This is a genomic window from Nostocoides jenkinsii Ben 74 (genome assembly GCF_001046875.1).
GTDB lineage: Bacteria > Actinomycetota > Actinomycetes > Actinomycetales > Dermatophilaceae > Nostocoides_A > Nostocoides_A jenkinsii.
This window is the reverse complement of sequence record NZ_HF571038.1, coordinates 565,203-647,968: the sequence shown is the minus strand read 5'-3', so window position 1 is coordinate 647,968 and position 82,766 is coordinate 565,203. Positions and strand designations below refer to the sequence as shown.

Annotated in this window: 70 protein-coding genes and 2 tRNA genes; 51 read left to right on the top strand and 21 right to left on the bottom strand. The window is 67.6% G+C overall.

Annotated elements, in window-relative coordinates; translation table 11 throughout:
- Nucleotides 1-119: 119 nt before the first annotated feature.
- The 5 genes from pgm to glgX form a co-directional block, all read right to left on the bottom strand.
- A complete protein-coding gene (pgm, locus tag BN13_RS03040; protein ID WP_048544329.1) occupies nucleotides 120-1,784 on the bottom strand; it encodes a phosphoglucomutase (alpha-D-glucose-1,6-bisphosphate-dependent) in 1,665 nt (554 codons plus the stop codon).
- Complete coding sequence (gene glgB, locus BN13_RS03035; RefSeq protein ID WP_048544327.1) at nucleotides 1,781-4,006, bottom strand: 1,4-alpha-glucan branching protein GlgB; 2,226 nt, start codon at nucleotides 4,004-4,006, stop codon at nucleotides 1,781-1,783. The genes pgm and glgB overlap by 4 nt, the downstream gene beginning before the upstream one ends.
- On the bottom strand, nucleotides 4,003-5,436 hold the full coding sequence (locus BN13_RS03030; RefSeq protein ID WP_048544325.1) for a maltokinase N-terminal cap-like domain-containing protein: 1,434 nt from the start codon (nucleotides 5,434-5,436) through the stop codon (nucleotides 4,003-4,005). The genes glgB and BN13_RS03030 overlap by 4 nt, the downstream gene beginning before the upstream one ends.
- A gap of 7 nt (nucleotides 5,437-5,443) precedes the next feature.
- The gene (locus BN13_RS03025) at nucleotides 5,444-7,525 is read right to left on the bottom strand and encodes an alpha-1,4-glucan--maltose-1-phosphate maltosyltransferase (RefSeq protein WP_084733534.1); all 2,082 of its coding nucleotides are present in this window, start codon (nucleotides 7,523-7,525) and stop codon (nucleotides 5,444-5,446) included.
- 117 nt (nucleotides 7,526-7,642) lie between these two features.
- Entirely contained in the window at nucleotides 7,643-9,676 is a 2,034-nt protein-coding gene (gene glgX, locus BN13_RS03020; protein WP_048544324.1) for a glycogen debranching protein GlgX, read from the bottom strand.
- A gap of 33 nt (nucleotides 9,677-9,709) precedes the next feature.
- Here glgX and BN13_RS03015 point away from each other — a divergent pair, with 33 nt between their 5' ends.
- From BN13_RS03015 to BN13_RS02985, 7 genes are all read left to right on the top strand, one after another.
- Entirely contained in the window at nucleotides 9,710-10,282 is a 573-nt protein-coding gene (locus tag BN13_RS03015) for a T3SS (YopN, CesT) and YbjN peptide-binding chaperone 1 (RefSeq protein ID WP_048544322.1), read from the top strand.
- Between the two features lies 1 nt (nucleotide 10,283).
- Nucleotides 10,284-11,063 carry an enoyl-CoA hydratase/isomerase family protein gene (locus tag BN13_RS03010; RefSeq protein ID WP_048544320.1) on the top strand — a complete coding sequence of 260 codons (780 nt, stop codon included), beginning with the start codon at nucleotides 10,284-10,286 and terminating at the stop codon, nucleotides 11,061-11,063.
- Nucleotides 11,064-11,203: 140 nt separating this feature from the next.
- A complete protein-coding gene (locus tag BN13_RS03005) occupies nucleotides 11,204-11,980 on the top strand; it encodes an electron transfer flavoprotein subunit beta/FixA family protein (protein WP_048544318.1) in 777 nt (258 codons plus the stop codon).
- Between the two features lie 28 nt (nucleotides 11,981-12,008).
- Nucleotides 12,009-12,965, top strand: coding sequence for an electron transfer flavoprotein subunit alpha/FixB family protein (locus BN13_RS03000; RefSeq protein WP_048544316.1), 957 nt, complete (start codon nucleotides 12,009-12,011; stop codon nucleotides 12,963-12,965).
- A 129-nt stretch (nucleotides 12,966-13,094) separates the two neighbouring features.
- Nucleotides 13,095-14,282 carry a cysteine desulfurase family protein gene (locus BN13_RS02995; RefSeq protein ID WP_048544314.1) on the top strand — a complete coding sequence of 396 codons (1,188 nt, stop codon included), beginning with the start codon at nucleotides 13,095-13,097 and terminating at the stop codon, nucleotides 14,280-14,282.
- Complete coding sequence (mnmA, locus tag BN13_RS02990) at nucleotides 14,282-15,379, top strand: tRNA 2-thiouridine(34) synthase MnmA (protein ID WP_048544313.1); 1,098 nt, start codon at nucleotides 14,282-14,284, stop codon at nucleotides 15,377-15,379. Before BN13_RS02995 ends, mnmA begins: the two co-directional genes overlap by 1 nt.
- Nucleotides 15,376-16,701 carry an MFS transporter gene (locus BN13_RS02985; protein ID WP_084733533.1) on the top strand — a complete coding sequence of 442 codons (1,326 nt, stop codon included), beginning with the start codon at nucleotides 15,376-15,378 and terminating at the stop codon, nucleotides 16,699-16,701. The genes mnmA and BN13_RS02985 overlap by 4 nt, the downstream gene beginning before the upstream one ends.
- A gap of 12 nt (nucleotides 16,702-16,713) precedes the next feature.
- Here BN13_RS02985 and BN13_RS02980 read toward each other — a convergent pair whose 3' ends face one another.
- Nucleotides 16,714-17,109: a RidA family protein gene (locus BN13_RS02980; protein ID WP_048548821.1), complete on the bottom strand. Its 396-nt coding sequence runs from the start codon at nucleotides 17,107-17,109 to the stop codon at nucleotides 16,714-16,716.
- A 123-nt stretch (nucleotides 17,110-17,232) separates the two neighbouring features.
- Here BN13_RS02980 and BN13_RS02975 point away from each other — a divergent pair, with 123 nt between their 5' ends.
- The 7 genes from BN13_RS02975 to BN13_RS02945 all read left to right on the top strand — a co-directional run bounded on the left by BN13_RS02975 (nucleotide 17,233) and on the right by BN13_RS02945 (nucleotide 23,472).
- Nucleotides 17,233-18,216 (top strand): helix-turn-helix transcriptional regulator, encoded by a 984-nt coding sequence (locus tag BN13_RS02975; RefSeq protein WP_048544311.1) that lies wholly within the window; start codon nucleotides 17,233-17,235, stop codon nucleotides 18,214-18,216.
- 73 nt (nucleotides 18,217-18,289) lie between these two features.
- Entirely contained in the window at nucleotides 18,290-18,952 is a 663-nt protein-coding gene (locus BN13_RS02970) for a pyridoxamine 5'-phosphate oxidase family protein (RefSeq protein WP_048544309.1), read from the top strand.
- A 40-nt stretch (nucleotides 18,953-18,992) separates the two neighbouring features.
- Nucleotides 18,993-19,982, top strand: coding sequence for a uroporphyrinogen decarboxylase/cobalamine-independent methonine synthase family protein (locus BN13_RS02965; RefSeq protein WP_048544306.1), 990 nt, complete (start codon nucleotides 18,993-18,995; stop codon nucleotides 19,980-19,982).
- On the top strand, nucleotides 19,979-20,938 hold the full coding sequence (locus BN13_RS02960) for a DMT family transporter (protein WP_048544304.1): 960 nt from the start codon (nucleotides 19,979-19,981) through the stop codon (nucleotides 20,936-20,938). Before BN13_RS02965 ends, BN13_RS02960 begins: the two co-directional genes overlap by 4 nt.
- Nucleotides 20,939-21,037: 99 nt before the next feature.
- Nucleotides 21,038-21,529 (top strand): SRPBCC family protein, encoded by a 492-nt coding sequence (locus BN13_RS02955; protein ID WP_048544302.1) that lies wholly within the window; start codon nucleotides 21,038-21,040, stop codon nucleotides 21,527-21,529.
- The gene (locus tag BN13_RS02950) at nucleotides 21,526-22,932 is read left to right on the top strand and encodes an MFS transporter (protein ID WP_084733532.1); all 1,407 of its coding nucleotides are present in this window, start codon (nucleotides 21,526-21,528) and stop codon (nucleotides 22,930-22,932) included. Before BN13_RS02955 ends, BN13_RS02950 begins: the two co-directional genes overlap by 4 nt.
- 12 nt (nucleotides 22,933-22,944) lie before the next feature.
- Complete coding sequence (locus BN13_RS02945) at nucleotides 22,945-23,472, top strand: universal stress protein (RefSeq protein WP_048544300.1); 528 nt, start codon at nucleotides 22,945-22,947, stop codon at nucleotides 23,470-23,472.
- Between the two features lie 88 nt (nucleotides 23,473-23,560).
- On the opposite strand, the gene BN13_RS02940 is transcribed toward BN13_RS02945, so the two are convergent.
- Entirely contained in the window at nucleotides 23,561-25,066 is a 1,506-nt protein-coding gene (locus BN13_RS02940; RefSeq protein WP_048544298.1) for a long-chain-fatty-acid--CoA ligase, read from the bottom strand.
- Nucleotides 25,067-25,158: 92 nt separating this feature from the next.
- Here BN13_RS02940 and BN13_RS20150 point away from each other — a divergent pair, with 92 nt between their 5' ends.
- Both BN13_RS20150 and BN13_RS20145 read left to right on the top strand, forming a co-directional pair.
- Nucleotides 25,159-25,881 carry an AAA family ATPase gene (locus BN13_RS20150; RefSeq protein ID WP_235433917.1) on the top strand — a complete coding sequence of 241 codons (723 nt, stop codon included), beginning with the start codon at nucleotides 25,159-25,161 and terminating at the stop codon, nucleotides 25,879-25,881.
- Nucleotides 25,874-26,197, top strand: coding sequence for a GNAT family N-acetyltransferase (locus tag BN13_RS20145; RefSeq protein ID WP_235433916.1), 324 nt, complete (start codon nucleotides 25,874-25,876; stop codon nucleotides 26,195-26,197). Before BN13_RS20150 ends, BN13_RS20145 begins: the two co-directional genes overlap by 8 nt.
- Here the strand turns inward: BN13_RS20145 and BN13_RS02930 are convergent.
- Nucleotides 26,172-26,750: a DJ-1/PfpI family protein gene (locus BN13_RS02930; protein ID WP_048544296.1), complete on the bottom strand. Its 579-nt coding sequence runs from the start codon at nucleotides 26,748-26,750 to the stop codon at nucleotides 26,172-26,174. The genes BN13_RS20145 and BN13_RS02930 overlap by 26 nt on opposite strands.
- Nucleotides 26,751-26,947: 197 nt before the next feature.
- Nucleotides 26,948-29,392 (bottom strand): malto-oligosyltrehalose synthase, encoded by a 2,445-nt coding sequence (gene treY, locus BN13_RS02925; RefSeq protein ID WP_048544294.1) that lies wholly within the window; start codon nucleotides 29,390-29,392, stop codon nucleotides 26,948-26,950.
- 57 nt (nucleotides 29,393-29,449) lie between these two features.
- On the opposite strand from treY, the gene ligA reads away from it, so the two are divergent.
- Nucleotides 29,450-31,600: an NAD-dependent DNA ligase LigA gene (ligA, locus tag BN13_RS02920; protein ID WP_235433915.1), complete on the top strand. Its 2,151-nt coding sequence runs from the start codon at nucleotides 29,450-29,452 to the stop codon at nucleotides 31,598-31,600.
- Nucleotides 31,601-31,825: 225 nt separating this feature from the next.
- On the opposite strand, the gene BN13_RS02915 is transcribed toward ligA, so the two are convergent.
- Nucleotides 31,826-32,758 (bottom strand): phosphodiester glycosidase family protein, encoded by a 933-nt coding sequence (locus BN13_RS02915; protein ID WP_048544292.1) that lies wholly within the window; start codon nucleotides 32,756-32,758, stop codon nucleotides 31,826-31,828.
- A complete protein-coding gene (locus tag BN13_RS02910) occupies nucleotides 32,758-34,335 on the bottom strand; it encodes a carbohydrate-binding domain-containing protein (RefSeq protein ID WP_084733892.1) in 1,578 nt (525 codons plus the stop codon). The genes BN13_RS02915 and BN13_RS02910 overlap by 1 nt, the downstream gene beginning before the upstream one ends.
- Before the next feature lie 159 nt (nucleotides 34,336-34,494).
- Here BN13_RS02910 and gatC point away from each other — a divergent pair, with 159 nt between their 5' ends.
- From gatC to BN13_RS02890, 4 genes are all read left to right on the top strand, one after another.
- A complete protein-coding gene (gene gatC / locus BN13_RS02905) occupies nucleotides 34,495-34,791 on the top strand; it encodes an Asp-tRNA(Asn)/Glu-tRNA(Gln) amidotransferase subunit GatC (protein WP_048544289.1) in 297 nt (98 codons plus the stop codon).
- Nucleotides 34,792-34,811: 20 nt separating this feature from the next.
- Nucleotides 34,812-36,335 (top strand): Asp-tRNA(Asn)/Glu-tRNA(Gln) amidotransferase subunit GatA, encoded by a 1,524-nt coding sequence (gene gatA / locus BN13_RS02900; protein ID WP_048544287.1) that lies wholly within the window; start codon nucleotides 34,812-34,814, stop codon nucleotides 36,333-36,335.
- 3 nt (nucleotides 36,336-36,338) lie between these two features.
- The gene (gene gatB, locus BN13_RS02895) at nucleotides 36,339-37,862 is read left to right on the top strand and encodes an Asp-tRNA(Asn)/Glu-tRNA(Gln) amidotransferase subunit GatB (RefSeq protein ID WP_048544285.1); all 1,524 of its coding nucleotides are present in this window, start codon (nucleotides 36,339-36,341) and stop codon (nucleotides 37,860-37,862) included.
- Nucleotides 37,863-38,097: 235 nt separating this feature from the next.
- The gene (locus BN13_RS02890; protein ID WP_235433914.1) at nucleotides 38,098-39,471 is read left to right on the top strand and encodes an ISL3 family transposase; all 1,374 of its coding nucleotides are present in this window, start codon (nucleotides 38,098-38,100) and stop codon (nucleotides 39,469-39,471) included.
- A 271-nt stretch (nucleotides 39,472-39,742) separates the two neighbouring features.
- Here BN13_RS02890 and BN13_RS19115 read toward each other — a convergent pair whose 3' ends face one another.
- Nucleotides 39,743-41,098, bottom strand: coding sequence for a chymotrypsin family serine protease (locus BN13_RS19115; RefSeq protein WP_157038404.1), 1,356 nt, complete (start codon nucleotides 41,096-41,098; stop codon nucleotides 39,743-39,745).
- Between the two features lie 396 nt (nucleotides 41,099-41,494).
- On the opposite strand from BN13_RS19115, the gene BN13_RS02885 reads away from it, so the two are divergent.
- The gene (locus BN13_RS02885; RefSeq protein WP_235433914.1) at nucleotides 41,495-42,868 is read left to right on the top strand and encodes an ISL3 family transposase; all 1,374 of its coding nucleotides are present in this window, start codon (nucleotides 41,495-41,497) and stop codon (nucleotides 42,866-42,868) included.
- Nucleotides 42,869-42,983: 115 nt separating this feature from the next.
- Here the strand turns inward: BN13_RS02885 and BN13_RS18505 are convergent, their stop codons facing one another.
- Entirely contained in the window at nucleotides 42,984-44,348 is a 1,365-nt protein-coding gene (locus BN13_RS18505) for an IS110 family RNA-guided transposase (protein ID WP_084733531.1), read from the bottom strand.
- Nucleotides 44,349-44,970: 622 nt separating this feature from the next.
- Nucleotides 44,971-45,144, bottom strand: a complete 174-nt coding sequence (locus BN13_RS19110) for a hypothetical protein (RefSeq protein ID WP_157038403.1) — start codon at nucleotides 45,142-45,144, stop codon at nucleotides 44,971-44,973.
- Here BN13_RS19110 and BN13_RS02875 point away from each other — a divergent pair.
- On the top strand, nucleotides 45,134-45,727 hold the full coding sequence (locus BN13_RS02875) for a hypothetical protein (RefSeq protein ID WP_157038402.1): 594 nt from the start codon (nucleotides 45,134-45,136) through the stop codon (nucleotides 45,725-45,727). The two genes, BN13_RS19110 and BN13_RS02875, sit on opposite strands and share 11 nt — an antisense overlap.
- Before the next feature lie 144 nt (nucleotides 45,728-45,871).
- Here the strand turns inward: BN13_RS02875 and BN13_RS02870 are convergent, their stop codons facing one another.
- Nucleotides 45,872-46,654, bottom strand: coding sequence for a DUF937 domain-containing protein (locus BN13_RS02870; RefSeq protein ID WP_235433913.1), 783 nt, complete (start codon nucleotides 46,652-46,654; stop codon nucleotides 45,872-45,874).
- Between the two features lie 81 nt (nucleotides 46,655-46,735).
- Between BN13_RS02870 and BN13_RS02865 the strand changes: the two genes are divergently transcribed.
- The 6 genes from BN13_RS02865 (at nucleotide 46,736) to BN13_RS02840 (ending at nucleotide 53,554) form a co-directional block, all read left to right on the top strand.
- A complete protein-coding gene (locus tag BN13_RS02865; protein ID WP_048544280.1) occupies nucleotides 46,736-47,254 on the top strand; it encodes a SixA phosphatase family protein in 519 nt (172 codons plus the stop codon).
- A gap of 99 nt (nucleotides 47,255-47,353) precedes the next feature.
- The gene (ilvD, locus tag BN13_RS02860; protein WP_084733530.1) at nucleotides 47,354-49,198 is read left to right on the top strand and encodes a dihydroxy-acid dehydratase; all 1,845 of its coding nucleotides are present in this window, start codon (nucleotides 47,354-47,356) and stop codon (nucleotides 49,196-49,198) included.
- 310 nt (nucleotides 49,199-49,508) lie between these two features.
- A complete protein-coding gene (locus BN13_RS02855; protein ID WP_048544278.1) occupies nucleotides 49,509-51,356 on the top strand; it encodes an acetolactate synthase large subunit in 1,848 nt (615 codons plus the stop codon).
- A 21-nt stretch (nucleotides 51,357-51,377) separates the two neighbouring features.
- Nucleotides 51,378-51,890: an acetolactate synthase small subunit gene (gene ilvN / locus BN13_RS02850; RefSeq protein WP_048544274.1), complete on the top strand. Its 513-nt coding sequence runs from the start codon at nucleotides 51,378-51,380 to the stop codon at nucleotides 51,888-51,890.
- A gap of 42 nt (nucleotides 51,891-51,932) precedes the next feature.
- Nucleotides 51,933-52,964, top strand: a complete 1,032-nt coding sequence (gene ilvC / locus BN13_RS02845) for a ketol-acid reductoisomerase (protein ID WP_048544272.1) — start codon at nucleotides 51,933-51,935, stop codon at nucleotides 52,962-52,964.
- A gap of 104 nt (nucleotides 52,965-53,068) precedes the next feature.
- Complete coding sequence (locus BN13_RS02840) at nucleotides 53,069-53,554, top strand: DedA family protein (RefSeq protein WP_048544269.1); 486 nt, start codon at nucleotides 53,069-53,071, stop codon at nucleotides 53,552-53,554.
- Between the two features lie 4 nt (nucleotides 53,555-53,558).
- Here BN13_RS02840 and BN13_RS02835 read toward each other — a convergent pair whose 3' ends face one another.
- The gene (locus BN13_RS02835; RefSeq protein ID WP_048544267.1) at nucleotides 53,559-54,329 is read right to left on the bottom strand and encodes an SDR family oxidoreductase; all 771 of its coding nucleotides are present in this window, start codon (nucleotides 54,327-54,329) and stop codon (nucleotides 53,559-53,561) included.
- A 176-nt stretch (nucleotides 54,330-54,505) separates the two neighbouring features.
- Here BN13_RS02835 and serA point away from each other — a divergent pair, with 176 nt between their 5' ends.
- Entirely contained in the window at nucleotides 54,506-56,095 is a 1,590-nt protein-coding gene (gene serA, locus BN13_RS02830; protein ID WP_048548813.1) for a phosphoglycerate dehydrogenase, read from the top strand.
- A 71-nt stretch (nucleotides 56,096-56,166) separates the two neighbouring features.
- Here the strand turns inward: serA and BN13_RS02825 are convergent, their stop codons facing one another.
- The 3 genes from BN13_RS02825 to BN13_RS02815 form a co-directional block, all read right to left on the bottom strand.
- Nucleotides 56,167-56,883, bottom strand: a complete 717-nt coding sequence (locus BN13_RS02825) for a hypothetical protein (protein WP_157038401.1) — start codon at nucleotides 56,881-56,883, stop codon at nucleotides 56,167-56,169.
- A gap of 78 nt (nucleotides 56,884-56,961) precedes the next feature.
- The gene (locus BN13_RS02820; protein WP_048544263.1) at nucleotides 56,962-57,852 is read right to left on the bottom strand and encodes an ABC transporter ATP-binding protein; all 891 of its coding nucleotides are present in this window, start codon (nucleotides 57,850-57,852) and stop codon (nucleotides 56,962-56,964) included.
- The gene (locus tag BN13_RS02815) at nucleotides 57,849-58,205 is read right to left on the bottom strand and encodes a GntR family transcriptional regulator (RefSeq protein ID WP_048544262.1); all 357 of its coding nucleotides are present in this window, start codon (nucleotides 58,203-58,205) and stop codon (nucleotides 57,849-57,851) included. Before BN13_RS02815 ends, BN13_RS02820 begins: the two co-directional genes overlap by 4 nt.
- A 177-nt stretch (nucleotides 58,206-58,382) precedes the next feature.
- On the opposite strand from BN13_RS02815, the gene BN13_RS02810 reads away from it, so the two are divergent.
- The 14 genes from BN13_RS02810 (at nucleotide 58,383) to BN13_RS02745 (ending at nucleotide 75,621) form a co-directional block, all read left to right on the top strand.
- Nucleotides 58,383-59,432 carry a 3-isopropylmalate dehydrogenase gene (locus tag BN13_RS02810; protein WP_048544260.1) on the top strand — a complete coding sequence of 350 codons (1,050 nt, stop codon included), beginning with the start codon at nucleotides 58,383-58,385 and terminating at the stop codon, nucleotides 59,430-59,432.
- Nucleotides 59,433-59,524: 92 nt separating this feature from the next.
- A complete protein-coding gene (locus BN13_RS02805; protein ID WP_048544258.1) occupies nucleotides 59,525-61,132 on the top strand; it encodes an amino acid permease in 1,608 nt (535 codons plus the stop codon).
- Nucleotides 61,114-62,046 (top strand): choline kinase family protein, encoded by a 933-nt coding sequence (locus tag BN13_RS02800; RefSeq protein WP_235433912.1) that lies wholly within the window; start codon nucleotides 61,114-61,116, stop codon nucleotides 62,044-62,046. Before BN13_RS02805 ends, BN13_RS02800 begins: the two co-directional genes overlap by 19 nt.
- On the top strand, nucleotides 62,039-64,525 hold the full coding sequence (locus tag BN13_RS02795; protein ID WP_048544256.1) for a GcvT family protein: 2,487 nt from the start codon (nucleotides 62,039-62,041) through the stop codon (nucleotides 64,523-64,525). Before BN13_RS02800 ends, BN13_RS02795 begins: the two co-directional genes overlap by 8 nt.
- Nucleotides 64,522-65,307, top strand: a complete 786-nt coding sequence (locus tag BN13_RS02790; protein WP_084733528.1) for a FadR/GntR family transcriptional regulator — start codon at nucleotides 64,522-64,524, stop codon at nucleotides 65,305-65,307. Before BN13_RS02795 ends, BN13_RS02790 begins: the two co-directional genes overlap by 4 nt.
- Nucleotides 65,304-66,674, top strand: coding sequence for a glutamine synthetase family protein (locus tag BN13_RS02785; RefSeq protein ID WP_048544254.1), 1,371 nt, complete (start codon nucleotides 65,304-65,306; stop codon nucleotides 66,672-66,674). Before BN13_RS02790 ends, BN13_RS02785 begins: the two co-directional genes overlap by 4 nt.
- A gap of 79 nt (nucleotides 66,675-66,753) precedes the next feature.
- Nucleotides 66,754-68,142 carry an aldehyde dehydrogenase family protein gene (locus tag BN13_RS02780; RefSeq protein ID WP_048544252.1) on the top strand — a complete coding sequence of 463 codons (1,389 nt, stop codon included), beginning with the start codon at nucleotides 66,754-66,756 and terminating at the stop codon, nucleotides 68,140-68,142.
- Between the two features lie 42 nt (nucleotides 68,143-68,184).
- Nucleotides 68,185-68,961 (top strand): 3-oxoacyl-ACP reductase, encoded by a 777-nt coding sequence (locus BN13_RS02775; protein ID WP_048544251.1) that lies wholly within the window; start codon nucleotides 68,185-68,187, stop codon nucleotides 68,959-68,961.
- A 19-nt stretch (nucleotides 68,962-68,980) separates the two neighbouring features.
- Nucleotides 68,981-69,718 carry a gamma-glutamyl-gamma-aminobutyrate hydrolase family protein gene (locus tag BN13_RS02770; RefSeq protein WP_201329038.1) on the top strand — a complete coding sequence of 246 codons (738 nt, stop codon included), beginning with the start codon at nucleotides 68,981-68,983 and terminating at the stop codon, nucleotides 69,716-69,718.
- On the top strand, nucleotides 69,715-70,431 hold the full coding sequence (locus BN13_RS02765; RefSeq protein ID WP_048544243.1) for an LLM class flavin-dependent oxidoreductase: 717 nt from the start codon (nucleotides 69,715-69,717) through the stop codon (nucleotides 70,429-70,431). The genes BN13_RS02770 and BN13_RS02765 overlap by 4 nt, the downstream gene beginning before the upstream one ends.
- A gap of 136 nt (nucleotides 70,432-70,567) precedes the next feature.
- A complete protein-coding gene (locus BN13_RS02760; protein WP_048544242.1) occupies nucleotides 70,568-71,665 on the top strand; it encodes a branched-chain amino acid aminotransferase in 1,098 nt (365 codons plus the stop codon).
- A gap of 246 nt (nucleotides 71,666-71,911) precedes the next feature.
- Nucleotides 71,912-73,504 carry a citramalate synthase gene (gene cimA / locus BN13_RS02755; protein WP_048544240.1) on the top strand — a complete coding sequence of 531 codons (1,593 nt, stop codon included), beginning with the start codon at nucleotides 71,912-71,914 and terminating at the stop codon, nucleotides 73,502-73,504.
- 124 nt (nucleotides 73,505-73,628) lie between these two features.
- Nucleotides 73,629-74,798, top strand: coding sequence for an RtcB family protein (locus BN13_RS02750; RefSeq protein WP_048544238.1), 1,170 nt, complete (start codon nucleotides 73,629-73,631; stop codon nucleotides 74,796-74,798).
- A gap of 169 nt (nucleotides 74,799-74,967) precedes the next feature.
- The gene (locus BN13_RS02745) at nucleotides 74,968-75,621 is read left to right on the top strand and encodes a hypothetical protein (RefSeq protein ID WP_157038400.1); all 654 of its coding nucleotides are present in this window, start codon (nucleotides 74,968-74,970) and stop codon (nucleotides 75,619-75,621) included.
- Here the strand turns inward: BN13_RS02745 and BN13_RS02740 are convergent.
- Nucleotides 75,618-76,472: a hypothetical protein gene (locus BN13_RS02740; RefSeq protein ID WP_048544234.1), complete on the bottom strand. Its 855-nt coding sequence runs from the start codon at nucleotides 76,470-76,472 to the stop codon at nucleotides 75,618-75,620. The genes BN13_RS02745 and BN13_RS02740 overlap by 4 nt on opposite strands.
- A gap of 54 nt (nucleotides 76,473-76,526) precedes the next feature.
- On the opposite strand from BN13_RS02740, the gene BN13_RS02735 reads away from it, so the two are divergent.
- From BN13_RS02735 to BN13_RS02720, 4 genes are all read left to right on the top strand, one after another.
- Nucleotides 76,527-77,297: a fumarylacetoacetate hydrolase family protein gene (locus tag BN13_RS02735; RefSeq protein WP_048544233.1), complete on the top strand. Its 771-nt coding sequence runs from the start codon at nucleotides 76,527-76,529 to the stop codon at nucleotides 77,295-77,297.
- Nucleotides 77,298-77,387: 90 nt separating this feature from the next.
- Nucleotides 77,388-78,905 carry a glutamate--tRNA ligase gene (gene gltX, locus BN13_RS02730; RefSeq protein ID WP_084733527.1) on the top strand — a complete coding sequence of 506 codons (1,518 nt, stop codon included), beginning with the start codon at nucleotides 77,388-77,390 and terminating at the stop codon, nucleotides 78,903-78,905.
- 160 nt (nucleotides 78,906-79,065) lie between these two features.
- Nucleotides 79,066-79,137 (top strand) — tRNA-Gln (locus tag BN13_RS02725).
- A 96-nt stretch (nucleotides 79,138-79,233) separates the two neighbouring features.
- Nucleotides 79,234-79,306 (top strand) — tRNA-Glu (locus tag BN13_RS02720).
- Between the two features lie 89 nt (nucleotides 79,307-79,395).
- Here the strand turns inward: BN13_RS02720 and BN13_RS02715 are convergent.
- Complete coding sequence (locus tag BN13_RS02715) at nucleotides 79,396-80,148, bottom strand: IclR family transcriptional regulator (protein WP_048544230.1); 753 nt, start codon at nucleotides 80,146-80,148, stop codon at nucleotides 79,396-79,398.
- A gap of 99 nt (nucleotides 80,149-80,247) precedes the next feature.
- On the opposite strand from BN13_RS02715, the gene leuC reads away from it, so the two are divergent.
- From leuC to BN13_RS02700, 3 genes are all read left to right on the top strand, one after another.
- Complete coding sequence (gene leuC / locus BN13_RS02710; protein ID WP_048544228.1) at nucleotides 80,248-81,642, top strand: 3-isopropylmalate dehydratase large subunit; 1,395 nt, start codon at nucleotides 80,248-80,250, stop codon at nucleotides 81,640-81,642.
- A gap of 13 nt (nucleotides 81,643-81,655) precedes the next feature.
- Nucleotides 81,656-82,249 (top strand): 3-isopropylmalate dehydratase small subunit, encoded by a 594-nt coding sequence (gene leuD, locus BN13_RS02705; RefSeq protein ID WP_048544226.1) that lies wholly within the window; start codon nucleotides 81,656-81,658, stop codon nucleotides 82,247-82,249.
- 172 nt (nucleotides 82,250-82,421) lie between these two features.
- On the top strand, nucleotides 82,422-82,766 hold a 345-nt coding region (locus BN13_RS02700; RefSeq protein WP_162199904.1), incomplete at its 3' end, for an HU family DNA-binding protein.

Sequence of the window (82,766 nt, the reverse complement as noted above, 5' to 3'; positions counted from 1 at the left end):
ACTGTGGACACCTTGCAAGGTGTCCACAGTTGACTAACTGCTGCTAGCAGAAGTTCCACGGTCGGCACCAGCCACCCCAGGCCGCCGACACGGGGCTTGGGGTGGCTGGTGGGTGGGGGCTAAGCGCCGAGCGCCGCGCTCACGACGTCGCGGGCCTCGGCCTGGACCTGCGCCAGGTGCTCGGGTCCCTTGAAGGACTCCGCGTAGATCTTGTAGACGTCCTCGGTGCCACTCGGGCGCGCGGCGAACCACGCGGACTCGGTGGCGACCTTCAGCCCGCCGATCTTGGCGCCATTGCCCGGTGCCTCGGTCAGCTTGGCCGTGATCGCTTCTCCCGCAAGGGTTTCGGCGGCGACATCGGCGGGGGAGAGAGCTCCCAGCTTCGCCTTCTGCTCCCGGTTGGCGGGGGCGTCAATGCGGGCGTATGCCGGGCTGCCGTGTTTTGCCGTCAACTCGCCATACAACTGGCTCGGGCTCTTGCCCGTCTTGGCCTGGATCTCGGACGCGAGCAGGGCCAGCAGGATGCCGTCCTTATCCGTGGTCCAGACGGTCCCGTCCATCCGCAGGAAGGACGCGCCCGCCGACTCTTCGCCACCGAAGGGGCCGGAGCCGTCGAGCAGTCCAGGCACGAACCACTTGAACCCGACCGGCACCTCGACCAACCGTCGCCCGAGGTCCGCCGCAACGCGGTCGATCATCGAACTCGACACCAGTGTCTTGCCCACGAAGCCGTCGGCGCGCCAGCCGGGGCGGGCACCGCCATACAGATATTGAATCGCCACTGACAGATAGTGGTTGGGGTTCATCAGCCCGCCGTCGGGGGTGACGATCCCGTGCCGGTCGGAATCCGCGTCGTTGCCCGTGGCGATCTGGAACTGGTCGCGCTTGTCGATCAGCGAGGCCATCGCAAAGGGCGACGAGCAGTCCATGCGGATCTTGCCGTCCCAGTCCAAGGTCATGAATCGCCACGTCGGGTCGACCAGCGGGTTGACGACGGTCAGATCGAGCCCGTGTCGGTCGGCAATCGCGCCCCAATAGTCCACCGCGGCGCCACCCAGCGGGTCGGCGCCGATGCGGATGCCGGCGTCGCGAATGGCCTGGATGTCGATGACATTGGGGAGGTCATCGACATACGTCCCGAGGAAGTCATAGGACTGACAAGCCGCCCGAGCCCGGCTGAACGGGATGCGCCTGACCCCGACCAGCTCAGCCCGGATGTAGTCGTTCGCCCGCGCGGCGATCCACTTCGTGGCATCGGTGTCGGCCGGCCCACCGTGCGGCGGGTTGTACTTGAAACCACCGTCCGTCGGCGGATTGTGCGACGGGGTCACCACGATGCCATCCGCCAAGCCGATCCCAGCCGGCATGTCGTCGACGCCGCCGACCTTCCCGCGATTGGCTGTCAGGATGGCGTGCGACACCGCCGGCGTCGGGGTGTAGCGGTCGCTCGAATCCACCAGCACCGTCACGTCATTGGCGACCAGCACCTCCAGCGCCGACGCCCACGCGGGCTCGGACAGGCCGTGCGTGTCGCGACCGATGAACAGCGGGCCGTCGAAGCCCTGCTCACGGCGATAGTCCACGATCGCCTGGGTGGTGGCGAGAATGTGGTCCTCGTTGAAGGCGGTCTTCAGCGAGGTCCCCCGGTGGCCGGAAGTCCCGAACGCGACCTGCTGGTCGATGTTGTCAGGGTCCGGCTTGCCGGTGTAGTAGGCGGTGATCAGGTGAGCGATGTCCACCAGGTCGCCCGACTGCGCGACCTGTCCGGCGCGGTCGTGGGTCACGCGCTGGGTCCGTCCTCATCGGTCCTGTCGGCCACCGGGGCGAGGTAGATGGCCGAGAGCTTTTGCACAAAGACCGTGGCGCTGTAGGGCTGGTTGTCCCACGGCTGCTCCTCGGCAGTGAGGATCACGCCGGCCTGACTGAGCGAGCCATACTCGTCGTAGCCGGACGTGTCGAGGATGACCTCCCACTGACCGGCATACGGCAGCCCGATGCGCATGCCGTCGCGAGGCCCGCCGCCGAAGTTCACCACGACCGCCACCGCGTTGCGCTCGCCGCGATCCTGGCGACCGAAGCGCACATACGAGAAGGTGTTGCCCGCATTGTCGTGCGGGTTGAGCCATTCGAAGCCGGCCGGGTTGGAGTCCTGCGCCCAGAGCGCGTCCCGACCGCGATAGATCGTGTTGAGCTCCTTGACCAGGTTGTGAACCCGGTAGTGCGCCGCGTGGTCGAGCAGCCACCAGTCGAGCGAGCGCCCGTCGGCCCACTCCGAGGGCTGCGCGAACTCACAACCCATGAAGATCAGCTGCTTGCCCGGGTGGCTCCAGATGTAGGCGAGATAGGCGCGCAGAGTGGCCAACTGGTCATACCGGTGGCCGGGAATCTTGCCGACCAGCGAGCCCTTGCCGTGGACGACCTCGTCGTGGCTGATCGGGAGGACGTAGTTCTCGCTGTAGGCATACATCAGCGAGAAGGTCAGCAGGTTGTGGTGATACTGGCGATAGACCGGGTCCCGCTGCAGGTAGCGCAGCGAGTCGTTCATCCACCCCATATTCCACTTCAACCCGAATCCGAGACCGCCGCTGGAGGTGGCCTTGGTGACCCCGGGCCACGACGTCGACTCCTCGGCGATCGTCACAACCCCAGGCTCGCGCTTGTATGCCGTGGCGTTGGCTTCCTGGAGCAGCCCGATGGCTTCGAGGTTCTCCCGGCCGCCGTACTGGTTCGGGAGCCACTCGCCGCCGGCCCGCGAGTAGTCGAGGTAGAGCATGCTCGCGACGGCGTCGACGCGCAGGCCGTCGATGTGGAACTCCTCCAGCCAGTAGGTCGCATTGGCGACCAGGAAGTTGCGCACCTCCTTGCGGCCGAAGTCGAAAATGTGTGTCCCCCAGTCGGGTTGGTCGCCGCGCCGCGGATCGGCGTGCTCATAGAGCGCGAGTCCGTCGAAGCGCGCCAGCGCCCATTCGTCCTTGGGGAAGTGCGCCGGGACCCAGTCCAGCAGGACGCCGATGCCGGCTTGGTGAAGCTTGTCCACGAGGTACTTGAAGTCGTCCGGCGTCCCGAATCGCGCGGTCGGCGCGTAGTAGCCGGTGACCTGATAACCCCATGACGGCCCGTAGGGGTGCTCCATCACCGGCAGGAACTCGACGTGCGTGAACCCGAGGTCGGAGACGTAGTTGACCAGGTGTTCGGCCAACTCGGCATACGACAGACCCTGGCGCCACGAGCCGAGGTGGACCTCGTAGACGCTCATCGGGCCGGTGTGCGGGTTGTCGGCCTTGCGCTTGGCCTGCCAGTCGTCGTCCGTCCACTCATAGCGCGAGTCGTGCACGACCGAGGCCGTTCGCGGCGGGCATTCGGTGCGCCGCGCCATCGGGTCGGCCTTGTCCCGCTCGACGTCGTCGGCTCCACGAATCCGGAATTTGTATGCCGAGCCGGCGCCCACGCCGGGAATGAAGAGTTCCCAGATGCCCGAGTTGCCGAGCAGGCGCATGGGGTGAACGCGGTCGTCCCAGCCGTTGAAGTCTCCGACGACGAAGACGGCCTTGGCGCGAGGTGCCCACACCGAGAAAGACGTGCCGGTCACATCGCCCATCGGGCCGGGATAGGTGCGCACATGCGAGCCGAGGACCTTCCACAGCTCCTCGTGACGACCCTCATTGAACAGAAAGCGGTCGATCTCCCCGACAGTCGGGGCGAAGCGGTAAGGGTCGTCGGCTTCGTGCTCGATGCCGTCGCCCCAGGTCGTCAGGATGCGATAGTCCATCGTCTGCCCGACGTCGCCCCGCAGGCCACTCCAGACACCATCGGATTCATGCTCAAGGTCGAGGATCTCACCGTCCTCGAAGCGAACGCGCACCGAGTTGGCAAGCGGCCGCATGGTCCGAATGCGCAGGCCATCCGTCTCGACGTGCTGCCCGAGCACATCGTGGGGTTGCTGGTGGCGGCCATTGGCCAGCGACCAGCGCGCTCCGGGAAGAGCGCTGGGGGGAGTGGGGCTCACGGTAGGTCCTCCTTGGTGGCGTCTTCGTCGCGGAAGAGCCGATCGATTGCGGTTAGAGGTATGTCGATCCACGCCGGCCGATTGCGAGCCTCGTAGACCACTTCGTACAACGCTTTGTCCACCAGGAAGGCGTCGAGCAGCGGGCCTGCCGTCCTGGGATCGCGGCCAGACACGCTGGTGTAGCCGTCGAGGAACGTCTGCTGCGCCTCGGCGACCCAGTCGCGGGCCGACAGACCCCGGGTGCCTTGCTCCACCGAACCACCTGCGTAATCGAAGGAGCGCAGCATGCCCGCGACATCGCGCAGCGGCTGGTCGGTGCGGGTGCGCTCGGCGAGGGGCCGCAACGGCTCACCTTCGAAGTCCAGCAGCACCCAACCACGCTCCGGGATCTCGAGCACCTGACCGAGGTGGTAGTCCCCGTGGATGCGCTGGAAGTCGGGCCACTGGGCGGCCTCGGCCGCGGCATACACCGCGTCGATGTCATCTCGGTAGGTCGCCAGGGGCGGGACCTCTGCGGCAGCCGCGGCGAAGCGCGCGCGCATCTCGGCGACGATCTCGCCGATGCGTCCGGGCTCGGCGGCCTCCGTCGGCAGCTCGGACGCCAAGACCGCGTGCACCTCGGCGGTCGCTTCCCCGAGCGCCTGCGCGCGGGCGCCGAAGGACGCCCCGGAACCGGCCGCAGTGAGGGCCTCGCGCCAGGCGTCCTGCGCTCCGGGCAGGAACTCCTGCGCGAAGGCGAGGTGCCCATGGGCCTGCCCGCCGTCCGCCGACGGCCAGGCGCCGGAAATGGCCCCCAGGCTCGCTGGGACGCGGGGGCAGCCGGCCGCTGCCAGCGCCCCCTGCAGCACCACATCCGGGTTCTCGCCGGCAGCCAGCGCCCGGAAGACCTTGGTGATCACCGGGTGCTCTCCGCCGTCGGCGTCCACGGCCATACCGATGATGGAGGTGTTGGACTGCTCACCCGACAGCACGCGGGAACTGATCAACCGCCAGCCCTGCGAGACACCGGTGCCCGACACGGCCTCCTCCGGTGTGTCGTCCGTGGTGGACGACACCGCCTCGGCCGCGCCCGTGGCGAGGGCGAAGAGCCGCTCGGCATACACGGGGTCGTGGGGAGCGTCATACACATAGCGATGGCCGAGGACCGAGTGGTCGAGGGTTCCGACGAGGGCGTGCTCACCGCCGGGCAATGGCGTCCCGCGATAGGTGAGCGGAATCTGATAGACGAGCGGGGGAGTCGTCGCATCGTCCGCAATGACGATCGACTCCAGTCCCACCTCGCCGGCGGGATCGTCCAGCCGCCACGAGAACAGCCGACGCAACTGCGGCGTGCGGCCCTTCGCGGCATACCACCGTTGGGAGCCGATCCAGGCGGTGAGGAGCTCGACCTTGGAGGGGGTGAGGGTAGCGCCGGTGTGGATGGTGGCCATGCCTACCTCAGGAACGACGGACGTGGATGATGTGCACGGGCTCGCCCTCGGGGCCGAGGCGCACGTAATTGTGCTCCCACCACTGCCACGTCGCATCCGTGATCAGGTCGTGCGCGACGAAGCTGTCGTGATAGCCCATCCCGAGGGCGGGCATGTTGAGGCGGACCATCGAGGACCGCGTGCTGTGCGGGTCGAGGTTCGCCACGACGATGATCGTGTCGATCTGACCGTCGGACAGCACCCGCGACTTCGAGAAGCACATGATGTTGTCGTCGTCGACGTGGTGGAACCGCAGATTGCGCAGCCAACGCAGGGCGGGGTGCGCGGCGCGAATCTCGTTGATCCGCGTGAGGTACGGCGCGAGGGACTGCCCTTCTTTCGGGCCGCCCTTCTCATAGTCAGCCCAGCGCCGGTCCTTGAACTGGTATTTCTCGTTGTCGATCTGCTCCTCCGCACCCGGGCGGGCGACGTGCTCGACGAGTTCGTAGCCTGCGTAGATGCCATAGGTCGGCACGAGTGTCGCGGCCAATGCCGCGCGCAACTTCCACGCAGCGAGGCCGCCGAATTGCATGTATGGCGTGAGGATGTCGTGGGTCGTCGGCCAGAAGCTCGGACGCATGTAGGTCGCGGCCGGGCCGGCGAGTTCGGTGCAGTATTCCTGCAGCTCCCAACGGGCGTTGCGCCAGGCGTAGTAGGTATAGCTCTGCTGGAACCCCACCTTGCCGAGCGTGTGCATCATGGCTGGCTTGGTGAAAGCCTCGGCGAGCCAGATGACGTCGGGGTGGTCCTTGGCGACGTCCTCGATCAGCCACTGCCAGAACTCCACCGGCTTGGTGTGCGGGTTGTCGACGCGGAAGATCTTGACGCCGTGGTCGATCCAGACCTGGATCACGCGGCGGACCTCGGCATACGCCCCGGCCGGATCGTTGTCGAAGTTGAGCGGATAAATGTCCTGGTACTTCTTCGGGGGGTTCTCGGCGTAGGCGATCGTGCCGTCGGCCCGCGTGGTGAAGAACTCCGGGTGCGAGTTCACCCACGGGTGATCGGGAGAGGCCTGGAGCGCAATGTCCATCGCGACCTCCATCCCGAGCCGCTCGGCCTCGGCGACGAAGGCGTCGAAGTCGTCGAACGTGCCGAGGTCGGGGTGCAGGGCGTCGTGCCCGCCATCGGGGGAGCCGATGGCATAAGGGCTGCCGGGATCGTGCGGCCCGGCGTTCAGGGTGTTGTTGGGGCCCTTGCGCGCGGCGCGACCGATCGGGTGGATCGGCGTCAGATAGACGACATCGAAGCCCATCGCGGCAATGGCGGGCAGCCGCTTCGCGGCAGTGGCGAACGTGCCCGAGACCCACTGCTCCGTCTCGGAGTCGTAGCGGCAGCCTTCGGAGCGCGGAAAGATCTCGTACCACGCGCCATACAGAGCCCGCTCGCGCTCGACCAAGAGCGGGTAGTCGAGGGAGGGGCTGACCATGTCGCGCAGGGCGAGAGCGGCCATTTCTTCGTGAACCTCGCGGCTCAGGCCGGCGTTGAGCCGCACCTCGGCAGTCTGGCCGGTGTCCGCGAGGGCGGCGGCGGCCTCGTCCAGGAGCAGGCGACCGGTCCCGGAGCGGCCCGGTTGCTTGGCGGCGCGGGACATGAGCAGCGCACCCTCGGTGAGCATGAGCTCGACGTCGACACCGGCTGCCACCTTGATCGTGGCGTCGTGGACCCAGGTGCCGTAGGGATCGGACCAGCCCTCGATCCGGTAATGCCACAGTCCCGGCCGGTCGGCGGTGATCTCGCTGACCCAGTGGTTGAGGCCCGGATTGGCGCACACCATCGCGCTAACGGCTTCCCGGCCGTCGGGATCGGTCAGCACGAGGCTCGCGTTGACGGCGTCGTGACCCTCGCGGAAGACCGTCGCTGACACCGGAAACGTCTCGCCAACAACGGACTTCGCGGGCCGGGAGCCGTTGTCGACGACGGGCTCGACGTTTTGGACGGGGATCCGGCCGATCGGCGTCTGCGGAGGCGTCGACAGCGGCGGCGTGGTCGCCGTGCCGCCCGAGGCCGAGTCGAGGGATGCGGCAGCGGGAGAGGAGGCATTGGTCACATCCCAACGCTATCGGCTGACGCTGCTCGATGCACCGGGGCCCACCTCCGTCCTCGAACCGAGTCTCGTCTGTCGCACCCACCCGTGGCGTGATCAGGTGCCGCAAACGGGTGCCCGTCAGGCGGGGGTGGGGCACCCCCATACCTGAATCGTGGTCGGGGCCAACGCAATCGGGCTCGGGCCGCGCCGGGGACCCGGCTCACCCGGCCACTCATCAGCGCTATTCCACAGCAGTTCGTATGCCGCGTCGCTCCCCCCGGGGAGGGTCACCGTGCGCTCGTTGATGCCGCCGTTGACGACGAGGAGCAGCCCCGTCTCCTGTGGATCGGTGCTGTGCAACAGCATCTGCAGGACGGAGGTGGCCGAGTTGTCCCAGGCTGCCGCGGACATGGGGAGGCCATCCGCGCCATACCAGGCGACGTCGCGAACGCCGCCCGACGACTCCGCGCCGGTGAGGAAATGCCGTTGGCGCAGCACGGGGAATTGCCGGCGAAGCGAGGTGAGGTGGGCCGTCGTCGCCATCAGCGCCTGCTGCCAGGGCTTGTGCTGCCAGTTGAACCACGTGAGTTCGTTGTCTTGGCAGTAGGGATTGTTGTTGCCGTGCTGGCTACGACCGAACTCATCGCCCGCATTGATCATTGGCACGCCTTGGGAGAGCAGCAGCGTGCCCAGCAAGTTGCGCATCGCGCGCCTGCGCCAGTCGAGGACGTTCTGGTCGTCGCTGGGGCCCTCGACGCCGTGATTCCACGAGCGATTGTGGGACGAGCCGTCGCGGTTGCCCTCGCCATTGGATTCGTTGTGTTTCTCGTTGTATGCCGTGAGGTCGGCCAGCGTGAATCCGTCGTGGGCGGCGACGAAGTTCACCGAGGCCAGCGGCCCGCGGTCGTGGGGGGCGAAGAAGTCGGCCGAGCCGGCCAGGCGCGTGGCGAGATCGCGGACGCCGTGGCGCTGATGGTTGCCGAACTGTGCCGCGACATCGGTCAGCCAGAAGGTCCGGACATCGTCGCGGTAGCGGTCGTTCCACTCGGCAAAGGGCGGCGGGAATGCGCCGGTGCGCCAGCCGAAGGGGCCGACGTCCCACGGCTCGGCGATGAGCTTGGTGGTCGCCAGGATCGGGTCGGAGCGCAACGCCACCAGGAAGGCGTGGTCGGGGTCGAAGGCGTCGTCGCGGCCGCGACCGAGGGCGACCGCCAGGTCGAAGCGGAAGCCGTCGACGTGGCACTCCTGCACCCAGTAGCGCAGCGAATCCAGCACTTGCCGAACGACAACGGGATGACGCAGGTCGAGGGTGTTGCCGCAGCCGGTGAAGTCGACTTCGCGTCCGCCGGCGTCGAGGCGGTAGTAGGCGCGGTTGTCGAGCCCGCGCCAGGAGAGGGTATGGCCGCCGCGCGACCCCTGCTCCGCGGTGTGGTTGTAGACCACGTCGAGGAGGACTTCGATGCCCGCCTGGTGCAGCAGTTTCACCATGCCCTTGAACTCGGCGAGGATGCCCTCGGCATCGCGGGCCGCGGCATACCGGGGCTCTGGCGCAAAAAAGCCGAGGCTGTTGTAGCCCCAGTAGTTGCCCATGCCCTTGGCCACAAGCATCGACTCGCTCATCAGGGCGTGGATGGGCAGCAACTCGATCGCCGTCACGCCGAGGCTGCGCAGGTGCTCGATCACCACGGGGTGCGCGACGCCGGCGAAGGTGCCGCGCAGGTGGGCCGGCACGCCGGGGTGGCGCATCGTGAGACCCCGGACGTGGGCCTCATAGATCACGGTGTCGCTCCACCGGCGCTGTGGGTGCACATCGCCGGACCAGTCGAAGTCTCCGGTCACCACGGTGGCGATGCCCTGGTTGTCGATAGCGCGGGCATACGGATCCAGCAGCAGCGCATCGGGGTTGTAGTGATGGCCAGCGCCTGCGTCGCGGGGGCCGTCGGAGCGCAGCGCATAGCGCTGTCCGGCGCGCACCCCGGGGATGGTGCCGAACCACCAACCGTGGGCTCGTTCGGTCAGCGGGATCTCTCGACGGGGCGCTCCGTGATCGGGTCCATCGATCAAGAGCAGACTCACCGCGTCGGCGTGCCCGGCATACACCGAGAACTCCGCGCCGACGTCAGTGAGTCGCATCCCGGGGGCCGGCGGTAGTTCCCGACTCGATTGGGGCATAGGGACAGGCTAGCCCCGGGGTAGCGTTGGGGCATGACTGATCCCACTGCTCTGCCCAACCTGCCCGGCTTCGGCGCCGCTCCCGCCGGGGGCCAGCCCGAGGAGGCCCCGGCACCGCTGCGCGACCGCGTTTTGGAGGCCGTGACCGCTCTCGGCCTGCAGCCCGAGGTCGACCAGGACGGCGACATTTCGTTCACCGTGCAGGACCAACAGATGTTTGTGCGGCCCTCGGACGACGATGCCGAGATCGTGCGCGTGTTCGGGCAGTGGCGCCTCAGCGAGCCGGTGCCGGAGGGGCGGCTGGAGCGACTTGAGGTCTGTAATGAGGTCAATGCGGCGTTCAACTGCATCAAGACCGCGCTCGCCGACGACACCCTGCTGGTCACATCCGAGCACATGTTGCCGCGTGGGGCGGACCTGCAGAGCCTGTTCCAGGTCGCCATTCCGCTCGTGATGCACGCGGTTGGCCTGTGGCACCAGCGGGCGATGGGTGATGAGGCCTTTGCGGCAATGCAGTCCGCCGCGGATGCGCAGACGCAGGGTCAGCCTGGCCCAGCCGCGCCGGAACCCGGGGCATCGTTCGGCCTCAACGGCGCCGAGCGCTGACGTGGGCGAGTTCGTCCGGCTCGACGTCGAGGACGGCATCGGCACGATCCGGCTCGACCGCCCACCTATGAACGCGCTGAACCTCACAGTTCAGACGGAGTTGTCCGAGGCGGCTGCCGAGGCGGGGTCGCGCGACGACATTGCGGCCGTCATCGTCTATGGCGGCGAGAAGGTCTTCGCCGCGGGCGCGGACATCAAGCAGATGCAGGCGATGAGCTATGTCGACATGGCTCGCGCGTCGCACGGGCTGCAGGACTTCACGCGGGCCCTCGCCGGAATCCCGAAGCCGACCGTGGCCGCCATCACGGGCTATGCCCTGGGTGGTGGGTGCGAAGTCGCGCTCGCGTGCGACTTCCGGATCGCCGCCGAGGACGCGACCTTGGGTCAGCCCGAGATGCTGCTGGGCATCATCCCCGGCGCCGGCGGCACTCAGCGACTAGCCCGTCTGGTCGGTCCGGCCAAGGCCAAGGACCTGGTGTTCAGCGGCCGATTCGTCAAGGCTGCGGAGGCGCTGGCGATCGGTCTCGTGGACGAGGTCGTGCCCGCAGATCAGGTGTATGCCGTAGCCCGAGAACGTATGTCGCGTTATGTCGGCGGTGCGTCGCTGGCCCTGCGGGCTGCCAAGGAGGCCATCGACCGGGGTTTGGACACCGACCTCGGCACGGGCTTGGAGATCGAGCGAATGCTGTTCTCCGCGCTCTTTGCAACCGAGGATCGTTCGGCCGGAATGACTTCGTTCGTCGAGCGCGGCCCCGGCAAGGCGACCTTCTGCGGGCGCTGACCAGGGCAGGTCTCCCGCTGCCCGCGTGTCTGTAATCACGTCGGGCGCGGTCGGTTCACCGCGATTGCGGCTGCGAAGATGGACGGCATCCAGGCGCCCCGACGTGCGGCGCGACATCGGACAGGAAGCAAGACGAATTCATGAACATCGTCGTTTGTGTCAAGTACGTCCCGGACACGCAGGCGGACCGTCACTTCGAGGACGACAACACCACCGACCGCACCGGTGACGGCCTGTTGTCCGAGCTTGACGAGTACGCCATCGAAGAGGCGCTGAAGCTCGTCGAGGCCGACAGTGGTGAAGTCACGGTGCTGACGATCGGGCCGGCGGGTGCAGCCGACGCGCTGAAGAAGGCCCTGCAGATGGGCGCCGACAAGGGCATCCACATCAATGACGAGGCCATCGCCGGAAGCGACGCCGTCGGGACCTCGCTGGTGCTCGCCGAGGCGATCAAGAAGGCCGGCACCCCCGACCTCGTCCTCACGGGAATGGCATCCACCGACGGAACGATGGGCGTCTTGCCGGCGATGCTGGCCGAGCGACTTGGGCTTCCGCAGGTGACGATGTCGGCCACGCTTGCGGTGGCGGACGGCGCGGTGCGCGCCCGCCGCGACGGCGACGCCGCGAGCGAGCAGATCGTGGCGGCGCTGCCCGCGGTCGTGTCCGTGACCGACCAGATCAACGAGCCCCGCTACCCCTCCTTCAAGGGGATCATGGCGGCCAAGAAGAAGCCGGTCGAGACGTGGTCGCTGGGTGACCTGGGAGTCGATGCCGGGTCGGTCGGCCTCGGCGGCGCATACACCGAGGTCTTGTCCGTCTCCAAGCGCCCGCCGCGTGAGCAGGGCGAGATCGTCACCGACGAGGGCGACGGCGGCACCAAGCTGGCCGCATTCCTGGCCGCCCGCAAGTTCATCTGATCCGGCCGAGCGAGTAGGAGTAACCCTCATGGCTGATGTTTTCGTGCTCGTCGACCACGCCAATGGCGTCGTCCGCAAGACCACCGCAGAACTCTTGACCCTGGCTGCGCGGGTGGGCAATCCTGTCGCCATCTTTGTCGGCCCCGGCGTCGAGAAGGCCCAGCCGGTGCTGGCGCGCTTCGGCGCGACCCGCGTGTTCGCGATGGACAACGCTGACGTGACGGGCTATCTCGTTGCGCCGCAAGCGGAATTGCTGGCCGGGCTGGTCAAGAAGTTCCGGCCCGCCGCCGTGCTCATCCCGGCCAACCCGGCCGGCAAGGAGATCGCGGCACGCCTGGCGATCAAGACCGACTCCGGTCTGATCACCGACGCGGTCGATGTGGTCGCGGGCGACGGCGGTGTCGAGACGACGCAGTCGGTGTTCGCCGGCAGCTACACCGTCACCGCGCGCGTGACCAAGGGGACCCCGATCATCGCGGTCAAGCCCAACTCGGCCGCCCCGGTGGAGTCCGCGGCGGCGGCCCAGGTCGTCCCGGTCAACTTGACCATCACCGAGGGCGGCAAGGGGGCCAAGATCACCGAGTCGAGCCCGCGCGTTGCCAGCGGGCGTCCGGAGCTCAACGAGGCGGCCATCATCGTCTCGGGTGGCCGCGGCACCGCGGGTGACTTCGGTGCGGTCGAGGCGTTCGCCGACTCCCTCAGCGCCGCCGTGGGCGCGTCGCGCGCGGCAGTCGATGCCGGGTGGTACCCGCACACCGCCCAAATCGGTCAGACCGGCAAGCAGGTCAGCCCGCAGCTCTATGTAGCGGCCGGCATCTCCGGTGCCATCCAGCACCGCGCCGGTATGCAGACCTCCAAGACGATCGTCGCGGTCAACAAGGACCCCGAGGCCCCGATCTTCGAGTTGGTCGACTTCGGCGTCGTCGGCGACCTGTTCTCGGTCCTCCCGCAGGCCACCGCCCAGGTTGAGGCCAGCAAGGCCTGACCCATCCCTCCGAACTTCTGCTAGCAGCAGTTGGTCAACTGTGGACACCTAGCAAGCTGTCCACAGTTGACTAACTCGTGCTGAGTTGTCGGTTCGGGGCGCCAGTGCCGCCGTCCTTAGACTAGCCCGGTGACTGCCTATCTCGACCACGCCGCCACCACACCGCTGCTGCCAGCGGCGCGGGCGGCGCTGATCGAGGCTCTTGACGTTCTGGGCAATCCATCCGCCGTCAATGCCGCAGGTCGCGGCGCCCGACGCCTGGTCGAGGAGTCGCGCGAGCGGCTCGCCGGCGCCCTCGGGGCCACCCCGAGTGAGGTCATCTTCACCTCGGGCGGCACCGAGGCCGACAACCTCGCAATCAAGGGTGCGTATGCCGCGCGCCGCCTCGCCGACCCGGCTCGCCACCGTCTCGTCCTCAGTGGAATAGAGCACCACGCCGTGCTGGATCCGGTCGAGTACCTCTGCGCGAGCCAGGACGCGAATGTCACTTTCGTCGAACCGACGCCGGACGGCGTCGTGACAGCCAGCTCTCTTCGGGCCGCGCTTGCCCAGGACGACCCCGAGGATGTCGCGCTCGTCTCCGTCATGTGGGCCAACAACGAGATCGGGACCATCCAGCCCATCCCCGACCTGAGCGCGGTGGCGCGGGAACACGGCATACCAATGCATTGCGATGCGGTGCAGGCGGTCGGTCACATCCCCGTCGACTTCGCCGCGAGCGGAGTCGATCTGCTCTCGCTCACCGGGCACAAGCTCGGCGGGCCGGTCGGGACGGGCGCGTTGCTGGCGCGACGCGATGCGCAGGTCGTCCCCCAGATGCACGGCGGGGGGCAGGAGCGGCAGATTCGGTCCGGGACCTTGGACGTCGCCGGCACGCACGCTCTTGCCGTTGCGGTGGAGACCGCGGTGCACGGCTTGGACGCCGAGGCCCAGCGACTGATTGCGTTGCGCGACAACCTCATTGGCGGCGCGCTGGCGCTCGGTCTCGGCATCGAAGTCACGGGCGCGTGGACTAAAGGCAGCGCCGCCGACCGTCTGCCGGGCAACGTTCACTTGCGCGTCCCGGGCACGGACGGGGATTCCCTGCTCTTCCTGCTCGATGCTGCCGGCATCGACGCGGCGACGGGATCCGCCTGCACCGCCGGCGTCCCGAGAACCAGTCACGTCGTGCTCGCCCTTGGCATCCCCGAGGACGAGGCGGGCGGCGCGATTCGCTTGAGCCTCGGGCATACGTCCACTCACGCGGACGTCGACGCGGTGCTCGCGGCACTCCCCGAGGCGGTCGCCCGGGCGCGCCGAGCCCGAGGCGCCGCCTGATGCGGGTCGTCGCCGCGATGAGCGGTGGCGTCGACTCCGCCGTCGCCGCCGCGCGCATGCTGGACGCCGGCCATGAGGTCGTCGGCGTGCACCTCGCGCTGTCCCGATCGGCCGCGACGTTGCGCGAATCGGCCCGTGGCTGTTGCACATTGGAGGACGCCGGCGATGCCAGACGGGTGGCCGACATGCTCGGCATACCCTTTTATGTCTGGGATCTCGCCGACCGCTTCCAGCGCGATGTCATGGACGACTTCGTCGCGGAGTATGCCGCGGGCCGCACCCCCAATCCTTGCCTGCGGTGCAACGAGAAGATCAAGTTCAGCGCCCTGCTCGACAAGGCGCTCGCGCTCGGTTTCGATGCGGTGGCGACGGGGCACTACGCGCAGATCGTCGACGGTCCGGCCGGTCGGGAACTCCACCGCGCCGTCGATGCCGCGAAGGATCAGTCCTATGTCCTCGGCGTCCTGACCGCCGAGCAACTGGCACATGCCTTCTTCCCGCTCGGCGACACGACCAAGCCGATGGTGCGCGAGGAGGCGGCGGCGCGCGGCTTCTATGTCGCCAAGAAGCCGGACTCCTATGACATCTGCTTCATCCCCGATGGGGACACCCGCGGCTGGCTGACCAAGCGGCTAGGGGAGCAGCCGGGGGAGATCCTCGATGCCGACGGGTCGGTGGTCGGTCACCACGAGGGCGCCTACGGCTTCACGATCGGCCAGCGCAAGGGCCTCGGCCTCGACCGCAGTGCGATGGACGGCCAAGCGAGGTATGTCGTGGGCATCGACCGCGCAGCCAATACCGTGACCATCGGGACGGCAGACCTGCTCGGCGTCGACGAGATCGTCGGCATGCGGGCCCTGTGGTGCGGGCCCGTCCCGACCGGGCCCAGCCGGCTCGGCGCGCAGGTCCGCGCCCACGGCGAGGAGGTGCCGGCGACTGTCGAGGCGGACGGCGCCCGCGTCCGGGTCGTCCTCGATCGACGCATCCGCGGCGTCGCTCCCGGCCAGTCGGTCGTTCTGTATGACGGCACCCGCGTCGTCGGGTCGGCGACGATCGAGACAGCGGGGCGCGCGCGGCATACCGAGCCCGCGTCGTGAGCCTGCGCTCCCGGATCGCTGCCCTTCGCCTCGACCTGACGCCCGCTCGTGAGTCGCGCGACTTCCGGCTGCTGCTCATCGCGGGCAGCGTCTTCTATGTCGGGCACATGGTGTCCTATGTCGCGCTGCCCTTCCTGATCTATCGCGAGACCGGCTCGAACGCGATGGTCGGGCTGATGGGTGCGGTACAACTCGTGCCACTTGTCGTCTTCGGCCTGTGGGGTGGCGCGCTCGCGGACCATGTCGATCGGAAGCGGCTGCTGGTGCTGTGCGGCAGCGCGCAGGTGCTCTTCATGGCCGTGCTGGCCGCGAATGCCTTCCGCGACAACCCCAGCATCCCGGTCATCTTTATCGTCGGCGCCCTCCTGACCTGCGTCGGCGCCCTGCAGCGACCATCACGAGAATCGTTGCTGCCCAGGACGGTTCGGCACGACCAGCTGACGCAAGCCAATGCCTTGGCATCCTTCGGCCTGCACGCCGGGCTCTTCGTCGGGCCCACCCTGGCCGGGCTGCTGATCGCCAAGGTGGGCATCGGTTGGTGCTTCGTCGTCGATGTCGTCGGGATGCTCGTCGCCACGGCGATGTATGCCGCGATGTGCCCCTATCCGCATCGCGAGGAGACCACCCCGCCCTCGCTGAAGGGCATCGCCGAGGGCTGGACGTATGCCGTGCGCCGCCGCGATCTGCTCGCGACCTACCTCATCGATATCGCCGCGATGTTCCTCGCGATGCCGATCGTGCTCTTCCCGGCCTTCGCCGAGGAGGTCTTCGGTCGCCCGGAGCTGGTCGGCATGCTCTACTCCGCCGAAACGGTCGGCGCCCTCGTCGCCACGACGCTTTCCGGGTGGATGCCGCGCGTGCATCACCACGGCCGGGCGATCACGATCGCTGCCGCGGCATACGGCCTGGCCATCGCCCTCGTCGGGCTTGCGCCGTCGATCTGGCTGGCGATGGGTGCCCTCGCCCTTGCGGGAGCGGCCGACAATATTTCCGCCGTCTTCCGCGGCACGGTGTGGAACCAGACCATCCCGGAGCGGATGCGGGGTCGCCTCGCGGGGATCGAGATGCTGTCCTATTCGGTCGGCCCGCTCGGCGGGCAGATGCGCGCCGGCCTGGTCGCCGACGCGTGGAATGTGCGCGGCGCCATCACCAGCGGCGGCCTCGCCTGCATCGCCGGCGTCGGCCTGACCGCCGCCTGGCTGCGCGACTTCTGGCGGTATGACGCCCGCACCGACCCGCACGCCGTCGCCGAGCGCCTCGCGCGCCAAGCCCTCGCCGACGCGCCGTCGTCTCCCGCCGACGGGCCGCGCGACGCAGCCTGAACTCCTGGAGGACTAGGCGACGGCGGTCCCGTCGAGTTCGATGAGTTGGCCGGGGATGGCCAACCGCGCGACGCAGAGCATCGTGGTGGTTGGCGCGACCCCGGCGGCCGCGAGTCGCCCCGCGATAACGCCATAGTGCGGGAACAGCGCATCAACATCGGTGGTGTAGACGCCGATGCGGACCACATTCGCGAGCGTCATGTCAGCTGCGGCCAGGACGTCTTCAAGATTGTCCAGAGCCAGGCCCAGCTGGGCATTCATGTCACCCTCGTGCTGCGGTCGACCCTGCGAATCCATCGCCGTCTGCCCGGAGATGTAGAGGGTGCGCGTGTGTCCGGCGACTACCTCGCCTTGGTTGAAGCCCAGTTCCTTTGACCAGGCGACGGGGTTGATTGGGGTCCGCTCCATGACTTCTCCGATCTGTGTCTGCCGGACGTCGGCGGGCCGGTCGCCCACCTCGGCAACGTCCAGATACCAGCCTGGAGCCAAATCACGTCATCTTCTGTCGTGTTTCCTTGACAGACTTTAGGCGTGCGTGCGGACCGGCTTGTCTCGATGGTTCTGCTGCTGCGTCAGCGCGGTCGCATGACGGCGGGTGAGTTGGCGCGCGAGCTGGAGGTCTCGCAGCGCACCGTCTTGCGCGATGTCGACGCCCTGTCCACCTCGGGCGTGCCGGTGTATGCCGATCGTGGCCGCCTTGGGGGGTTCTCGCTATTGCCCGGCTTCCGCGGCGAACTGACCGGCCTCAATCACGACGAGGCCCTGGCGCTGCTCACCGCCGGGTCGAGTGGCGGCGGGCAACTCTTCGGGCTCGATGGCGCACTGGCTTCGGCGCTGCGCAAGGTCGTCGATGCCCTGCCCGAATCGAACCAGAGCGGGCTCGGTGCTGCCGCGCAACGTTTGCTGGCCGAGCCGGCGACAGACCTCCTGTCTCGTCGGACCGAGGGGGAAGACATCCCATCGGCACTCTTGCGTCCCGTGCGTGAGGCCGTGCTTGCCGGCAAGCGCCTGCAGATCGAGTATGCGGCTCCCGCCGCGCCCGCGGCCTCGCGGACAGTGGACCCCATCGGCTTGGTCACGGTGCGGGGTCGGACCTATCTTCTGGCGACGCGAGATGGGGCCGAGCGCACCTACCGGCTCTCTCGGATCCTGCGCGCCGAACGACTGCCCGAGTCGGCCCAGCGACCCGCGAGGGTCGACCTCGACCAACTGTGGGCGAGGCGCTGTGCTCAGTTCCTCGCGGATCATGACTTCCCTGTGGTCCTTCGCGTTCGGCGTCCGCGCCTGTCGGAACTGCTCGACATGGCACGAGCCGTGCGCGCCGAGGAGTCCGAGCTTGATCATTGGGTTCGCCTCGAGGTTTCCTTCGAGGATGAGCGGCATGCCGTGTGGGCCATCTGGCAGCTCGGCGATGACGCCGACGTTCTTTCTCCCGTATCGGTTCGCGACATTCTCCGCCAGCGCGCGGCCCGCCTCGTGACGCGGTACGCCGGTCCGGCGGACCGCGCGGAGTGACACGACCCGCGACGCTCCCGCGCCTCGTCGGAATGCCCGGCGCGGTGGGTGTCGACTGTGATGTGATGCGCGGATGGGCTCCCTCCGCGCCGCCGCCGACCGCCTCTCCCGCCTGACCCGCAAGCCCGATCGGGGTCTCGGCACCCGAGAGCAACTCGATGCGCTGCTCGACAGCCAGCTCGTCGGCACCCTGTCCACGGTCGTGGATGGCCAGCCCTGGGTCGTGCCCATGCTGTATGCCCGTGACGGCGACCGGATTCTGCTCCACGGCTCGTCGGGCGCGGGCGCCTTGCGGCAGGTTGCGGCGGGCGCCCCCGCGGCCTTTTGTGTCGTCGTGATGGATGGCCTCGTGGTCGCCGAGACGACCTTCGAGTCCTCAGCCAACTATCGCTCCGTGGTGATCCGCGGGCACCTGGAGACTCTTTCGCAAGACGCGAAATCCACTGCGCTGGAGACGATCTCGGAGCACATCATCCCGGGACGTCATGCCGAAGTGCCGCCGTCGACCAAGAAGGAAGAGGCTGCGACGGCGGGCCTGGCCCTGGCCATCGGCGACGACAACTGGATCATGAAGCAGCGCGATGGCGACCCCGGCGAGCCGCCCGGCCCCGTCGATGTCTGGTGTGGCGTCATACCCCTGAACACGGTTGCCGGTGCGCCGGTCCCGGCCCCGTGGTCGGTCGGCCCGATCCCGGAATCCGTCGAGCGATTCATCGCCGCCCGCCCCGCTCCGTGAGCGATTCGCGCGGCGTCCTCGACTCCGGGATGATGTCGCGGTGACGCGCGCAACCGGCATCGGCTCCTGGCCCGGCACCGACGTTCGCGAAGCCATCCTCACCACACGCGACCTGCTGCTCGACGCGGACGGGCTCGGACTGCCATACGTGCCCGAAACCCCGGCCCGCGGCCCGGGCGCCGACCTCATCGGCCGGGGCGCGGGCCTGTTGGTCGACCTGCACGTCGACCTCCAGCCGAGCGGTTGGCGATTCGTCGACCGGCCCGGCAAGGATGCCGCCCGCACGGCCGCGCTGATCCGACAGGACCTCGACGAACTCGCCGAGGCCTATGACGGCTACACCGGCCCCCTGAAGCTCCAGGTCGCGGGCGCCTGGACGCTCGCCGCCTCCGTCGAACTCAACCGCGGCGAGCGCTCGGTCAGCGACCCCGGAGCCACCCGCGATCTGCTCGCCTCACTGAGCGAGGGCATTAGCCGGTATGCCGCGGACGCCCGCCGCCTGATTCCTGGCGCCGACCTGGTGATCCAACTCGATGAGCCGTCCCTGCCCGCCGTCTTGCAAGGGCTGCTCCCGAATGCCAGTGGCTACGGCCGGGTGCGCGCCGTCGACCCGCAGGTCGTGGGGACCGGGCTGCGCGCCCTGGTCGAGGCGCAGTCGGCCCCCGTCGTCATCCACTGCTGCCACCCGAGCGCGCCAATCCCGTTGCTGCGCAACACCGCAGCGGCGGCCTTGGCCCTCGACGTCACTGACGCGACCCCCGCGCGCTGGGAGTCGCTGGCTGCGACCATCGAGTCTGGGATCGGGCTCTATGCCGGCGCTCTCCCCACCGACGGCACGGCCTCCGTCGAACGCGGCAAGCGCCTCGTCCTGGACGCCTTCGAGACTGTCGGGCTCGCCGCGGAACATCTCGACGCGCTGACCCTCACACCCGCGTGCGGTCTGGCGTCTTCCACGGTGGCGGGCGCACGGCATACGCAGCGCACCGCCATCGATCTCGCCCGCGACCTGACAGAGGAAGCCACTCGATGAGCACCGATCAACGCATTCCATGGCAAGCGAAATTCCTTGCCCTGGCGCTGATCTGGGGCTCGAGCTTCCTCTTCATGAAGGTCGGACTGGCCGCGCTGCACCCGATCCAGATCGCCGCCGGGCGCATCTTCGCCGCCGCGCTCATCCTGGCGATCCTGTTGCGGGCCACCGGTTCCCACCTGCCGAGGGAACGGCGTGTCTGGGGTCACCTGGCTGTCTCCTCGGTCTTCTTGACCGCGCTGCCGTTCACCGGATTCGTCGTGGGCGAGACCCGGGTCTCCTCCGCTCTGGCCGGAATCGGCAATGCGACGACGCCGATCGCGGCCGTGCTCTTCGCGCTCGCGCTGCTGCCGTCGGAGCGGTTGTCCGGGCGCAAGCTCACCGCGGTCCTCGTCGGGTTCGTGGGCGTCGTCATCATCGCCGAGCCGTGGAATGCCGCCGGGCGACCGGACCCGCTCGGCTTCCTCATCGTCGTGCTCGCGGGCGCGTGCTACGGGCTCGGCTGGACCTACAACCGGCGCTTCCTCGCTCACGCCGACTTGGGTGGACTCTCGCAGCCCGCCGCGCTGCTCCTGTGCGGGTCGGCGCTCATGGTCCCGGTCACCCTCGTGTGGTGGCTGATCGCACGAGAGAATTTCCCGCGGCCCTGGTCCCTCGCTCCGGGGGCGCACACGGCCGACCACCCGGTCTGGCTGGCGCTGCTGTGCGTGGCCGCTCTCGGCTTCGTCGGCACGGGCATCGCCTACGTGCTGCAGTACGACGTCGTGCGGGCGGCCGGCGCCGTGGTCTCGACGACCGTGACCTATCTGATCCCGGTCGTCTCGGTGCTGCTCGGCGTCTTCGTTCTGGGCGAACACCTAGGAACCGCACAGGTTCTCGGCTTCGCAGTGGTGCTGGCCTGCGCCTTCGTCATCAACTCCGCACCGCGTCGGCGCCGTCCGGGCCAAGCGTCCTGACCGACCGCCAATCTTCCGGTAGACATCGCGCGCTGGTCGTGCGATGCTGGCTGACGCCATCCGTGCAGGTGCACGGCAGTCGAAGGGGATCGAGGTCTTGTGACAGCCAACGTCATGGTGGTCGTCGAGCGGCAGTTCGACTTTCCACGAGAGGAAGTTTTCCGGGCCTGGACCGACCCGCAACAGCTCAAGCGCTGGCGCGGCTCACCCGGCTGGCACGTCGAGGATGAGACGGTCGGCGGAGACCTCAAGCTGGGCGGGCGGCATACGCACGTCAAGATCCGCGACAACGACCCCACGACGCGTGTCGTCACCGACGGCGTCTATTCGGAGTATTTCGAGCCCGACGTCTTCGTCTCCCGCGAACGGATCACCGGCGACCCCGGCATCGACCCCAACGTCCCGCTCGAGTTGCGTGTCGAATTCACCAATTACGGCCGCGAGGGCAAAGGCACGCTCGTGCGCATCATCCAGGGCCCGTACGACCCCGATGTCGCCGGCTGGCACGGGGAGGGCTGGGAGAAGGAGTTGACCCGGCTGCAGAACTTCCTCGCCGGCACCGGCGAGTACGCGAACGGGGGCCGGGCATGAGTTCCGACGCGGTCGCCACCCAGGGCGAGGGCAACCTGCAGCACACCACCATCGTGCGGCAGAAGCCGCTGATGACGATGCCGCAGATCCTCATCATGAACTTCGGCTTCTTCGGCATCCAGTACAGCTTCGGTATGCAGCAGACCGCGGTGAACCCGATCTTCCAGAAGCTCGGGGCCGAGGGGCACGCGCTGCCGCTGCTCAACCTGGCCGGCCCGATCACCGGCCTGCTGATCCAGCCGATGATCGGGGCCATGTCGGACCGGACGTGGAGCCCGCGGTGGGGCCGGCGCAAGCCGTTCTTCCTCATCGGCGCCCTCGGCTGCAGCATCTGCCTCTTCCTCTTCCCCTTCGTCTCGGCGATCTGGATGGCCGTCCTGCTGCTGTGGCTGCTGGATGCGAGCAACAACACCGCGATGGAGCCCTACCGCGCGTTCATCGCCGACAAGCTCCCCCCGAGCCAGCTCGCCAAGGGCTTCCTCGCGCAGTCCTTCTTCACCGGCTTCGGCATCACGCTGGCGAACATCTCGCTCTTCGTCTTCCAGAAGATCATCTCCGGCGGCACCGACGCCGGCATTCCCTACTGGGTCTTCGGCTCGTTCATGCTGGGCGCCGTCTGCTCGATCGGCAGCGTTTTGATATCGGTGCTGCGGACACCCGAGATCCCGCCCACCCCAGAGGAATTGGCGGCCATCCAGGCCAAGAAGGCCGAGGGCGGCGGCGTCGGCAAGGCCATCGCCGAGATCAAGGAGGCCATCGTCGAGATGCCGACCGAGCTGCGCAAGCTCGCCCTGGTCTATCTCTTCCAGTGGTATGCACTGGCCTGCTATTGGCAGTTCGTCACGGCCTCGCTGGCCAAGTCGGTGTGGAACACCACCGACACCGAATCGGCGGCCTTCGACGAAGCAGTCGGCTGGACCGGCCTGGTCAACGGCTGGTACAACATCGTCACCTTCAGCGTGGCCTTCGCGCTCGTCGCCTTCGCCCGCCGGCGCGGGGCGAAGATGGTGCACAGCGCCTGCCTGCTCCTCGCCGCGATCGGCCTGGTGATCTTCCCGCACCTCGACAACAAATATCTGGTGTTCATCCCGATCATCGGGTTCGGCATCGCCTGGGCCTCGATCATGGGCGTGCCCTACATCATGGCCGTGCGCATGATTCCCTCGACGCGGTACGGCGTCTACATGGGCATCATCAACATGATGATCGTCATTCCCATGCTCATCCAGTCACTAACCTTCGGCACGATCTACTCCACTTTCCTGGGCGACAACCCCAACAACGCCATCATGTTCGCGGGCGTCTTCCTGGCGATCGCTGCCCTGGCGATGCAGTGGATCAAGGAGCCGCCGATCGTCAAGGACGTCGATGACGTGAACTACATGCCCAGCAGCGGACACTGACGGGAGAATCCCATGACCAAGAAGGACTATCGCACCATTGTCGTCGGCACCGACGGGTCCGACCTGGCCGGGCCGACGGTGGCCCGGGCAGCCTGGCTGGCACAGCGCGACGACGCGGACCTGGTGATCATCTGTGCCTTCGCCGATCTGTCGCGGCGTGAGGAGGCCAAGAATGTGACCACCATCGGCGGTGATTCTCGAGTCGGTCAGGTCCTGGGTCGGGCAGCTGCCTCGGCGGCGATCGCCGCCGCAGTGGCCGTCTCCGAACGGGAAGGCGCCACCATCGTCGCCACCCAATTGGTTGATGGCGATCCGGCGAAAGCACTGCTGGAGGTCGCGACAAGCCAGCGAGCCGATCTGATCGTCCTCGGCGCCGTGCATGACCGCTCGCTTGCCGACCGACTGCTCGGGAACACCGCGCAAGAGGTGGCACGCAAGGCCACGTGCGATGTGCTTATCGTCCGGCCGGTCGGCGGCGAGTCGGAGTTCGAGGTGCCCGAGAGCGCCAGGATCACCGAGGACGACATCCCGCAGGCCTGAATTCGACCCGGCGGCTCCGTCGACCCAGAACTGCCCGCCCTGCATTTGTCAGGGCGGGCAGTTCTCTATCTCGACGGACCTTGCGGCGTCAGCTTGCCCCGGCCACCGGCGCGTGCACCTCGCGGCGCAGGATCTTGCCGGTCGGTCCCTTAGGCAGTTCTTCGACCTGCCAGACCGTGCGCGGGTACTTGTAGGCCGCGATCCGCTCCTTAGTCCAGGCCTGCACCTCCTCGACCGTGGCGGTGGCGCCGGGGCGCAAGGCGATAGCTGCCCCGACATTCTCGCCGAGCAGCTCGTCCGGCACCGCGACGACGGCGACCTCGAGCACGTCGGGGTGGGTGTAGATGAGCTCCTCGACCTCGCGCGGATAGACGTTCATGCCGCCGCGCAGGATCATGTCCTTCTTGCGGTCGACGATCGTGTAGTAGCCCTCGTCGTCCACCGTGGCCATGTCGCCGGTGCGGAACCAGCCGTCGGGGATGGCCTGCGCGGTCGCCTCCGGGTTGTCCCAGTAGCCCTTCATGACGTTGTCGCCGCGGATCGCGATCTCGCCGACCCCGCCGACGCCGACGTCCTTGCCGTCCTCGTCGAGGAGCTTCATCTCGCACCCGGGGATGGCAACGCCGATGGTGCCGGACTTCGTCGGCCGGCCCGGCATGTTGAACGAGGCGACGGGCGAGGTCTCCGACAGTCCATAGCCTTCGAGGATCTGGGCGTCGAACTTCTCCTCGAACGCCCGCTGCACCTCCGCCGGCATCGCCGAGCCGCCGGAGCAACAGGTGCGCAGGTTGGAGGCGTCGAAGCTGTCGCTCTCGGGGTGGTGCAGGATCGCGGCATACATCGTCGGCACGCCGAGCATGACGGTGACCTTCTCGTTGGCCATCGTCTTGATCGCGTCGGAGGGGTCGAAGCGGGGGATCAGCGCGAGCGAGGCACCCGCGATGACCGCGGCGTGCATGCCGACGACGAGGCCGAAGACGTGGAAGAGCGGCAGACAGCCCATCACGACGTCATCGGTGGTGATCTGCGCGATGTCATTCGCGCAGCGCGTGGCGTTGAGATGGATATTCGCGTGCGTCAACTCGGCACCCTTGGGCCGGCCGGTCGTGCCCGACGTATACAGAATGATCGCCGTGTCGTCATCGGCACGCTCCACCGGCGACGTGATCGGCTCGCCGGCCGTCAACAGATCCCCGACTGGACCCATCGGGTCGCACGGCACGACCAGGGTTCCGGAGTTGGCCGCGCCCTTGGTGACCTCATCGACGAAGTCGGGCCACACGAAGGCGATCTTGGCCCCGGAGTTGGTGAAGAAGAAGTCGATCTCACCTGCCTTGAGCAGCGGGTTCATCGGGACCACGGTGCCGCCGGCATACAGCGTGGCGAAGAAGGCCACCGGGAAGGCCGGCACATTGGGCAGGATCAGCGCTACCCGGTCGCCGGGCTCGATGCCGGAGGCTTTGAGGTCGCCGGCGAGCTTCGCGGCGAGCTGGTGCATCACGGCATACGACAGATGCTTGCCGCCCATCGCGATCATCGTGTTGTCGGGGTGCTGCTCGGCGGTCGTGACGAGATTCGTCGCGAGGTTGGTCATCGTCGACCCTCCTGGAGTTGGTCCGCGGCCGGCGGAATGGGTTGTGGGCGCCATTGTGCATGCTCGGAGGGACAGATGCGAGGATCGGCGCCATGCGTCCCCGCCTGCCGGTGCTCCATCTCACCACCGGCCTGCCTGGCACCGGCAAGACGACCCTCGCCCGGCAGATCGAGCACCGCGACAACGCCATCCGCCTCAGCCCGGATGAGTGGATGCAACCGCTCTTCGGTGAGTCCGATGCCGGAGGACGCCGCGACATCCTCGAGGGCCGGCTCGTCTGGGTCGCCTATCGCGCCCTGCTCTCGGCTAGCGACGCGATCCTCGACTTCGGCTGCTGGTCCCCCGATGAGCGGTATGCCGTGCGCGCCATCGCGGCGCTGGCCGGCGGCACCTTCGCACTCCACTACCTGACCCTGGAGGAGCGGGAGCGCCGCCGCCGGGCCGAGCACCGGTGGCGCACCGTCCCGCACGAGACCTTCGAGATGAGCGAGGCGGACCACGACCGGTTCCTCGCGGCATACCAAGTCCCCACCGAGCACGAGATGTCGTATGCCGCGCTGCCGCCCCCGCCCGCGCCATTCGGGAGCTGGACGGCCTGGGCGGCGGACCGGTGGCCGACGCTTCCGGACCTCGGCGAGCCGGCGCCCACGGCAACCGGGATCAGCCGGGCCGACCTGAGTGACCCGGCCCTGCGCACCTTCCTCCAGGCGCACCTGGACGAGCTGGAACCGACGGCGCCACCGCAGAGCCGTCACGCGCTCGACGTGGAAAGCCTTGGGGGAGAGCCAGTTGTTCGACCAGCGGACGGTGGCTGAGATTGGCGAGATCGTCGCGACCGGGGCGCTTGCTCGCCTCGGAGCGGGGCACGAAGAGATCAAGAGTATGCGGGTCGCCCCCGCCGCCCGCGGGCGCGGACACGGGCGCGCGATGCTCGCCTTCCTGCTCGCCGACGCCGACAACCGCGGCGTCGAGCGGCTATCGCTTGAAACCGGGAGCATGGACTTCTTCGCGCCTGCGCGCAGGCTGTATGCCGCGGCCGGCTTCACGGCGACGGGCCGCTTTGGCTCCTATGTGGAGGATCCGAATAGTTGCTTCCTGACGCGCCTCACCGCGCGTCCGGCACGCCCTTGAACGAGGCATACCAGCCGTCGATCCCGGCCTGATCGTCGAGGTCCAGCGCCATGAAGACGGCCCGGCTGAACTCCAAGGGCGCCTCGCCAATGGCGGTGATCAGCGGCCCGTCATGGGCGATCGAGGCGTGCACGCGGGCCGAGCGTCCGGGGTAGTCCGGCTCGTCGGCATCCGCATCGACGACATGCGCGCGATGCTCCAGCAGCCCCGCTCGGGCGAGGGCCCGGGTCGCCCCGCAGATGCCGGCGACCTGGCGATCCGAGTCGAGGAGACGGCCCGCGAGGGCGAGCGCCGCACTGTGTTCCCCGTCCAACCAGGTGTTGCCACCCGGAAGGAGGAGCAGGTCGACATCGCTCTCATCGAGGTCGTCCAGCGTCGTCTCGGGAAGCACGCGCAGCCCGCCCAGCGTGGTCACGGGTTCGGTGCCCGCGCCGGCGACGACCAAGCGATAACGGTCGTCGCCGCCGCGGGCCTCCATTTGGAGCACAGTGGTGATGTAGGCGTACTCCCAGTCCGCCATGGTGTCGAAGGCATAGAGCACGACTTGTCCCATGCCTCAGACCCTATCCGCGGGCCGCGCCATCACATCTGCGGCAGGATCCACATCAGTAGGGCGATGATCAGCAGGACGCCGACGATGGTCCAAATCAAACCCGAATTCATGCCTTGACCTCCATGTTTGTGCCGGTTGGCAGTGCCATGACGCTAAGGCTCCAAGCGCGGCCACGGGGGCGTTAGCGCCTGGTCAGTTCAAGATCGCCTCAGCAAGGCGACCGGCCTGGTCGCGAGGAGATCGGTGAGTTGCGTGGGCCCACCCGCATGTGTCGCTTTGCCGAGCAGGTCTATCCAGGGTCCCGTCGGCAGATCGACGACGGCGGTGCTGGACGAGTCGGGGACGGAGTTGCGGGCGGCCGGACGTGCGGCGACGACAACAACCGCGGGTCCTCGATCATCGCCGCGCGCGAACGCGACGGCGGACTCGTCCGGGCAGGGGAGCGGCAGATACGTCGCGCCACTCCCGACGAACCACTCGGGGTGGTCGCGGCGCAGCCGCAGCGCCGTGCTGGTGACGAGGAGTTTCTCGGCGGACAGGTCCGCAGGCGCGGCGCCGCCGTCGAGGCGGGTCAATGACTGGCTCCGGCGCTCGTAGTCGACGGGGCGGCGATTGTCCGGGTCGACGAGGGATCGATCGAGGATCTCGCACCCCTGGTAGGTGTCGGCCACACCCGGCATCGTCAGCTGAACCAGCTTCTGCCCCAACACGATCACACGTTCCGTCGCCGAAATCTGGCTGAGCCAGGTCTCGACGTGGGCTCCCACTTCCGGGTCGGTGACCAGACCTAGCGCCAGCGTTTCCACGGCCTTCTCGTACGCCGGATCCGGGCTGGTCCACGTCGTGTGTTGCTTGGCTTCCTTCACCGCTTTCTGGGCGTATGCCGTGGCCCGGCTCCCCGAGATCGGCCAGACCGATACGAACTCCTGCCAAAGGCGGTATTCGGTGGACGCGTCGACCAGCGGACTGCGGTGGGGGCTGGCGAGTTCGGTGGCGAGGGTGACCCACTCCCGCCAGGCGTCGGCGTGCGCGCTCATCGCCAACCCTCGCGCCCGGGCGTCCTCTGAGCGCTTGGTGTCGTGCGTCGACAAGCCGGTCAGGGTGACCGGCCACGTGCGCTGTCGTTCACCGCAATATTCGTGGAACTCCTTGGCGGACAGTCCAATCCGACCGGCTTTGCCCCCAACTTCGTTGGCGGCCACGAGGCGTTGATAACGATAATAGGCCGTGTCCTCGATGCCCTTGGCCATCACCGGGCCGCAGGTCTGCTGGAAGCGCGTGACGAAGTCGGCGATCGCGGCCGCCTGGTCCGGGCGGGTGTCGCTCGTGGGCTCCCCAAGGGCCAGCGAGACGACCGCCGTGAGGAACTCATGATCGTCCTCCGTCAGCGCTGCCGCCGCCCGCGCGGCGCAGGCGTGCATCAGCTCGGATGCGTCTGCCGGTGCGGTCCCGAGCCGGGGAACATAGATGCGGTAGCGGTCCATCGCCACGAGTAGCGCGGCCACTACGCGGCGTAGGGGTTCGTCGTCGACGCCAGGCAGCAGCCAGCCCAGCAGCCGAACCAACCGTCCGACCTCCGCCTCCAAAACCCCCTGAACCACATCGGTTTTCGCCTGGTCGATGATGTCGGTGAGGGGACGACGCTCGGCCGTGAACGCGGCATACGTCTCGGTGAGGGAGTCCGCGCCACCGGCGTCGGTGAAGAGCCCGGTCACCCGGGCCAAGGCGTCGTAGCCGGTGGTTCCGGCGCAGGCCCAGTCGCTCGGGAGTTCTTCGTGTCCTTCGAGGATCTTCTCGGCCACCACCCACACGTCGCCGGTGGCGCGGGCGAGCCGCGCCAGGTAACCGCCAGGGTCGGCGAGGCCGTCGGGGTGGTCGATCCGCAGCCCGGAGAGCCGGCCGGTGTCGAGCAGGTCCAACAACAAAGCGTGGGTGCGGAAGAAGACGTCCGGCTCCTCGACCCGAATCCCCGCCAGCGTGGTGACATCGAAGAAGCGCCGGTAGTTCAGGCCGTCCTCACCCTCGCGCCAGTGGGCGAGCCGGTAGGGCTGGGCGTCGAGCACGTCGGGCAGCGCCAGATGCTCCGTGCCGGGCCGCAGGGGGAACTCATGTTCGAAGTAGCGCAGCACCTCTTCATCGCCGCCCGGGCCGCCACGTCCACGGGTCAACTCGCCTCGCGCGAGCACGGCGGCCAACGGCGCCCCGAGCACGGGGAGCATGAGGTGATGATCCTGGGTGTACCAATCGACATCGAACCAATGCGCGTGCGGGGAGTGCTCGCCCTCGCGTAGGACGGACCAGAATTGTGCGTTGCGAGACAACGGAGTCGGCACCGTCATGTGGTTCGGCACGACATCCGCGATCAGATGTATGCCGTGCTCCCGCGCCGTCGTGGCCAGGTGCTCGAAGCCGGCGCGCCCGCCCTTTTCGGCACTCACCTGCGCGTGTGAGGTGACGTCGTAGCCGTGCACCGACCCTTGGCCGGATTCGAGGATGGGCGAGAGATAGAGGTCGGTGATCCCCAGGCGGGCCAGATAAGGCACCTGTCCGGCCAAATCCTCGAACGTGAAGTCAGGGGTCAACTGGATTCGGTAGGTGGAGATCGGCACCCGGTTGCCCCGACCCGGCCGGTGACTGCGCACGACAGGAGCCTACGGGCAGTGAGCGGCAGGAGGCGGTCGCTGCGGCAGGATGGGACGGTGAGCGATGACGTGACAGTGCCGGAGGATCTCGAGGTTCCCCAAGAGGCGCGGCACGAATGGGCCGACCTCGCCGAGCGCGCGAGCGCGGCCCAGTTCGCGTATCACGTCAAGGACGCGCCGACCCTGAGCGATGGGCAGTATGACGCGTTGATCCGGCGCCTGAACGAACTCGAAGAGGCGTACCCGACCCTCCGCGTTCCCGAGAGCCCGACCCTGGCCGTGGGGGGAGCGGCCTTCTCCACGGAATTCCAAGCCGTCGATCACCTGGAGCGGATGCTCAGCCTCGACAACGCCTTCAGCGAGGAGGACATGCGCGCGTGGGCTTCCCGGGTCGAGCGGGAGGCGGGCGAATTGGCATACCACTTCCTTTGTGAACTCAAGATCGATGGTCTCGCCGTGAACCTGTTGTATGAGGAGGGGCGCCTCACCCGGGCCCTGACCCGGGGGGACGGGCGCACCGGAGAGGACGTGACGCTCAATGTCCGGGCGATCCGCGGCATACCGGATCAGTTGCAGGGCAACAACATTCCCGAGTTGGTGGAGGTGCGGGGGGAGGTCTATTTCCCGTTGGCGGCGTTCGCCGACCTCAACGCGAGCCTCGTCGCGGCCGGCAAACCGCCGTTCGCGAATCCACGGAACACGGCGGCGGGGTCCCTGCGTCAGAAGGACCCGCGGGTGACCGCGAGCCGGGATCTGCGGATGCTCGTCCACGGCATCGGTGCGCATCGCGGCCTGGACTTCGCCAGGCAGAGCGAGGCGTATGACCTGCTCGGCGAGTGGGGGTTGCCGGTCTCCGCCAGTCTGCGCGTGGTCGACAGCATCGAGGACGTGTTGGCGTTCATCGCGACGACGGGCGAGCACCGGCACGACAACGCGCACGAGATCGACGGTGTCGTCGTCAAGATCGACGAGACCGCGCTCCAACGCCGCCTCGGGGCGACGTCGCGAGCGCCCCGGTGGGCGATCGCGTTCAAGTTCCCCCCGGAGGAAGTCAACACGCGATTGCTCGACATCCAGGTGAACGTCGGGCGGACGGGGCGCGTGACGCCATTTGGTGTCATGCAGCCGGTCGTGGTCGCCGGGTCGACGGTGACGCAGGCGACCTTGCACAACGCCGAGGAAGTGGCGCGCAAGGGGGTACTCATCGGTGATCTAGTTGTGCTGCGCAAGGCCGGCGATGTGATCCCGGAGATTCTCGGGCCGGTGGTGGCCGTGCGCACCGGTGCCGAACGCGCCTTTGTGATGCCCACCGAATGCCCGTCCTGTGGCACGACCCTCGCGCCGGCGAAGGAGGGTGACAAGGACATCCGTTGCCCGAACTCCCGCTTCTGCCCGTCGCAATTGCGCGAACGGCTGTTCGGGCTGGCGGGACGGGGCGCCTTCGACATCGAGGCCCTCGGATGGGAGGGGGCCGTGGCGCTCTTGGAGTCGGGGGTGCTGGTCGATCCGGACCTCGGCGGCGCGAGCGAATCGATGCTTTTCTCGTTGGGGCAGAACGAGATCGCTCGCGTGCCGCTGTATACGCGGGCGGCGAAGAAGACTGATCCGCCGGAGGCGGTCACCGATGGCCGAGTGCTGTCGGCGAACGGCCTGCGACTGGTCGGCAACCTGGCGGCTGCCCGAACGCAACCCCTGTGGCGGGTCCTGGTGGCGCTGTCGATCCGTCATGTCGGGCCGACCGCCGCGCGTGCACTGGCCCGGCATTTCGGGTCGATGTCGGCGATCCGGACGGCGAGTGTTGAGGAACTGTCGGCGGTCGACGGGGTCGGCACGGTCATCGCCGAGGCGGTCCGTGACTGGTTCGACCGCCCGGACAACGCCTGGCACGCGGCGATTGTGGATCGGTGGGCGGCGGACGGCGTGCGCATGGAAGACGAACGTGACGAATCCATCACTCCGACGCTGGCCGGCAAGACGGTGGTGGTCACGGGTTCGCTGAAGACCTTCACCCGAGACTCGGCCAAAGAGGCGATCATCGCGCGCGGCGGCAAGGCCGCCGGCTCGGTGTCGAAGAACACCGACTTCGTGGTCGTCGGTCCCGGCGCCGGGTCGAAGGAGGCCAAGGCGCGCGAACTCGGTCTGGTGATCCTGGACGAAGCGGGCTTCGCGCGGCTGTTGGAGACGGGAGCCGCGGATCCGGCGCCGTGACCGGCTGGCCGGGCCGCGCGGCATACGGTCTGGTGAGGCTTTTGTGCGGTTGGTGAGGCTTTCTCGCGCTCGTGAGGCGTTATAGCGCCTCACCACCGCACGAAAGCCTCACCAGCCGCGGCGAAAGCCTCACCAGGTGCGAAAAACCCTCACGACCCCGCCGGGGCGGGGTCGTGAGGGCGTGCGGTCCGGGCTGGGCGCGCGGTGGCCACGCTGGTCGGGGCCCTAGCCGGCAATGTAGATGATGTCGCTGGTGCCACGCTCCTTTCCCTTGCCGAGCGGGTTGTTGACGAGGGCGCCGTTGAACACCATGGCCGTGGAGCCGCCGCCGTCAAGGTTGTAGGCCACCTTCGCGCCGAGGCCGGCGAAGATCTCGGCCATTTCGGTCATCGTGACGCCACGGCTGTAGCCGGAGCTGCGGCCGTCGACCGCCACGAACAGCAGGTGGTTGTCCTCGATCCAGCCGATACCCGTGCGGGGCTGCTGTCCCTGGATCGAGTGATTGCCGAAGTTGGTGTCCACCTCGACGTCCTCGATGCCGTCCAGGATTTTGCCGTCCTGAAGGAGTCCGGGTCCGAACGAGAGGGTCTGCCAAACCCCTTGTGACAGCAACGTTTTGGCGTTGGTCGCCGTCTCGTCATAGAGCTTCATCGAGCCGTCCTGATAGAACGCGAGCCCCTGACGTGCCCCGGCATCGCGATAGATGATGCCGTTGCGGATCTCGATGCCCGTCTCGCGGAAGCCGTAATAGTCACCATTGATCGCCAGCACCGCGCCCGCCTGCTCGGCGATGACCGAGGGGTAGGCGATGATGTTGGTTCCGAAGCTGTCGTCCGCGAAGGCCGACTTCACGATGGTCGCATCGCTCACGGTGATATCGGCAACGTAATAGGTCACCTTGTCGCTGCCTGACCCGGTCTCGACAGTCTTGATCGAGATCGTCGCCGTGTCGCTCTGATAACTCGTGGCCGTACTCGTGGTGGCTTTGGTCGACGCCTGCACTGCCTCGATGGCGGTGGAGGTCTGCTCCGAGGCATTGGTGACCTCCGCGTGGTCGATCACATAGCGGTTCAGGGCCCATCCCGCGGTGCCGCTCCCGCCGAGGAGGACGGCGAGGCCACCGCCGAGCGCGGCGCGGCGCGAGACTGAGGAAGCCATCAGCGCATCCCTCCCGTGGCCTGGCCCGCCGTAACGGTGCCGAGGCTGGCGGCGCCGTCGATGGAGCCACCCGCCGAGAATGTGCCGACCTTGTCCGAGGCGAGCGTGCCGCCGAGATAGATGTCGTAGCTGCCGGTCGAGCTGAGATCTGGGCTGGCGAACACGAGGTTGGCCACCTCCTTCGTCGTCGTGAAGCTCGCCAGGACCTTGCCGTCGCTGACGATGCTCAGGGTTTCGCCCGCCGCGACGGCGGGGTTGAAGTTCACTTGAAGCCAGCCGGTGGTCGAGGCCGAGTTGGGCGACTCCGCCATACCGGCTGAGCCCGCGGCTACCACGGTGCCGCCGGTGACGGTGATGCCGCCATTGGAGTCGAGGGAGCCGTTGCCGTTGCTGGTGGGCCCGGAGACCACGATGGTGCCGCCGGAAATCTCCGTTGAGCCGTTGGAATCGAGACCGTCTCCGCCGGCATCGACCACGAGCGTGCCGCCGCTGATTTGCAGGAGCGAGCCGTCGTCCTGCATGCCGCCGCCGCCTGGGCCACCGCCCATACCGCCGCCTCCGCCCGAACCAGAGGAGGTGTTGACGCCGTCGTCGCTCGCGGTGATGGTGGTGGCCCCGCCGGCGAGGACGATATTGGCGCCCTCGATGCCTTCGTTGGACTTCGTGACGGTCAGGGTGCCGCCGCTGATCCCGAGATCACCTTCGGCGTGGATGCCATCGTCGCCGGCCGACACGGTGACCGACCCACCGGTCAACAGCACATAGCCGACCGTGTCATCGGCCTCGTTGTCGGACTTCAGACCGTCGTCGGCTGCGGTGATGTTAAGGGTCCCGCCCTCGACGATGAGGTAGTCCTTGCCCCGGATCCCATCATCCGCGGCCGTTACTGTGACATCCCCGGCCTGGATGACCAGGCCGTCCTTGCTGGCGATGCCGTCATTCGTGTTGCCCGTGACCGTCAACGCACCCGACCCCGCGATGGTGAGGTCCGCCATCGAGAACAGCGCCGCATCTGGGGCGTCCTCGGCGGAGGTGTCGTATGCCGTGCCGTCGGCGAGCGCGTTCGTCGTGCCATCGGCCAGGACCACCACGACCTCATCCGCCGCGGTGATGGCAATGGCAGCGCCGGCCGAGTTGGTGATCGAGGCGTTGTCCAGGACCAGGCGAACCTTGCCTTCGGCATCGCTGGCCACCACCACGGAACCGTTGCTGAGGGTTCCGCTCAGTTGGTAGGTGCCGGGCGCGCTGATTGTGATGGTGTCGCCACTGATGGCGACCCCGGCGTCGGAACTGGTGGTGCTCGCGCCGTCCTTGAGAGCGATGGTCGCATCCACCGAGTCGTATGCCGCGTCGTCCGCCTCGGCGTGCGACGTGACGTTGTCCGCGAGGAGTTTTGAACTGGACGCGGCGGCGTTCGCCGCCGTGGCGGCCCCGCCCGAGGATGTCGAGGTCGTGCTGGAGGTACTCGTCGCGCTCGTCGCGGCCGACGAGTCGGTGACCGTGGTGCTGCACGCGGCCAGCCCGAAAGCGGCGGCGACGGCGATCACGGCACTGGTGATCTTGGTGGGCGGTTGCATCGAAAGCTCCTGCATCGGCGGGGTGTTCTGCTGTGGACCTACTCAAGAGGTGGACGCTGTCCGAGCCCATGGCCCCGCCTGTGCGCTTCCTGTGTCCTTTGCCGCGCCGTCGCCCCGGAGACGTTAAGGCGCCCGTAGCCACCGGCCTAGACTTGCCGCATGTCCGAATTGACCCGCGCCGATGTCGCGCACCTTGCCGGGCTAGCCCGGATCGAGTTGTCCGACGACGAGCTTGACAAGATGGTCGGCGAGCTGGGGATCATCCTTGAATCGGTGGCCACCGTGCAGAACGCACCCATCGGTGATGTGGCGCCGATGTCGCACCCGATGCCTTTGGTGAATGTGACCCGGCCCGACGAGGTGCGCCCATCCCTTGCTGCCGAGGCCGCGCTGTCCGGTGCCCCTGAGCAAGATCAACAGCGCTTCTCCGTGCCCCGCATTCTTGACGAAGACTGATAAAGAGCGAGATCGCTACTGTGACAAACGAACTCATCACGGCCAGCGCTGCCGACCTGGCCGCGCGCCTAGCTGCCCGCGAGATCTCCTCCGCGGAACTCACGCAGGCCTGCCTTGATCGCACGGCCGCCGTCGACGGCGTCGTCCACTCCTATCTGCATGTCGACGCCGAGGGTGCCCTGGCGGCCGCGCGCGCGATCGACGAGCGCCGCGCGGCCGGTGAGAGTCTGCCGACGCTGGCCGGTGTGCCGATCGCGGTCAAGGACGTCATGACCACCAAGGGCCTGCCGACAACCTGTGGGTCGAAGATCCTGGAGGGCTGGATACCGCCCTATGACAGCACCGTGGTCACCCGCCTCAAGGCCGCCGGTATGCCGATCCTCGGCAAGACCAATCTGGACGAGTTCGCGATGGGCTCCTCGACGGAACACTCGGCATACGGCCCCTCCCGCAATCCCTGGGATCTCGATCGCATCCCCGGCGGCTCGGGCGGTGGCTCGTCTTCCGTCATCGCGTCCTTCCAGGCGCCGCTGGCGACCGGCACCGACACCGGTGGCTCGATCCGCCAGCCGGCCGCCGTCACCGGGACCGTTGGCACCAAGCCAACGTATGGCGGTGTCTCCCGCTATGGCCTTGTGGCACTTGCCAGTTCGCTCGATCAGGCCGGACCGTGCGCCCGCACCGTGCTCGACACGGCGCTGCTGCATGAGGTGATGGCCGGGCACGACCCGATGGATTCCACCTCCATCGATGCGCCCGTCCCGGCGGTCGTCGAGGCCGCCCGCCGAGCTGACGTCTCCGGCATGAAGATCGGCATCATCCGCGAACTGACCGGCGACGGCTTCCAGGCCGGGGTCCAGCAGCGCTTCGATGAGGCGGTGCAGCATTTGGTCGATGCCGGTGCTGAGGTCGTCGAGGTCTCCTGCCCGTCGTTCACGTATGCCCTCGCGGCCTACTACCTCATCCTGCCGAGCGAGGCGAGCTCGAATCTCGCGAAGTTCGACGCCATGCGTTACGGCATGCGGGTCGCGCCCCAGGGGATCGACGACCCAAGCGCCGAGCAGGTCATGGCCGCGACCCGCGACGCAGGCTTCGGCGACGAGGTCAAGCGCCGCATCATCCTCGGCACCTATGCCCTCTCCAGTGGCTACTACGACGCCTACTACGGCTCGGCCCAGAAGGTCCGCCGGTTGATCGCCGACGACTTTACCCGCTCTTTCGAGGCCGCCGATGTGCTCGTCAGCCCGACGGCACCGACGACGGCCTTCGCCTTCGGCGACAAGATCGATGACCCAATGGCGATGTACCTCAACGACATTGCCACGATCCCCGCCAACCTCGCCGGCGTCCCAGGCATGTCCCTGCCGAGTGGCCTCGCGCCCGAGGACGGCCTCCCGGTCGGCTTCCAGATCCTCGCCCCGGCCATGCAGGACCAGCGCCTGTATGCCGTGGGCGCCGCCCTCGAAGCCCGCCTGCTGTCCGCCTGGGGAGCCCCGCTCCTGCACTCCGCACCCGATCTCACCGCCGCCGGAAAGGGGGCCTGAGCCATGAGCCAGGCGACCGCCGAAGCCACGCTGCCCTTCGAGGAGGCCCTCGCGGCATACGATCCGGTGCTGGGGCTGGAGGTGCACGTCGAGCTGGGCACCAACACCAAGATGTTCTGCGGCTGCGCGACCGCCTTTGGGGCAGAACCCAATTCGCAGGTCTGCCCGGTTTGCCTCGGCTTGCCCGGTGCCCTGCCGGTGGTCAATGAGAAGGGCGTCGAGTCCGCCATCCGCATCGGCCTCGCGCTCAACTGCGAGATCGCGAGCTGGTGCCGGTTCGCCCGGAAGAACTACTTCTATCCGGACATGCCCAAAAACTTCCAGACCTCGCAGTATGACGAGCCGATCGCCTTCAACGGCCACCTCGACGTCGAGTTGGCGGATGGCTCGACCTATCGCGTCGAGATCGAGCGCGCGCACATGGAGGAGGACACCGGCAAGTCGCTGCACGTTGGTGGCTCGACCGGTCGCATCCACGGCGCGACGCACTCGCTGGTCGATTACAACCGCGCCGGCATTCCGCTCATCGAGATCGTCACCAAGCCTATGACGGGCGCGGGGGAGCGGGCGCCGGAGATCGCCAAGGCGTATGTCGCGACCCTGCGCGATCTGCTCAAGGCGCTCGCCGTCTCGGACGTGAAAATGGAGCAGGGCTCAATGCGCTGCGATGTGAATCTCTCTCTTATGCCGAAGGATTCGACGACCTTCGGTATCCGCAGTGAGACCAAGAATGTCAACTCGCTGCGCTCGGTCGAGCGGGCGGTGCGCTACGAGATCGGTCGCCACGCGGCGATCCTGTCCTCCGGTGGCAAGGTCACGCAGGAGACCCGGCATTGGCACGAGGACACGGGCATCACGACCGCCGGCCGCGAGAAGTCCGACGCCGAGGACTACCGCTACTTCCCTGAGCCCGATCTGGTTCCGGTTGCCCCGAGCACCGAGATGGTCGAGGCGCTGCGCGCGACCCTCCCCGAGCCGCCCGCGGCCCGCCGCAAGCGTCTCCAAAGTGCCTGGGGCTACAGCGATTTGGAGATGCGTGATGTCGTCAACGCCGGCCTTGTCGACCTGATCGACGAGACTGTCACCGCCGGTGCCACCCCCGCCGGCGCACGCAAGTGGTGGTCGGGCGAAATCGCCCGCCGCGCCAATGACGCGGGCTCGGATGTGCCGACGTATGCCGCGTCCCTCGCCGTCACTCCGGCTCACGTCGTGGAGTTGGAGTCGCTGGTCACCGGCGGCCGGCTGAACGACGCGATGGCGCGCCAGGTCTGGGACGGCGTTCTCGCCGGCGAGGGCACGCCGACGGCGGTGGCCGACGCGCGTGGGCTGGAGTTGGTGCAAGACACCGGCGCACTTCAGGCCGCGGTCGACAAGGTCATCGCGGCGAATCCCGATGTGGCACAGAAGGTTCGCGACGGCAAGGTCCAGGCGGCCGGCGCCCTCATCGGCCAGGTCATGAAGGAGATGAAGGGCCAGGCCGACGCCGCGGCCGCCCGCCAACTCATCCTCGACACCTTGGTCGGCTAGGGCCGGGAAGGCAACCCCAGACAAGTCCCCGTCCCGCCAGCCGGTCTGCGGATTTCCCGCCCAATCCCAGTTTCCGGCGCTTTGGGTGGCTTTCTGGCTGTGGTTATCCCACCCAAAGCGGCTCTTCGAACTTAACCGGGCAGGCGGGTTCGGCGTGGTGACGCGTGTGGGCCCGTGACCTGCGGTGATCATGGCTGTTGAGGCAGTTCATGGTCACGAAGGTGAGGTCACGGGCTTGAGCACGAGTATGCGCTATTCGTCGGGGCGGTCGCGGGCAGCGACCCGGTTGTTGGGGATCGAGGGCGTCGCGGTCGTCGAGGTCGAGGAGGATCCGGGCGGTCGGCGGTTGGCGCGGCTGGTCACGGATGATGAGGGCGCGGCAGCGTGCCCGACCTGTGGGGTGGTCTCGACCTCGGTGAAGGGACACGCGGTCACCCACCCGCGGGATGTCCCGTACGGCGAGGACGCCGTGGTGTTGGAGTGGGCCAAGACGCGGTGGCGTTGCCGCGAATCGTCCTGTCCGAGAGGCTCGTTCACCGAGTCGGTGCCAGCGATCCCGGCCCGGTCACGGTTGACATGCCGGCTGCGGTCGGCGTGTGGCGCCGGGATCGCCGAGAGCTTCCGGTGCGTGCAGTCCGGCGGTGATTTCTATGGGGTGTCGTGGCCGATCGCGCATTCCGCGTTCGTGGCGCACGTGCAGGAGTGGTTGACCGCGCCGCCACCGCCGGTGAGCGTGCTCGGGATCGATGAGATCAGCCGTGGGAAGCGGCGCTGGGCTCGCGATCCGGCCACCGGCCGGTGGGTGCTGGTCGCGGATCGCTGGTTGACCGGGATCGTCGATGCCGCCGGCACCGCGGGGTTGTTGGCGCACGTTGAGGGCCGGACCGCCGCGAGTGTGGCGGCCTGGCTGACCGGCCAGCCCCAGGCCTGGCGAGAGGCCGTCACCCACGTGGCGATCGACCTGTCCGCCAGCTACGCCAACGCGATCCGCCTCGCGCTCCCGCACGCGGTCGTGGTGGCGGACCGGTTCCACCTGGTCCGCCTCGCGAACGACATGCTCACCGAAGTCCGCCAGCACGCCACCCGAGAGTTGCGCGGCCGCCGGGGCCGGACCCGCCACCCGGAGTGGGCCAACCGGCGCCGGCTGCTGACGGCCCATGAACGCCTGCGCCCCGAGACGTTCGCGCGGATGTGGAACGAGCTGCTCGACGCCGACGAGGTCGGTGTGGAGATCCTGCACGCCTACACCGTCAAAGAACGCCTACGCCACCTGCTCGACCTAGCCCCCACACCGGGCACATCCGTCCCGGACCGGTCCGTGATCTCTCACCGGCTGTGGCGGTTCTTCGACCAAGCCGCAGGCTGCGACATCCCCGAAGTCCACCGGCTCGCCGAAACCGTCGAAACCTGGTGGCCCGCAATCGAAGCCGGCCTGACCACTGGGTACAGCAACGCCCGCTCCGAAGGCTACAACCGGCTCGGGAAACACGAAGGTCGTAACGCCTTCGGCTTCCGCAACACCCGAAACCAGGAACGCCGCATACGCTGGGCCTGCACCCGCCAACACCGGCGGGAAACAGCCATCATCTGCCACGCGATGCCCGGTTAAGTTCGAAGAGCCGCTTAACTTCCGGGCTACCCGCGATTGGCATGGGCCGCAAGTACGGTGCCTGGCCACGCGCTTAGTCTCTAAGCTGGAGAGCCATCCGCTGCCAGCCACCTCGCTCAATGACAGGGGACTCCCTTGAGGGCTCTTCACAATGTAGTCGTGGTCTGAAGCAGCCGGTCTCGAACACTACTCGGCTGGTTGTCGTGCCGGGCAGACCGGAGCGTCGCGCGGTCGCTGCTCGGCGACCCGCACTGGCTTAGCTGGCCCGCGCTTAAGGCGCGATGGTTGCGCCGAGTTTGCTTTGCGCGGCCGACTGCGAACTCCAGACCACACCGTCCCCACACTTCCTCCCAGGAGGGCCATCAGGGCACTGCCAGCCGCCCTGCACGTTCGACGTGAACGCGTGAATTGGCCCGAGGATTTCGTAATAGCTGCCCTGTTCAGGGTAGCCGTACACGGGACCGCCACTATCGCCAAAACCCGCTACCGTGACGTTAGGCCGCTCGGCGAAAAGCAGTTGGTTCCACCTGATGTTACCCTCGCCGTAAAGGTAAGGGATTTGGTCAGAAATGCTCATCGAACAGACAGTCCCTGTAAATCCACCATTCGAGCAGATCGCGCGGCCGAGATAATTTGATCCCGCACTTGTGGAATAGAGTAGACTAGAAGTCGAAGTCGGTGAACCGGACCACATAGTGTTCGTAACAAGGTTTGGTACGGAATTTCTCCGCAGGAGCATAGCATCCACATTGTTCGCGCTGTTCGGGCCGTAGTATGCCTTCGCATGGTACGTACCAGCAATGCTGGGTGATGGAGCGGTCCCGTAGAAGTTGTTGACTCGAATCAACTCCCCGGACCCGAAGTCGCAGTGCGCAGCTGTCATTACATATTCGGTTGACCCGATTTTCATGCCCGCAGAGGAACTGCAGAGAGCGTGGCCACCGGCTTGATCTGGAGTGTCATTCCTCAATACATTCCCGGCATAAAAGGGCGGGCCGTCATCGGTTCTTCCAGCTTCATACATGTATGGGAGATTGCTGGCTGGAACGATTGCAATCATGGACGAGGAAACGACATCTTCAAGCATAGCCCTCGCCTCGGATGCGTCCCCTTCAACGTAGACGCTGAGTCGGTTCTTCGGAGTATCAAGACTCACACGCGGGATCTTGAAAGACGTTGAACGGCTAGGCGGAAATTTATCGCCGATCATGCGTGCTGCGGCGTTGAGTTCAGCCTCGGTCCATGTGACCCTGTGGATTAAGACTTCCGAGCCGCGCGGCGACTCGGCTAGAATGAGTTTGAGGGTCTCCTCGTTGAAGGCGTCAGTCACATTCAAATGTGGTCTGGCGCCGTCGAAGTAGGCGCCTCCAAACCCTTCGACGACTGCCGCCTTGTCCATTATCGCCAGGAACGGACCCTGTGCGCGCGCGAGAGCCAGCCCGTTGTCCTGGTCTGCGATTGCGGGATCAATCCCGTCAGCGGTCGACGGGGCATGGCCTGGGGGTGCAGGCATGGCGAGGATAGGGGTTGACGAGGCAAGAAGTCCCCCCAAGAGAGAAACAGTGACAACCCCGACTGCAGCCTTCATGGTCAAGTTCAAGAATTGCTCCCTCTCCACCTGAAGCATGGGATTGCTTCTCACAGTCTGCGTACCAAGATGTGAATCTCAACCCTCCACGTGGGCGAGTGTAGCAGCGGCCTAGCTGGCTCTTCAGGATTGAGTCCGTACTCGTGGTCAGAAGCAGTCGGTCTCGAGCAGGCTCCGGCGATGTAGTTGGTGAGCTTGCGGGAGCCGAGGGTGGAGCCCGCGCCAGCGCTCGCCTCACCGCATCAAGCCGCAACGCCGTGAAAGACGGAGGCTAGGACCCCGTCAACGACCACCTGACGTGGCGTACGTCCCCCAATCGGGCTCTTCGAACTTAACCGGGCAGGCGGGTTCGGCGTGGTGACGCGTGTGGGCCCGTGACCTGCGGTGATCATGGCTGTTGAGGCAGTTCATGGTCACGAAGGTGAGGTCACGGGCTTGAGCACGAGTATGCGCTATTCGTCGGGGCGGTCGCGGGCAGCGACCCGGTTGTTGGGGATCGAGGGCGTCGCGGTCGTCGAGGTCGAGGAGGATCCGGGCGGTCGGCGGTTGGCGCGGCTGGTCACGGATGATGAGGGCGCGGCAGCGTGCCCGACCTGTGGGGTGGTCTCGACCTCGGTGAAGGGACACGCGGTCACCCACCCGCGGGATGTCCCGTACGGCGAGGACGCCGTGGTGTTGGAGTGGGCCAAGACGCGGTGGCGTTGCCGCGAATCGTCCTGTCCGAGAGGCTCGTTCACCGAGTCGGTGCCAGCGATCCCGGCCCGGTCACGGTTGACATGCCGGCTGCGGTCGGCGTGTGGCGCCGGGATCGCCGAGAGCTTCCGGTGCGTGCAGTCCGGCGGTGATTTCTATGGGGTGTCGTGGCCGATCGCGCATTCCGCGTTCGTGGCGCACGTGCAGGAGTGGTTGACCGCGCCGCCACCGCCGGTGAGCGTGCTCGGGATCGATGAGATCAGCCGTGGGAAGCGGCGCTGGGCTCGCGATCCGGCCACCGGCCGGTGGGTGCTGGTCGCGGATCGCTGGTTGACCGGGATCGTCGATGCCGCCGGCACCGCGGGGTTGTTGGCGCACGTTGAGGGCCGGACCGCCGCGAGTGTGGCGGCCTGGCTGACCGGCCAGCCCCAGGCCTGGCGAGAGGCCGTCACCCACGTGGCGATCGACCTGTCCGCCAGCTACGCCAACGCGATCCGCCTCGCGCTCCCGCACGCGGTCGTGGTGGCGGACCGGTTCCACCTGGTCCGCCTCGCGAACGACATGCTCACCGAAGTCCGCCAGCACGCCACCCGAGAGTTGCGCGGCCGCCGGGGCCGGACCCGCCACCCGGAGTGGGCCAACCGGCGCCGGCTGCTGACGGCCCATGAACGCCTGCGCCCCGAGACGTTCGCGCGGATGTGGAACGAGCTGCTCGACGCCGACGAGGTCGGTGTGGAGATCCTGCACGCCTACACCGTCAAAGAACGCCTACGCCACCTGCTCGACCTAGCCCCCACACCGGGCACATCCGTCCCGGACCGGTCCGTGATCTCTCACCGGCTGTGGCGGTTCTTCGACCAAGCCGCAGGCTGCGACATCCCCGAAGTCCACCGGCTCGCCGAAACCGTCGAAACCTGGTGGCCCGCAATCGAAGCCGGCCTGACCACTGGGTACAGCAACGCCCGCTCCGAAGGCTACAACCGGCTCGGGAAACACGAAGGTCGTAACGCCTTCGGCTTCCGCAACACCCGAAACCAGGAACGCCGCATACGCTGGGCCTGCACCCGCCAACACCGGCGGGAAACAGCCATCATCTGCCACGCGATGCCCGGTTAAGTTCGAAGAGATTCCCTAACTGGTTGTCAAGGTCGTGGGGGCGGATTCTTCGGGCAGGCGTGATCGACGAGGGGCCCTGGCGTGACGAGTCCCTCGGTCGCTTCTCGGGGTGAGGTCAGCGGGTGAGCTTGGAGCGGTGCGTGGCCGCGCTGCGTGCTCGGGCTCGGGCCCGGACCTCGGGTGGGACGGCGTAGGTTCGGGCGATCTCCTTGGCCCGGACTCGGGTCAGCGGGGTGCCGTCGACGTCGCGGAGCTGGTAGGGCTGGCCGCGGTGCAGCACCGTCCAGGTCCGTTCGATCAGCTTGCGCGCGACAGCGACGGTGGCCTTGGTGTGGCTGTGGCCGCGGTCGACCATCAGGTGCCGATAGAAGGCGGCCAGCTGAGGGTCGCTCTTACGGGCGCCGCCGGCGGCCTGATAGAACGCCAGCCGCAGCACCGCGGGGCCTTCCTTGGTGATCGCCCTCGACGGCTGAACCACCGTCCCGGAGGACCAGGTGGAGGGGTTCATCCCCACGTAGGAGGCGGCCGCCTTGGCGGTGGTGAACGCGCCGCCGTCGCCGAGGAACGCGCGTACGGCGGGTGCGGTCATCGGGCCCATCCCCGGGACCGACAGCAAGAGCGGGTCGTCGCCGTACAGGTCGGCCCAGTAGTGCGTGGCCTGGGCGGTCGCACGAGCGATCCGCTGGTCGGCTTCAGCCATGTCGTGCAGGTGCTCGGCCACTTCCCAGGCCAGGGCGTCCAGGTCCAGGTGCCCCTGCCAGAACTCCGTCCAGGCGCGGGCGGCGGCACGGATCGCTTCGACTCGGGCGGGCACGTCCGGCACCCCTCGGGTGTGGGCTGCGACGACACCGGTGAGGGTGGAGCGGCGGGCGCTGCCCAGGGCGCGCAGGTCGGGCCAGCGGGTCAGGACCGCGACCGCGGTCGGCTGGGAGCCGGCGAACGCGGACCACACATCGGGAAATGCCCACCGCGCCAACGAGATCAACCGACGGCGGGCACGGTTGCCGTCGACGACGAGCTTCCCGCGGCGGGTCACCGCCCGACGCAGCGCCAGCTGCGGCGGGGTCAGTGGACGCATCGGAGACAGCGTGAAGACCTCCCCGGCGGTGGCCAGCACATCGGCGTCGATGACGTCGGACTTGTCCTTGCCGATGATCGCCCCGCGCAGCCGGGCCGCGTGCCGGGCCCCGAGCAGCGACAGGTCCCCGCCGGAGCGGCGCATCGCGATCGAGAGCGCGAGCCACGTCATCGACGTCGGCTCCGCAACGGCGACCACGCCGGGATAGGCGCTCAACCGTCCGATGAGCATGTCGAGGCCGGCCAGGGTCGGCGGCGTGGTGAACCGGGACAGGCGCACCTGCCCGTCCGGCAAGATCTCCCGGACGCACACGTGATGGTTGGCCACCACCGCGGCGTCGATGCCGACCTGCACCCGCACCGGCGACAGACCGGCGACGGGATCGGTACCGTGAATAGACACGAGGGTTCCTCCGTTCGCAACGATGAACGTGAACCCGCTCCTCGACGACCACCGGCCAGTGACCTTGGAGGATCGGGCTCGCCAACAGCGGCGGGAGAACCCTCGCGTCCTTTCCCCGGCGCTGTCATCCGCCGGCTCGTCCGCGATGAGGCGAGCTCCCGAACCGCTGCCACCCAGCCGCCACAGATGAACACCACGGCAGGCGTTCCCATGCTTGTGCGTGATCCGGTGCCTACCCCGCCCCAGGGGATCCGCGGGGCGGGCCCCTGACACGGCCACCAATTCCCTGAACCGGGCCAACCTCAGCCGGGAGAGCCGACCCCGGGCCTGTCGATCTCTTTCACGAGCCCGAACGCTCAGCCGAAAAGCGGCACGACCCGGAGCCTTCTCCCACGGCCACCGTAGCGACCACCACCTGCAACCAGGAGGCCCTCTAAGTCATACAAGCCCCCAAAGCGCCGGAAAGCCACCCAAACCCGGCAGCCCGGGCGTCCTGCGGCACGGAGTCCTGCTGAGCGGTCGTGCCGGCGCTCGTTAAGTGGTCGTTAAGTAGCGCGCGCCACTCTCTTGCCATGCCTCAACCCGGGGGCGTTGACAAGAGAGTGAGTTCTGGGATGGCCATCTACTTTGCGCCGCGACCGGCGATGAGCGAGACGGCAGCGGCGATCGTCGTGTCGGCGATTCGCAATTTGGCGGATGCGCCTGTGTCCCCACCGACCGGGGCCGCACCGAAGGATGAATGCGCGAGCCCGAAACCCAGGTGGGGAGCCGGCGCGATCGGGTCCGTGTTGTTCATCGTCGGTGCCTGTTTCGCCGCCAGGCAGTTTGGGACCCCAGAGTCCGGGCCCATCTTTAAGCCTGTCGCCGGGGTCGGAACGTTTGCCCTGTTCTATGTGGTGGCCCAGGCGGCTGAGCGGTTCACCGAGGTGCTCCTCGGACTTCTCGATCCAGCCCGCGCCATTCCCGGACTGGGTATGCGGGCGGCCAAGGAGGCTCGCGACGAGGCGCTCGTCAGCGCCCGGAATGCACTGGTGGGCGACGAGCCCGCGGCGGAAGGCACGGACCCGGCCAAAGATGCAGCGACGAAGCAAGCCGTCGTCGATGCGAAGACGACGGAGCGGAAAGCGTTGACATTCGGGCTGACCGCGATGTTCGGCATGGTGCTCTGTGGATGGCTGGAGGCGGACTTTCTCACCACGCTCGGCGTCACCTTCGCGGAGAACCTGGGCAAAACTCAGTTTGTCGTCAAGTGCCTCGAGATGGCTGTCACCGGGGCGGTGGTGGGCGGTGGGAGTGCTGGGTTGCACGACCTCATCACCCGGATCAGCAAGGCCAACGCGCAAGCAGACGCGGGCGCCTCGCTGAAGCCGTCCGCTTAGACAGACGGGCCGACAGGTTCCCGCCCAGTCCCACTTTCCAGCGGTTTGGGTGGCTTTCCGGCCGTGGGTTTCCCACCCATAGAGCCGGAAAGCCACCCAAACCCGTCAGAACGGGCGCGGCGGGAGTTCGTAGCCGAAGCCCGATCAGCGGCGGCCGCCGCCGAGGATCGAGCCCAGGATGTCGATCACGCTGCCGCCACCGGACGGTGCCTGCTGGCGGCTGGTCTGGCTGGAGGCAGCGCCGCCGAGGACGTCCTTGAGGATGTCGTTCAGGTCCGGCTGCCCGGACGTCGACGGAGCCGAGGAGGTCGGTTCGGTGCGCTGCGGCAGCACGTTGTCGTCCACCTGGGCGTCCTGCGGCTGCGCGGCCGATTTGCCGCCCAGCACCTGGCCGAGGATGTCGCCGAGACCGCCGCCGCCCGAGCCGGAGGACGAGCCGCCGGTGCGCTGGGTCATCTGCTTCATGATGTAGGACAGCACGATTGGGGCCAGGATCGGCAGGAGCTTGCGGAAGAGGCTGCCGCCGAGGCCGCCCGCCGCGCCATACCCACCGAGCTGGTTGTAGACGGCGTCCTCGTTGCTGCCGAAGATGTGCCGCGTGATGGCCTCGCCGTCTTGCGCGTCCACCTGTCCCAGGTCGACGCCGCCGTCGAGGAGCTCGCCGTCATGCTGGCCGAGGGCCTCCAGAATCGATCCGGCACCCGCCGGGTCCTGAGCGTTGGCGTCCAGGCCTCCGAACAATGCCGGCAGCGCCGCCGCGGTGGCCTGCTCGACCTCGCTCTGGGAAGCGCCCACCATGTCGGCGAGCTGGGCCATGTCCAGGCTGTTCAGGATGTCGTCAACAGCGTTCGACATAGGGGCATACCTCAATCTGCTCATGCGCCGCGTGGCGCTCGGCGCCGCAGTGCTCCAGTGCGCGGCGGTCACCGCGGAGCCAAACTAGCAATTCCGGGCGGTTGTTCCCGGGGTGGCTTTCGGTGACGTCTCCCCGCGGGGCATGCTTGGACCATGACGACGTCGTCAATGGACCGAACGCTGATCCTGCTTCGCCACGCCAACGCCGAGTCGGGCGCGGCCGACCACGATCGAGACCTGACCAGCGACGGCTGGAAGGATGCCCGCGCGGCGGGTGCGTGGCTCCATGCGCACGATCTCGGTGCTGACGAAGTCCTCTGCTCCACCGCCGAACGCACCCGCCAGACGACACAAGCCCTGTGGGAGGGCGGCTGTTGCGAGACCGACGTTCGGTATGAGGATCGGATCTACAACGCCCATCCCGAGGCGCTGTTGGAGGTCGTTCGCGACAGTGACGAGGACGCGAGCGTGGTGATGGTGGTCGGGCACGCACCCGGCATACCCGCCTTCACCAGCCTGCTCGCTGACGGGGAGGGCAGCCCGCAAGCTCACGAACTCCTCGCTCAGGGATTCCCCACGACGAGTATGGCGATCCTCACCTTCGCCGGGCACTGGCGTGATCTTGCCTTCGGTGCGGCGCGGCTCGACCGCTTCCACATCGCCCGCGCCTAACGGCCCGCGGCGCTGGTCCTAACGGCCTATCGCGCTGATCGCCCGCCCGAGCCGCGGACTTCCCGGCCGCGCGCGCCGCACGGTGCGAGAATCGACCGTATGCCTGCGCTGCGCTCTCGAACCTCCACCCACGGCCGGACGATGGCGGGGGCCCGCGCGCTGTGGCGGGCTACGGGGATGACCGATGACGACTTCGGCAAGCCGATCGTCGCCATCGCCAATAGCTTCACGCAGTTCGTCCCGGGGCATGTGCACCTCAAGGATCTCGGCCAACTCGTCGCCGGCGCCGTCGCCGAGGCCGGCGGTGTCGCGAAGGAGTTCAACACCATCGCGGTCGATGACGGCATCGCCATGGGCCACGCCGGGATGCTCTATTCGCTCCCCTCCCGCGAGCTCATCGCCGACGCGGTGGAGTACATGGTGAACGCCCACTGCGCCGATGCCTTGGTGTGTATCTCCAACTGCGACAAGATCACTCCCGGCATGCTGCTCGCGGCGCTGCGTCTGAACATCCCGGTTGTCTTCGTTTCCGGTGGTCCGATGGAGGCCGGCAAGACCGTTGCCATCGAGGGCATCGTGCACGACAAGATCGACCTGATCGACGCGATGATCGCCTCCTCCAATGACGCGGTCAGCGACGATCAACTCGATGCGATCGAGCGCTCCGCCTGCCCGACCTGCGGCTCCTGCTCTGGCATGTTCACCGCCAACTCGATGAACTGCCTCACCGAGGCCATCGGCCTGTCCCTGCCGGGCAATGGCTCGACCCTCGCCACCCATGCCGCCCGCAAGGACCTCTTCCTGCGCGCCGGCGAACTGATCGTCGAGCTCTGCAAGCGCTACTACGACGGCGACGACGAGTCGGTCCTGCCGCGCAATATCGCGACCTTTGACGCGTTCTCCAATGCCGTCGCGCTCGACGTCGCCATGGGCGGGTCAACCAATACCGTGCTCCACCTGCTCGCCGCCGCGCGCGAGGCCGACCTCGACTTCCACATGGCCGATATCGATGCCATCAGCCGCCGCGTGCCGTGTCTGGCGAAGGTCGCTCCCAACAGTCCGAAGTACCACATGGAGGATGTCCACCGCGCCGGCGGCATTCCGGCCATCCTCGGCGAACTTGACCGCGGCGGGATGCTCAAGCGTGACGTCCACTCCGTGCACGCCGCCACTCTCACAGATTGGTTGGGGGAGTGGGACATTCGCGGTGGCTCGCCCTCCGACGCGGCCCTCGACCTCTTCCACGCCGCCCCCGGCGGCGTCCGCACCACCGAGCCCTTCTCGACCACCAACCGGTGGGCCTCCCTCGACATCGACGCCGCCAACGGCTGCATCCGAGACAAGGCCAACGCCTACACCGTGGACGGCGGCCTCGCCGTCCTCACCGGCAATCTCGCCCCGGCCGGGTGCGTCGTCAAGACCGCCGGTGTCCCGGAGTCCGTATGGCGCTTCGCCGGCCCCGCGGTCGTCTTCGAGTCCCAGGACGATGCCGTCAGCGGCATCCTCAACAAGCGAGTCACGGAAGGCGACGTGGTCGTCATCCGCTACGAGGGCCCCAAGGGGGGCCCGGGGATGCAGGAGATGCTCTACCCGACCTCCTTCCTCAAGGGCCGCGGCCTCGGCCAGGCATGCGCCCTGATCACCGATGGCCGCTTCTCCGGCGGCACCTCCGGGCTGTCGATCGGGCACGTCTCACCCGAGGCGGCCAGCGGTGGCGTGATCGCGCTGGTCGAAGATGGCGACGTCATTGAGATCGACATCCCGGGTCGGTCGGTGAACCTCGCTGTGCCGCAAGAGATTCTGGACGAGCGACTGGCCAAGCAGCAGGCCCGCGAGCGCCCCTTCACCCCGGTTGACCGGGACAGGCCCGTCTCGGCCGCGCTCCGGGCATACGCCTCGATGGCCTCCTCCGCCGCCGACGGCGCTGTTCGCGTCGTCCCCTGACCTGCGCCGAGCCGCCCACGTCCTCGCCTGTCGGTGAGATCACAAGTCCGCTAGGTGAGACGTGGGCGGTTCGCGTTGACGCGGCATACGACCAAGGGACAGAGTGGAGACGTGGCATTCCTCCTCGTAATTGATAAGCGCGCTTGAGCCTTCCCGGCTAGCGCGCTACCCCGACGTCCACCCGTGGACCGAGGGGTTTTTTGTTGGGGTGCCACGGACCGAACCACACGACAACCGCAGAGAAACGAAGATCGAGATGACAACGACAGACCACGCGTCGACGCGATCCGCGACGCCGAGTCCGGCAACGATGGCCCACAAGGCCCAGCCTGTGTCGAAGACCTCCCCCGTCGAGGTCACCGGTGCACAGTCACTCATCCTGTCCCTGGAGTCCGTCGGCGCCGATACGGTGTTCGGGCTCCCGGGCGGCGCGATCTTGCCCGCATACGACCCGCTGATGGACTCCACGAAAGTCCGCCACATCCTCGTCCGCCACGAGCAGGGCGCAGGGCACGCAGCGCAGGGGTATGCCGCGGCCACCGGCCGGGTCGGGGTCTGTATGGCGACCTCCGGCCCCGGTGCGACGAATCTCGTCACTCCGATCGCCGATGCGTACATGGACTCGGTCCCGATCGTCGCCATCACCGGGCAGGTTTCGTCCCGGGCGATCGGGACGGATGCCTTCCAGGAGGCCGACATTCGCGGCATCACGATGCCGATCACGAAGCACAACTACCTCGTGACCAAGGCGGATGAGATCCCGCGGGTGATCGCCGAGGCTTTCCACATCGCCTCGACGGGGCGCCCGGGGCCGGTGCTGGTCGATATCTCCAAGGACGCGCTGCAGGCCAAGACCACCTTCTCCTGGCCGCCGAAGATCCATTTGCCGGGTTATCACCCGGTCGTCAAGCCGCACGCCAAGCAGATCCGTGAGGCGGCCCGACTGATCCAGGCAGCGCAACGGCCCATCCTGTATGTCGGTGGCGGCATCATTCGCGCGCACGCCGCCGAGGAACTTGCGGCTTTCGTTGAGGCGACCGGCATCCCGGTCGTGACGACCCTGATGGCCCGCGGTGCCTTCCCTGACAGCCACGAACTCCACCTCGGTATGCCGGGCATGCACGGCTCCGTCGCCGCGGTGACGGGGCTGCAGAAGTCCGACCTGCTCATCACCCTGGGCGCCCGTTTCGATGACCGGGTCACCGGCGAGCTCAAGTCGTTTGCTCCCGAGGCCAAGGTGATTCACGCCGACATCGACCCGGCGGAGATCTCCAAGAACCGGGTCGCGGATGTGCCCATCGTCGGCGACGCCAAGGCGATCATTGCCGACCTGCTGGCCGCGGTGACCCAGGGCGGTTACGCGGTCGACCCCGCGGCATACACCGCCTGGCGGGAGCGTGCGTTGGGCTGGAAGGCGACCTTCCCGGTCGGCTACAGCGCTCCGACAGGCGAGGCGCTCATGCCGCAATATGTCATCGAGCGGCTTGGCGCGATCGCTGGCCCGGAGGCGGTCTATGTTCCCGGCGTGGGTCAGCACCAGATGTGGGCGGCGCAATTCATTAACTACGAGCGTCCCAACAGCTTCGCCAACTCCGGCGGCCTCGGCACGATGGGCTATTCCGTTCCGGCGGCGATGGGCGCACAGGTCGCCCAGCCCGACCGGGTCGTGTGGGCCATCGACGGCGACGGCTGCTTCCAGATGACCAACCAGGAACTCGCTACCTGCGTCATCAACCGCATCCCCATCAAGGTCGCGATCATCAACAACTCCAGCCTCGGCATGGTGCGGCAGTGGCAGACGCTGTTCTACAACGAGCGCTACTCCAATACCGACCTGCACACCTCTCACGCGGGCGAGCGCATCCCCGACTTCGTCAAGCTTGCCGATGCGTATGGGTGTGTCGGCCTGCGTTGCGAATCGCCCGAGGACGTCGATGCGACCATCCGCAAGGCCATGGAGATCAACGACGTCCCGGTCGTGATCGACTTCGTGGTCGAGCGCGACGCGATGGTGTGGCCGATGGTCGCCGCCGGCGTCAGCAACGACCTCATCCAGGTCGCCAGAGACACGGCGCCGCAATGGGATCGGGAAGAATCCGAGGCCGACGAGCAGGGCCTCGACCCCGACCACGACGGCACCGCGACCGGACAACACTGAGGCGAGAGAGCGGCATACGACATGACCAAGCACACTCTGTCCGTCCTGGTCCAGGACAAGCCGGGCGTCCTCGCCCGGATCTCGGCGCTGTTCTCCCGGCGCGGATTCAATATCGACTCCCTAGCCGTGGGCCCGACCGAACTTCCCGACGTCTCCCGGATGACCGTCGTCGTCGATGTCGATGCCCTGCCGCTGGAGCAGGTGACCAAGCAACTCAACAAGCTCGTCGAGGTGCTCAAGGTCGTCGAGATCGAGCCGCAGAACTCCATCCAGCGCCAGATCGTCCTGGTCAAGGTGCGCTGCGACACGGCGACGCGCGGTCAGATCATCGAGATCGCCCAACTGTTCCGCGGCAAGGTCGTCGACGTCACGCCGGAGGCGATGAGCATCGAGGCGACCGGCAACAGCGAGAAGATCCGCGACTTCCTGGCCCTGCTGGAGCCCTACGGCATCAAGGAACTCGTCCAGTCCGGCATCGTCGCCCTGGGCCGCGGCGCCCGATCCATTTCCGATCGCGCCCTGCGCTCGGCATAACCTTCACCCCAACAACCCGAACTGCATCAAGGAGATGGCCTGATGGCCGAAATGGTTTATGACGACGACGCTGACCTGTCGGTGATTCAGGGTCGCAAGGTAGCCGTCATCGGCTACGGCAGCCAGGGCCACGCCCACGCGCTGAACCTGCGCGACTCCGGCGTCGACGTCCGCGTCGGCCTCGCCGAGGGCAGCAAGTCGCGCGCCAAGGCCGAGGACGAGGGCCTGCGGGTGCTGTCCGTCGCGGATGCCGTCAAGGAAGCTGACCTCGTCGTCATCCTCACCCCGGACCAGGTCCAGCGCACGGTCTATGCGAACGACATCGAGCCCAATCTGCAGGACGGAGCCGCCCTGCTCTTCGGGCACGGCTTCAACATCCGGTTCGGCTACATCAAGCCCAAGGCCGACGCCGACGTGATCATGGTGGCCCCCAAGGGGCCGGGCCACCTCGTCCGGCGTGAGTTTGTCGACGGCCGCGGTGTGCCGGTGCTCGTCTGCGTCGAGCAGGATGCCTCCGGTCATGCGTGGGCGCTGGCCCAGTCCTACGCCAAGGCCATCGGTGGGCTGCGCGCGGGCGGCATCAAGACGACCTTCACTGAGGAGTGCGAGACCGATCTGTTCGGTGAGCAGGCTGTCCTCTGCGGTGGTGCGTCACAGCTCGTGATGTACGGCTTTGAGACTCTGGTGGAGGCGGGCTACCAGCCCGAGGTGGCCTACTTCGAGTGCCTCCACGAGCTCAAGCTCATCGTCGACCTGATGATTGAGGGCGGCATCGCCAAGCAGCGCTGGTCGGTCTCCGACACCGCCGAGTATGGCGACTACGTCTCCGGGCCGCGCGTCATCGACCCGTCGGTCAAGGAAAACATGAAGGCCGTCCTGGCCGACATCCAAAATGGCGCCTTCGCCAAGCGGTTCATCGACGACCAGGACGCCGGCGCGCCGGAGTTCAAGGAGTTGCGGGCCAAGGGAGCGGCTCACCCGATCGAGGCCACCGGCCGCCAGTTGCGCGGGCTGATGGCCTGGGTCGACTCCGGTCGCGACAGCGACTACGTGGAAGGCTCCGCCGCGCGCTGACCCGGCCACGCCTGCCAGTTTTCACGCCTCGACGGTCTCTTCGATCCGGCAATCAGCCGGGCGGGGAGGCCGTCGTCGCGTAGACGGACGATATCGTCGGGCCCGTGCGGGAACTGGTGGATTCGTGGCCGTTCTGGGCGGTCTACCTGTTCTTCTTCGCCGGGGCGATGGCGCGCTCGCACGCCACCTATGCCGTCGGTCGCGGCCTTCGATCCGGAGCCGGTCGCTCGCGCCGGGGACGAATCACCAGGACCTTGGACGGGCCCACACTGCGCCGGGCCGAGACCGTGATGGCGCGCTTTGGTGCCCCGCTCGTGACGTTGTCATTCTTGACTGTGGGCGTGCAGACCGTGCTCAACGCCGCGGCGGGCGGGCTGCGGATGCCCCTACGGCGCTACACGCCCGCGGCGATCGTCGGCTCCCTGCTGTGGGCGGCGCTCTACACCACGGCGGGCTTCGCGCTCCTGGAGTCGATCCGCGGGGCCGTGCCGTGGTGGTGGGCGCTCGTGGTCGCCGCCTTGGTGGGGGCCGTGTTCCTCATCACGCGTCTGGTGCGCCGCCGTCTGGAGGGCGCCGGATCGGGGCGCTGACGGCTCAGCGACGCGGGAGCACCCGCGGCTGGCGGGCCAGCCAGTCGGCGAAGCGCGCGCCACCCACCTCGGCGTTCGGCCCCGGCAGCACCACTCCCTCAGCGAAGGCACGCAGGGTGGCGCCGATCGGGGGAAGGTCGAGTCGTCGCGGCGCCGACTTCCCGGTATGCCGTGCCACCAGCCCCGCGATTTCCCGCGCGTCGAAGCGGTCCGGCCCCGCGAGATCCGGGGCGCGGGCGAAGGACCCTGGCACGGGACCACTTGCCAACTCTGCCAACCGCCGCCCGACCCAGGCGATGTCGACGGGCTGGATCGCCATACCGCGGACTCCGAGACCGACCGGACCGATCCGCATACCCGCTAACGCGGCTGCGAGAGAGTGGAATTGGGTCGCTCGCAGAATGGTCACCGGGATCGACAGATCGCGAAGGGCCATTTCCGCGGCATACTTCGCGCGGTAGTAGGCGTAGGGGTGGTGATCGACGCCGACGATCGAGATGTAGATCACGTGGGGCGGTCGATCCAGCGACGCGACGGCTTCGCCGAGGCGCCGTGTCCCGCCGATGGTGACCTCGCGAAACTCCCACGGCTTCAGGGTGTCGGCGGTGTGCACGACGGCGTCGGCGCCAGCGAGCGAGGCGGGGAGTCCGGCGCCTGTGCGCAGGTCAACCCCGGTGCGGCGGCTCGCGGAGACCGCGTCGTGGCCGAGGCTGGCCAGCGCGGCCATCACCTCCCGACCGAGATTGCCTGAGCCGCCCGTGACCACGATTCGCATGTCCTCGATCGTGACACGTCGACCCGGCACGCGTGTCAGTAGGTGAACGCCGCCGGCACGGGTCAGGGCCCGAACTAAGCTGAGTCGCAGCACAAGGTTGTGCAGTCCGGGCCCCGATCCCTTCTCGCGCCACCTGCGTCGGCGGGGCCGCCCGTCCCATCGAAGGAACCATGCTCATGACCAAGCCGGTCGTGCTCATCGCCGAGGAACTCTCGCCCGCCACCCTGGATGCCCTGGGTCCCGACTTCGAGGTCCGTCATTGTGACGGCGCCAACCGCTCCGATTTGCTCTCTGCCCTGGCCGGTGTCGAGGCGGTCCTGATCCGTTCCGCGACCAAGATGGACGCCGAGGCCATCGCCGCCGCCAAGGGATTGAAGGTCATCGCCCGCGCGGGTGTCGGCCTGGACAATGTCGACGTCCCCGCCGCGTCGAAAGCCGGCGTCATGGTTGTCAACGCACCGACCTCCAATATCACCAGCGCGGCGGAACTCGCCGTTGGCCTGATGCTCGCGGCGGCCCGCAATATCGCCCCGGCGAACCAGGCGCTCAAGGGCGGGGCGTGGAAGCGCAGCAAGTACGGCGGTGTCGAACTCCTCGACAAGAAGGTCGGCATCGTCGGCTTCGGCCGGATCGGCCAGCTCGTCGGCGAACGCCTCAAGGGTTTCGGTATGGAGATCCTCGCCTTCGACCCTTACGTCTCGGCTCAGAAGGCGGGCCAGTTGGGCGCCCGCTTGGTCAGCCTCGACGAGCTGCTCGCCGAGGCCGACTTCATCTCGATCCACCTGCCGAAGACGCCGGAGACGCTGGGCCTGATCGGCAAGGAAGCGCTGGCCAAGGCCAAGAAGGGCGTCATCATCGTCAACGCCGCCCGCGGTGGCATCCTCGACGAGGCGGCCCTGGCCGATGCGATTGCGTCCGGGCACATTGGCGGCGCGGGTCTTGACGTCTTCGCGACCGAGCCCACCACCGAATCGCCGCTGTTTGAGCACGAGTCGGTCGTGGTGACCCCGCACCTCGGTGCGTCCACCGAGGAAGCGCAGGAGAAGGCCGGCATCGCGGTCGCCAAGTCGGTGCGCCTCGCGCTGGCCGGGGACATCGTGCCCGACGCCGTCAACGTCGCGGGTGGGGTCATCGCCGAGGAAATCCGGCCGGGCATCGACCTGGTCGAGAAGCTCGGCCGCATCTTCACCGCGGTCGCAGGCTCCGTCCCGGTCCAGCTCGACATCGACGTGCGTGGCGAGATCACCGAGTTCGACGTCAGCATTTGGAAGTTGTCGGCGCTCAAGGGCCTCTTCACCGACATCACCGACGAGCCGGTTACGTATGTGAACGCCCCGCTCATGGCGGCGGAGCGTGGCTGCGAAGCGCGCCTGATCACCAACCCCACGGCGGAGGACTTCCGCAATGTGACCACCCTGCGTGGCACGCTGGCGGATGGCTCGATCGTCTCCATCTCCGGCACCCTGACGGGCCCGAAGATGGTCCAGAAGATCATCGGCGTCAACGGTTTTGACCTCGAGGTCCCCCTCAGCCAGCACATGGCCTTCTTGTCGTATGTCGATCGTCCCGGCGTCATCGGCGCATTCGGCCGACTCCTCGGCGATGCCGGCGTCAACATCGCCGGTATGCAGGTGTCCCGCAACGAGCAGGGCGGCTCCGCTCTCGTGGTGCTCACCCTGGACTCGGAAATCCCGGCCGAGGTGCTCACCGCGATCGGCAACGAAGTCAACGCCACGCTCGCCCGGGTCGCAGACCTCGACGACTGAGGTCCATTTTTCAGGCGAGGTATGCCGGGAGGGTCGCCTCCCGGCATACCCCGCCCTGTGATGTGGTGCGATCAGACGGTGGCCCGGCGCACGGCGGCGTAGGAACCAGCCAGGAAGGCGGCAGCCACGGCGGCGACGACGCTAACCGAGAGCCATTCGCCCCACGCGTCTTGCCACGCGAGGACGCGTGCTTCGTTGGTGGCCGCGAGCGCCAGCAGGGCGAGCGCCGCGACACCGATGGCGGCGCCCCACATGACCGTGCGCACGGTGCCGTAGGCGCGAAAAAGCGTGCCGAAGAGCGCGCCGCCGGCGAGGCAAGCCATCGCCGTGACGAAGAGCCCGACAAAGAGGAGCGTGACGTCTCCATTGCCGAACATATGGACGTCAAAGACGTGTACGCCGATGAACCAGTGGTTGGTGAGGTATTCAAGGCCCAGGCCCACGACCGCGGTGGTGGCCGTCACCGCAGAGGTGAGGACGAAACCCAGGGCGGTTCCTGCCCAGAAGTTGCGGCGCGTGACGCCGAGCGCAAGGGCGAGAGCGAAGTTGCGTGTTGCGGCGTACACGCCAACCGAGACAAGGAAGCCCGGTGCGGAGAAGAGCACTCCGAAGTTGTTGCGCGTGCTCTCCCGAACCTCTTCGGACAGCGGGAAGCCCTGCATGGTGCCGATAATCGCGAGAATCGCCACGCTGAGAACGACGACGACCGCGAAGATGAAGAACGGGACCCCCAGGACGAAGTAGCGGTTGGCCAGGTAGAGGCGCATTGATCGGAGAACGTGAGTCATTGCGGGAGTCCTTGGAGAGGCGTGGCCGGCTGTTGCCGTGCCTGGTGGCACGGGGTGATGGTCGCGGGCGTGCCCATGTCAGGCCGCTTCGTGGTTGCTATTGCCCAGGGCGGCGACGAGGCCCTGAAGTGACGTGGGCGAGACGCGGAGCCGGGCGGTCTCGGCTGCCTGGCGCGCTGCTTCCGTCAGGGGTCCCAGCGTTGTGACGGTCGCCGTCGGCCCAAGGGTGCGGCGAGTCAGTTCCTGGTGGGAGGTATGGTCGCGCAGCCAGCCATCCAGGGCGACGGCCGAGCCGTTGATGGTGAGCCCGAGAGATTCGGCTTCGTCCAGCGGCGCCTGCAAGGCGACCCTGCCCTGGTTGAGCACAACGACCTCCTCGAGCAGCGGCGCGGCCTCGTCGACAAGATGGGTAGACATGATGATCGTGCGCGGCTGGGCGCCATAGGAGCGGATGAGCTCCTCGTAGAAGGTCTCTCGCGCACCCGGATCCAGCCCCAAGTAGGGCTCGTCGAGGAAGGTGAAATCAGCCCGCGAGCCGAGTGCCAGCACGATCGCCAGGGCCGATCGTTGGCCGCGAGATAGCTTCTTGACCACCGTGGCCGGTGGGAGTCGAAAGCGGTCAACCAAGCGGGTGGTCGTGGCGGCGTCCCACGTCGGGTAGAAGGTGGGAGCGATGCGCAGGACGTCCCGCACTTTGAAAGCGTCGTTGTAGAGCTGGTTTTCGCGGATGAAACAGAGCCGCTGCGCCTGGCGTGGGTCCTCGCCGAACTCTCGGTCGTCCAGGAGCACGCTTCCTCGGGTTGGGAAGGTGTGGCGGCTCATGAGCGACATCAGCGTGGTCTTCCCGGTGCCATTCGCGCCGAGCAGGCCATGGATCTTGCCGGCCTCGAAGGTGAGGTGGAGGTCGTCGAGAACGGTGTGGTCGCCGTAGGTCTTCGTCAGGCCGATCACGGAAATGCCGGCGGTCATGAGTGGTCCTTATCGAGGAGGGCGTGGAGTTCTGGGTCGGAGATACCAAGGCGTTGCGCCTCGGTCCGTAGAGGCGCGATGAACTGGTCGTGAAAGTCATCGAGCCGCCGCTTGCGGAGCAACTCGGGCGCGTTGTCCGCCACGAACATGCCGAGGCCACGTCGCTTCACCAGCAGGCCTTCGTCGACGAGGCGGTTGAGCGCTTTGCCGGCCGTGGCCGGATTGATCCGGTGGTGCGCGGCCAGTTCGTTGGTCGAGGGGACCTGTGCGTTGGGTGGGTAGGTCCCGACGAGGATGTCGTCCGCAATGGCGTCGGCAAGTTCGACGAAGATCGGTCGTGGGCCGTCGATCACACCTGCCTCCTTGGTTAGTTACATGACTAATGAACCAAAGAACGCGGCGGTTGTCAATTGGAGGGTGGCGCTGCCATTTCCCAGGTCTGAGACCGGCAGCGCGACGCTATTGGCCGAAGGTTCCGCGATCTGGGACGAGCGGTCCGCATCACAAGACGCGCGCCTAGGCTCGCGGGTATGGCCAGCTCTGCATCCACGTCCTTCTCGCTCGCCGTCATCGGGGGGGACGGCATCGGTCCCGAGGTTGTTGCCGAAGGGTTAAAGGTCCTCGATGCCGTGGGTGTCTCGGCCGCAACCACCGACTATGACCTCGGTGCGCGGCGGTGGCACGCGACCGGAGAGACGTTGCCGGACAGCGTGATTGGCGAGCTGCGAGTTCACGACGCGATCCTCTTGGGCGCCATCGGTGACCCGAGTGTGCCGAGCGGGGTCCTGGAGCGGGGCGTGCTGCTGCCGCTGCGGTTCGCGCTCGACCACTACGTCAACCTGCGCCCGGCGCGGCTCTACTCCGGCGTGGCCAGCCCGCTGGCAGTTGAGCGCGTCGCGCCGAACGGCATCGACTTCGTCGTCGTCCGCGAAGGCACCGAGGGACCCTATGTCGGTAATGGCGGGGCGGTGCGCGTCGGCACACCGAACGAAATCGCGACCGAGGTCAGCGTTAACACGCGATTCGGTGTCGAGCGGGTGGTTCGGGATGCGTTCGCCCGAGCCCAGGCGCGACCCCGCAAGCACCTGACGTTGGTCCACAAGCACAACGTCCTCGTCAACGCCGGCCACCTGTGGCGGCGGACCGTGGACGAGGTCGGTGCGGAGTTCCCGGACGTCGAGATCGGCTATCAGCACGTCGACGCGGCGACGATCTTCCTCGCGACCGACCCGGGCCGCTTCGATGTCATCGTCACCGACAACCTCTTCGGCGACATCATCACCGACATCGCCGCCGCCATCGCCGGCGGCATCGGGCTGGCAGCAAGCGGAAATATCAACCCGGAGCGGTCGGCCCCGAGCATGTTCGAGCCGGTCCACGGCTCAGCACCGGATATCGCCGGTCAGGGCAAGGCGGATCCGACGGCGACGATCTTGTCCGTCGCCATGCTGCTGGACCACTTGGGTTTGTCGGAGCAGAGTGGTCGAGTCGAGGCGGCCGTGGCGGCTGACCTGGCCGAGCGCGGGACTGCCGCGCGCTCGACGAGCGCGATCGGGGACGCGATCGCCGCCCGCGTCTGAAACGCAGTCACGATTGCATTGCACCCCTTTTCAAAGCAGGGGTGCGTCGCTAACATCGGTCCAACTTCGCACCATTGTGATTGGGGTTGGGTATGTCGGATCTGTCTCACCTGAGCGAGGACGAACGCCTCCTCGCGGAGCTCGGCTACAAGCAAGAACTCTCGCGTAACTGGTCGGGGTTCTCGAACTTCGCCATCTCGTTCTCGATCATCTCGATCCTCGCCGGGTGCTTCACCACCTTCGGCCAGGGCTTCAACAATGGCGGTCCCGTCGCGATCTCGTGGGGCTGGCCGATCATCTCGATGTTCATTCTCATCATTGGCTTCACCATGTCTGAGTTGGTGTCGGCCTACCCGACCTCGGGCGGGATCTACTGGTGGGCCTCAAAGATGGGCGGGGCGCGCGCCGGCTTCTTCACGGGGTGGCTGAATCTCATTGGCCTCATTGCGGTTACGGCATCCGTGGCCTACGGCTGCGCGACCTTCATCGACCTGACGCTCAGCACCTTCTCCACCTCGTATGCGGGTGGCTACTCGCTGACCCGCGTCTTCCTGATCTTCCTCGTGGTCCTCGCGTTGGCGGCCATCCTCAATATCTTCAGCGGCCACCTGATGGCCATCATGAACAACGTCTCGGTCTGGTGGCACGTCTTCGGTGCGGCCCTGATCATCGCGATTCTCATCATCGTGCCGGATCACCACCAGAGCTTCAGCTATGTCTTCACCGAGCGCTTCAATAACTCGGGCTATTCCGGCGGCTCGACCGACACCGCGAAGTACTGGTTCCTGGTCCTGCCATTGGGTCTGTTGTTGACCCAATACACGATCACCGGCTTCGATGCCTCGGCGCACCTGTCCGAGGAAACCGCGTCGGCAACCAAGGCGGCCGCACGGGGCATCTGGCAGTCGATCTTCTATTCCGCGATCGGCGGGTGGATCCTCCTGCTGTGCTTCCTCTTCGCCGTCCCCAATGGCGCCGATGGAAAGCCGGACAACGCCGGCGTCGGTGGCGGCGGCGTGGCCTACATCTTCACGCATTCGATGAACGAGTCGTGGGCATCGCTCATCCTGTTCATCTCGGCTGCCGGTCAGTTCTTCTGCACGACGGCGTGTATGACGAGCGCCTCCCGGATGACCTTCGCGTTCAGCCGAGACGGCGCAGTCCCCGGCTCGCGCCTGTGGTCGAAGCTCTCGGCGAGCAAGGTGCCGGCGAATGCCGTGCTGCTGGCCGCCGTCGTCAGCGCGATCATCACCCTCCCGGCGCTCGTCCAGGTCAATCTCGGCACCGAAGAGGAGCCGCTTATCGTTCCGGTCGCGTTCTATGCCGTCGTCTCGGTCGCGGTCATCGGCCTTTATCTCGCCTTCCTCGTCCCGATTTGGCTGCGTTGGCGGATGGGTGACGCCTTCCGCGTCGGCTCGTGGAACAACGGGTCGAAGTACAAGTGGATGAACCTCGTTGCCGTCATCGAGATTGCCGTCATCTGCATCTACTTCATCCTTCCGTTCACCCCGGCGGCCGTTCCCGGCAACGAAAACTTCCACTGGAAATACGTCAACTACGCACCCGTCCTGACACTCGGCTCGTTGGTCGTGCTCGCCATCTGGTGGCAGGTGTCCGCGCGCAAGTGGTTCACCGGACCGAAGACCACCCTCGACGGTGCCCTGGCCGACATGGGTGAGCAGTGGCGGGACGGCCACTGAGCGACATCGAGGATCTGCTGCCGCTGCTACGCCAGCTGAAATGTGTTGGCGGGCAGCAGATCCAGGCTGAGCTGCTGCCGGGTGGCTTGACCAATGTCAATGTTCGCGTCCGCACCCACGAGCAGGACGTGGTGGTCCGCATCTCGCCTCCGGCCGCAGGGCTACTCACCATCGATCGCGATGTCGAGTTTCAGAACAGCAGCCACGCAGCCGCCGCGGGCGTAGCGCCAGAGGTGATCGAGTACCTCCCGGGCAAAGGGGTTCTCGCGGTCGAGTTCGTGCCCTCGCGGACCCTGGACGAGGTCGACGTCTCGCGGGACCTCGCGCGCATTGCCGCGACCCTGCGCACGCTGCATAAGACCGCCTCGTCCTTTGTCAACGAGTTCGACATGTTCGCCACCCAGGCGCGCTATCTCGCCTTGCTCACCGAGCGTGGCTGGCCCGTGCCATCTGGGTATGCCGCGTTGGCGCCTGCCTGGGGGCGACTGCGAACCGCGTTGCGCTCCAACCCAGAGCCCCGCGTCCCCTGTCACAACGATCTGCTGGCGGCCAACTTCCTCGATGACGGGGACCGATTGTGGATCATCGACTTCGAGTACTCGGGCAACAACGAGCCGGCGTTCGAGCTCGGGAACCTCGCCCAGGAGAACCACCTCGATGATGCACAGCTGGCGACACTGGCCACCCACTACTACGGCGCCGATGACGAACGACTGGTGGCCCGTTGTCGTCTGTGGCAGATCGCGAGCGCCTATGCCTGGACGCTGTGGGGCCTGATCTCGGCGCGAACCAATCCGCTGGACTTCGACTTCGAGGGCTGGGGGCTGGAGAAGTTCGAGCGGGCCCGGTCGGAGATGGCGGACCCCGGCTTCGAGATGTTGCTGAGGCTAGGGTCGGCGAGCCGCGATGACTGACCTGCCGGCCCGCACCCGCGTCGTCATCATCGGCGGCGGAGTCATCGGGTGCTCCGTGGCCTATCACCTCGCCCACCTCGGGTGGACGGATGTCGTTCTGCTGGAACAGGGAACGCTCTCCTGCGGCACGACCTGGCATGCCGCGGGACTTGTCGGTCAGCTGCGCGCGAGCGAGGCGAGCACCCGGCTCGTGCAGTACTCCACTCAGCTCTATGGCCGGCTCGAAGCCGAGACCGGGCTCGGCACCGGCTATCGCGTATGTGGCGGAGTCACCGTCGCGCGGACCCCCGAGCGAATGGTGCAGCTGCAGCGCACGATCGCCAGCGCCGCGGCATACGGCCTGGAGTGTGAACCGTTGACGCCGGCCCAGGCGGCCGACCGCTATCCGCTGCTGCGCACCGACGACCTGCTCGGCGCCATCTGGCTGCCCGGCGACGGACGGGCCAATCCAGCCGACCTGACGCAGGCGCTCGCCAAGGGCGCTCGCCAGCTCGGGGTGCGCATCCACGAACGCGTCCGGGTGACCGACGTGCTGCTCGACAAACGGGACAGCCATCCGCGGGCGACGGGCGTGCGCACGGATGCCGGCGATATCGAGGCGGAGTATGTCGTCAACTGCGCCGGCCAATGGGCCAAGGCCGTCGGTGCCCTGGCCGGGGTCACCGTGCCGCTGCACTCGGCAGAGCATTTCTACGTCGTCACCGGCCAGATCGAGGGTGTCCATCGGGACCTGCCGATCCTGCGCGATCCCGATGGCTACACCTATGTCAAGGAAGAAGTCGGGGGTCTGCTCGTCGGAGGTTTCGAGCCCGAAGCCAAGCCGTGGGTGGCGCCCGACCAACTGCCATACCCCTTCGAATTCCAACTCCTGGAAGAAGATTGGGAGCACTTCGAGATCCTCATGGATTCTGCGGTGCACCGGCTGCCGGTGCTGGCCGAGACGGGGATTCGCAAGTTCTACAACGGCCCCGAGTCATTCACTCCGGACAACCAATTCCTCATCGGGGCCGCGCCGGAGGTGGACGGCTTCTACGTCGCCGCGGGCTTCAACTCGGTCGGCATCGCCTCGGCCGGCGGGGCCGGGATGGCCCTGGCCGAGTGGATCGTCGCGGGCGAACCCACGATGGATTTGGTGTCCGCCGACATTCGGCGCTTCTCGAGCTTGCAGGGCGACAACCGCTGGCTGCGAGCCCGGGTCGCAGAGGTGCTCGGTCTGCACTATTCCGTGCCCTGGCCCAACCGGGAGATGGAATCGGCACGGCCGCAACGGATGTCGCCGCTGCATGAGGCCATCGTCGCCCAGAATGCGGTTCTCGGCACGCGCAATGGCTGGGAGCGCGCCAATGTCTTTGCGCCCCTGGGGGTGCCTGCCGTCCTGGACTACCGCTGGGAGCGGCCGGCCTGGGTGGACTGGTGCGTGGCCGAGCAGATCGCGACACGCGAACGGGTCGCGATCTTCGAGCAGACCTCGTTCAGCAAGTACCTCATCAGCGGCCGCGACGCCCTGACCGCGCTGCAATGGCTGTGCGCCAACGACATTGACGTGCCCGTCGGGACCGCCGTCTATACGCCGATGCTCAACTCGCGCGGCGGATATGAAGCCGATGTCACCGTCACCCGGACCGGTGACGATGCCTTCTTGATGGTCAGCAGCGCCGCGACCACAGTTCGCGATCTCGATTGGCTGCGTCGTAACGCGCCGTCTGGCACCGCATGGCACGTCGAGGACGTCACCGACGCCTTGGCCGTCATCGGAGTCATGGGGCCGCGAAGCCGCGACCTGCTGGCGACCTGCTCGCCGGATGATCTGTCCGACAACGCCTTTCCCTTCGGCACCAGCCAGGGGATTCGGCTCGCCGGCGTGACCGTGCGCGCCACGCGGATCACCTATGTGGGCGAACTGGGGTGGGAGGTTTACGTCCCCACCGGCGATGCACCGGCGGTGTATGCCGCCCTCACTGCGGCCGGGGAAGCCCTCGGTGCCAGACCTGCGGGCTACTACGCCATCGACGCGCTGCGGCTGGAGAAGGGCTATCGCGCCTTCGCCCGTGAACTCGCCCCCGACCTGACACCGGTCGAGGCCGGCCTGCTCTTCGCCTGCAAGCTGCGCACGGACATCGACTTCCTCGGCCGGTCGGTCCTCGAGGCCCGCCGGGCGGCCGGTCCTCGGCGGCGCGTGGTGTCGTTCACGGCGGAGGAGGGCACGGCATACCTCTGGGGCGGGGAACTCGTGCGCCGTGATGGCGAGCCCGTGGGGCAGGTGACCAGCGCGGCCTGGGGCGCGAGCCTCGGCAGCGCCGTCGGGCTGGCCCTGATCGGCCCGGGCGGCGAGGCGACCGCCACGCTCGGGTGGATCCAAGCGGGGAGGTATGACGTGGACCTCGCCGGACGCAGGGTGCCCATCAGCGTCAGTCTCCGGGCGCCATACGATCCGGATGGGCACAAAGTGCGCCCCGATGAGGGAGAAGGACGACGATGACGGCGGCACGTGCTCTGCCGGCGCCGCCGCACGATCCGGCCGGCCCGGCTGGTCTTGCGTTGCCCGATGCGGTGCTGCGGCCCGTATCCGGCAATGCCTTCGAGGTGACGATCGAGCAACTCGCGACGGCGATCCGCTTGGGCGTCTTCACCCGAGGTGAGGCACTGCCGCCGGAACGCGAGCTCGCCGAGCGGCTGGGCGTCTCGCGCAACACCCTGCGCGAGGCCATCGCCGCCCTACGTGAGGCGGGTTTCGTCGCGACACGGCGCGGTCGTGGCGGCGGCACCTGGGTGACCTATGCCGGCACCGAACCCGGTGCCGCAGGGACGGAAGTCGCCGATGGCATCGACGTCGAGGACGCCCTGAGCTTCCGCGAAGTTGTGGAGCCGGGCGCGGCGGAACTCGCGGCGCGACGCACCCTGACCGCGGACGAACGCGCGTGGCTCGCGGCGAGTTGCCGAGCGGTTCGCGAGGCGCCGGACAATGCCGCCCACCGGGTGGCCGACAGCCGGCTGCATCTGGCCATCGCCGCGCTCGCCGGATCGCCGATGCTCGTCGACTCGGTCACCCGGGCGCAGGCCACCCTGCATGAGCTGCTGAGCGCAATCCCGGTGTTGCGCACCAATATCGAGCACTCCAATGACCAGCATGATGCCATCGTCGAGGCGATCCTCGGCGGCCAGCCCGAGGCGGCCCGCATCGCGATGGGCGAACACTGTGAAGCCACCGCCGCGCTGCTGCGCGGCCTGATCGGACCACGCCGGGAGAAAGGATCACGATGAGCACAGGCGCACCACGGCTCACGATGGACACGCTGCGAGCCGAGATCGACAGCGGCGAAATCGACACCGTCATCGTGGCCTTCACCGACATGCAGGGTCGGCTCCAGGGCAAGCGGCTGCACGCGCGCTTCTTCCTCGACCACGTCCTGGCCCATGGCACGGAGGGGTGCAACTACCTGCTCACCGTCGATGTCGAGATGAACACCGTGCCCGGCTACGCGCTCACCTCCTGGGAGCGGGGGTATGGCGATATGTTCTTCGACCTCGACCTCGACACCTTGCGGCGCACGCCGGGCGAGCCGAACGCCGCGATGATCCAGTGCGATCTGTCCTGGCTGGACGGGTCGGGTGAGGTCGCGCAGTCGCCGCGCACCATCCTCAAGAAGCAACTGGCTGCCGCGGCCGAGCTGGGCTATGGCGCCTTCTGCGGGACCGAGCTGGAGTTCATCCTCTTCGAGGACACCTATGACGCGGCCTGGGATCGGCGCTATCTCGGGCTGACGGGCGCGAACCGCTACAACATCGACTATTCGATCCTCGGCGGCGCGAAGGTCGAGCCGGTCCTGCGCGACATCCGCAACCAGATGTATGCCGCGGGCATGAATGTCGAGTCGGCCAAGGGTGAGTGCAACCTGGGTCAGCACGAGATCGGCTTCCTCTATGACGAGGCCCTGCGCACCTGCGACAACCACACCGTCTACAAATACGGCGCGAAGGCGATCGCGGCCGCGCACGGCCAGTCGATCACCTTCATGGCGAAGTATGACGAGCGGGAAGGCAGCTCCTGCCACATCCACCTGTCGCTGCGAGGGGATGACGGCACGATCGTCTTCGCGGACGACGATCGCCCGGGCGGGCGGAGTGAGCTGTTCGAGTCCTTCATGGCGGGCGTGCTCGCCACGATGCGCGAACTCACCTATTTCTATGCGCCGAATATCAACTCCTACAAGCGATTCCAGGTCGGCTCGTTCGCGCCGACCGCGGTGGCCTGGGGCAGCGACAATCGCACCTGCGCCCTGCGAGTGGTCGGCCACGGCGCCGGGCTGCGGGTCGAAAACCGGGTGCCGGGCGCTGACGTCAACCCCCACCTGTCGGTCGCCGCGATGCTCGCCGGGGGCCTGCACGGCATGAGAGAAGGTCTGACTCTGGAAGCCGAGTGCGTCGGGAATGCGTATGAAGCCGACCTCGCCCACGTGCCGATGACCCTGCAGGAGGCCCGCGACCTGCTCGACGCCTCCGCCGTGGCACGGGCCGCCTTCGGCGATGACGTCGTCGACCACTATGTCCACGCGGGGGACACCGAGATCGCCGCCTTCAATGCTGCCGTCACCGACTGGGAGCGCGTCCGAGGATTCGAGAGGTTGTAAGTCACCCCACGAAGTTCTCGCTCCTCCGTCGCTCGATACTTCGCGGGGACCCCGACCCTCTGAGAGAAAGTGCCCGACATTGACTACCACGCACGATGTCATCAATCCGGCGACCGAGCAGGTCGTCACCACCATCGACCTGGTCGGGGTCGAGGAAACCGACGCCGCCATCGCGAAAGCCGTTGCGGTCGGCCCCAATTGGCGGGCGGTGAGCCCGGCGGATCGCGGGCTGCTGCTGCGCCGGTTCGCGGATGTGGTCGAGGCGCACACCGAGGAACTCGCGAGCCTCGAGGTGCGCAATGCCGGCCATACGATCGGCAATGCGCGCTGGGAGGCGGGCAATGTCGTCAATGTCCTGCGCTACTACTCCGCGGCACCCGAGCGGCTGTTCGGCAAGCAGATCCCGGTCGCGGGCGGCCTCGATGTCACCTTCAAGGAGCCCCTTGGGGTTGTATCTGTCATCGTTCCGTGGAACTTCCCGATGCCCATCGCGGGCTGGGGTTTCGGCCCTGCCCTCGCGGCGGGCAATACCGTCGTCCTCAAGCCCGCCGAACTGACGCCGCTGACGGCGATCCGGCTGGGGGAGTTGGCCGTGGAGGCGGGGCTCCCTGAGGGCGTCTTTACTGTGCTGCCCGGCAAGGGTTCGGTCGTGGGGGAGCGCTTCGTCACCCACCCGGACGTTCGCAAGGTCTGCTTCACCGGCTCGACCGCGGTCGGCCAGGGGATCATGCGCAAGGCGGCCGACCAGCTCAAGCGGGTGACCCTCGAACTCGGCGGCAAGAGCGCCAATATCGTCTTCGCCGATGCGGACGTGGAGAGGGCCGCCGCCAGCGCGCCGATGAGCTTCCTCGACAATGCTGGCCAGGACTGCTGCGCACGCACCCGAATCCTGGTGCAGCGCAAAGTCTTCGACGACTTCATGGAGCGCTTCGAGGGCGCCATCAAGGCGGTGCGCGTCGGCGACCCGGCCGATGCGTCGATCGAGATGGGCCCGATGGTCAGCGCGGGCCAGCGCGACACCGTCCGGTCGTTCGTCGAGGACGCCGGGGCCTTGGGGTATGCCGCGCCCGACATCGCCTTCCGCGGCTCGGCCCCCGAAGGGGCCGGCTGGTGGTACCCGCCCACCGTCCTGCTCGCCCATGGCACCACCGATCGCGCCTGGACTGAGGAAATCTTCGGCCCGGTCGTCTCCGTCATGCCCTTCGAGGATGAAGCCGAGGCGATCCGGCTAGCCAACGACACGGCATACGGCCTCTCCGGCTCGATCTGGACCCGCGATCTGGGGCGCGCGATCCGCGTCGCCCGCGGGGTCGAGGCGGGCAACCTCTCGGTCAACAGCCACTCCTCGGTGCGCTACTCCACGCCCTTCGGCGGCTTCAAGGCCAGCGGCATCGGCCGCGAACTCGGCCCGGACGCCCTGGACGCCTTCACCGAGACCAAGAACGTCTTCTTCGACACCTCTGCCTGATCCCATCCCGAAAACCCCTCTGAGACAAAGGAATCACCCGACATGGTTGAACGTCCCGGCCGCATCGAGGGCAAGGTCGCCGTCGTCACCGGAGGCTGCTCCGGCATCGGCTTGGCGACCGTGCGCCGCTTCGCCGAGGAAGGCGCAAAGGTCGTCATCGCCGACCTCAACGACGACCTCGGCGCCCAGCTCGCGGAGGAACTCGGCGGCACCTATGTCCACTGCAATGTCGCCGACAAGGCCGAGGTGGACAACCTCTTCAAGGTCGCCTTCGACACCTATGGCCGCATCGACATCGCCTTCAACAATGCCGGGATCAGCCCGCCCGAAGACGACTCGATCCTCGACACCGACCTGGAGGCCTGGGACAAGGTCCAGCTCGTCAACCTGACCTCGGTTTACTTGTGCTGCAAGGCCGTTCTGCCCTACATGCTGGAGCAGAAGTCCGGCTCGATCATCAATACCGCCTCCTTCGTCGCCATCCTCGGCGCGGCCACCTCGCAGATCTCCTATTCCGCATCCAAGGGCGGCGTGCTGTCGATGACCCGCGAACTCGGCGTGCAATTCGCCCGCGAAGGCATCCGCGTCAACGCCCTGTGCCCCGGCCCGGTCAACACCCCGCTGCTGAAGGAACTCTTCGCCAAGGACGCCGAGCGCGCCGCCCGCCGCCTCATCCACGTCCCGATGGGCCGCTTCGGGGAGCCGGAGGAGATGGCCAATGCCGTCCTCTTCCTCGCCTCCGATGAGTCGAGTTTCATGACAGCCAACACCTTCCTCGTCGACGGCGGCATCTCCGGCGCCTATGTCACCCCGCTCTGAGGTGACTCCTGTTCTTGGGGTGTCGCCGCGCCCCGTCATCGGCATCTCCTGCTATGTCGAGGAGGTCGACCGCATCCCCTGGCGGGCGCAGCGCTCGGCCGTGCTCCCGCAGATGTATGTCGAGCACGTCCAGGCGGCCGGCGGCATCGCCGTCGTCCTGCCCCCGCGTGAGGACGTCGACCCCGAGATGGCCCGCGCCGTCCTGGCCCGACTGGACGGCCTGATGATCGCCGGCGGCGCCGATGTGGAGTCGAGTCGGTATGCTGCGCAACCGCATTCGACGGCGCAAGCACCTCGGCGCGATCGGGATGCCTGGGAGATCGCGCTCGCCGACGCGGCGGACGATCTGGACCTGCCGACCCTCGGCATCTGCCGGGGGATGCAGGTCCTCGCCGTCGCCGCGGGCGGAGCGATCGAGCAGCACCTCCCCGACCGGGTCGGTCACGACGCCCACCTCCCGACGCCCGGGACGTATGCCGCCCACCCCGTCTCCGTGGTCCCCGGCACCACCCTGGCCGGCCTCCTCGGCGAGGCCGATTTGGACGTCCCGACCTACCACCACCAAGGTGTGGATGCGGGTTCGCTGGACCACACGGCGTACCGCATCAGCGCCTGGCACGCCGACGGGACCCCGGAGGCGATGGAGAATCCGGAAGCCCGCTTTCGGCTGGCCGTGCAGTGGCATCCCGAGGCCGGCACGGACGGCCGGCTGTTCGACGCGTTCGTCACAGCAGCCCGCGAAAGAATGGATGCATGAGCAGCCGAGTCGGCTACCAGATCCCCAACTTCAGCTATCCCGGTGGTGATCCGCGCGCGATCTTTCCGACCGTCCAGCAGCAGGCCCGCGAAGCCGAGGCGGCCGGCTTCGACTTCGGCACCTTCACCGACCCCTTCGAGAAGCTTGACGAGGCACTGCAGATCATCGCCCCGATGCTGCACGGTGAGCGCCCGACGCTCTCCGGCAAGCACTATCGGGCCGTCACCGCGATGAACGAGCCGCGGGTGCGCGACGACATGCCGATCATGCTCGGCGGCTCAGGCGAGAAGAAGACCTTCCGCCTGGCCGCGAAGTATGCCGATCACCTCAACATCATCTGCGATCCCGCGCTCATCCCGGCCAAGCTCGAGGCGCTGGCCGCGCGGTGCGCGGAGAACGGCCGCGATCTCGCCACCCTGGAGACGTCTTTCCTTGCATTTGTGCTGATGGACGAGGACGGCGACGCCGCCCGGGCGCTGCAGCGCACGTTGATGCTCAAGTCCGGCGTCGACATCGACACTCTCGACGCAACGACCCGGGCCGCGATCACCGCCCGGCAGTTCGTCGGGACGCCCGAGGAGGTCGCCGCCGATATCAAGGCGCGCGTCATCGACGCCGGCATCCCCGGCATCGTCCTGAACATGATCGGCAACGGCCACGTCCCCGGCGTCGTCACGATGGCCGCCGAGGCGCTGCGCCCGCTCATGCACTGACGCCCGATCACACCGGGCCCGCGTCGACGCGAGACGCGATGCGGGCCCGGCGGTGGAGCGTGACTACCCTGGGAAGCAGAACCGGTCGGCGACGCCCGACCCCCGGCAACGGCCAAGGAAGGCAGGCGCACTCGCGATGGCGCTCTCATTCGAACTCTCCGCCAACCCGAATCCCGCCAGCGAGGCAGAACGGTCCGCGATTTTGGAGAACCCGGGCTTCGGCAAGCACTTCACCGACCACATGGCGGTCGCGACGTGGACGAAGGACGCAGGCTGGCATGACGGGCGGGTCACGGCATACGGCCCCATCTCGTTGATGCCGAGCGCCGCGGTGCTGCACTATGCCCAGGAGATCTTCGAAGGCCTGAAGGCTTATCGCCATGCCGACGGCTCGATCTGGTCCTTCCGGCCCGAGGCCAACGCCCAGCGCATGGCGCGCAGCGCCGCCCGGCTCGCGCTACCCGTGCTGCCCGAAGAGGACTTCATCGCCTCGCTTCGCGCCCTCGTAACGGCCGACCAGGCCTGGGTGCCGGAGGCGCCCGACGGCAGCGAAAAGAGCCTCTACCTGCGGCCGTTCATGTATGCCAGTGAGGCCTTCCTCGGCGTGCGCCCCGCCAACGAGGTGACCTTCTCGGTCATCGCCTCCCCGGCCGGCGCCTACTTCTCCGGCGGCCTCAAGCCGGTAACCTTGTGGATCTCCCAGCACTATGCCCGCGCGGGTGCCGGCGGCACGGGGGCCGCGAAGTGCGGTGGCAACTACGCCTCCTCCCTCGCGGGGCAGTTGGAGGGGATCGAGCACGGCTGCGACCAGGCCGTCTTCCTCGACGCTGCGACCCAGACCTTTATCGAGGAGCTGGGCGGCATGAACCTCTTCTTCGTCACCAAGGACAACCGCCTGCTCACTCCTGAGCTGACCGGCTCGATCCTTGAGGGCGTCACCCGCAGCTCGATCCTCGATCTCGGCAAGGAACTCGGCCTCGACCCGCAGGAGCAGCGCATAGAGATCGAGCAGTGGAAGGACGGCGTCGCCTCCGGCGAGATCGTCGAGATCTTCGCCTGCGGCACGGCCGCGGTCGTTACCCCGGTCGGTGAGTTGCGTTGGGAAGGTGGCAGCACCCCGTCGACCGCCGGTGCCGCTGGGGGCGAGATCACCAATGCGATCCGCAGCCGCCTGCTCGACATTCAGTATGGCCGGGTCGAGGACACCCACGGCTGGCTGACGCAGCTGGCCTGACGAGGCCTCCCCGCCGGCCCCATCGCAGCACCGGTCGGTGGGGAGGTCCGAGCCTGGGGCGAGTGGTCGGCATACGGACGGCCTTGGCTGTCGCGGGCGGATGTGTAGAGTGAGCGTGTGACCTTCGCGAGCATGATTATCCACTAGCGCAACGAGACCTCTCGTTGCGCCGACCTCCCAGCCCTGGGGGGTTTTTTGTTGCCCGCCAGGCCGATTGACCGACCACGTTCAGACAAGGTGAAGCACATGAGCGACCTGCACGTCTACGACACCACGCTGCGCGATGGCGCGCAGCAAGAGGGGCTCAACCTCTCGGTGACGGACAAGCTGGCGATTGCCCTGCACCTGGACGAACTGGGGGTCGGCTTCATTGAGGGCGGGTGGCCGGGCGCGAACCCCAAGGACACGGAATTCTTCCGGCGCGCGCAGAGCGAGCTGACGCTGCGCAATGCGACGCTGGCCGCCTTCGGCGCGACGCGTCGGGCGGGTGGCCGGGCCGATTCGGACCCGTTGGTGCGGGCCCTGCTCGACTCTGGGGCATCCGTCGTGACGCTGGTGGCCAAGAGTCATGGCGGGCACGTGGAGCGGGCGCTGCGGACGACCCTCGCGGAGAACCTCGAGATGATCCGCGACACGGTGACCTTCCTTCGCGGCGAAGGCCGCCGCGTCTTCGTGGACGCGGAGCACTTCTTCGACGGCTACCGGACCGATCGGGCATACGCCCTGGAAGCGGTGCGCGCCGCGGCCGAGTCCGGCGCCGAGGTGGTCGCCCTATGCGACACCAATGGCGGAATGCTGCCCAACGAAATCGCGGACATGGTCGGTGATGTCGTCGGCGCGACCGGCGCGCGGATCGGCATCCACTGCCACAACGACACTGGCTGCGCCGTCGCAAACTCGATGGCCGCGATCGACGCGGGCGCCACGCACGTGCAGGGGACCATCAATGGGTATGGCGAGCGCACCGGCAACGCCAATCTCGTCACCATCGTCGCCAACCTGCAGATCAAGCAGGAGCGCGACCTCATCGAGCCGCACCGCCTCGCCGAGGCAACCCGGATCTCACATGCGATCAGCGAGATCACCAATGTCGCGCCCTACAGTCGCCAGCCCTACACCGGCTCCAGCGCCTTCGCGCACAAGGCCGGCCTACACGCCAGCGCGATCAAGGTCGACCCCGACCTCTACCAGCACACTGATCCCAAGGCCGTCGGCAATGACATGCGAATGCTGGTGTCGGACATGGCTGGTCGCGCCTCGATCGAGTTGAAGAGCCGCGAGTTGGGCTTCGATCTGGACTCCGGCTCGGAGCAGGACAAGGCCAAGGTGGCGCGGGTGCTCGCGACCGTCAAGGACTTGGAGCTGCGTGGCTACACCTTCGATGCGGCCGATGCGAGCTTCGAGTTGCTGCTGCGCCGGGAACTCGACGGCAAGCTGCCGGACTTTTTCGACGTCGAGTCGTGGCGGGTTATCACCGACAGCCGCGGCGAGCAGGACGCGCTGTCGGAGGCGACGGTGAAGGTGAGCGCGGCGGGCAAGCGGGTCGTGCAGACCGGCGAGGGCAATGGCCCGGTCAATGCGCTCGACCACGCCCTGCGGCAGGCACTCGCGTCGGCCTATCCCGAACTCGCCGACCTGGAGCTGGTCGACTACAAGGTGCGCATCCTCGACACCGAGCATGGCACCGACGCCATCACCCGCGTCCTGATCGAGACCTCCGACGGCTCGACGACCTGGTCGACGATTGGTGTGGCCGCCAACATCCTCGAGGCGAGCTGGGATGCCCTCTTGGAGTCGGTGACCTATGGCCTGATCCGGGCGGGCGTCGCCCCGCGCTAGCGCGTCGACTGCTCTTGCACGGCGGAAAATGCCAGGCAGGGCAGCGCCATTCGCCGCTATCGTGACCAGGCTCGGTGCCCGCCGGGTCACCCGCTCACGGGTGCGCACGAGAGAGTTCACGCCAATGCAGAAGCTCGCTCCCAGGTTGTTCAACTGGGCGAGCATCCTCGACGACGCCACGGCCGCGCAGGCCAAGTCCGCGTCGACGATGCCCTTCATTCACCCGCATCTAGCGCTGATGCCCGACGCCCACCTGGGCAAGGGCGCAACCGTCGGGTCGGTCATTCCAACGCTCGGCGCGATCATGCCGGCCGCCGTCGGCGTCGACATCGGTTGCGGCATGATCGCCGTCCGCACCGGCCTGCACGAGTCCGACCTTCCTACCGATCGGGCTAGCGTCCGGGTCGCCATCGAGAACGCGATCCCGCTGTCGGCCGGCGCGCGCAACCAGCGGATCAGCCGCGAGCACACGATCGCCCGGCTGGACCAGCTGCGGACCCTCGCGGACGACGCGGGGTTCGACCCCGCGGCATACCTCGGGGCCTGGGATCTGCAACTGGGCACCCTCGGCTCGGGCAACCACTTCATCGAGATCACGCGGGACGAGACCGGCACGGTCTGGCTCTTCCTGCACAGCGGGTCGCGGGGCGTCGGCAACAAGATCGCTCAGCACCACATCGGCGTCGCACAGAAGCTGTGCCAGCAGTGGTGGATTCCGTTGCCGGACAGGGATCTTGCCTACCTCGTGGAGGGCACCGACGAGTTCTGGGCCTACATCCGGCAGATGCGGTGGGCGCAGACCTACGCGCTGCTGAACCGGGAGGAGATGATGGACCGGTTGCACGCGTGCGTGCAGGACTGGGTGGGCGCGCCGGTGGAGCGGCTGGAGGAGATCAACTGCCACCACAACTACACCGAGCAGGAGACGCACTTCGGCAAGCAGGTCTGGCTCTCCCGGAAGGGCGCCATCTCGGCTCGGGCCGGTGGGGCCGGGCTGATCCCCGGGTCCATGGGGACGGCGTCGTATGTCGTTGCGGGACTGGGCAATCCGCTCGCGCTGAACTCGGCACCGCATGGCGCCGGCCGGGTGCACTCGCGGTCCGTGGCCCGGCGGACCTTCACCCAGGAGCAGTTGCGGGCGGCGATGGCCGGCATCGAGTTCCGCGACACCGCAGCCTTCATCGACGAGATCCCGGCGGCCTACAAGGACATTGACCAGGTGATGGCGGACGCCGCCGACTTGGTGGAGATCCGGCATACCCTCCGGCAGCTCATCAACGTTAAGGGCGACTGAGCTCGACGATCGACTTTGGTCGATCCGCTCCGAGACCGTGGGCCGATGTGCATCGGCCCACGGTCGCGGTGAACTGCTTCCATGACGGCAACGGCAGGGGAGCGGGACAGCGGTGGGGGACAAGCCGATCCAAGTCTGGACGCTGCAGGTTGCCGACCAGCAACATGTGGTGACATCTCAGGAAGCCGGGTGGGCCAAGCGGCTGGTCGTCTGGTGTGTCGACGGCATCGAGGTCGCGTGCAAGGCGTCGGGGGAGGACAAGCTCGTTCTGGTGCCAACCGTCCCCGCGGACAAGGCTTTTGGGGCGATGCGGGTGCTCCACAGTGCCCTATCGGCGCCGCGTCGGGCCATCTGGTTCGAGGGGCCGGAGGCCCACGGCGCAGCCCATCTCGGCGTCGGGGGTGTCGATCTGGAACCGGAGCCCGGCTCGCCGCTCGCCCTCCGGGAGGAGCGGATGGCTGCCCGGCCCCGCCTGTATGCCGCGCGGCACGTCGCCGTCGGCGTCGCGAAGGTCGTCGGGCCTCTTGCGGTGGCTTGGCTGCTCGCTCGCCTCGCGGCGATGTTCAACTTCTCGGTGCCGTTGCCGGACCTCGATCTGTCCAACCTCCCCGACATTCCTTGGCCAGACCTACACCTTCCCTCGATTCCGTGGCCCGATTGGGACATGCCGGGCTGGCTGGTGTGGCTGGTCGATCACGCCAAACTCGTGCTCCCCATCCTCGTGGGAATCGCGTTGGCGCGCAGCGAGGTCAAGCGCCGTGCGACCGCGGCCAGGCGCCGCGACGCCCTACGTCGCCGAGGCGATCCGACGGACGGGAACTAGTCGATCGCTACCGCGGCCAGGACGGCGAGGAGGCGGCGGCGCAGGTCGTTCGAGCGCTCGGAGAAGGCGCGCTGCGCGGCGGCATACTCGCTCTTGCCCTCGGGGGTCTCGATCCGGATGGGAGCGTAGCCGAGGTCGACCAAGTCGTATGGCGACGCCTGCATGTCGAGGACGCGGATGTCGCGGGCCAACTCGAAGGCGTCGAGGAGCACGTCCCCGGGGACTAGGGGCGTGAGCTTGTGCGCCCACTTGTAGACATCCATCCCCGCGTGCAGGCAACCCGGCTGCTCCTGCCACACCTGGCCTTCCCGCGTCGGCTGAGTTGCATTGCGCGGCACGGCATCCGGGGTGAAGAAGCGGTAGGCGTCGAAGTGGCTGCACCGCAACTGATGGGACTCCACGACGCGATCGGTCTCGGTGGGGGACAGTCGCAGCGGATAGTCTTCATGGCGAACCTCGCCCGGCGCCAGGCGATAGACCATCGCCCACTCATGCAGCCCGAAACACCCCGTAAACGCCGGCCGAGTCAGGGTCGCAGTCAGCAGCGAGCGGACGAAGGTGATCGTCGTCGCGCGCTTCGCCGCGACCGCAACACGGTCGAGCGCGACCCCGCCGTCGGCGAGGGTGAGGTAGCCGGACCAGGTGGCACGCGGCATACGTCCAGCGTCGTCCAGGACCACCCCCGGCCCGGGGTGCCACCGGCGCAACTTGCCCGGCGGGAAGTTGTAGTAGCGGAAGAGGAAATCCTCCACCGGATGCTTCGCCCCGCGCCGTGCCAGATGTGCGACCGTCAGTCGGTCGGCGCGCGCGGCATGTGCGGACTCACGTTCCTGCCACTCCGGGCGCGACATCCGAATTGCGTCCACCCATCCACCGTAATCGGCGCGCACATAGAGTCTGGACTCATGCGGATCGTGCGGTTCAGCGCCGGGGAGGACCCGGCATACGGCGTCTTGGAAGACAACGGGCGGGTCGTGGCCGAGATCGTCGGCGACCCCATCTATCAAGGGGTTCAGTTCACGGGGCGGCGCCTCCCGATCGACGACGTGCGCCTGCTCGCCCCGGTGATCCCGCGCAGCAAGGTCATCGGGATCGGGCGCAACTACGCCGACCACGCCAAAGAGATGGGCAATGACGTCCCGACGTCACCGCTGGCCTTCCTCATCCCGAACACCTCAGTCATCGGTCCCGACGACCCGGTGGTCATTCCGTCCTTCACGAATGAGGTGCATTACGAGGGCGAACTTGCCGTCGTGATCGGCCGCATCGGCAAGGACGTCCCGAAGGCGCGGTGGCGCGAAGTCGTCTTTGGCTACACCTGTGCCAATGATGTCTCCGCCCGCGACCTGCAACGCGACGACGGCCAATGGGCGCGGGCCAAAGGCATGGACACCTTCACCCCGCTGGGCCCCGCCATCGAGACCGACCTCGACCCGGCGGGTCTGCGACTGGTGACCCGGCGGGATGGGGAGCTGGTCCAGGATGCGACGACGGCAGATCTCATCTTCGACGTGCCCACGCTCATCGAGTACCTCTCGGCGGCCTTCACGCTGCTGCCTGGCGACGTCATCCTGACCGGGACACCGGCCGGGGTCGGTCCTGTGGATCACGGGAGTCGGGTCGAGGTCGAGATCGAGGGCATCGGCACCCTCGCCAATCCGTTCGTGCGCCGGTGACCCGCAACCACACTCACCACAACCACACTGGCCCGCAACCACACTGACCGTCACCCAAAGTTTGGGCGGTAAACCTAGAATCGGGTCACTATGAGCAAGCACAAACTCGGTCCGGTCCGCCTGCGTGTGGCCCCGTCGCCGACGGGCGATCCCCATGTCGGCACGGCATACATGTCGCTCTTCAATCTCGCGTTCGCGCGGCAGCAGGGCGGGCAGTTCCTGCTGCGCATCGAGGACACCGATCGCGCGCGCTTCCGGGCGGACAGCGAGAAGCAGGTATTCGACATGCTTCGCTGGCTCGGTCTCAACTGGGACGAGGGTCCCGACATCGGCGGCCCGGTCGGTCCTTATCGCCAATCCGAGCGGCTCGACACCTACCGGCCCTATGTCAAGAAGTTGCTGAAGTCCGGGCACGCCTACAGGTGCTGGTGCAGCCCGGAACGCCTCACGCAGATGCGCGAGGCGCAGCAGAAGAACAAGCTGCCCACCGGCTACGACCGACTCTGCCATGGCAAGACCGAGGACGAGCGGCGCGAACTGCCCGGGTTCAGCGAGACGCCGGTCGTGCGGATGCTGATCCCGGACGATGTCTCGCTGACCTTCACCGACCTCATCCGCGGTGAGGTCAACGCGCCGCGCCCCGACGACCAGGTCATCCTGAAGGCCGACGGTTTCCCGACCTATCACCTCGCCGTGGTCGTTGACGACCACGAGATGAAGGTGACACATGTCGTGCGCGGCGAGGAGTGGATTTCGTCAACGCCGAAGCACCTACTGCTCTACAAGTGGCTCGGCATCGACGCCCCTCAGTTCGCGCACATGCCGCTGCTGCGCAATGCCGACAAGTCCAAGATCTCCAAGCGCAAGAACCCGGCCGCCCGCCTGACCTGGTTCGTGGAGGAGGGCTACCTCCCCGAGGCGCTCGTGAACTTCCTTGCGCTGCTTGCCTATCCGCCGGCGCAGGACGCCGAAGGCAATGATGTCGAGAAGTTCGGCTTCGCCGATTTCGCCCGCGACTTCGCGTGGTCGAAGGTCAACCCGGTCGGACCGATCTTCGACCTGAAGAAGCTCGAATGGCTCAACGGCGTCTACATCCGCGAGTTGGCGCTGGGCGACTTCACTTCACGGCTGCTGCCCTATCTGGAACGCGCCGACGTGCTGTCGGGCAACCCGAGCCTCGGCGAACTCGGTCGGCTCAAGGACGTCGCGGCGCTGATCCAGACCCGGATCTCCCTGCTCAAAGAGGCTGCACCTCTGGTGGCGCCGTTCTTCATCGCCGACGACCAATTGGTGATCCAGGATGACGCGCGCGCCGGGCTTGGCGACGACGCCGGGGAGGTCCTGGACAAGGCGATCGAGGTCCTTGGCAATATCGACGACCATCTCGCCTCGCTTGTCGGCGGGACGGACTGGAACGCCGCCAATCTCGAAGGCCACCTTCGCGCGGGAATCGTCGACGGCCTCGGAAAGAAGGCACGCGTCGCCTTTGGGCCGATCCGCACCGCGGTCTCGGGGGCGCGCATTTCGCCGCCGCTGTTCGAGTCGATGGAGATCCTCGGCAAGACCTCGACCCTGGCCCGTCTGCACGCCTTGCGCGCGACTCTTTGACCGAACCCACGAGTCGTATGCCGTGCCCTCCCCGGCGGGGAGGGCACGGGATCGCGTGATAAGCCGCGGCGATTTGGGCCGCTGCGGGCATTGCCGGTAGAGTTGCACCTCGGTTCACCGGCCGCGCGTGCTTCGGCACGAAGGGTCGGGGATACCCCCATGGGGTATGGTGTAATTGGCAACACTAGTGATTCTGGTTCACTCATTCTAGGTTCGAGTCCTGGTACCCCAGCTTTCCAAAGCCGCTTGCGCGGCTGCGGATTCGGTGGTCGTCATATCTTCGAGTATGGTTACCCCGCTGCGCTCGCCTCGTGTGAGCGCACCTCTTGGCCCCGTTGTGTAGCGGTCTAGCACGCCGCCCTCTCAAGGCGGTAGCGCGGGTTCGAACCCCGTCGGGGCTACCGAGAAGGACCCGATGCCTCAGGGCATCGGGTCCTTATCTTTTCTCCACCTGGAGAGCCCGTGGGCGTCACCCGGACAGTCGTGGGCGTCAGTCGGACTGCGCGCGGGCGGCTGCCTCCTGCGCCGCGGCGTGCCGCTGCAGGACTTCCGTGAGCTTGTTGGCGCCCGCGATGACGGTTGCAGCGTGCAGGCGCCCGGGCTGCCGCGACAGGCGCTCGATAGGCCCAGAGATCGACACGGCCGCGATGACGCGGCCGGAGGGGGAGCGGACAGGCGCCGACACCGAGGCGACGCCCGGCTCGCGCTCGCCGACACTCTGCGACCAGCCGCGCCGGCGAACGCCGGACAGGGTGGTGGCGTTGAAGGCCGCGCCCATGAGGCCGCGGTGCAGCCGATCCGGCTCCTCCCAGGCCAGCAGCACCTGCGCCGCCGAGCCGGCGAGCATCGTCAACGTCGCACCGACAGGGATCGAGTCGCGCAGACCCACGGGACGTTCGGCGGCGGACACACAGACCCGGTGGTCACCTTGGCGGCGGAAGAGCTGCGCACTCTCGTTGGTGTGATCGCGCAACGCCCCCAGCACCGGGCCCGCGGCCGCCAAGAGGCGGTCCTCGCCCGCGGAGGCGGCGAGCTCGGCCAGGCGCGGCCCCAGCACGAAGCGCCCCTGCAAGTCGCGCGTCACCAAGCGGTGGTGCTCCAGTGCGACCGCGAGCCGATGGGCGGTCGGGCGGGCCAGGCCCGTGGCCGTGACCAGTTGGGCGAGAGTCGACGGACCGGACTCCAGTGCCCCCAAGACGATGGCGGCCTTGTCCAGAACGCCGACCCCGCTAGAAGTGTCCATGTCTTGATATTGCCGTCTCATTGCCTGAGACGCAAATTCTGGGCCCTCGGTCCCGTGCGAGCCTGCTCGGGTCGGTAGTTCCATCAGGAGGTTGTTCCAATGGCGGGCACGCTCGCAGAGAAGATCTGGGCAGACCACGTCGTCCGCTCCGCCGAAGGGGAGCCGGACATCCTCTATATCGACCTGCACCTGATCCACGAGGTCACGTCGCCGCAGGCGTTCGACGGACTGCGCCTGGCCGGGCGTCCGGTGCGGCGCCCGGAACTCACCCTGGCAACCGAGGACCACAACGTCCCCACCACCCCCGGTCCGATCACGGACCCCGTCAGCCTTACCCAGGTCGAGACCCTGCGCGCGAACTGCGCCGAGTTCGGCGTCACGATCTATCCCATGGGCGATGCCGAGCAGGGCATCGTGCACGTCGTCGGTCCGCAGCTGGGCCTGACCCAGCCGGGTATGACGATTGTCTGCGGCGACAGCCATACGTCCACCCACGGCGCATTCGGCGCGCTCGCCTTCGGGATCGGGACGAGCGAGGTCGAGCACGTCCTTGCCACCCAGACCCTGCCCCTCAAGCCCTTCAAGACGATGGCCATCAACATCAACGGCGACCTGGCGGAAGGCGTCACCGCCAAGGACGTCATCCTCGCGGTGATCGCCAAGATCGGCACCGGCGGTGGGCAGGGGTATGTTCTGGAGTACCGCGGGCCGGCCATCGACGCGATGTCCATGGAAGCGCGCATGACGGTCTGCAATATGTCGATCGAGGCTGGCGCCCGCGCGGGCCTGATCGCTCCGGACGAGACGACCTTTGACTACTTGTCGGGCCGCGATCACGCCCCGACGGGCGACGACTGGAACGCCGCCGTCGACTACTGGAAGACGTTGCGCACCGACGACGACGCCGTCTTCGACGAGGTCGTCGACATCGACGCCGCGAGCCTGACGCCGTTCGTCACGTGGGGCACCAACCCCGGGCAGGGATCACCGCTCAGCGCCAGCGTCCCCGACCCGGCCCTCATCCCGGACGAGAACGAAGCCCGCGCAGCCGAGGCCGCACTGGCATACATGGGACTCACCGCCGGAACCCCGCTGCGGGAGATCGCCGTCGACACCGTTTTTGTCGGCTCCTGCACCAACGGGCGGATCGAGGACCTGCGGGCCGCCGCCGCGATCGTCAAGGGGCGCCATGTCGCCGACAGCGTCCGCATGCTCGTCGTCCCCGGATCGGCCCGGGTTCGGCTCCAGGCCGAGTCCGAAGGCCTTGACAAGGTGTTCACCGCGGCGGGCGCCGAGTGGCGCCTGCCCGGGTGCTCAATGTGCCTCGGCATGAACCCCGACACCCTGGCTCCGGGCGAGCGTTCGGCCTCGACCTCCAACCGCAACTTCGAGGGCCGCCAAGGCAAGGGAGGTCGCACGCATCTCGTCAGCCCCCTCGTCGCCGCCGCGACCGCCATCCGGGGCACCCTCTCCTCGCCCGCCGACCTGGACTGATTGAGGACTCGCAATGCAGGCATTCACCTCCCACACCGGCATCGGGGTCCCGCTGCGCCGCAGCAATGTCGACACCGACCAAATCATTCCCGCGGAGTATCTCAAGCGCGTGTCACGCACTGGCTTCGAGGACGGGCTGTTCGCCGCGTGGCGCAAGGATGAGTCGTTTATCCTCAACCAACCCACGTATGCCGCGGGCTCGGTTCTCGTGGCCGGCCCCGACTTCGGCACGGGGTCGTCGCGCGAGCACGCGGTCTGGGCACTGATGAACTACGGCTTCCGGGTCGTCATCTCCTCGCGTTTCGCCGACATCTTCCGCGGCAACTCGGGCAAGCAGGGGCTGCTGACGGCCGTCGCGTCGCAAGACGATGTCGAGCTCATCTGGAAGTACCTCGAGAACACCCCGGGCGCCTCGATCACCGTCGACCTGACATCCCGAACCATCACTGCCGGCGACATCGTGGCGCCTTTCGAGGTCGATGACTACACGCGGTGGCGGCTGCTGGAGGGCCTCGACGACATCGGCCTGACCCTGCGCCACGAGGCCGCAGTAACCGAGTTCGAGTCAGCGCGCCCGTCGTTCAAACCCGTCACCCGGGGCGGGTGAGCACCCCCCGGGCGGCCGTCCGGGTCAAAAAGGTTGCGACACAACGGCACCAAGGGCCCCGTTTTGGTGGACGTGGGGCCGTTTGGGGCCTACCGTCTACCTGATCGGCGCAGCCAGCGAAGATCAAGATATGTCGGCCACCGCCGGCCCAAGTGACACGATGGAGTGCCCTATGAACAAGGCTGATCTCGTCCAGGCCGTCGAGGCTCGCCTCGGCAGTCGCAAGGCCGCAACGGAGGCCGTGGAGGTCGTCCTGGAGACCATCGTCCGTGAAGTGGCGAAGGGAAATCGCGTCTCCCTCACCGGTTTTGGCACCTTTGAGAAGGTCGCCCGAGCCCCTCGCACCGGCCGCAATCCGCGCACGGGCGAGACGGTGAAGATCCGCAAGACGGCGGTTCCGCGCTTCTCCGCCAGCACCAAGTTCAAGGACTACGTCAAGGCTCCGCGCAGCCTGCCCAAGAACGGCCCGGCACTGGCTCGCGCCTCAGCGTCGGCCCCCGCCGCGCCCGCGGCTCCG

What these genes read in the sequence shown, in the direction of transcription:
- leuD (WP_048544226.1), top strand. Translation starts at nt 81,656, where the DNA reads ATGCAGGCATTCACCTCCCACACCGGCATCGGGGTCCCGCTGCGCCGC.
- BN13_RS02805 (WP_048544258.1), top strand. Translation starts at nt 59,525, where the DNA reads ATGTCGGATCTGTCTCACCTGAGCGAGGACGAACGCCTCCTCGCGGAG.
- BN13_RS02855 (WP_048544278.1), top strand. Translation starts at nt 49,509, where the DNA reads ATGGCCCACAAGGCCCAGCCTGTGTCGAAGACCTCCCCCGTCGAGGTC.
- gatC (WP_048544289.1), top strand. Translation starts at nt 34,495, where the DNA reads ATGTCCGAATTGACCCGCGCCGATGTCGCGCACCTTGCCGGGCTAGCC.
- serA (WP_048548813.1), top strand. Translation starts at nt 54,506, where the DNA reads ATGACCAAGCCGGTCGTGCTCATCGCCGAGGAACTCTCGCCCGCCACC.
- BN13_RS19115 (WP_157038404.1), bottom strand. Translation starts at nt 41,098, where the DNA reads ATGCTTCAGGTGGAGAGGGAGCAATTCTTGAACTTGACCATGAAGGCT.
- BN13_RS02915 (WP_048544292.1), bottom strand. Translation starts at nt 32,758, where the DNA reads ATGGCTTCCTCAGTCTCGCGCCGCGCCGCGCTCGGCGGTGGCCTCGCC.
- ilvN (WP_048544274.1), top strand. Translation starts at nt 51,378, where the DNA reads ATGACCAAGCACACTCTGTCCGTCCTGGTCCAGGACAAGCCGGGCGTC.
- gatB (WP_048544285.1), top strand. Translation starts at nt 36,339, where the DNA reads ATGAGCCAGGCGACCGCCGAAGCCACGCTGCCCTTCGAGGAGGCCCTC.
- BN13_RS02930 (WP_048544296.1), bottom strand. Translation starts at nt 26,750, where the DNA reads ATGGGACAAGTCGTGCTCTATGCCTTCGACACCATGGCGGACTGGGAG.
- BN13_RS20150 (WP_235433917.1), top strand. Translation starts at nt 25,159, where the DNA reads ATGCGTCCCCGCCTGCCGGTGCTCCATCTCACCACCGGCCTGCCTGGC.
- mnmA (WP_048544313.1), top strand. Translation starts at nt 14,282, where the DNA reads ATGCGGGTCGTCGCCGCGATGAGCGGTGGCGTCGACTCCGCCGTCGCC.
- BN13_RS02790 (WP_084733528.1), top strand. Translation starts at nt 64,522, where the DNA reads ATGACGGCGGCACGTGCTCTGCCGGCGCCGCCGCACGATCCGGCCGGC.
- BN13_RS02940 (WP_048544298.1), bottom strand. Translation starts at nt 25,066, where the DNA reads ATGACCAACCTCGCGACGAATCTCGTCACGACCGCCGAGCAGCACCCC.
- BN13_RS02795 (WP_048544256.1), top strand. Translation starts at nt 62,039, where the DNA reads ATGACTGACCTGCCGGCCCGCACCCGCGTCGTCATCATCGGCGGCGGA.
- BN13_RS02960 (WP_048544304.1), top strand. Translation starts at nt 19,979, where the DNA reads ATGAGCACCGATCAACGCATTCCATGGCAAGCGAAATTCCTTGCCCTG.
- BN13_RS02865 (WP_048544280.1), top strand. Translation starts at nt 46,736, where the DNA reads ATGACGACGTCGTCAATGGACCGAACGCTGATCCTGCTTCGCCACGCC.
- BN13_RS02945 (WP_048544300.1), top strand. Translation starts at nt 22,945, where the DNA reads ATGACCAAGAAGGACTATCGCACCATTGTCGTCGGCACCGACGGGTCC.
- BN13_RS02750 (WP_048544238.1), top strand. Translation starts at nt 73,629, where the DNA reads ATGCAGAAGCTCGCTCCCAGGTTGTTCAACTGGGCGAGCATCCTCGAC.
- BN13_RS02715 (WP_048544230.1), bottom strand. Translation starts at nt 80,148, where the DNA reads ATGGACACTTCTAGCGGGGTCGGCGTTCTGGACAAGGCCGCCATCGTC.
- cimA (WP_048544240.1), top strand. Translation starts at nt 71,912, where the DNA reads ATGAGCGACCTGCACGTCTACGACACCACGCTGCGCGATGGCGCGCAG.
- BN13_RS02760 (WP_048544242.1), top strand. Translation starts at nt 70,568, where the DNA reads ATGGCGCTCTCATTCGAACTCTCCGCCAACCCGAATCCCGCCAGCGAG.
- ilvD (WP_084733530.1), top strand. Translation starts at nt 47,354, where the DNA reads ATGCCTGCGCTGCGCTCTCGAACCTCCACCCACGGCCGGACGATGGCG.
- BN13_RS19110 (WP_157038403.1), bottom strand. Translation starts at nt 45,144, where the DNA reads ATGAACAACACGGACCCGATCGCGCCGGCTCCCCACCTGGGTTTCGGG.
- BN13_RS02785 (WP_048544254.1), top strand. Translation starts at nt 65,304, where the DNA reads ATGAGCACAGGCGCACCACGGCTCACGATGGACACGCTGCGAGCCGAG.
- BN13_RS03015 (WP_048544322.1), top strand. Translation starts at nt 9,710, where the DNA reads ATGACTGATCCCACTGCTCTGCCCAACCTGCCCGGCTTCGGCGCCGCT.
- BN13_RS02980 (WP_048548821.1), bottom strand. Translation starts at nt 17,109, where the DNA reads ATGGAGCGGACCCCAATCAACCCCGTCGCCTGGTCAAAGGAACTGGGC.
- BN13_RS02825 (WP_157038401.1), bottom strand. Translation starts at nt 56,883, where the DNA reads ATGACTCACGTTCTCCGATCAATGCGCCTCTACCTGGCCAACCGCTAC.
- BN13_RS03000 (WP_048544316.1), top strand. Translation starts at nt 12,009, where the DNA reads ATGGCTGATGTTTTCGTGCTCGTCGACCACGCCAATGGCGTCGTCCGC.
- BN13_RS02910 (WP_084733892.1), bottom strand. Translation starts at nt 34,335, where the DNA reads ATGCAACCGCCCACCAAGATCACCAGTGCCGTGATCGCCGTCGCCGCC.
- BN13_RS02810 (WP_048544260.1), top strand. Translation starts at nt 58,383, where the DNA reads ATGGCCAGCTCTGCATCCACGTCCTTCTCGCTCGCCGTCATCGGGGGG.
- BN13_RS02835 (WP_048544267.1), bottom strand. Translation starts at nt 54,329, where the DNA reads ATGCGAATCGTGGTCACGGGCGGCTCAGGCAATCTCGGTCGGGAGGTG.
- ilvC (WP_048544272.1), top strand. Translation starts at nt 51,933, where the DNA reads ATGGCCGAAATGGTTTATGACGACGACGCTGACCTGTCGGTGATTCAG.
- BN13_RS02950 (WP_084733532.1), top strand. Translation starts at nt 21,526, where the DNA reads ATGAGTTCCGACGCGGTCGCCACCCAGGGCGAGGGCAACCTGCAGCAC.
- BN13_RS02820 (WP_048544263.1), bottom strand. Translation starts at nt 57,852, where the DNA reads ATGACCGCCGGCATTTCCGTGATCGGCCTGACGAAGACCTACGGCGAC.
- BN13_RS02775 (WP_048544251.1), top strand. Translation starts at nt 68,185, where the DNA reads ATGGTTGAACGTCCCGGCCGCATCGAGGGCAAGGTCGCCGTCGTCACC.
- BN13_RS02735 (WP_048544233.1), top strand. Translation starts at nt 76,527, where the DNA reads ATGCGGATCGTGCGGTTCAGCGCCGGGGAGGACCCGGCATACGGCGTC.
- BN13_RS02765 (WP_048544243.1), top strand. Translation starts at nt 69,715, where the DNA reads ATGAGCAGCCGAGTCGGCTACCAGATCCCCAACTTCAGCTATCCCGGT.
- BN13_RS03005 (WP_048544318.1), top strand. Translation starts at nt 11,204, where the DNA reads ATGAACATCGTCGTTTGTGTCAAGTACGTCCCGGACACGCAGGCGGAC.
- glgX (WP_048544324.1), bottom strand. Translation starts at nt 9,676, where the DNA reads ATGCCCCAATCGAGTCGGGAACTACCGCCGGCCCCCGGGATGCGACTC.
- BN13_RS02970 (WP_048544309.1), top strand. Translation starts at nt 18,290, where the DNA reads ATGGGCTCCCTCCGCGCCGCCGCCGACCGCCTCTCCCGCCTGACCCGC.
- leuC (WP_048544228.1), top strand. Translation starts at nt 80,248, where the DNA reads ATGGCGGGCACGCTCGCAGAGAAGATCTGGGCAGACCACGTCGTCCGC.
- BN13_RS02740 (WP_048544234.1), bottom strand. Translation starts at nt 76,472, where the DNA reads ATGTCGCGCCCGGAGTGGCAGGAACGTGAGTCCGCACATGCCGCGCGC.
- BN13_RS03030 (WP_048544325.1), bottom strand. Translation starts at nt 5,436, where the DNA reads ATGGCCACCATCCACACCGGCGCTACCCTCACCCCCTCCAAGGTCGAG.
- gltX (WP_084733527.1), top strand. Translation starts at nt 77,388, where the DNA reads ATGAGCAAGCACAAACTCGGTCCGGTCCGCCTGCGTGTGGCCCCGTCG.